Source organism: Hymenobacter psychrotolerans DSM 18569, from assembly GCF_900142395.1.
GTDB lineage: Bacteria > Bacteroidota > Bacteroidia > Cytophagales > Hymenobacteraceae > Hymenobacter > Hymenobacter psychrotolerans.
In genome coordinates this window covers 169,128-256,446 of the sequence record NZ_FRAS01000003.1, presented here as the reverse complement: position 1 = coordinate 256,446, position 87,319 = coordinate 169,128, and the positions used below count along the sequence as shown (strand labels likewise).

The 87,319-nt window shown below is 61.9% G+C and carries 83 protein-coding genes and 1 pseudogene (1 of these 84 running past the window's edge); 46 read left to right on the top strand and 38 right to left on the bottom strand.

Annotated features, from left to right (window positions below):
* The 7 genes and pseudogenes from BUE15_RS21895 to BUE15_RS22165 all read left to right on the top strand — a co-directional run.
* Window positions 1-296: pseudogene (locus BUE15_RS21895) on the top strand (IS982 family transposase); the annotation flags it as partial.
* 32 nt (window positions 297-328) lie between these two features.
* Complete coding sequence (locus BUE15_RS05555) at window positions 329-1,672, top strand: hypothetical protein (protein WP_073281926.1); 1,344 nt, start codon at window positions 329-331, stop codon at window positions 1,670-1,672.
* Between the two features lie 138 nt (window positions 1,673-1,810).
* Window positions 1,811-2,620 carry a glycoside hydrolase family 28 protein gene (locus BUE15_RS22290; RefSeq protein ID WP_073281924.1) on the top strand — a complete coding sequence of 270 codons (810 nt, stop codon included), beginning with the start codon at window positions 1,811-1,813 and terminating at the stop codon, window positions 2,618-2,620.
* A complete protein-coding gene (locus tag BUE15_RS22285) occupies window positions 2,596-3,264 on the top strand; it encodes a glycoside hydrolase family 28 protein (RefSeq protein WP_073281922.1) in 669 nt (222 codons plus the stop codon). Before BUE15_RS22290 ends, BUE15_RS22285 begins: the two co-directional genes overlap by 25 nt.
* On the top strand, window positions 3,240-3,419 hold the full coding sequence (locus BUE15_RS05540) for a hypothetical protein (RefSeq protein ID WP_073281920.1): 180 nt from the start codon (window positions 3,240-3,242) through the stop codon (window positions 3,417-3,419). Before BUE15_RS22285 ends, BUE15_RS05540 begins: the two co-directional genes overlap by 25 nt.
* Window positions 3,420-3,512: 93 nt before the next feature.
* The gene (locus BUE15_RS22170) at window positions 3,513-4,109 is read left to right on the top strand and encodes a hypothetical protein (RefSeq protein ID WP_211617585.1); all 597 of its coding nucleotides are present in this window, start codon (window positions 3,513-3,515) and stop codon (window positions 4,107-4,109) included.
* Between the two features lie 51 nt (window positions 4,110-4,160).
* The gene (locus BUE15_RS22165; protein WP_211617582.1) at window positions 4,161-4,820 is read left to right on the top strand and encodes a hypothetical protein; all 660 of its coding nucleotides are present in this window, start codon (window positions 4,161-4,163) and stop codon (window positions 4,818-4,820) included.
* Between the two features lie 86 nt (window positions 4,821-4,906).
* Here BUE15_RS22165 and topA read toward each other — a convergent pair whose 3' ends face one another.
* On the bottom strand, window positions 4,907-7,393 hold the full coding sequence (gene topA / locus BUE15_RS05530; RefSeq protein WP_073281918.1) for a type I DNA topoisomerase: 2,487 nt from the start codon (window positions 7,391-7,393) through the stop codon (window positions 4,907-4,909).
* Window positions 7,394-7,744: 351 nt separating this feature from the next.
* On the opposite strand from topA, the gene BUE15_RS05525 reads away from it, so the two are divergent.
* From BUE15_RS05525 to BUE15_RS05490, 8 genes are all read left to right on the top strand, one after another.
* On the top strand, window positions 7,745-12,163 hold the full coding sequence (locus tag BUE15_RS05525) for a HAMP domain-containing protein (protein ID WP_244535886.1): 4,419 nt from the start codon (window positions 7,745-7,747) through the stop codon (window positions 12,161-12,163).
* A gap of 74 nt (window positions 12,164-12,237) precedes the next feature.
* Window positions 12,238-12,741, top strand: a complete 504-nt coding sequence (locus tag BUE15_RS05520; protein WP_073281916.1) for a chemotaxis protein CheW — start codon at window positions 12,238-12,240, stop codon at window positions 12,739-12,741.
* Between the two features lie 90 nt (window positions 12,742-12,831).
* The gene (locus BUE15_RS05515) at window positions 12,832-13,203 is read left to right on the top strand and encodes a response regulator (RefSeq protein WP_073281914.1); all 372 of its coding nucleotides are present in this window, start codon (window positions 12,832-12,834) and stop codon (window positions 13,201-13,203) included.
* 84 nt (window positions 13,204-13,287) lie between these two features.
* A complete protein-coding gene (locus tag BUE15_RS05510) occupies window positions 13,288-14,367 on the top strand; it encodes a chemotaxis protein CheB (RefSeq protein WP_139252141.1) in 1,080 nt (359 codons plus the stop codon).
* Window positions 14,364-15,992, top strand: a complete 1,629-nt coding sequence (locus BUE15_RS05505) for a chemotaxis protein CheA (protein WP_073281910.1) — start codon at window positions 14,364-14,366, stop codon at window positions 15,990-15,992. Before BUE15_RS05510 ends, BUE15_RS05505 begins: the two co-directional genes overlap by 4 nt.
* A gap of 65 nt (window positions 15,993-16,057) precedes the next feature.
* Window positions 16,058-16,690 carry a chemotaxis protein CheC gene (locus BUE15_RS05500; RefSeq protein ID WP_244535885.1) on the top strand — a complete coding sequence of 211 codons (633 nt, stop codon included), beginning with the start codon at window positions 16,058-16,060 and terminating at the stop codon, window positions 16,688-16,690.
* A gap of 109 nt (window positions 16,691-16,799) precedes the next feature.
* Window positions 16,800-17,894 carry an agmatinase family protein gene (locus BUE15_RS05495; RefSeq protein ID WP_073281908.1) on the top strand — a complete coding sequence of 365 codons (1,095 nt, stop codon included), beginning with the start codon at window positions 16,800-16,802 and terminating at the stop codon, window positions 17,892-17,894.
* A gap of 122 nt (window positions 17,895-18,016) precedes the next feature.
* On the top strand, window positions 18,017-18,355 hold the full coding sequence (locus BUE15_RS05490) for a phage holin family protein (protein ID WP_073281906.1): 339 nt from the start codon (window positions 18,017-18,019) through the stop codon (window positions 18,353-18,355).
* A 36-nt stretch (window positions 18,356-18,391) separates the two neighbouring features.
* On the opposite strand, the gene BUE15_RS05485 is transcribed toward BUE15_RS05490, so the two are convergent.
* Window positions 18,392-18,634, bottom strand: a complete 243-nt coding sequence (locus BUE15_RS05485; RefSeq protein WP_073281904.1) for a hypothetical protein — start codon at window positions 18,632-18,634, stop codon at window positions 18,392-18,394.
* A gap of 196 nt (window positions 18,635-18,830) precedes the next feature.
* Between BUE15_RS05485 and BUE15_RS05480 the strand changes: the two genes are divergently transcribed.
* On the top strand, window positions 18,831-19,334 hold the full coding sequence (locus BUE15_RS05480) for a GAF domain-containing protein (RefSeq protein ID WP_073281902.1): 504 nt from the start codon (window positions 18,831-18,833) through the stop codon (window positions 19,332-19,334).
* Between the two features lie 69 nt (window positions 19,335-19,403).
* Here the strand turns inward: BUE15_RS05480 and murA are convergent, their stop codons facing one another.
* The 3 genes from murA to BUE15_RS05465 form a co-directional block, all read right to left on the bottom strand.
* Window positions 19,404-20,708: a UDP-N-acetylglucosamine 1-carboxyvinyltransferase gene (murA, locus tag BUE15_RS05475; protein WP_073281900.1), complete on the bottom strand. Its 1,305-nt coding sequence runs from the start codon at window positions 20,706-20,708 to the stop codon at window positions 19,404-19,406.
* A gap of 101 nt (window positions 20,709-20,809) precedes the next feature.
* A complete protein-coding gene (locus tag BUE15_RS05470) occupies window positions 20,810-21,538 on the bottom strand; it encodes a DUF4290 domain-containing protein (protein ID WP_073281898.1) in 729 nt (242 codons plus the stop codon).
* Between the two features lie 125 nt (window positions 21,539-21,663).
* Entirely contained in the window at window positions 21,664-23,922 is a 2,259-nt protein-coding gene (locus BUE15_RS05465; RefSeq protein WP_073281971.1) for an ATP-dependent helicase, read from the bottom strand.
* A 182-nt stretch (window positions 23,923-24,104) separates the two neighbouring features.
* On the opposite strand from BUE15_RS05465, the gene BUE15_RS05460 reads away from it, so the two are divergent.
* The gene (locus tag BUE15_RS05460) at window positions 24,105-24,680 is read left to right on the top strand and encodes a DUF3109 family protein (RefSeq protein WP_073281896.1); all 576 of its coding nucleotides are present in this window, start codon (window positions 24,105-24,107) and stop codon (window positions 24,678-24,680) included.
* Window positions 24,681-24,755: 75 nt separating this feature from the next.
* Here the strand turns inward: BUE15_RS05460 and accC are convergent, their stop codons facing one another.
* From accC to BUE15_RS05400, 12 genes are all read right to left on the bottom strand, one after another.
* Window positions 24,756-26,102, bottom strand: a complete 1,347-nt coding sequence (accC, locus tag BUE15_RS05455) for an acetyl-CoA carboxylase biotin carboxylase subunit (RefSeq protein WP_073281895.1) — start codon at window positions 26,100-26,102, stop codon at window positions 24,756-24,758.
* 109 nt (window positions 26,103-26,211) lie between these two features.
* On the bottom strand, window positions 26,212-26,703 hold the full coding sequence (gene accB, locus BUE15_RS05450) for an acetyl-CoA carboxylase biotin carboxyl carrier protein (RefSeq protein WP_073281893.1): 492 nt from the start codon (window positions 26,701-26,703) through the stop codon (window positions 26,212-26,214).
* 19 nt (window positions 26,704-26,722) lie between these two features.
* A complete protein-coding gene (efp, locus tag BUE15_RS05445; RefSeq protein ID WP_073281891.1) occupies window positions 26,723-27,286 on the bottom strand; it encodes an elongation factor P in 564 nt (187 codons plus the stop codon).
* Window positions 27,287-27,468: 182 nt separating this feature from the next.
* Window positions 27,469-28,482: a beta-ketoacyl-ACP synthase III gene (locus tag BUE15_RS05440; protein ID WP_073281889.1), complete on the bottom strand. Its 1,014-nt coding sequence runs from the start codon at window positions 28,480-28,482 to the stop codon at window positions 27,469-27,471.
* A gap of 56 nt (window positions 28,483-28,538) precedes the next feature.
* Complete coding sequence (gene plsX, locus BUE15_RS05435) at window positions 28,539-29,480, bottom strand: phosphate acyltransferase PlsX (RefSeq protein WP_073281887.1); 942 nt, start codon at window positions 29,478-29,480, stop codon at window positions 28,539-28,541.
* Between the two features lie 109 nt (window positions 29,481-29,589).
* Window positions 29,590-29,814: a 50S ribosomal protein L32 gene (rpmF, locus tag BUE15_RS05430; RefSeq protein ID WP_073281885.1), complete on the bottom strand. Its 225-nt coding sequence runs from the start codon at window positions 29,812-29,814 to the stop codon at window positions 29,590-29,592.
* 63 nt (window positions 29,815-29,877) lie between these two features.
* Entirely contained in the window at window positions 29,878-30,435 is a 558-nt protein-coding gene (locus tag BUE15_RS05425) for a YceD family protein (RefSeq protein WP_244535883.1), read from the bottom strand.
* Between the two features lie 54 nt (window positions 30,436-30,489).
* The gene (locus tag BUE15_RS05420; RefSeq protein WP_073281883.1) at window positions 30,490-30,858 is read right to left on the bottom strand and encodes a helix-turn-helix domain-containing protein; all 369 of its coding nucleotides are present in this window, start codon (window positions 30,856-30,858) and stop codon (window positions 30,490-30,492) included.
* A 174-nt stretch (window positions 30,859-31,032) separates the two neighbouring features.
* Window positions 31,033-32,085, bottom strand: coding sequence for a 4-hydroxythreonine-4-phosphate dehydrogenase PdxA (gene pdxA, locus BUE15_RS05415; RefSeq protein ID WP_073281881.1), 1,053 nt, complete (start codon window positions 32,083-32,085; stop codon window positions 31,033-31,035).
* Between the two features lie 58 nt (window positions 32,086-32,143).
* Window positions 32,144-32,485, bottom strand: a complete 342-nt coding sequence (locus BUE15_RS21475; protein ID WP_073281879.1) for a hypothetical protein — start codon at window positions 32,483-32,485, stop codon at window positions 32,144-32,146.
* A complete protein-coding gene (locus tag BUE15_RS21470; protein WP_073281877.1) occupies window positions 32,482-33,069 on the bottom strand; it encodes a hypothetical protein in 588 nt (195 codons plus the stop codon). The genes BUE15_RS21475 and BUE15_RS21470 overlap by 4 nt, the downstream gene beginning before the upstream one ends.
* A gap of 29 nt (window positions 33,070-33,098) precedes the next feature.
* On the bottom strand, window positions 33,099-34,550 hold the full coding sequence (locus BUE15_RS05400; RefSeq protein ID WP_073281875.1) for a leucyl aminopeptidase family protein: 1,452 nt from the start codon (window positions 34,548-34,550) through the stop codon (window positions 33,099-33,101).
* 203 nt (window positions 34,551-34,753) lie between these two features.
* Between BUE15_RS05400 and rsmA the strand changes: the two genes are divergently transcribed.
* From rsmA to BUE15_RS05375, 5 genes are all read left to right on the top strand, one after another.
* On the top strand, window positions 34,754-35,548 hold the full coding sequence (gene rsmA, locus BUE15_RS05395; protein WP_073281873.1) for a 16S rRNA (adenine(1518)-N(6)/adenine(1519)-N(6))-dimethyltransferase RsmA: 795 nt from the start codon (window positions 34,754-34,756) through the stop codon (window positions 35,546-35,548).
* Window positions 35,549-35,572: 24 nt separating this feature from the next.
* Window positions 35,573-36,520, top strand: coding sequence for an NAD(P)-dependent oxidoreductase (locus BUE15_RS05390; protein ID WP_073281871.1), 948 nt, complete (start codon window positions 35,573-35,575; stop codon window positions 36,518-36,520).
* Window positions 36,521-36,701: 181 nt separating this feature from the next.
* On the top strand, window positions 36,702-37,175 hold the full coding sequence (gene greA, locus BUE15_RS05385) for a transcription elongation factor GreA (RefSeq protein ID WP_073281869.1): 474 nt from the start codon (window positions 36,702-36,704) through the stop codon (window positions 37,173-37,175).
* A gap of 177 nt (window positions 37,176-37,352) precedes the next feature.
* Entirely contained in the window at window positions 37,353-38,234 is an 882-nt protein-coding gene (locus tag BUE15_RS22555; RefSeq protein ID WP_139252140.1) for a nuclease A inhibitor family protein, read from the top strand.
* Between the two features lie 175 nt (window positions 38,235-38,409).
* The gene (locus tag BUE15_RS05375) at window positions 38,410-40,083 is read left to right on the top strand and encodes a M28 family peptidase (protein WP_073281866.1); all 1,674 of its coding nucleotides are present in this window, start codon (window positions 38,410-38,412) and stop codon (window positions 40,081-40,083) included.
* A gap of 56 nt (window positions 40,084-40,139) precedes the next feature.
* Here BUE15_RS05375 and BUE15_RS05370 read toward each other — a convergent pair whose 3' ends face one another.
* Both BUE15_RS05370 and BUE15_RS05365 read right to left on the bottom strand, forming a co-directional pair.
* Window positions 40,140-41,180 (bottom strand): AI-2E family transporter, encoded by a 1,041-nt coding sequence (locus BUE15_RS05370; RefSeq protein ID WP_073281864.1) that lies wholly within the window; start codon window positions 41,178-41,180, stop codon window positions 40,140-40,142.
* Window positions 41,181-41,350: 170 nt separating this feature from the next.
* Entirely contained in the window at window positions 41,351-42,517 is a 1,167-nt protein-coding gene (locus tag BUE15_RS05365) for an MFS transporter (RefSeq protein WP_073281862.1), read from the bottom strand.
* Between the two features lie 302 nt (window positions 42,518-42,819).
* On the opposite strand from BUE15_RS05365, the gene BUE15_RS05360 reads away from it, so the two are divergent.
* Window positions 42,820-43,644, top strand: a complete 825-nt coding sequence (locus tag BUE15_RS05360; protein WP_073281860.1) for an alpha/beta hydrolase — start codon at window positions 42,820-42,822, stop codon at window positions 43,642-43,644.
* Window positions 43,645-43,675: 31 nt separating this feature from the next.
* Here BUE15_RS05360 and BUE15_RS22270 read toward each other — a convergent pair whose 3' ends face one another.
* The 5 genes from BUE15_RS22270 to BUE15_RS05335 form a co-directional block, all read right to left on the bottom strand.
* The gene (locus BUE15_RS22270) at window positions 43,676-45,145 is read right to left on the bottom strand and encodes a DNA/RNA non-specific endonuclease (protein ID WP_073281858.1); all 1,470 of its coding nucleotides are present in this window, start codon (window positions 45,143-45,145) and stop codon (window positions 43,676-43,678) included.
* 125 nt (window positions 45,146-45,270) lie between these two features.
* A complete protein-coding gene (locus BUE15_RS05350; RefSeq protein WP_073281856.1) occupies window positions 45,271-45,879 on the bottom strand; it encodes an REP-associated tyrosine transposase in 609 nt (202 codons plus the stop codon).
* A 90-nt stretch (window positions 45,880-45,969) separates the two neighbouring features.
* A complete protein-coding gene (locus BUE15_RS05345) occupies window positions 45,970-46,470 on the bottom strand; it encodes a hypothetical protein (protein WP_073281854.1) in 501 nt (166 codons plus the stop codon).
* Between the two features lie 148 nt (window positions 46,471-46,618).
* On the bottom strand, window positions 46,619-47,305 hold the full coding sequence (locus tag BUE15_RS05340; RefSeq protein WP_073281852.1) for a hypothetical protein: 687 nt from the start codon (window positions 47,303-47,305) through the stop codon (window positions 46,619-46,621).
* A 323-nt stretch (window positions 47,306-47,628) separates the two neighbouring features.
* Complete coding sequence (locus BUE15_RS05335; protein ID WP_139252139.1) at window positions 47,629-48,264, bottom strand: hypothetical protein; 636 nt, start codon at window positions 48,262-48,264, stop codon at window positions 47,629-47,631.
* Between the two features lie 229 nt (window positions 48,265-48,493).
* On the opposite strand from BUE15_RS05335, the gene BUE15_RS05330 reads away from it, so the two are divergent.
* The 3 genes from BUE15_RS05330 to BUE15_RS05320 all read left to right on the top strand — a co-directional run bounded on the left by BUE15_RS05330 (window position 48,494) and on the right by BUE15_RS05320 (window position 51,749).
* A complete protein-coding gene (locus tag BUE15_RS05330; RefSeq protein WP_073281848.1) occupies window positions 48,494-50,281 on the top strand; it encodes a DUF885 domain-containing protein in 1,788 nt (595 codons plus the stop codon).
* A 110-nt stretch (window positions 50,282-50,391) separates the two neighbouring features.
* On the top strand, window positions 50,392-50,748 hold the full coding sequence (locus BUE15_RS05325; RefSeq protein WP_073281846.1) for a thioredoxin family protein: 357 nt from the start codon (window positions 50,392-50,394) through the stop codon (window positions 50,746-50,748).
* A gap of 233 nt (window positions 50,749-50,981) precedes the next feature.
* Window positions 50,982-51,749, top strand: a complete 768-nt coding sequence (locus tag BUE15_RS05320; RefSeq protein WP_073281844.1) for a YdcF family protein — start codon at window positions 50,982-50,984, stop codon at window positions 51,747-51,749.
* Window positions 51,750-51,907: 158 nt separating this feature from the next.
* Here the strand turns inward: BUE15_RS05320 and BUE15_RS05315 are convergent, their stop codons facing one another.
* Window positions 51,908-53,308 carry an NAD-dependent succinate-semialdehyde dehydrogenase gene (locus BUE15_RS05315; protein ID WP_139252138.1) on the bottom strand — a complete coding sequence of 467 codons (1,401 nt, stop codon included), beginning with the start codon at window positions 53,306-53,308 and terminating at the stop codon, window positions 51,908-51,910.
* 285 nt (window positions 53,309-53,593) lie between these two features.
* On the opposite strand from BUE15_RS05315, the gene BUE15_RS05310 reads away from it, so the two are divergent.
* From BUE15_RS05310 to BUE15_RS05280, 7 genes are all read left to right on the top strand, one after another.
* Entirely contained in the window at window positions 53,594-54,133 is a 540-nt protein-coding gene (locus tag BUE15_RS05310; protein WP_073281842.1) for an RNA polymerase sigma factor, read from the top strand.
* A gap of 2 nt (window positions 54,134-54,135) precedes the next feature.
* Complete coding sequence (locus BUE15_RS05305; RefSeq protein ID WP_073281840.1) at window positions 54,136-55,044, top strand: anti-sigma factor; 909 nt, start codon at window positions 54,136-54,138, stop codon at window positions 55,042-55,044.
* Window positions 55,045-55,256: 212 nt separating this feature from the next.
* Window positions 55,257-55,595, top strand: coding sequence for an arsenosugar biosynthesis-associated peroxidase-like protein (locus tag BUE15_RS05300; RefSeq protein ID WP_073281838.1), 339 nt, complete (start codon window positions 55,257-55,259; stop codon window positions 55,593-55,595).
* Between the two features lie 95 nt (window positions 55,596-55,690).
* Window positions 55,691-56,740, top strand: coding sequence for an arsenosugar biosynthesis radical SAM (seleno)protein ArsS (gene arsS, locus BUE15_RS05295; protein WP_073281836.1), 1,050 nt, complete (start codon window positions 55,691-55,693; stop codon window positions 56,738-56,740).
* A 42-nt stretch (window positions 56,741-56,782) separates the two neighbouring features.
* Window positions 56,783-57,289, top strand: coding sequence for a rhodanese-like domain-containing protein (locus BUE15_RS05290; RefSeq protein WP_244535882.1), 507 nt, complete (start codon window positions 56,783-56,785; stop codon window positions 57,287-57,289).
* 82 nt (window positions 57,290-57,371) lie between these two features.
* Window positions 57,372-57,998: a TIGR04282 family arsenosugar biosynthesis glycosyltransferase gene (locus tag BUE15_RS05285; protein WP_073281833.1), complete on the top strand. Its 627-nt coding sequence runs from the start codon at window positions 57,372-57,374 to the stop codon at window positions 57,996-57,998.
* Window positions 57,999-58,059: 61 nt separating this feature from the next.
* On the top strand, window positions 58,060-58,983 hold the full coding sequence (locus BUE15_RS05280; protein WP_073281831.1) for a hypothetical protein: 924 nt from the start codon (window positions 58,060-58,062) through the stop codon (window positions 58,981-58,983).
* 3 nt (window positions 58,984-58,986) lie between these two features.
* Here the strand turns inward: BUE15_RS05280 and BUE15_RS05275 are convergent, their stop codons facing one another.
* From BUE15_RS05275 to BUE15_RS05265, 3 genes are all read right to left on the bottom strand, one after another.
* The gene (locus BUE15_RS05275; protein ID WP_073281829.1) at window positions 58,987-60,366 is read right to left on the bottom strand and encodes an MptA/MptB family glycosyltransferase; all 1,380 of its coding nucleotides are present in this window, start codon (window positions 60,364-60,366) and stop codon (window positions 58,987-58,989) included.
* Between the two features lie 10 nt (window positions 60,367-60,376).
* Window positions 60,377-61,843 carry a cellulose synthase family protein gene (locus BUE15_RS05270; protein ID WP_073281827.1) on the bottom strand — a complete coding sequence of 489 codons (1,467 nt, stop codon included), beginning with the start codon at window positions 61,841-61,843 and terminating at the stop codon, window positions 60,377-60,379.
* A gap of 120 nt (window positions 61,844-61,963) precedes the next feature.
* Window positions 61,964-62,653: a glycosyltransferase family 2 protein gene (locus tag BUE15_RS05265; RefSeq protein ID WP_073281824.1), complete on the bottom strand. Its 690-nt coding sequence runs from the start codon at window positions 62,651-62,653 to the stop codon at window positions 61,964-61,966.
* Between the two features lie 284 nt (window positions 62,654-62,937).
* On the opposite strand from BUE15_RS05265, the gene BUE15_RS05260 reads away from it, so the two are divergent.
* From BUE15_RS05260 to BUE15_RS05250, 3 genes are all read left to right on the top strand, one after another.
* Window positions 62,938-63,477 carry a hypothetical protein gene (locus BUE15_RS05260; protein ID WP_073281822.1) on the top strand — a complete coding sequence of 180 codons (540 nt, stop codon included), beginning with the start codon at window positions 62,938-62,940 and terminating at the stop codon, window positions 63,475-63,477.
* A 77-nt stretch (window positions 63,478-63,554) separates the two neighbouring features.
* Window positions 63,555-64,547 carry an alpha/beta fold hydrolase gene (locus BUE15_RS05255; protein ID WP_073281820.1) on the top strand — a complete coding sequence of 331 codons (993 nt, stop codon included), beginning with the start codon at window positions 63,555-63,557 and terminating at the stop codon, window positions 64,545-64,547.
* A gap of 84 nt (window positions 64,548-64,631) precedes the next feature.
* Window positions 64,632-65,501 (top strand): hypothetical protein, encoded by an 870-nt coding sequence (locus BUE15_RS05250; RefSeq protein ID WP_073281818.1) that lies wholly within the window; start codon window positions 64,632-64,634, stop codon window positions 65,499-65,501.
* Window positions 65,502-65,551: 50 nt separating this feature from the next.
* Here the strand turns inward: BUE15_RS05250 and BUE15_RS05245 are convergent, their stop codons facing one another.
* From BUE15_RS05245 to BUE15_RS05235, 3 genes are all read right to left on the bottom strand, one after another.
* Window positions 65,552-66,931 carry a 4Fe-4S binding protein gene (locus tag BUE15_RS05245; protein WP_073281816.1) on the bottom strand — a complete coding sequence of 460 codons (1,380 nt, stop codon included), beginning with the start codon at window positions 66,929-66,931 and terminating at the stop codon, window positions 65,552-65,554.
* A 90-nt stretch (window positions 66,932-67,021) separates the two neighbouring features.
* Window positions 67,022-67,306, bottom strand: a complete 285-nt coding sequence (locus BUE15_RS05240) for a hypothetical protein (protein ID WP_084548839.1) — start codon at window positions 67,304-67,306, stop codon at window positions 67,022-67,024.
* A 45-nt stretch (window positions 67,307-67,351) separates the two neighbouring features.
* Window positions 67,352-68,656, bottom strand: a complete 1,305-nt coding sequence (locus tag BUE15_RS05235; protein WP_073281814.1) for an NAD(P)/FAD-dependent oxidoreductase — start codon at window positions 68,654-68,656, stop codon at window positions 67,352-67,354.
* A 231-nt stretch (window positions 68,657-68,887) separates the two neighbouring features.
* Between BUE15_RS05235 and BUE15_RS05230 the strand changes: the two genes are divergently transcribed.
* Together BUE15_RS05230 and BUE15_RS05225 are read left to right on the top strand one after the other, a co-directional pair.
* Window positions 68,888-69,301 (top strand): hypothetical protein, encoded by a 414-nt coding sequence (locus BUE15_RS05230; RefSeq protein ID WP_139252137.1) that lies wholly within the window; start codon window positions 68,888-68,890, stop codon window positions 69,299-69,301.
* A 272-nt stretch (window positions 69,302-69,573) separates the two neighbouring features.
* Window positions 69,574-70,272, top strand: a complete 699-nt coding sequence (locus BUE15_RS05225; protein ID WP_073281812.1) for a carboxypeptidase-like regulatory domain-containing protein — start codon at window positions 69,574-69,576, stop codon at window positions 70,270-70,272.
* A gap of 86 nt (window positions 70,273-70,358) precedes the next feature.
* On the opposite strand, the gene BUE15_RS05220 is transcribed toward BUE15_RS05225, so the two are convergent.
* On the bottom strand, window positions 70,359-71,822 hold the full coding sequence (locus tag BUE15_RS05220; protein ID WP_073281810.1) for an APC family permease: 1,464 nt from the start codon (window positions 71,820-71,822) through the stop codon (window positions 70,359-70,361).
* Window positions 71,823-72,197: 375 nt separating this feature from the next.
* On the opposite strand from BUE15_RS05220, the gene BUE15_RS05215 reads away from it, so the two are divergent.
* Window positions 72,198-72,761, top strand: a complete 564-nt coding sequence (locus BUE15_RS05215) for an FKBP-type peptidyl-prolyl cis-trans isomerase (RefSeq protein WP_084548838.1) — start codon at window positions 72,198-72,200, stop codon at window positions 72,759-72,761.
* A gap of 189 nt (window positions 72,762-72,950) precedes the next feature.
* Here the strand turns inward: BUE15_RS05215 and BUE15_RS05210 are convergent, their stop codons facing one another.
* Complete coding sequence (locus BUE15_RS05210) at window positions 72,951-73,505, bottom strand: hypothetical protein (RefSeq protein WP_073281808.1); 555 nt, start codon at window positions 73,503-73,505, stop codon at window positions 72,951-72,953.
* Window positions 73,506-73,549: 44 nt separating this feature from the next.
* A complete protein-coding gene (locus tag BUE15_RS05205; RefSeq protein ID WP_073281806.1) occupies window positions 73,550-74,152 on the bottom strand; it encodes a hypothetical protein in 603 nt (200 codons plus the stop codon).
* Between the two features lie 249 nt (window positions 74,153-74,401).
* Between BUE15_RS05205 and BUE15_RS05200 the strand changes: the two genes are divergently transcribed.
* Window positions 74,402-77,143 carry a hypothetical protein gene (locus BUE15_RS05200; RefSeq protein WP_073281804.1) on the top strand — a complete coding sequence of 914 codons (2,742 nt, stop codon included), beginning with the start codon at window positions 74,402-74,404 and terminating at the stop codon, window positions 77,141-77,143.
* Between the two features lie 106 nt (window positions 77,144-77,249).
* Window positions 77,250-78,359 (top strand): AAA family ATPase, encoded by a 1,110-nt coding sequence (locus BUE15_RS05195; protein ID WP_073281961.1) that lies wholly within the window; start codon window positions 77,250-77,252, stop codon window positions 78,357-78,359.
* A gap of 75 nt (window positions 78,360-78,434) precedes the next feature.
* On the opposite strand, the gene corA is transcribed toward BUE15_RS05195, so the two are convergent.
* Window positions 78,435-79,634, bottom strand: coding sequence for a magnesium/cobalt transporter CorA (corA, locus tag BUE15_RS05190; RefSeq protein ID WP_084548836.1), 1,200 nt, complete (start codon window positions 79,632-79,634; stop codon window positions 78,435-78,437).
* A gap of 149 nt (window positions 79,635-79,783) precedes the next feature.
* Between corA and BUE15_RS21890 the strand changes: the two genes are divergently transcribed.
* The 4 genes from BUE15_RS21890 (at window position 79,784) to BUE15_RS05170 (ending at window position 84,854) form a co-directional block, all read left to right on the top strand.
* A complete protein-coding gene (locus tag BUE15_RS21890; RefSeq protein WP_073281802.1) occupies window positions 79,784-81,073 on the top strand; it encodes an MATE family efflux transporter in 1,290 nt (429 codons plus the stop codon).
* A gap of 76 nt (window positions 81,074-81,149) precedes the next feature.
* Window positions 81,150-82,082 carry a glycosyltransferase family 2 protein gene (locus tag BUE15_RS05180; RefSeq protein ID WP_170865196.1) on the top strand — a complete coding sequence of 311 codons (933 nt, stop codon included), beginning with the start codon at window positions 81,150-81,152 and terminating at the stop codon, window positions 82,080-82,082.
* Window positions 82,083-82,173: 91 nt separating this feature from the next.
* Entirely contained in the window at window positions 82,174-83,757 is a 1,584-nt protein-coding gene (locus BUE15_RS05175; RefSeq protein WP_073281800.1) for a hypothetical protein, read from the top strand.
* A gap of 119 nt (window positions 83,758-83,876) precedes the next feature.
* Window positions 83,877-84,854 carry an acyl-ACP desaturase gene (locus BUE15_RS05170; protein ID WP_073281798.1) on the top strand — a complete coding sequence of 326 codons (978 nt, stop codon included), beginning with the start codon at window positions 83,877-83,879 and terminating at the stop codon, window positions 84,852-84,854.
* A gap of 77 nt (window positions 84,855-84,931) precedes the next feature.
* Here BUE15_RS05170 and BUE15_RS05165 read toward each other — a convergent pair whose 3' ends face one another.
* From BUE15_RS05165 to BUE15_RS05155, 3 genes are all read right to left on the bottom strand, one after another.
* Entirely contained in the window at window positions 84,932-85,561 is a 630-nt protein-coding gene (locus BUE15_RS05165) for a hypothetical protein (RefSeq protein ID WP_073281796.1), read from the bottom strand.
* 283 nt (window positions 85,562-85,844) lie between these two features.
* Window positions 85,845-86,471: a hypothetical protein gene (locus BUE15_RS05160; protein ID WP_139252136.1), complete on the bottom strand. Its 627-nt coding sequence runs from the start codon at window positions 86,469-86,471 to the stop codon at window positions 85,845-85,847.
* A 91-nt stretch (window positions 86,472-86,562) separates the two neighbouring features.
* Entirely contained in the window at window positions 86,563-86,844 is a 282-nt protein-coding gene (locus BUE15_RS05155) for a DUF427 domain-containing protein (protein WP_073281792.1), read from the bottom strand.
* A 199-nt stretch (window positions 86,845-87,043) separates the two neighbouring features.
* On the opposite strand from BUE15_RS05155, the gene BUE15_RS05150 reads away from it, so the two are divergent.
* A protein-coding gene (locus BUE15_RS05150) for a vWA domain-containing protein (RefSeq protein WP_073281790.1) crosses the window boundary here: on the top strand, window positions 87,044-87,319 show its 5' portion. The gene runs 831 nt beyond the window's last position; the window shows 276 of its 1,107 coding nt (coding positions 1-276); the start codon lies at window positions 87,044-87,046; the stop codon falls past the right edge of the window.

The following is an 87,319-nucleotide window of genomic DNA, read 5'->3' as shown; positions in this document are numbered from 1 at the left end:
TGCCGGAAGGCAGCGTCTTGTATGCCGATGCCGCCTACACCGACTACGCGCTGGAAGAGGCCTGGTTCGAAGCCGAGCAGGTGGCGCTAACGGTAGACCGTCGCAAGAACAGCAAACGAGCCCATGAGCCGTGGCAAAACTTTCTGATTCAGCACTTTCGCAAAGGCATCGAAACGACCATCCGCCAGATTACCGAGCAGTTCCCCAAGTCTATTCATGCCGTGACAGCGCAGGGATTCGCCCTCAAACTGCTGCTGTTCATCTTCACCCACACCCTCGCTCAACTAGGCGCATAGACCGCAACTTGGGTTATGTAGAGCTGGATTGGATGCAAAGCCCAGTCCTGACGGCGGGCCAGCCCCACGAATACCTGCTGACACCTGGCAAAAACGATAAAACGCTGACTTTTTCCTGTCGCTTTTCGCCTCGGCCGCGCGGCAACATGCCCACCTTCGCCGAAACGCAGAAAAACAGCCGCCAGCAGTGGGAAGCCTTCTGGAAAAGCGGCGGTGCTGTAGACTTCGGGGGCACCCCGGACCCGCGGGCCAAGGAGCTGGAGCGCCGCGTGGTGCTGTCGCAGTACCTGACCAAGCTGCAGGGCGCCGGCTCGCAGCCGCCCCAGGAAACCGGCCTCGTGCTGAACAGCTGGTACGGCCGGCCCCACCTCGAAATGCACTGGTGGCACTCGGCGCACTTTGCGCTGTGGGGCCGCACGCCGCTGCTGGAAAAGAGCCTCACCTGGTACGCCCGCCCCGATGTACGCGCCGAGGCCCGCAAGATTGCCCAGCGCCAGGGCTACGACGGCGTGCGCTGGCAGAAGATGACCGACCCCTGGGGACAGGAAGGGCCGTCGTCGGTGGGAGCGTTCCTGATCTGGCAGCAGCCCCACTTCATCTATTTCGCCGAGCAGGCCTACCGCGCCCACCCCGACGCGGCCACGCTCCAGCTTTACCAGGACCGCGTCGCGGCCACCGCCGACTTCATGGCTTCCTTCCCGTTCTATGAGAAAGACAAGGGCCGCTACATCCTGGGGCCGGGCGTGATTCCGGCGCAGGAGCGGTTCAAGGCCGAGCAGACCTTCAACCCCACCTTCGAGCTGGTGTACTGGCACTGGGCCCTGAGCACGGCCCAGCAGTGGCGCGTGCGCCAAGGCCAGCCCCGCAGCCCCAAGTACGACGACGTGCTGGCCAAGCTCTCCAAGCTGCCCCAGGAGGGCGGCGTGTACCTGGCCACCGAGTCGGCCCCCGATTCCTACACCAACCCCGAGTTCAAAACCGACCACCCTTCGGTGCTGGGCGCGCTGGGCATCATGCCTGCCACCGGCCAGCAGGACGCGGCCACCATGCGCCGCACCTTCGACCTGGTGTGGAAAGACTGGAGCTGGGACAAAACCTGGGGCTGGGACTTCCCTATGACGTCCATGACGGCCAACCGCACGGGTTTGCCCGACAAGGCCGTGGACGCCCTGCTGATGCCCGTGCGCACCAACACCTACCTGCCCAGCGGCCATAACTACCAGGAAGGCCGCCTGCCCATCTACCTGCCCGGCAACGGGGGGCTGCTGGCGGCCGTGGCCCTCATGTGCGCCGGCTACGATGGCGCCCCCACCGCCAACCCCGGCATCCCGAAGGGCTGGACGGTGAAGTGGGAGGGCCTGAGCAAGATGCCGTAAGCTGCCTTTCGCCACGCTAAAGCTGTTTTGAGCGCCAGCCATTTCAGCCGTGGTTTCAGCCCGGCTGAAGTGTGAGGCGGTTCTGAAGATAGTCGCCGCGTGGTCGGCACCGCTCATTTCTACATTCTTCCTTTCTCTATGAACTACCTGCTTGCCCTAGCCTTGCTGGCGCTACCTGCGCTGGCTTCTGCTCAATCCTTCGCGCCTACTTTGCCGCCGGTCAAGACCACCAGCTTCCCCCAGGACACCGTCCGCATCACCCAGTTCGGGGCCGTGCCCGATGGCCTCACGGCCAACACCAAGGCCTTCACCGACGCTATGGAGGCCTGCAGCCGCAAGGGTGGGGGCGTGGTGCTGGTGCCGCGCTGCCACTGGCGCACCGGCCCGCTCACGCTGCGCTCCAACGTCAACCTGCACCTGGCGGCGGGTGCCTTCGTGCAGTTCAGCGACAACCGCGCCGACTACCAGCTCATCAAAACCAACTGGGAAGGCCTCGACGCGGTGCGCAACCAGCCCCTGCTCTACGGCAAAAACCTGGAGATGGTGCAGAAGGGCCGCACGCCCGAAGGCGAGTGGAAGAAGCTGGTGGCCTCGGGCGGCTTCCTCAACGAAAAGCAGGACCGCTGGTATCCGTCTGAGCAGAGCCTGAAGGGCACCACCGTGAAGGAAGCCGGCGTGCTGACACCGGAGAAGTCGGAAATCAAGGACTTCGAAGACCTGAAAGACTACGTGCGGCCCGATTTCCTGGTGCTCGACGGCTGCCAGCGGCTGCTGATTGAGGGCGTGACGTTCCAGAACTCGCCGGCCTGGACGGTGCACCCCATGCGCAGCCAGGACGTGACCGTGCGCGACATAACGGTGCGCAGCGGCCCCTACACCCCAACACCGACGCCCTGGACCTCGAATCCATCAACCGGGCCCTGGTGGAAGGCTGCACCTTCGACGTAGGCGACGACGCCATCTGCATCAAGAGCGGGCGCAACGAGCAGGGGCGGGCTCGGGCCATGCCTACCGAGAACGTGCTCATCCGCAACTGCACCGTGTACCGGGCCCACGGCGGCTTCGTCATCGGGTCGGAAATGTCGGGCGGGGCGCGCAACATCTACGCCCACAACCTCACCTTCATCGGCACCGACATCGGTATCCGGTTCAAGACCACGCGCGGCCGGGGCGGCATCGTGGAGAACATTTTTATTGAGAACGTGGACATGAAGAGCATTCCCGGCGAGGCCATCCTCTTCGATATGTACTACATGATCAAGGACCCCACGCCGCAGGTGGCGGGCTCCAAAGAGCGGCCCGTGTCGCCGGCCAAGCCCGTGGACGAGGGCACGCCGCAGTTCCGCAAGATTGCCATCCGCAACGTGACCTGCAACGGCGCCCGCACGGGCATCCTGGTGCGCGGCCTGCCCGAAATGTCCATCAAGGACATCAGCATCGAAAACGCCGTGCTGCAAGCCGACAAGGGCCTGGTGTGCATCGAAGCCGACGGCATCAAGCTGAAGAACGTGACGCTGCTGCCCACCAGCACCGACCCGGTGATGGAGGTGCACAACAGCCGCAACTGGTGCCGGAGCCCACCGGCCTGCTGACCCTGAACGGCACCGTGTGCGTGGGCGGCCTGGGCGGCACGCCCTACCGCGACGGCAGCTACGAGTACTACCTTTCCGAGCCCCTGCAGCCCAATGACTTCAAGGGTGTGGGCCCGTTCATTATGGCTGGTCTGGAGCTGGACCTGGTCAAGTAAGTTTCCGCCGGGCCGCCCGGCACCAGGCCGCTGCCGGCTCTGCTGCGGATTCGTTTCGTGCTGCGCTAGGCGCTTTCCCTCCCTTGTTTTGCCATGACCCCATCTGTACTATCCGTCTGGGCGGCCGCGGCCGGCCTGCTGCTGCTCACCACCGGCGCTACCCGGTCGGGGCCGCCCCGGCCCCTGGCTTTTCCTACGGCCGAAGGCTTCGGCCGCTATGCCACCGGGGCCCGGGGCGGCGCCGTGTACCACGTCACGACGCTGGCCGATGCCGGGCCCGGCTCCCTGCGCGACGCCGTCAGCCAGCCGGGCCGCACGGTGGTGTTTGACGTAGGCGGGCTGGTCCGGCTGCAGAGCCCGCTACTGGTGTCGGCCAACCTGTACCTGGCCGGCCAGACGGCCCCCGGCGACGGTATCACCGTCTATGGCGACGCCGTGTCGTTTACCAACGCCAGCAATACGGTGGTTCGCTTCCTGCGCTTCCGGATGGGGCACTCCGGCAGCCCTGGCAAAGACGCCGTACCCATTGCCAGCGGCCACGACCTCATTTTCGACCATGTGTCGGTGTCGTGGGGGCGGGATGAGAACTTCTCCGTCACGGAAGCGGCCACCAACGTGACGCTGCAAAACTCTCTTGTGGCACAGGGGCTGCACCCGCACTCAGCCGGCGGCCTCATCCAGCCGCTCTAGGGCGGGGTCAGCATTCTGCGCACGCTCTACATCGACACCCACACGCGCAACGTGAAGGCCAAGGGCGTAAACCAGTTCGTCAATAACGTGGTCTACAACTGGGAGGCCGGGGCCTATATCCTGGGTGGCTCGGAGCGCGCTTCGGCGGCCAACATCAGCGGCAACTACTTTATTAGCGGGCCAGGCAACGCGAAGCCGGCTTTCACGCGCGGCAACCAGAACTTCAGCCTCTTCGCGGAGGATAATTTCCAGGACAGCACCCGCAACGGCCGCCTCGACGGCACCCTGATTCCGACGGCAAACTATGGTCCCGTGCGCTGGCAGTCCCGTCCCTATGCCTATCCTGGCGTAACGCCGCGCACGGCGGCGCAGGCCTACGCCTACGTGGTGGCGCACGCCGGGGCGTCCCTGCGCCGCGACGCCGTAGACCGGCGCCTGCTACAGGAACTGACGTCGCTGGGCAAGCTCGGCCAGATCATCCAGACCGAAAACGACACGCCCATGCACGGCCCCGGCCCCCTGGCCAGCGGCCCCGCCCCACCCGACACCGACCAGGACGGCATGCCGGACGCCTGGGAGCAGCGCCACGGCCTGAACCCCCGCCACCCCGCAGACCGCCACCAGGACCGCAACCACGACGGCTACTCCAATCTGGAGGAATACCTGCAGGAGCCAACACAGGAAGCGGCTCCCGCGCGCCTATCTAAATAAGACAAAACCTAGCCGGCCTCCCCGTAACCAAAACAAAGGCCCTTCCAATTGCTTGGAAGGGCCTTTGCTTGTAGGGTTGCGCTGGCCTACTTGGCTTTAGCAGCCGGCTTGCGGGTAGTGGTGCCGGTGGCTTTCTTGGCGGCTGGCTTTTTAGCGGCTGGCTTCTTGGCCGCGGCTTTTTTGGCGGGCTTGTCGGCGGCGTCTTCCTTCTCGGCGGCCGGGGCCTTCTTGGCGAAGCGGCCGCCTTTGGCCGGCTTGTCGGGCGTGGCTTCGGCCAGCTCCAGGCAGCGTTCCAGCGTGAGGTCGGCGGGCTCTTCGCCCTTCGGAATCTTCACGTTCTTCTTGCCCACCACGATGTAGGGCCCGAACCGCCCGTTGAGCACTTGCACGTCGTCGCGGCCTTCGAAGGTCTTGATGAGGCGCTCGGCGTCGGTTTTGCGCTTGTTCTCAATCAGGGCCACGGCCTCGTCGGCGGTGATGGTGTGCGGGTCCTGCTCCTTGGTGAGCGAGTAGAACTTGCTGTCGTGGCGGATGTATGGCCCGAACCGGCCCAGGGCTGCCGTCATCGACTTGTCTTCGAACTCGCCTACCACGCGCGGCAGCTTGAACAGCTCCAGCGCTTCCTCCAGCGTGATGTTCTCGATGAACTGGCCTTTGCGCAGGCTGGCGTATACGGCCTTTTCGTCTTCGGGCGCGCCTTCTTTGGGCTCAATCTGCACGTAGGGGCCAAAGCGGCCGAGACGGGCCGTCAGCTTCTGCCCGGTTTCCGGGTGCAGCCCGATTTCGCGGTTGCTGCCCAGCGTGTTGCGCTCAATGTCTTTGCCGCGCTCCACCGTCTCGTGAAAGGTGCCGTAGAAGCCGGCCAGCATGTCGGTCCAGATTTCCTCGCCGTCCGCAATCCGGTCGAATTCGCCTTCCACCTTAGCCGTAAACTGATAGTCGACGATGACGGGGAAATGCTCCACCAGAAAGTCGTTGACCACCATAGCCGTATCGGTCGGGAACAGCTTGGCTTTGTCGGCGCCGTAGGTTTCAGTTTTTACCTCGGTTTTCACGGCGTCACCGTCCAGCGTCAGCACATGAAACTTGCGCTCCTTGCCTTCGCGGGAGTCCTTCTCCACGTAGCCCCGCTTCTGAATGGTGCTGATAGTAGGAGCGTAGGTAGACGGCCGGCCGATGCCCATTTCCTCCAGCTTTTTCACCAGCGAGGCCTCCGTGTAGCGGGCGGCCGGGGCGGCGTAGCGCTCTACGGTGCGCAACAGCTGCAGCGGTAGCTGCTGGCCCACCGTAAGCGGCGGCAGCCCCCGCGAAAACGACGACTCCTGGTTGGCGTCGTCCTGCTCGTCCTCATCCTTCGACTCGCTGTAGGCTTTCAGGAACCCCTCAAAGGTGATAACCTCGCCGGTAGCCGTGAGCATGGTGCCGGGCTGCGTGCTGATGCCGATGGTAGCCACCGTGCGCTCAATCTGGGCGTCAGCCATCTGCGAGGCCATGGCCCGCTTGCGGATCAGGTCGTAGAGGCGCTGCTCCTGCGAGTCGGAGCCGGCTTTCACCAGCGCGAAGTCGGTGGGGCGGATGGCTTCGTGGGCCTCCTGCGCCGAAGCGGATTTGGTTTTGTAGACGCGGGTCTGGGCGTACTCCGGTCCGTATGCGCGGCTGATTTCCTCCTGCGCCGCCGCCAGGGCGTCCTGCGAGAGGTTCACCGAGTCGGTACGCATGTAGGAGATTTTACCAGCTTCGTAGAGCTTCTGGGCCACGCTCATGGTCTGCGCTACCGAGAAGCCCAGCTTGCGCGAGGCTTCCTGCTGCAGCGTAGAAGTAGTGAAGGGCGGCGCGGGGCTGCGCTTGCCCGGCTTCTTCTCCAGGTTCTCGATGCGGTAGTCGGCGCCCACGCAGCGGGCCAGGAAAGCCTCAGCCTCTTCGCGGGTCTTGTAGCGCGTCGGCAGGTCGGCCTCCAGCACGGCACCTTTGCCGGCATCGAAGCGCGCCGTCACACGGTACGCCGACGACACCTTGAACTGGTTGATTTCCCGCTCGCGCTCCACCACCAGGCGCACTGCCACGCTCTGCACGCGGCCGGCGGAAAGGCCGGTTTTCACCTTCTTCCACAGCACCGGGCTCAGCTCGAAGCCTACCAGCCGGTCGAGCACGCGGCGGGCCTGCTGGGCATTCACCAGGTTGAGGTCTATTTCGCGCGGGTTGTCAATGGCATTCAGAATGGCACTCTTCGTGATTTCGCGGAACACGATGCGGCGCGTCTTGTCGCCGCCGCTCAGGTTCAGCGTCTCGGCCAGGTGCCAGGAAATAGCTTCGCCCTCCCGGTCATCGTCACTCGCGAGCCATACGGTTTCGGCTTCCTTGGCCAGTTTCTTGAGCTGGCTGATGATTTCGCGTTTGTCGGCCGATACAACATACGTGGGCTTAAAGCCATTGGCAATATCGATGGCATTGTTATCCTTCGGCAGGTCACGGACGTGCCCGAAGGACGACTTAACGACGAAATCCTTCCCCAGATAGCCTTCTATGGTTTTGGCTTTCGCGGGCGATTCGACGATGACTAGATTTTTGACCATGGGTGGAATGTAGAGTCAGGAAAGGGGGCTGCGAACAGGCGCTTTCAGTAGAAAACGCGGCAGCGGGCAAGAAGTTGAATTTTGCCGCAAAGATGCTGCAATAATCCGTTATCCGATGCAGTAGCGGCAAGGATAGGGGCTGGCCGGTGGCCTCGGCCGTGAGCAGGCAACAGCTAAAGCGCCGCAACTGGTTCATGGCAAGTCAATTCTGCTTTACTATTGCTTCCCGAATAATCATTGGCGGCAGATTGAGGCTATTCGCTACCTTTGCCTAGTTGGGCACAGGCTGATTTGCGCCTTGCGCGCCACCTTTGCTCCCCTCGAACGCCCGTCCCGCTATTCCTTGCTTTTATGGCATCAGGTAAGACTTCCTCAACCACTCGTCGCTCAGCCGTCACCACTCCGGCTGATACCAGCTCAGCCGGCACTTCCCCCGAGATGGCCGGGAATGCCCGGGGCCGATCCTCGAACGTAGGCGATACCCGGGGCGACACAACCCGCCGCAGCGGCAGTGCCAAAGGCTCCAACGCCCGGGACAGCGGCGCGCTGGAAAACTCCGACTATATAAATGAGCAGCTCAACCGGGTGCTCTACGCCCTCGACGCCTTTAAGAAAGGCGACGTATCGGTGCGCCTGACCAAGCAGAACAACGACATCTTCGCCGAAATAGCCGAAGCCTACAATTCCATGGTGGAAATGATTGGCGGGGTAGGCGGCGAGGTGTCGCGCATCTCGAAAGTGGCCGGGGTGGAAGGCAACCTGAAAGCCCGCGCCTCCGCCGACAATGCCGCCGGTTTCTGGCGCGACATGATCAATAACATCAACGGGCTGGTAGACAGCATTGCCGTGCCGGTGTTGGAGGTAGGCAAAGTGCTCAAGAACATCAGCAAAGGCAATCTGGACGAAACCTTCCAGATTCCGGTGTCGGGCGACTTCAAGGTGATGGCCGAAACCATCAACAAAACGATTGACAACCTCAACCTGTTTGCCGGCGAAGTGACCCGCGTGGCGCAGGAAGTAGGTACTGAAGGCAAGCTTGGCGGCCAGGCCAGCGTTCCGAACGTAGGCGGCATCTGGAAAGACCTGACGGACAACGTAAACTACATGGCCTCGAACCTGACTTCGCAGGTGCGGGACATTGCCAACGTGGCTACGGCGGTTGCTAAGGGCGACCTGACCCAGAAAATCACCGTGGACGTGAAGGGCGAGCTGCTGCAGTTGAAGCAGAACCTGAACCAGATGGTGGACTCGCTCAACCTGTTTGCCGGCGAAGTAACCCGTGTGGCGCAGGAAGTGGGCACCGAAGGTAAACTGGGTGGCCAGGCGCTGGTGCCCAACGTATCGGGCATCTGGAAGGACCTGACCGACAACGTAAATAACATGGCCTCGAACCTGACACTTCAGGTACGGGACATTGCTAACGTAGCTACGGCGGTTGCCAAGGGCGACTTGTCGCAGAAGATTACGGTGGACGTGAAAGGGGAGCTGCTGCAGTTGAAGCAGAACCTGAACCAGATGGTGGACTCGCTCAACCTGTTTGCCGGCGAAGTAACCCGCGTGGCGCAGGAAGTAGGTACCGAAGGCCGCTTGGGCGGGCAGGCCAGCGTGCCGAACGTGGCCGGTGTGTGGAAGGAGCTCACCGACAACGTAAATAACATGGCCTCGAACCTGACGCTTCAGGTGCGGGACATTGCCAACGTAGCCACGGCCGTAGCTAAAGGCGACTTGTCGCAGAAAATCACCGTCGATGTGAAAGGGGAGCTGCTGCAATTGAAGCAGAACCTGAACCAGATGGTGGACTCGCTCAACCTGTTTGCCGGCGAAGTAACCCGCGTGGCATTGGAAGTGGGTACCGAGGGTAAGCTCGGCGGCCAGGCGGATGTACCGAACGTGGCCGGTGTGTGGAAGGAGCTCACCGACAACGTAAATAACATGGCCTCGAACCTGACGCTTCAGGTACGCGACATTGCCAACGTGGCCACGGCCGTAGCGCGCGGCGACTTGTCGCAGAAGATGACCGTAGATGTGAAAGGAGAAATCCTGGAGCTGAAGAACATCCTCAACCAGATGGTGGACTCGCTCAACATCTTCGGCGACGAAGTAACCCGCGTAGCCCGCGAAGTAGGCACCGAAGGCAAACTCGGCGGCCAGGCCAGCGTGCCGCGCGTGTCGGGTACCTGGAAGGACCTGACCGACAACGTAAACTACATGGCCTCGAACCTGACCTCTCAGGTGCGCGACATTGCCAACGTAGCCAGCGCCGTAGCCAAAGGCGACCTAACCCAGAAGATGACGGTAGATGTGAAAGGCGAGATTCTCGACCTCAAAAACATCCTCAATCAGATGGTGGACTCGCTCAACATCTTCGCCGGGGAAGTAACCCGCGTAGCCCGCGAAGTAGGTACCGAAGGTATCCTGGGTGGCCAGGCCTCGGTGCCAAACGTGAGCGGCACCTGGAAAGACCTGACCGACAACGTAAACACGATGGCGTCCAACCTGACTTCTCAGGTGCGCGACATTGCCAACGTGGCTACTGCCGTAGCCAAGGGCGACCTGAGCCAGAAGGTGACGGTAAACGTGCGCGGAGAGCTGTTGCAGCTGAAAGAAAACCTGAACCAGATGGTGGACTCGCTCAACACCTTCGGCGACGAAGTAACCCGCGTGGCCCGCGAAGTAGGCACCGAAGGCAAGCTCGGCGGTCAGGCCGACGTACCGAACGTGCGCGGCACCTGGAAAGACCTGACTGACAACGTAAACTTCATGGCTGCCTCGCTCACCAGCCAGGTGCGGGACATTGCCAACGTAACCACCGCCGTAGCCCGCGGCGACCTGAGCCAGAAGGTATCGGTAGATGTAAAAGGCGAGCTGCTCGACCTGAAGGACAACATCAACCGGATGGTGGACTCACTCAACATCTTCGCCGGCGAAGTAACCCGCGTGGCGCAGGAAGTGGGCACCGAAGGTAAGCTCGGCGGCCAGGCCGAAGTGCCCAACGTAACCGGCGTATGGAAGGACCTGACTGACAACGTAAATACGCTGGCGGCCAACCTCACCACGCAGGTACGCGGTATTGTGAAGGTAGTAACCGGCGTATCGCAGGGCGACCTGACGCAGAAGCTGACCCTGGACGCCAAAGGCGAAGTGGCCGAGCTGGCTGACACCATCAACCGCATGGTGGACGACCTGAACCGCTTGGCGCAGGAAGTGAGCCGCGTGGCCAAAGTAGCCGGTGTGGAAGGCAAGCTGACCGAACGCGCCACCGTAGGCGGCGTGAGCGGCTCGTGGAAGGAAATCGTGGATACGCTCAACGACCTGCTCGAATCCATTGCCTCGCCGGTACTGGAAGTGAGCCGCGTGGTGCGGGCTATTTCCGAAGGTGACCTCACGCAACAGGTGGAAATCCAGACGGCCGGCGACATCAAGTCGATGGCTGACGCGCTTAACCTCGCCGTAGATACCCTGAACGACCTGCTGGCGGAAATCAACGATTCGTCGCAGGTAGTGGGCACGTCGTCGGAAGAAATGGCGGCGAAAGGGCAGGAGATGAGCCGGGTAACCGTTGACGTGGCCCTGGCCATGCAGCAGATGGCCGAAGGTGCTCAGAACCAGGCTCTCAAGACCGACCAGGCCTTCAAGCTGATTGAAGAAATCATGCAGGCCACCAAGGAAACCGCCGGCAAAGCCGATATCGGTATCAAGGCGGCTATCCTGGGTGAGCAGACTTCGCAGCTTGGTCTGAAGACCGTGGCGGAAGTGGTAAAGAACATGGAGGAAATTTCGGCGGCAGCGGCCCAGACGGCCAAAACCATCGAAGTGCTGTCGGTCCGCTCACAGGACATCAGCAAGTCGCTGGGCGTGATTACCGACATTGCCTCGCAGACCAACCTGCTGGCTCTGAACGCCGCCATCGAAGCCGCCCGCGCCGGGGAAGCTGGTCGTGGTTTCGCGGTAGTAGCCGAAGAAATCCGGAAACTGGCCGAAGGCTCCCGCCGCTCGGCTTCGGAAATCGGGACGCTGGTAGACGACGTAAAGAAAGATACCACGTCGGCCGCCACCGCAATCAGCACCATGGAGGGCCGGGTACTGAAAGGCAAGAACGCCACCTTCGAGGCCAGCTCGGCCTTTAAGAACATTGCCACCAGCTCCGGCGAAACGCTCCGCACCTCCCGCGACATTCTGACGGCCACCGAGGTCCAGAAAACGTCCATCGGCGACGTGGTGAAATACGTGGAAGAAGTAGTAGCCATTGCCGAGCAGACGGCTTCCGGCACGCAGCAGGTGGCCGGCACGGCCAAGCAGCTCTCCACTTCCATGCACGAGCTGACTGTTTCGAGCCAGCGCCTCACCGACATTGCCGACGACCTGCAGCTGGGCCTCTCCAACTTCCAGCTGATTGAATATGTGGAGCCTGAGCCCGAGCCGCTGCCGTTGCGCCGCTCTGTGCGCAGCCAGCCGGCTACGGCGCCTGCAACAGCACCAGTCCGGGCCCCGCGGCGTGCTACGCCCCCTGCCGAAACCACTGCTGAAAGTGATACGGCCGCAAGCACCAGCCGCACTACTGCCCCTTCGGGCAGCGGCCAAAAGGCTGCTTCCGGCCGCAAAGTCGCCCGTTCTGCGGCTGCGGCAGCACCCGAAGCCCCGAGCACTACGTCGGTGCGGGAGCGTCGGCCGGCGTCGGCGGCCAGCAATGGCAAAGCTGGCACACCAGCCGACACAGCGGCGGACAAACCGGCCAAGAAAGTCCGTGCCAAAGCCAAAACCAGCAAATAACTCCAGCAGCACACCTTCGAGCCGGGGCAGGTTTTCACTTCTAGCCTGCCTCGCCCCAAATTTATTTCCGCCGAATGGCTGACGCAGAACCGACCGTTGACAAAAAAAACAAGCCGGATACCATCATTCAGTTGATCGTATTTCGGCTGGGCGAGGAGGAGTACGGCCTGCGCATTGAGCAGGTAAAAGAGGTAACCGTGACGCCCGAAATTGCGCGCATGCCCAAAACGCCGCCCTTTGTGAAAGGTATTGCCAACCTGCGCGGCGACATAATTGCCATCATCGACCTGGAAGAGCGTTTTCGGCTCCGGCCCGCCAATGAGGAACTACCGGCGCTGTCGTATACGCTGGCCATTGAGGCAAAAGACTACACCATCGGAATTGTGGTGCGCGAGGTGCCCCAGCCGTTGTCGGTGCCGGTTTCCATTATCGAAAAAGCCCCGGAATTCATCCAGGACATCAACATCAACGACAAATACATTGAGGGAATTGCCAAAATAGATGGCCGCATCATCATCGTACTGGACATGCTGAAGCTGCTTACTCCTACGGAGATAATGCAGCTCCAGCCCCGCTAACATCTTTGCCCGCTACCACGCGTACAAGGCTCAGCTTTCAGTTCAGTATCCCTTCTTTTTCATTTCCCCTCGATTTTTGAACCGCTTACTATGAAAAACCGCATCCTCATCGTGGACGACTCCTTCTACATGCGCACGATGCTCAAGAATATGCTCACCGATGCCGGCTACGAAGTAGTGGGTGAAGCTGCCAACGGCCAGCAGGCCCTCGAAATGGCTGCTTCGGCTAAGCCTGACCTCATCACGCTCGACGTAATCCTGCCCGACAACACGGGCCTGGACGTGCTGAAGGGTATTCGCCAGAACGACCCGGAGGTGAAAGTAGTGATGTGCAGTGCCGTAGGGCAGGAAGTAATTGTGAATGAAGCCCTCGAAAGTGGGGCCTCGGCTTATATCGTGAAGCCTTTTTCGGAAGAGAAGGTCCTGGAAATCGTGAGCAGCGCCCTGCAGACCGCAGAGTAGCCGCTTTCTCAGCGTACCAACTCAGCGCAACGGCTTGGTTATCACCTTACCGGCTGTTGCCCGCCCGCTTCTTTTCCCTTTCTCGTGCCTGATCGTTCCCTTTCTTTCACTATTCTGCTTGGTAACCTGTCCACGGCTTTGCGGCTGGGCCTGATGCGCCTGCTCCAAAGCCAGCCGGATCTGCATGTGGTATGCGCCGGGGCGGGTTCGTCGGAGCTGTTGTCATTGGCCCGGCAGCTGCGTCCGGGGCTGGTGATAGTGGGGGAAGGGCAGCTGCGGGACGTTGAGCAGCTCAGCCGCTATAACACAGTGCCGGCGTTGCTTTACTGCGAAGGGCATCCGCTGCCCGGCATGCTGCGCGAAGCCTCCCGCTGGGGCGTATTCGACACCATCCGGCCCAATTTGACAACCACAGAATGGGGCGCGGAAGTGCTACGGAAAGTCCGGCGGGTGCTGCCGCAGGTGAAAGCCCGGCCTACGGTTTTCCGTGCGCCGGTAGCTACCATTCCCGGTCTTTCCACGGGGCTCGTTATACTAGGCGGTTCTACGGGCGGCACTGCCGCCGTGGAGCAGTTGGTGCGCGGCCTGCCTGCTACGCTTGCCTATTCGGTGCTTGTAGCTGTGCACTTGCCGGCGGCCTTCCTCAACTCCTTTATAGAGCGTTTGCGCCGGGCTACCACGCTGCCGGTAGTAGCCGGGTGGCCGGGCACTGTTCTTGAGCCTGGCTGCATTGTGGTGGCCCCCGGCGGGCGCAATCTGCTGGTGAAGCCGGCCGCCAATAGCCCCTGGCAGGCCTGGCAGACGGAATTCACACCTGAGTCCGGCGCCTCCGGCGACGAGCCTTCGGTTGATTTGCTGATGCGCTCAGCCGCCCTGACTGTAGGTCGCAATGTAGTGGGCGTAGTCCTCAGTGGGTTGGGGCGCGACGGTACGCTGGGAGCGGAAGCCATCCGGCAGCATGGTGGTACTGTGTTGGTGCAGGATGAAGCTTCTTCGGCGGTGTTTTCTATGCCTAGTTCCGTGATTCAGCATGGCTGGGCCAACGCCGTACTGCCGCTGGAACAGCTGCCGGCGGCCATCACCAAGCAGGCTGCCTTCTTCGACAGACTCTCACCGGAGAAACGGTTGAGCCGTTCCTTTTCAGCCCGTGCCCTGCAGCTATGAAATCACGCGAGCAGGAATACCGGGAAATCTACATGGCCGAGGCGCTGGAAGCCTACGACGCCATGAGCCGCCACATCAGCGAGCTGGAACGCAATCCGCAAGACCAAGATGCGCTGAATGAGCTTTTCCGGCTCATGCACAACCTCAAGTCCAACTCCCGGGCTATGGGCTTCAACTCCATTGGAGAGGTGGCCCACCACATGGAAACCATTTTCGGGCTGATCCGCAGCAAGGAAAAGGAATTCAGCGGCAGCCTGGCTACGGTGCTCTTCACCGGCGTAGACACGATTGGGGCCATGATTCGGGCCGTCGGCGACGACCAGGACCTGCCCGAAAGCACTGCGTTGCTCGACAACCTGGACCGGCTGGTACGAGGCGAAGAGCCGGTGCTGGATGGTGAAACCGCCGACGAGGACGCCAACCGCAAGCTGGAACTATCGGATCTGGTCTATATCCAGATCAAGAAGCTCGACCACCTGCTCAATCTGGTAGGCGAGCTGATAATTGACCGGGACCGGATTCTGACGCTAAGTCAGGAAATCGGCAACTCTGCCCTGCAAAGCGCAGCGGCCCACCTGTTCCGCATCACCGACGAGCTGCAGTATTCCGTGATGGATGCCCGGTTGGTGAACGTGGGAACCCTGCTGAACAAGTTTCCGCGGGTAGTGCGCGACGTGGCCAGTGCCGAGCAGAAACAGGTGGAACTGACCCTGAGCGGCCAGGATATCCAGATTGACCGCAACATTCTGCAGATCATCACCGATGCCCTGCTGCATCTGGTGCGCAATGCCGTAAGCCACGGGTTCGAAACGCCGGCCGAACGGGAAAAAGCCGGCAAACCCGTCCAGGGCCAGCTGGTGCTTTCGGCCCAGACGGAGCGCGACGACGTGCTGATTCAGGTGACAGATGATGGCCGGGGTATCGACGTGGAAAGTGTGCGCCGTAAGGCCGTGGAGCGGGGGCTGGTAAGCAAAGAAGCCGCCCGCCTGCTCGACGACAGCGCCGTTCGGGCTTTCCTGTTTGAGCCCGGCTTTTCCATGGCCAAGGAAGTGACCGAAATATCGGGCCGGGGCGTGGGCCTCGACGTGGTAAAACTGGCCATCGACTCGTTGGGCGGCCAGCTGCGCGTCGAGTCGGTGCTAGGCGAAGGCACCACGTTTACGCTCGTGCTGCCCACCTCCATTGCCGTGAAAGGCGCGCTGCTCTTCGAGCTCGACGAGCGTAGCTACGCCATTCCGCTCATGCACACCGACTCGGTTGTGTCGTTGTGGCCCGACGACCTGCACGTAGTGGGTGGGCTGCTGATGGCCGAGGTGCAGGGCGAGAATGTGCCGGTGGTGAGCCTGCGCCGCCTGCTGCACAACGGCGACGGCCCGCTGCCGCCCGCCACCCGCGCAGAAGTGGTAGGGCGCCAGGACATCATCATCGTCAACTACAACAACCGCAAACTGGGCCTGATAGTCGACCGGTTTCTGCGCCAGCAGAACATCGTCATCAAGCCCATGAGCAAGCCGCTTGACATCATCGAACTTTTCGGTGGCGTCACGTTGCTTGGCAGCGGCCAGGTGTGTCTGGTTCTGGACGTGCCTGCTTTAACTCGACTGTTTCTAGCCCGTCGGCTCTGAAAATACGTAATGCTGATTCCGAACCAGCTGCTCGTCAGTGAAATTCGGCCAACTGATTGAAATATATGGACTTGCACATGACAGAACTGGAGCGCGACGTCGTCCGTGAAATTCTGAACATAGGACTGGCCCGCGCTGCCGATTCATTTGCGGCAATTGCCCAGGAAAAAGTATTGCTGGAAGTTCCCAGCCTCGACCTGATGCCCGGCAACGGTATTCTGGAGATGGTGCGCGAAATTCAGCAGGCGAACGTAGCTATTCAGTCCGACATCCGGGGCGACTTCAATGGCACGACGCTGATGTTTTTTTCGGGGCAGCATATTCAGCGTCTTTCCCGCGTGTGCCTCCGAATGAGTGTGCCGGCCTCCATTGCCATTGATGAAATGCAGGAGTCGCTGCTGCTGGAAATCAGCAATATCATCACTGGAGCACTCGTGACGCAGCTGGCCAATATTCTCAAGGCCAAAATCTACGGTGCGCCGCCTACCGCCCCCCGCGGCGACATTGCCGACTCGCTGCACAATCTGCTGGAAGGCCATACGCAGGTGCAGCCCCTCATTTTCAGCGTCATCACGCAGTTCTCCGACAAGGAAAACTCGGTGGAGCTGCCGCTGATGCTGTTTTTCGACCGGCCTACGTTCGAGAAGATTCTCGATATCATCCGCACCTACGATTTCCTGAGCGGGCCTGCCACGTAGCTGCGCCGGCCACTACTGCTCGCCTTCATAGCCACTCCTGAGTCCGGTTCGCCGACCTTACGGAGTGGTTATTTATTTTTGCACGTTTCTTTTCCTGTTTTCCTCTTTTATGGCGACTCCCGTTCCCTCCGCTCTGGAGAAAAAACTAGCTTCTTTCGACCCCAACGCCCTCGGCGACTCGCAGGGCGGCGTATACGGCCTGCCCTTCACGGTAGAGGAGGCGCAGGTTGTAATTGTGCCCGTGCCCTGGGAAGTCACCGTATCGTACCGGGGCGGCACCGCCGATGGGCCCGCGGCTATCCGCGACGCCTCGCTGCAAGTAGACCTCTATGACCCGGACCTGCCTGAGGCGTGGCGCATGGGCCTGGCCATGGAAGAGCCCGACGAGAAAACGGCCACCGAAAGCCGCGACCTGCGCCCGCTGGCCGAAAGCTATATTGGCTGGCTGGAAGAAGGCGAGCCGGAAGCCGGGCACGCCAAGTTCTCGCCGGTGCCTGTGCGCCTCAACCAGCGTGGCGAAGCGCTGCTGCAGTACCTGAAAGAGAAGACCGGGGCCTACCTCGACGCCGGCAAGGGCGTGGTGCTGCTCGGCGGCGACCATAGCACACCACTGGGCTATATGCACGCCCTGGCTGAGCGCCACGAGGAGTTTGGCATTCTGCAGATTGATGCGCACTGCGACTTGCGCCCGGCTTACGAAGGCTTCGAGTTTTCGCACGCTTCCATCATGTACAATGCCCTCAAGCTGCCGCAGGTGAAAAAGCTGGTGCAGGTGGGCATCCGCGACCTGTGCCAGCAGGAAGCCGAAATGGTGGAGCACAGCAAAGGGCGCATCACCATGTTCCACAACCGGTTTCTGAGCGACGAGCGGTTTGCCAAGAAGTCGTGGAAGAAGGTATGCGGCAAAATCATTGCCCAACTGCCGCAGAAGGTGTATCTAAGCTTCGATATCGACGGACTGGACCCCAAGCTGTGCCCGGGCACCGGCACGCCCGTGCCCGGCGGCCTAGAGTTCGAAGAAGCCCTGTACCTGATTCGGGCGGTGGTGCGCTCGGGCCGTACCATCATCGGCTGCGACCTGAACGAGGTAGCCCCCGGCGACACCGAATGGAACGCCATTGTGGGCGCCCGCCTGCTCTACAGCATGGCCAACTGGATGGGCGTATCGCAGGGCCGCCTGCAGGACCGGGGCGCGGAAAAATAGGGGCTGCCCTGGATGCGCGTAGAGCCGAGTATACTGGAAGCTCTATCCTTTTCGCGGCGCGACGCGTACACCGGGCAGTTTTACTCTCTTTTCCCGTTCTCTCACCTTAGCTACCCGTGTCCATGGTTGGTTTCATTCTCAAATTCCTGCTCTCCGCCGTCATCACCTATGTGCTGGCGGCTTACCTGCCCGGCTCCCACATCGGCGGATTCGGCGACGCCATTCTACTGGTTATCGTGTTGGCTGTCCTCAATGCCATCCTGAAGCCCATCCTGAAGTTGTTCGGCTTCCCGATTACTGTGCTGACGCTGGGGCTGTTTCTGCTGGTTATCAACGCGGTAATTGTGATGATTGCGGATTACCTGATTCCCGGCTTCAAGCTGGATGGTTTCGTGTCGGCGCTGATTTTTAGTATTGTGCTGTCGGTGGTTACGGCCATTGTGGACATGGTAGTGGACTAGAATAGAATTGAAATACAAAAGCAAAAAGCCCTGCCTTCACGAGAGGCGGGGCTTTTTCATGCATGAGCAGCGCGTCGCTATGGCAAGGCTGGCCGTCAGGCCGGTGGTCTGGTAGTAGTAGGCGTAGCACAGATCCAAGGGCGTGAACTGCGCCACGCGCCTCTTGAACGGCGTTTTGAAGCGCCCGATGCCGTACACCGGCGAGTAGCGCAGCCCTAGTCCCGCCTTGTGTGCCGCGAAGGCCGTCAGGTCGTAGTCGGAAGTGAAGTAGGTGTCCACCCACCCCCACAATAGTGCGCTCGTCGGCCGGCTGGCGCGAGAGGCCCAGGTCCAGGTGAAACAGGGTGTCGCGGGAGGAGGGCGAGGACAGCACCTGGTCGATGCGGTCAGCTGGAGGCGCTCAGATAATCAGGTAAGATGGTTCCGGATTTCAGTCGTCTCCGTAGACCTTTTATCACCTACCAACTTGCTTGCCATGCCTGCCATCAACCATTCCCTGCCTGCTACCATCAACCACCTACTCGAGCAGGTAGGGGAGCATCTGCAGGCGGACCGGTGCTTCCTTTATGTCCGGAATCCGGCGGCCGGCAAGGGCCGCATTGCCTTCTGCTGGCGCAAAAACGACGCGGTGCCCAACCCCATCCACGACTGGCAGACCGATACTACTGACCTACCTGAAAAAGACCCGCTGTTTCGGGCGGCGCTGGCTTGCCGGCCGTCGGTGTTTGTGGAGGATGTGGAAACGGCCACGCCGGATGTGCTCAACCGCAGCTTCGAGCACGAAACCTTCGGCCATCGGGCCCTGATTCACGCCCATATCACCGAAAATGAACACCTCTGGGGCATTCTGCAGCCCTGCACCTTCGGTCGGCCGCGCCACTGGATTCCGCAGGAGCACGCCTGGATAGAAGCCATGCTCCCCCGGTTTCTGCCCCTGATTAAGCAATACATCAGCAGCGTAGAAATTCCCGGAAAATAAAGGAGCCCCGGACTTAGAAACATGACTAAGTTCGGGGCTCTTTTGGTTAGGCTCGCTTGAGCCAGCTACTTACAGCCGGCGAATCTGGGCGCCCAGGGCGTTCAGGCGCTTGTCGATGTACTGATAGCCACGGTCAATCTGCTCCACGTTCTCAATCACGCTGCGGCCTTCAGCTGAGAGGGCGGCAATGAGCAATGCCACGCCCGCCCGGATATCTGGCGAGGTCATGGTGATGCCGTGCAGCTGCTTCTGCTGGTCGAGGCCGATAACGGTAGCGCGGTGCGGGTCGCAGAGAATCACCTGCGCGCCCATGTCGATGAGCTTGTCCACGAAGAACAGGCGCGACTCGAACATTTTCTGGTGAATCAACACCGTGCCCTTGGCCTGGGTGGCCACCACCAGCACAATGCTGAGCAGGTCGGGCGTGAAGCCGGGCCACGTGTGGTCGGATACGGTCAGGATGGAGCCGTCGAGGTAGGTGGCAATTTCGTAGTGCGGCTGGGCCGGAATGTGGATGTCGTCGCCACGGAATTCCAGCTGAATGCCCAGCTTGCGGAACGTGTCAGGAATGATGCCCAACTCCGGAATCTGGCAGTCCTTGATGGTGATTTCTGAGCCCGTCATGGCCGCCAAGCCAATGAATGACCCGATTTCAATCATGTCGGGGAGCATACGGTGCTCGGTGCCGCCCAGGCTTTCCACGCCTTCAATGGTCAGCAGGTTGGAGCCGATACCGTTGATTTTAGCGCCCATGCGCACCAGCATCTTGCACAGCTGCTGCAGGTAAGGCTCACAGGCCGCGTTGTAGATGGTGGTGGTGCCTTTGGCCAGCACGGCCGCCATCACAATATTGGCGGTGCCCGTCACGGAGGCTTCGTCCAGCATCATGTAGGCGCCCGTCAGGCCATTTTCGGCCTTGATGCGGTAGAAGTCCAGGCCTTCCAGCGTGAGCTTACCGCCTAGTTTCTCCAGACCTAAAAAGTGCGTGTCCATGGGACGCCGGCCAATTTTGTCGCCGCCGGGCTTGGGCAGCTGGCAGCGGCCGAAGCGCGCCAGCATAGGCCCCAGAATCATCACGGAGCCGCGCAGGGCCCGACCCTGCTCCACAAACTCCGGCGTGTCGAGGTAGTCCAGATTGACTGCATCCGCCTGAAAACGGTAGGTGTCGGAAGCCAGCTTGCCCACTTTCACGCCCATGTCGCGCAACAGCTCAATCAGCTTATTGACGTCGCGGATGTCGGGGATGTTGGAAATGGTGACGGGCTCTGCCGTCAGCAGCACGGCGCACAGAATCTGGAGAGCTTCGTTTTTGGCGCCCTGGGGCACAATTTCACCTTTCAGCGGATGCCCGCCAAGTACTTCGAATGAGGCCATGTATGGAAAAGTTAGAAGCGAGCAGCCGGTAAAAGGAAGCTGAAGCGCGCAGTGAACTGCTCAGATTCCTGCTCACCGGCTGCTGGTTTCCGGAAATAAAATTACTGCGGAGGCTGTTGAGGCTCCTGGCGGCCTTTCTTGCCACCCCGGCGCTGCTTGTCGCGCCGGTTGCCATTGCCACCACTGCCCCGGCGGCCCTCCCGTTCCCGTTCCTGGCGCGGCTGGGGCACAATAAATGCGGCCCGGCTCGCGCTGGTGCCGGAAGCCGGGGCTGCGGCCATCTCAAACAGGCTCTGCGCCTCTACCATGGCCGGATCAAGGGTGAGGCGGCCACCCGACAGGTCTTTCAGGTGCTTGAGAATGGTAGCGTCCTTGGCGTTTTCCTTGTTGTGGGAGCGGTACAGGAACTTCATCGTGCGGCCGATGGTGATGGTGGCCTGCTCGCGTTCCGTCTCGTCTTCCATCGTCAGGGCCTTCTCTACCATCAGCTCCACGCCGCGGCCGTAGGCGCGCAGCTTCAGGTTTTTCTCGGGGTAGGGAAGGGGCTTAGGGTTCTGGTGCAGGCCGCTAAGGCCTTTCAGCTCGAAGGGCGCATCTATGTCCAGGTCCTCATCAGCCATTTCGTAGAGGTGGTTCCAGACTTTCTCCTGCGAGTTGGGCTGGTCGCGCAGGCTGGGCTGCAGCCGGAAAATGAGCTGCACAATCTGGGTGGCGCGGCGCGTACGCTCGGCCTTGTCTTCTATGTCGCGCAGGCCCTGCACCAGCTGAAAGGTGCTTTGGCCATATTCGCGCTGTAGCAGCTCGTGTTTATGTAAGGTAGGAAGAGACATTCGGGAGTGGAGGTGGGCCGGCACAGGCCGGCACGGGTGCAATAATAACGATTGACGCTACAGCCGCCCGTCCTGACTTTTGCGAACCAGGATGGGCAGCTGTAGCTACCAGGGCAAGCTAAGCATTAGCCCAATACCCGCAATTTGGCGAAACTCAGCAACAACGTCTTCTCGCCGACTTCCTCGAAATTGATAATAGCCTTGGTGGAGCCCGAAACGGTTTCCAGTTTCGTGACCTGGCCGAAGCCAAACTTGGGGTGCTCCACGCGCTGCCCGGTCTGCAGGTTGCTGGTATCGGAAGGCTTGAAGTCGGCGGGGGCTACGTACTTGGTGGCTACCGTCTTACGAGGCGGGGTGGGCACCAGGTTGCTGCGCCGCTCAAACACGTGCCCAAACGGCGACTCACCCGGCCCCGCCCGGTCGGGGCCAGGCCCTGCCGAGTACTTGAAATCCACGAATTGCGGGTCAATTTCGTCGAGGAAGCGGCTTTTTTCGCAGCTGCGCAGGTTGCCCCATTGGTAGCGGGAGGTGGCGTAGCTGAGCGTGAGCTTTTTCTCGGCCCGCGTGATGGCCACATAGAACAGGCGCCGCTCTTCCTCCAGGTCAGCGCGCGAGGTAATCATCATCTGGCTCGGAAACAGGTTTTCCTCCATGCCCACGATGTAGACGTTGCGGAATTCCAGCCCCTTGGCCGAGTGAATGGTCATCATGGTCACCTGCTCGCCTTCGGCCTGCGCGTCCTTGGTGTCGGCGTCCGTCACGAGGGCAATGTCCTGCAGGAAAGCGCCGAGGCTCTTTTCCTCCCGCTCCGGGTCTTCCACGAAGGCCTTGATGCCGTTGAGTAGTTCCTGAATATTTTCGTAGCGCGAGAGGCCCTCAATGCTCTTATCCGCATACAGCTCCTCAATCATGCCCGAGTTCTTGGCAATGAACTTGGCCGCCTCAAACGCGTCATCCTTGGCTGCTATGGCCGTGTACGCCTTGATTTTCTCGGCGAAATCGACAATCGGGTTGGCGGCACGGGCCGGCAGAAACTGGTCGGCATTGGCTACCACTTCCCAGATGGTGTGGTTGGCTTCCTCGGCCGCACTCAGCAGCTTGGCAATGGTCGTGTCGCCGATGCCGCGCTTGGGGTAGTTGATGACGCGGCGCAGCGCCTGCTCGTCGTTCGGGTTCACCGTGAGGCGCAGGTAGGCCACCAGGTCCTTGATTTCCTTACGCTGGTAGAAGCTCAGGCCGCCGACAATCTTGTACTTGATGTTGAGCTTGCGCAACGACTCCTCGATGGCGCGGCTCTGGGCGTTGGTGCGGTACAGGATGGCAAAGTCGTCGTACGACAGATGCTGGTTCATCTTGTCCTCGTAGATGCTGTTGGCCACCAATTTGCCTTCCTCATTGTCGGAAGCGGCTTTCAGCACCTCAATCAGCGGGCCTTCCTCGTTGTCGGAGAAGACGTCTTTGCGCAGCTGGGCCTGGTTGTTTTTGATGACCGAGTTGGCCGCCTTCACAATGGTTTTAGTGGAGCGGTAGTTCTGCTCCAGCTTGAACACCTGCAGCTCCGGATAGTCCTTTTCGAAGTTCAGAATGTTCTGAATATCAGCGCCCCGGAAGGCGTAAATGCTCTGCGCATCGTCACCCACCACGCAGATGTTGCGCTCTTTGGCGGCCAGCTTGCGCGCAATCAGGTACTGCGAGTAGTTGGTGTCCTGGTACTCGTCCACCATCACGTACCGAAACATGTTCTGGTACTTGTTCAGCACGTCGGGGTGGTCCTTGAACAGCACGTTGGTCTGGTAGAGCAAATCGTCGAAGTCCATGGCGCCGGCCTTGAAGCAGCGGTTGGCGTACTGCTGGTAAATCACGCCCAGCTTGGGCCGCAGCGCCGCCTCATCGTCCTGCCGAATCACGGGGTCGTTGAGGTACTGCTGCACCGAAATCAGCTTGTTTTTCGCCGACGAAATCCGGCCCAGCACCATGTTCGGCTTGTAGAGCTTGTCGTCCAGCTCCAACTCCTTCAGAATCTGCCCGATGAGGGTTTTGGAGTCCTGCGTGTCGTAGATGGTGAAGGAGCGGGGAAAGCCGATTTTGTCGGCTTCGGAGCGCAGGATCCGGGCAAAAATGCTGTGGAAGGTGCCCATCCACAGGTTTTTGGCGTTCGGGCCTACTACCTTTTCAATCCGGGCGCGCATCTCGCGGGCCGCTTTGTTGGTGAAGGTGAGGGCCAGGATGTTGAACGGGTCGACGCCCTGCTCCAGCAGATTGGCTATGCGGTAGGTGAGCACCCGGGTTTTGCCCGAGCCCGCACCGGCTATAATCATGCAGGGGCCTTCGATTTGCATCACGGCGGCCGCCTGCGAGGGGTTCAATAAAGAATGATAATCCAGTCCCATTCGTCGTCAGTCAGAAACTAAGCTTTTTGGCTTGTTAGCAAAGGTACAGCATTCGGGGCGGGTGAGGAAACGGGGTTATCTTTGTAGCCACATTTCCCGCCGGCTGCTTGGTGGCCCTTCCAGCACTTGTTGAAGGTAGCAACCTGTTCAGCCGGCATACTTCCCCGCTCATCCGTATGATTCAGATACAGAACACCCTTATTTCCGACGACGTTCGGGACAACTTCTTCGTGTGCAACCTCGAAGCCTGCAAAGGTGCCTGTTGCGTGGAAGGTGACCTGGGCGCGCCGCTGGAAGAAGCCGAGCTCCAGATCCTCGAAACCGAATACGAGGCCATCAAGCCCTTCCTGACCGAAGCCGGCCGCGAGGCCATTGCGCAGCAGGGTATTTACATCAAGGACTGGGAGGGCGACTACAGCACCACCACCATCAACGACCGGGAGTGCGCCTACGCCCTCTACGACGAACGAGGCATCCTGAAATGCGGCATCGAGCAGGCCTATCTGGCGGGTGCCACCAGCTTCAAGAAGCCCATCAGCTGCCACCTATACCCCATCCGCATCACCAAATACGACGGCTTCGAGGCCCTGAACTACGACCGGTGGGGCATCTGCAACCCGGCCTGCGCCCACGGCGCCAACCTGGGCGTGCGGGTGTATCAGTTTCTGCGCGAGCCGCTCATCCGCAAGTACGGCGAAGAATGGTACGGCGAACTGGTGCACGAAATCGAGCACGGTGCCGCGCAGGTGTAACCAGCACCCCGGCCGCCAGCAAAGAAAAAGACCAGCCCTGAGGCTGGTCTTTTTACTTTAAAGCAAACCTGACGCCTACAGCGTCGAGAAGTCGAAGGACGATTCCAGGAACTTCGTGGTGAAGTTGCCGGCTTTAAAGTCCTCGTTGTCCATGAGGGCCAGATGGAAGGGAATCGTGGTTTTCACGCCTTCCACCACAAACTCGCTCAGGGCGCGCTTCATCTTCACGATGCACTCCTCGCGGGTTTGGGCTACGGTGATGAGCTTGGCAATCATCGAGTCGTAGTTCGACGGAATCTGGTAGCCGGCATATACGTGCGTGTCGACGCGCACGCCGTGGCCGCCGGGGATGTGCAGCGTCGTGATTTTGCCGGGGGAGGGGCGGAAGTCCTTGGTCGGGTCTTCGGCGTTGATGCGGCACTCCATGGCGTGCATTTTGGGGTAGTAGTTTGCCCCCGAAATCGGAATACCGGCCGCCACCTTAATCTGCTCCTTGATGAGGTCGTAGTTGATGATTTCCTCCGTCACGGGATGCTCCACCTGAATGCGGGTGTTCATCTCCATAAAGTAGAAGTCCCGGTTTTTATCGACCAGGAACTCAATGGTACCTACGCCTTCGTAGCCAATGGCCGAAGCGCCGGCAATGGCCGCCTTGCCCATCTTCTCGCGCAGCTCATCGGTCATGAAGGGCGACGGAGCTTCCTCCACCAGCTTCTGGTGGCGGCGCTGAATGGAGCAGTCACGCTCGGAGAGGTGGCACACATGGCCGAACTGGTCGCCGCACACCTGGATTTCAATGTGGCGGGGCTCCACCACAAATTTCTCCAGATACACGCCGTCGTTGCCGAAAGCGGCTTTGGCTTCGGTGCGGGCATCGTTCCAGGCTTTCTCAAACTCGTCTTCGGCGTTGATGATGCGCATGCCGCGCCCGCCGCCGCCGGCCGTAGCCTTCAGGATAACCGGATACTTGATTTTAGCCGCTACCTTCTTGCCCTGCTCCAGCGAGTCGAGCAGGCCCACGGAACCCGGAATGCAGGGCACGCCGGCCTTGATCATGGTGGCTTTGGCCGAAGCTTTGTCGCCCATCTGGTTGATCATCTCAGGCGAGGCCCCGATGAACTTGATGCCGTTTTCCTGGCACACGCGCGAGAATTCCGCGTTTTCGCTCAGGAAGCCGTAGCCCGGATGAATGGCGTCGGCGTTGGTGATTTCGGCGGCGGCAATCAGGGTCGGGATGCTCAGGTAGCTCTGCGCCGAGGGCGGCGGGCCGATGCACACGGCCTCATCGGCGAAGCGTACGTGCAGGCTTTCCTTGTCGGCGGTAGAGTACACGGCTACCGTTTTGATGCCCATTTCCTTGCAGGTGCGGATGATACGCAGCGCAATTTCGCCCCGGTTGGCAATCAGTATTTTCTTGAACACAGCTCTCAGGGTTAGATGTGAGAACTGAGAGCTTAGAACCTAGACCCGCGGCGGCGCTGGGCCGGCTCACAGATTCTAAGTTCTAAGCTCTCAACTCTAAGCTCTAAAATTACATTGGCTCAATCAGGAACAGCGGCTGGTCGTACTCCACGGGAGAGGCATTTTCGACCATAGCCTTCACCACACGGCCGCTCTGCTCAGCTTCAATTTCGTTGAAGAGCTTCATAGCTTCGATGATGCAGATTACCTGGCCTTTCTCCACCAGGTCGCCTACCTGCACGAAAGCCGGCGAATCGGGGCTGCTGCTGCGGTAGAACGTGCCAATCATCGGAGCTTTCAGCGGTACGTGGTTGCCACCTGCAGCGGCTTCCGTAGCGGCCGTGGCCGGTGCTGCGGCCGTAGCGGCTGGGGCTGCAACCGCAGCAGCCGCTACGGCCGGTGCCGCCATAGCGGCCGGGGCCGCCGCTAGGCCGCCACTCACCACTTTTGTGCTGGGCTCGCGCTGAACCGAAATTTTAAATTCTTCGGTTTCGATGTTGACTTTGTTCAGTCCCGACTTGGCAATGAAGTCGATGAGGTCCTGGAGTTCTTTGGCTTTCATGGCAGCGGGGGTGGGATGCTTACTTGACTCTTTCGACATAGGAGTAGTCACTGGTCTTGATGCGGATTTTGGTGTCGGTATCAATGAACAGTGGCACCTGAATCCGGGCGCCTGTTTCCACGATGGCCGGCTTGAGCGTGTTGGTGGCGGTGTCGCCTTTCAGGCCCGGCTCGGTGTAGGTTACCACCAGTTCCACCGTGGTGGGCAGCTCGGCCGTGAGGGGCTGCTCGGTTTCGGCATGGAACAGGATGGTGGCTACCTGGCCTTCCTTCATCAGGTCGGCGAAAGGCACCATGGCTTCCGGCAGCACCACCTGCTCAAACGACTCGTTATCCATGAACGTGTAGCCGTAGTCGTCTTTGTAGAGGTATTGGTGGGGGCGCTGCTCCACGCGGGCGGTTTCCACTTTCACGCCGGCATTGAACGTGTTGTCAATCACGCGGCCGGTTTTGATGTTGCGAAGCTTGGTGCGCACGAACGCCGGACCTTTGCCGGGTTTCACGTGCTGGAATTCGGTGATGACGTGCAACTCGCCGTTGTAGTTGAGAACAAGCCCGTTGCGAAAATCTGCGGTGGTGGCCATGGGTGGAGAATGAATAAGTAAGAATTAGGAACTGGGAATGGCAAGAGAGAAGCGTAGCGCATCACTTCTTAATTTCCTGACTCTTAATTCTGAGTTCAAAAAAGAAGTGCCGTCCCGGTAAGTTGGCGGGGCGGCACGACGGGAGTGCAAGTATAGAGGATTTCCGTTTTCGCGCCGCTATGCTAGGCGTTTTGCGGATCAGGTTTCGGGTCGTACGCCCACTTCAGGTACACCGAGCCCCAGGTGAAACCACCTCCGAAAGCGGCCAGCACCAGGTTGTCGCCCTTGCGCAGCTGCGACTCGTAGTCGGCCAGACACAGTGGGATGGTGCCGTTGGTGGTATTGCCGTAGCGCTGGATGTTGAGCATCACCTTCTCGGGGCCCACGCCCATACGGTTGGCAGTAGCATCAATGATGCGCTTATTGGCTTGGTGCGGTACCAGCCACGCCACGTCGTCGTGGGTGAGGTGGTTGCGCTCCATTACCTGAGCAGCTACGTTGGCCATATTCGTGACGGCAAACTTGAAAACGGTAGCGCCTTCCTGGTACACGTAATGTTCCCGGTTGGCTACAGTTTCGGCGGAAGGCGGCCGGCGGCTGCCGCCTGCTTTCTGATGCAGGTACTGCTCGCCGGTACCATCGGAGCGGAGCACCTGGTCGAGTACGCCGTAGCCGTCGGTGTTGGGTTCCAGCAGCACGGCGCCGGCTCCGTCACCGAAGATGATGCAGTTGGCGCGGTCCGTATAGTCGATGATGGACGACATCTTGTCGGCACCCACCACCACTACTTTGCGGTACGTGCCCGTCTGGATGTACTGAGCCCCGGTGGCCAGCGCGAACAGAAAGCCTGAGCAGGCCGCCTGCATATCGAAGCTGAAGGCCTTGGTGGTGCCCACCGCCGCCGATACGATGTTGGCCGTAGCCGGAAACACCAAGTCGGGCGTGGTCGTGGAACAGATCAGCAGGTCGATATCCTCGGCTTTGGTGCCGGTTTTCTCCAGCAGCTGCTGCACCGCTTTGATGGCCATCACCGAGGTGCCCTGGTTTTCGCCTTTCAGAATGCGACGCTCCTTGATGCCGGTGCGCGTCGTTATCCACTCATCGGTGGTATCTACCAGGGTTTCCAGCTCCTGGTTGGTGAGCACATATTCGGGCACGTAAGCGCCCACTCCGGTAACGGCGGCGGTTATTTTCATTGAAGAAAAAGCGGAAAACGCGGCAAGAAAAAGTCCGGCCGGAGCCGGACTTAGTCCTAGGACTTGAAGGTGTTTTTTATCTGGTCGGAAATACCAGACTGGGCCATTTGGTAGCCCTGCAACAGCATGTTACAGATGGCCAGCGGGGTGCTCACGCCATGCCCGATAATGGCATTATCGTTGATGCCCAGAATGGGCGAGCCACCAATGGCTTCGTAGTTGAATTTGTCGAAGAACGGGTCGTGGAACTGCTTTTCAGCAATGATGTCGTAAACCGACTCTGCCATTTTCAGCATTACATTGCCCGTGTAGCCGTCACAGACAATAACGTCGGCTTTCTCGTTGAACAGGTCGCGCCCTTCGATATTGCCGATGAAATGAATGTGCGGATTTACTTTGAGCAGCTGATGAGCAGCCTGCGTAATAGCGGTGCCTTTGCCTTCTTCCTCGCCCAGGTTCATCAGGCCCACTTTGGGGGTGGCAATGCCCAGCACGTGTTGCGCATACAACGAGCCCAACTCGCCGAATTGCTCCAGCATTTCGGGCTTGCATTCGGCATTGGCACCTACATCCAGCAGAATTCCCATGCCACCAGTCAGCTTCGGAACGAAGTTGGCAATGGCCGGGCGCATCACGCCGGGTACCGCCTTCACGCTGAACATAGCTCCCACAAGCATAGCGCCTGTGTTGCCGGCCGAGCAGAAGGCTTCTACCTCGCCCGCATGCAGCATGCGGTAGCCTACGGCAATACTGGAGTCCTGCTTCTGCTGGTACGCTTTAGCCGGGTGCTCACCCATTTCGATGATCTGCGAGGCCGCCACCAGTTCCAGGCTGGCAGCATCCGCGCCGTGCTGCTCGAGCAGCGGACGAACGGCAGCCTCCTGGCCGATGAGCACGATTTGCGCTTTGCCAGCAAGCTTAGCGGCCGCCAGAATGGCACCTTCCACTGCGGCCTGGGGCGCAAAATCGCCCCCCATAGCGTCCAGGGCTATTTTCATGTATGGGGTATCAAGGGAGAAACGAAGGAGAAAAGCCGGGCCGGATAGCGTAACCCCGGCTTCTCAGGCAAGAAAAGCCGGGGCACTTAATACTAACCGTAGACGAAAACTATTCTTCGTCGTTATCGGAAGCAGCCGGAGCCGCTACGGGAGCGTAGTTTTTGATAGCTACTTTACCGTGCAGGTACAGGTCGCCGTCTACTACGTACGCCTTATGACGGAGGTGCAGCTCGCCGGTAGTGGAGCAGATCGATACTGCTTTCGGGGTGAGCTTGTGGTGGGAGCGACGCTTGTCACGCGTGGCGGAGGAGGTCCGGCGCTTAGGATGTGCCATGGTTGAAAGGGGGTATTAAAAGCAAAGTGAAAAATTACAAAAGCAAGTCAGCTGCAGTCGGCGCTAGTTGAGGTTGCGCAGGGCGTTCCAGCGCGGATCCGTGTCGTCCTCGTCGTCTTCATCGTCGCCTTCCTGGCGGGTCGTGAAGATGAGCTTGGTGTCGGAGTCCGGGTTTTCGTCGGGCTCATTCTGGAAGCGCGGGTGCAGCTTCTTCATAGGCAGGGCCAGCCCGATATAATCGAACAGGTGCTGCGCCAGGGGCAGCGTCTGGGTGTCGGTCTTGATCTGGAGTACGTTGTCGTCCAGCTCCAGGTCCCGGTCGCCGTAGCGCACCAGCAGCTGCTCCCGGGTTTCTATTTCCTGGTCGTAGTCGTCCAGGCTCCGGTCGCAAACCTGGCGCACGGTGCCTTTCAGATGGAAGTCGAAAGTAAGCAGCCGGTCGGTTTTGTGCAGCGTCACGTCGGCGTGCACCTGGCCATCCGGAATCAGCTGCTGCTCAAACTGCTCGAAGAAAGCCCGATCCAACTCAAACGCGAAGTGGTGCGTTTTGTCGGCCAGCTTAGCAATGTTGATGTCGTATTGAGCGTCCTTCTTCACGGTCAGGTTTGTAGCAGGGGGCAAAAGTAGAAAGATTTCCCCGGTTTGTAAAAGCGAATGGCGGCGTAGCGCTTCGGATCAGGCGTTTTTCAGGATAAAGTCGGGCGGAATGCCCAGCCGCTCGTACAGCCGCTTTGCCAGGTCCAGCGTCACGCGGCGCTTGCCGCTCAGAATCTGGGAAAGGCGACCGGCCGGTACTTCCAGCAGTTGGGCCAGATCCTTTTGCTTGAGCCGCATCTGCTGCCGCTTCAGCTCAATCATGTCGGCCAACGACGTAGGCAGGTTCGGAATCGGGAGCAGGCCGAGCTTGCTTTCGTACAGGTCCAGCGCCCCGATCAGCTCCCGCAGCTCCGTTTCCAGCGCCTCGTTGCCCTCCACTCCGGCAGCCACCAGCGCGTCGAGGCGACGCAGAGCGGTGCGGTAGTCAGTAGGAGTTTGAAGCAGCATGCGGGAAGGGAGCGGAACCGAAGTTGGTGTAATAGGACTGCAAAGCTACAGACTGGTTTTGAATCCGCAAACAAAATTTCGTTTTTGGAAAGAATGTTTTCCTGTGCGTATAAAAAACGGTCAGCACTTTGCAGGTGCTGACCGTTTCGATAGTGCCGAAAGTGGCTCCAGTTCTTATTCGTGGCGGCCACCGCGCAGGGGCGGGCCCGGAACCAGCGGCTTAATACCGGCCAGCATCTGCCGCTGGCGCACCAGTTCACACGCCATATAAAGAGCCTCGCGGAACGAGGTTTCATCGGCTTTGTACTGGCCGGCCAGCCCGTAGGCGGTGCCGTGGTCGGGCGAAGTCCGGATGACGGGCAAGCCAGCGGTGAAGTTCACGCCCCGCTCAAACGCCAGCGTCTTGAACGGAATCAGGCCCTGGTCGTGGTAGAGGGAGAGGGTGGCGTCGAACTGCCGGTACTGACCGGTGCCGAAGTAGCCATCGGCGGGGTAGGGGCCATACACCAGATGGCCGTCGTGGAGCAGTTGCTGAACTACGGGCGTAACTATGCTGCCTTCCTCGGTGCCCAGCAGGCCGTTTTCGCCAGCGTGCGGATTGAGGCCCAGCACCGCCACGCGCGGCTTTTCAATGCCGAAATCCTGCTTCAGCGACTTGAGCAGAATGCGCAGCTTGGTATTCAGCAGTTCCTTCGTGACGCGGGTGGGCACGTCTTTCAGCGGAATATGGCCCGTGGCCGTGGCTACGCGCAGTTCGTCGCTGGCCAGCAGCATCAGGCTTTCCTTAGCCTCGAAAAAGCTGGTCAGGAACTCGGTGTGGCCGGGGAAGCGGAAGTCGTCGGCCTGGGTGTTTTCTTTGCTGATGGGGGCCGTAACGAGGGCATCGAGCAGGCCGGCCTTCAGGTCGCGGGCGGCGGCGAGCAGGCTCTGCCGGGCTGCCGTGCCGCTGGCCTGGCTGGGCTGGCCGGGCGTCAGATGAAAGTCGTCTTCCCAGCAGGTGACGGCGTTGTGCTTACCCGGCGCAATGTCGGCGGCTTCGCGCACCTGCCGGAACGTCAGCGGTTCACTGCCCTCGGAAACGGGAAAATCGTCGAAAAGCACGGTGGCCGTGCCGTACACTACCGGCGTGCAGAACTTGAGCAGGCGCGCATCGAGGAAGGTTTTATAGATGATTTCCGGGCCGATGCCGGCTAAGTCGCCAACGGAAATGCCAATGCGTGGGAGCATGATTTTAGGGCTTGAAAAGTAGAACCTAAGATTTAGGCAGGACGAGAGACACTATTTGCTAATCGGTATCTGAGTTGCCCCAAAATTCAGTTTGCCAAAAATTATACAATTCAGCAGTTTGTACAGGTAGCAGCTTATCTCCGTTTTGAGCTTCAAATTCGTCCAGCAACAAGTACATATAATGCCAAGTAGTATGCTCGTCATCCTCTTCGTTCGTATTCCAATCAGAGCCGTGTAGTACCTTTTGTACAATATTAATATCAGCTTGCCACCCCTCATGTAGTGCGAAGCAGAGGATGGTTTGAAATGCAGATAATTCTAGAACATCGTGCTCAGAATCATCGGTACGATGTTGAACGGCCAATTCACGGATGTAATCTTGACATTCTGAAAACGTCATGAAGCTGGGCCGAAAAGGTAGGTGAAAAGGTCGGTCATTGTCATGCCTTCTTTACCTTGAGAGACTTTAGGAACGAAGTGTTGCTTTCTCACTAATCGCATTGCCTTACGAACATTATAGTTACCGTCCTTGCTTGGCTTGGTGTGAGTGGCCTCTGGAAATTTAGGTTTCCCATCAGCCTCTATTTCAAGTAAACTCTGTAAGGGCTGACCAGGGCTGTTGCCAAAGAAGAGGTAGCTCAACTTGAAGCGTTTTGTGTCTGATTTATCTTCCTTTCTTTTAATCCAGACCACACATCCACTGGGCTTTGTACATAACGCTACTCCTACTTTTTGCCGGGAAGTGGCAGCATCCTGTCGAGAAGTTTTTAGCTGAACATGTCGAACTATACCCTGACATTCTAATACTAAATCGTAGCCATAAGCATCTACTTCAGAGCGCATTACCTCTACTACTCTATTGAAGCGTAGCCAAGCCTCTTGGAGCAACTCAGCAATGAAAAGGTGCTCTACTACTTGCTCGTGAAAAGTAGATTGTAAAGATTCAGCCGTGGATTGGTGGGCAGCTTGTTCGATAGCGGTCATATTGCGAAGCGTAATGTAGCTGGTAGATTCTAAGCCCTATTCACTAAGAACTCATATGTGAGACGCACGGCAGTGCCGGTGCCGCCTTTGCCGCGGTAAGAGTCCGGGGCGGTGAGGTAGGCGGGAGCGGCAATATCAAAGTGCACCCAGGGGTAGCCCTCGGTGAAACGCTCCAGAAACTTGCCGGCTGAAATGGCGCCGGCTTCCGCTTTGCCAATGTTGTTGATGTCGGCAATGTCGGACTTGATGTGGTCGGCATATTCGTCCCACAGCGGAAACTCAACCAGCCGCTCGTGGGTGCGGTTGCCAGCTTTTTTCAAGGCCAGAAGTGTTTCCTCCTCGGCTGTGCCCATGCACACAATGCCTTCCTTGCCGATGGCGCGGGCCGCCGCACCGGTGAGCGTAGCGAAGTCGAGAACCAGCTCCGGGTCGTATTTCCTGGCGAAGGCCAGCGCGTCGCCGAGCAGCAGGCGGCCTTCGGCATCGGTGTTCATCACTTCTACCGTCAGGCCGCTGTACATGGTGATGACGTCGCCGGGGGCAAAGGCGAGGCCGCCGGGGCGGTTGTCGGTGGCCGGCACCAACCCGATGACGTGCAGCGGCACCTGGTTTTTGGCCAGCGCGTAGAGCGTGCCTACTACGGCCGCGCCGCCGGCCATGTCGCACTTCATCATGTCCATGCTGGCGGGCGTGGGCTTCAGGCTCAGGCCGCCGGTGTCAAACACCACGCCTTTGCCCACCAGCACGTAGGGCTTGCTGTTGCGGGCGCCTTCGGGCTTGTACTCCATAATAGTGAACGTAGGCGGCTCGGGGCTACCCTGGTTCACGGCCAGCAGGCCGCCCATGCGCAGCGCCTCAATCCGGACCAGGTCCAGAATTTCGGTGGTGAAACCCGCTTTTTCGCCGGCTTCGGCCATGCGCTCGGCAAACTGGATGGCATTGAGCTTGTTCAGTGGCGCATTCACCAGGTCGCGGGCCAGGCAAACGCCTTCCAGCACGCCCGCCAGCTCCTGTACTTTATCGGCATCAAGGTCGGGGCCTACCAGCGTGAGGCGCTGCAGCTTGGGCGCTTCCCTGGATTTCTCGTCGGTTTTGTAGCCCTCAAACTGATAGGCCGTCAGTGCCAGTCCTTCGGCCAGCGCCAGCGCGCCGCCCGGGGTCGTCAGGTTGCACACGAACAGCTCCTCTACCTTATCAGCCTTGAGCAGGGCGTGGAGCTGGTGGCCGCTTTTGCGCAGGGCCTCAGCCGCGAGGTCGGGCGTTTTCTTGTCGGCCGCCACCACATAGTAATGCTGGTGCGAGTACTGGTTGACCCGAATCAGCTTGCTGTCGGCGGCCAATTGTTCGGCCACGTACTGGCGGGCCGGCGCGGGCAGGTCGGCGGAAGCCGTTACGGGCAGCTCAGTGGTACCGGCGGGCAGGATGAACACGGTGTTGGCCGTAGACGGGAAATCGGCGGCGTAGGCAAGGTGGAGCGACATAAAGAAAAATAACAGAGCCTGAACGAATCAAAAACCGACCCCTGCCGGATTCGGCAGGCAGGGCGTACCTTTGAGGTCGTGAAGGTAGGCCTTTTGGCAATGAAGAAAGAAGAATGAGAAACGAATCCATTGCCGCCTTCGGCTGGGGCCGTTGCTCATCCGGTTCTTCACTCTTCCTTCCTCACCTTACATTTTCCGTTGCCTTGGATTCCGTTAAAGCGAAAAAACACCTGGGCCAGCATTTTCTGGCCGATTCCAATATTGCCCGCAAAATAGTGGAGGCGCTGCGCCTGCCCGACGGCGTAACGGAAGTGCTGGAAATCGGGCCCGGTATGGGCGTACTCACCGAAACGCTGCTCCAGAATCCGCGCTACCAGACGTCGGTAGTGGAAATTGACCGCGAGTCGGTGGAATATCTGGGCAAGCACTTTCCGGCGCTGGCCGGCCGCATCTACTCGCAGGATTTCCTGAAGATGGACCTCGGCAAGCTCTACAGCGGGCAGCCCATCAGCATCATCGGCAACTTTCCCTACAACATCAGCAGCCAGATCTACTTTCAGGTGCTGGCCCACCGGCAGCAGGTGCGCGAGTGTGTGGGCATGATTCAGAAGGAAGTGGCCGACCGGCTGGCCGAGGGGCCGGGCTCGAAAACCTACGGTATTCTGAGCGTGCTGCTGCAGGCCTACTATACTATTGAGTACCTGTTCACGGTGCCGCCGCACGTGTTCAACCCGCCGCCCAAGGTGCAGTCGGCCGTGATTCGGCTCATGCGCAACGCCACCGAGAAGCTGGACTGCGACGAGGTGCTGTTTTTTAAGGTAGTGAAGCAGGCCTTCGCCACGCGCCGCAAAACCCTGCGCAACGCCCTCAAGCCCTTCGGCATGCCCCCCGAAGCCACCACCGACCCTATCTTCGATAAGCGCGCCGAGCAGCTTAGCGTGACTGATTTTGTGGGCCTGACGAAACTGGTGGAGCGGGAGCGGCTCGATAACAAGTAGCAACGACAAAGACAGTCTATCCGGATGTCCCTCTGCCTCGTCATCGACGAAATGCACCCCAGCCTCCCCGAGTACCTGGAGCCGCTGGGCGTGACGCTGCACTACCGCCCCGATCTGACGGCCGCCGAAGTGCCCGCCGCCCTGGCCGCGCATCCCTACGACGGGCTGATGGTGCGCTCCAAGCTGCGCATCACGGCCGAGCTGCTCGGCCACAGCCCGCGGCTACGCTACGTGGCTCGCGCCGGCGCCGGCGTCGATAACATTGATGAAGCGGCCATGGCGGCAGCCGGCGTCACGCTGCTGAACGCGCCCGAGGGCAACCGCGACGCGGTGGGTGAGTACGCCGTGGGCCTGCTGCTGGCGCTGCTGCGCAACATCGCGCGGGCCGACCAGCAGGTGCGGGCTGGGCAGTGGCACCGCGAAGCCAACCGGGGTGAGGAAATCGGGGGCAAAACCATTGGGCTGCTCGGCTACGGGCACATGGGCCGCGCGTTTGCCAAGCGGCTCAGCGCCTTTGGCTGCACCGTGCTGGCGCACGACCATGACCCCGCCGTGGCCGCCGACCAGTATGCTACTTTGGTGACGTTGCAGGAATTGCAGCAGCGGGCCGAGGTGCTGAGTTTGCACATTCCGTACTCGGCCGCCAATCATCATTTCGTGGACGAGGCGCTGCTGCTGGGTTTCCGCAACCCCATCTGGCTCCTGAACACGGCCCGGGGCGAGGTGCTCGATCATGCCGCGCTGGTGCGGGGCCTGCAAACCGGGCAGGTGCGCGGCGCCGCCCTGGATGTGCTGGAAAATGAAAAGCTGGCCGCGCTGACTCCTGAGCAGCAGGCGCGCTTTGCGTACCTGGCGGCAGCGCCTCAGGTGGTGCTTTCGCCCCACGTAGGCGGCTGGAGCTTTCAGTCGTATCAGCGCATCAATGAGGTACTGGCGTACAAAATCGGGGCTTTTCTGCGCTCCGTAGCCTAGGCGCTAACCCACAGGCAGCAGGTAGCTTGAAGCTGCCGGCTGCCTGGTTTGCGAGCCGGCCCATTCGTCGGGGGCTGGCATCATTCGGCACAGATTCGTATATTTGTCTTAAACCTGTGTTGGAGAACGGTCGGCGGCGCCGGCCGTTCTCCTTGTTTTTTAGCTTACCCCACCAACCCCCATGGCCACCATCAACTACTATACCGCCGAAGGCCTGCAAAAACTCAAGGACGAACTGCAGGATCTTAAAATCCGCGGCCGGGCCGAAGCAGCTGAAGCGCTGCGCGAAGCCCGCGACAAAGGCGACCTGAGCGAAAACGCGGAGTACGACGCGGCCAAGGAAGCGCAGGGCCTGCTGGAACTCAAAATCTCCAAGCTGGAAGAAGTTGTCGGCAATGCCCGCATCCTCGATGAATCCGGTCTGGACCTCACCAAGGTGCTCATTATGAGCAAGGTGAAGCTCAAGAACCTCAAAAATAACATGGTGCTCGACTACACGCTGGTGGCCGAGGAAGAAGCCAATCTGGCCGCCGGCAAAATCTCCGTGAAGTCGCCCATCGGCAAAGGCCTGCTGGGCAAATCGGCCGGTGATACGGCTGAAATTACGGTGCCAGCCGGCAAGCTGCAGTTTGAAATTCTGGAAATCAGCCGCTAGCGGCTGGTAGAGAAAGACGGGCGCTGCCACACAGCATTGCCGGTCAGTTTCTGAAAGGGCGAAGCCACCGGCTTCGCCCTTTTGCTTTTTGCCTCGTACTTTGGCCCCGCCACCACGGCGCTGCTGCAAGGCTCCGGCCGGGCTCAGCCTATCTGCTACTTCCTAACTTCACCAAGTATGCCCTCCATTTTCTCTCGCATTGTTTCGGGTGAGCTGCCTGCCTACAAAGTAGCCGAAGACGAGCACCACCTTGCTTTTCTCGACATCACGCCGCTGGTGGAAGGCCACACGCTGGTAATTCCGAAGCGCGAAGTAGACTACATTTTCGACCTGCCGGCGGAGGAGCTGGCCGCGCTGCACCAGTTTGCGCAGCGGGTAGCCAAAGGGGTGCTGGCGGCCGTACCGTGCCGCCGCATCGGGGTAGCTGTTATCGGGCTGGAAGTGCCGCACGCCCACATTCACCTCATCCCGATGAACAAGGTGGCGGACATGAACTTCGCCAACCCCAAAATCAAGGTGGCCGAAGACCGGATGAAGGAACTGGCCGCTGCCATCAGCGCCCGGGTGCCGGCTGATGCCGCCCACCGTGGCCTGCCCGCCGACCCGCTGGCCTCCAAAGGCGCCCGCGAAACCGAAGAAGCCAATGAGGCGGCTGCTCCGGGCACCTCTGGCGCAACCGCCGCACAGCTGCAGCAGCTTACCAACGGGCTGGTGTACAGGAGCGAATCGGAGGCGGCGCTGGAGCCGGTGCACTACGCCGCTCCCACGGGTGCGCTTACGGATGCTGCGCTGCTGCAGACTGTAGGGGCCGACGCCGGCAGCAAAGTGGAAACACAGGAGCTGACGCTGTTTCTGCGCAACCACACCGCCGACGACGGCGTGCTCGGCGACTCGGCCCAGGCCAACCGCTTCAAGGCGCTGCAGATGTATCTGAAGCAGGAGCTGCAGGACGTGAAAGTGTACCGCGTGGGCACCGGCCCGCAGGTGCAGGCCTACGCGCTGGGCCGCACCGAAACCGGCGAGCTGGCCGGCTTCAAAACCGTCCTGACCGAAACCTAGGAGCGAAGTTGGGGACGGCCGGGCGCAATGAGTTGGGCAGATGCCAGCCGAATCCACTTGTAAAGACGTTACTGCCGCATCTGCCAGGCCTTTGGAGCTGGAAGTGCCGCAGTGAACATAAGCAGTCAGGCCCCTTTGCTGTCGTTGGACAAGAGGGGCTGAGAAACGTACGTATATGCAGAAAGTAAACACGCCGACGATTGGTAGAGTAAGTAAGCTGTTGCTGCTGAGCGTGGTGGCGTATGGTCCGGTGGCGGCTCAGCCGACAGCTACCCTACCCAGGCCGCTCCGTAAGCCCATGAGCAGCATTAGCCCGGCTTCCTTCAAGGCGCACGTACAGTATCTCGCCGACGACAAGCTGCGCGGGCGGCAGCCGGGTACGCCGGGCTACCAACTGGCCGTAGACTATGTGGTGGCGCAGCTGCAGCAGCGCGGCGTGCAGCCAGCCGGCGAAAACGGCACCTTCCTGCAAACCGTGCGGCTGCGGCGGGCCTTCACTGAAAGCGGCTCCTCGCTACGCCTTACCCCAGCGGCCGGCCCGGCGGTGTCGCTCATCTACGGGCAGGATTTCACGTTTTATCCCAATCCCCAGCAAACGGAAACAACGGTGGACGCCGGGCTGGTATTCGCCGGATTCGGTATCAGCGCCCCCGAGCTGGGCTACGACGACTACGCCGGCCTCGACGTGAAAGGTAAGATTGTGGTGGTGACGCGGCAAGAGGCCCGGCAGTTTCCCGATGCCGTGCGCCTCTACAACACCGACCTGCTTACCGTGCTGCAAACGGCCCGGCGCCACGGCGCCGTAGGCGTGCTGCTGGCCGGCGTGAAGCCTACTGCCAAACCGCCCGAGCCACTCCGGGGCATGGTGAGCGTACTCGGGCCCGACGGCAAAGTGGCCGTATCCAGAAGCTACGTAAGCGGGGAACTGCCGCTGGCGGGCTCCATCAGCGCTGCCGCCTTGCACCGGCTGTTTGCGGGCGCCGCCCAGGATACGGGCCGCGTGCTGAGTGCGTTGCGCGCCGGCCGGCCGGCCTCGGTGGCTTTGCTGCCGCGCCTGCAGGCCACGCAGCGCAGCCGCCACCAGGATGTGGACAGCTACAACGTGGTGGGCAAGATAGAAGGCACCGATCCGCAGTTGCGCAACGAGTACGTGGTGCACACCGCGCACCTCGACCACCTCGGCGTGGGGGCTCCCATTGCCGGCGACTCTATTTATAACGGCGCCCACGACAACGCCACCGGCGTGGCTACACTGCTCGAAATTGGGGGCGTCTATCAGCAGCTGAAGGCCAAGCAAAAGCCGAAACGCTCGGTGCTGATTACGCTGGTAACGGGCGAGGAGCTGGGCCTGCTGGGCTCGGCGTATTTTGCCCGCAACCCCACTGTACCCCGGCAGCAGCTGGTGGCCAACGTCAATACCGATATGCCCACGATTATTGCGCCGTTGCTGTCGGTGGTGCCGCTCGGGGCCGAAAACTCCTCGTTGGCCGCACCCGTGGCCACGGCAGCCCAGGCGCTTGGCCTGACAGTGGAAGCTGACCCCGAACCGGCTCAGAACCGGTTTATCCGCTCCGACCAGTACAGCTTCGTGACGCAGGGTATTCCGGCGCTGCACATCAAATACGGCAACAAAACCGCCGACGGCCGCAACAACCTCAGCGAGCAGGTGCAGAAGTGGCGCGCCGTCACGTACCACAAGCCCCAGGACGACATCAACGGCGAGTTTGACTTTGAGGCCGGCCGGAAATATGCGCAGCTCAATTTCCTGATTGGCTACCTGGTGGCCAACGACGCCAAACGGCCCACCTGGAACCCGGGTAATTTCTTTGGGGAGCGGTTCGGGAAATAGGGCCCGAGCCGCTACGCCGCGGCCTGGTTCTGCCGGCCGCACCAGGCGACACGAGGCTATTCCGGTTTCTTGGGAGAGGCGTGCAGGCGGTTTTCGCGCTCAAATACCCGCATCAGTACAATGAAGTAGGAGAGCAGCAGCGGCCCGACGACCAGGCCCAGAATCCCGAAAATATCGACGCCCAGAATCACGCCGGCCAGCGTGATGAGCGGGTGAATGTCGCCGATGCGGCGGGCCAGCACGATGCGCAGCAGGTTGTCGATGTTCATGATGACGATGACGCCGATGAGCAGGATGCCCACGCCCTGGCCGGTGTGGTCCTGCGTAAGCTTGAGAATGGCGGCCGGGCCCCACACCAGCGGGGTGCCAAGCACCGGAATAAAGGCCATAAAAAACGCCACCATCCCCCAGAACAGCGCATCCGGCACCTGAAACACCCAGAGCGTAAGGCCCGTGAGCACCGCCTGCACCAGCGAAATGAGGGCCTGGCCCAGCACGTTGGCATTCACGTTGTTTTTCAGCGAGTCGCCCAGCTCGTGCAGGGTGTCGGGGCGGAAGGGCAGGTAGCGGCGCAACCCGCGCAGAAAGGCTTCCTCCTGCACGTACATGAAGTAGAGCGTGAACAGCATCAGCCCTATAACGACGGTGAAGTGCAGCAGGCTGCTGGCCAGGGAAGGTAGCCGCTGACTGAGCCAGCCCACGCCCTGCCGCACCAACGACTGTACGTTCTGCTCGGCCGTGAACGTGACACCGATTTTGCGCTCAATGACGTGCAGCACCGCCATGATCTGGCTGATGTCGGTGTTGGTGGCGTAGTAGCGGATGCGGTTGAACAGCATCAGGCTAAGCGCTGTGAAGGGCAAAATGATGACGACCAGCGCAAAAACCAGCAGCCCCACCGTCACGACCTGCCGATTCCAGCGGCGCCGGTGCACCAGCGCCGTAAACCACGGGCGCAGCACCACATACAGAATGCCGGCCCCCAGAAACCCGGTGATGTAGCTGCCCAGCCCAAACAGCACCATGCCGGCCAGCACCAGCAGGCATACCACCAGAAGCACCCGCTGCTGACGGGGCGTGTATATGGAGTCGGGCATGGCGGCAGGCTACGTGAGGAGAAGGATAGAGCCACAAAGATATTGTTATCCGGCGCTCCTGCCGGCGCTCAGGTAACCCGAAAGTGCACCGGCTGCAGTCCCACGCCATTCAGCCAGGCTTTTCGACTGCTCTTCGGTTCTGTTCGCCGGCGCTCCTCCCATCGGTTGCGCTAAAGCTTGGCGCGGCGGGCCAGCAGGGTGATGCACAGCCCCAGCACGGCAATAATCGAAAACGACACCCGCAGGCTGGTGAAGCCGGCCACGATGCCAATCAGGGGCGGGCCGAACAGGAAGCCCAGAAACCCGACCGTAGACACGGCGGCCAGCGCCAGGCTGGGCGGCATCTGGGTGGAGCGGCCCGCGGCGCCATACACCAGCGGCACCACCGACGACACCCCGAACCCCACCAGCAGAAACCCCAGAATAGCAGTAGGCAGCGCCGGCAGCAATACGGCCAGCAGCAGCCCCGCCGCCGTGAGCAATCCACTGATTTCCAATGTGCGGCGCAGCCCGAAGCGGTGCGCAAACCAGTCGGCAATGAAGCGGCCGCCGGCCATGGTGCACATGAAGGCTGTGTAGCCGGCCCCAATCCACGCTTTTTCCGCGTGCACTACTTTGCGGAAATACACCCCGCTCCAGTCGAACATGGCGCCCTCGCAAATCATGGAGCAGAACGCCAGTACCCCCAGCAACAGCAACGACTTGTCGGGCAGCACGAACAAGGGCGCGTCGGAGGTGCCGGTACCCGCGTCGCGGGGGCGGATGGAGGTGCTGCTCAGGGCCACCCCGACTATTACCACGGCGCCAACAAACACGAAATGCAGCAGCGGTGTCACGCCGTTGCCAATCATGAACGTGCCCAGCGCCGCCCCCGCAAAGCCGGCCAGACTCCAGAGGCCGTGAAAGGACGCCATAATGGACTTGCGGTGCAGCATTTCCACGCCCACGGCCTGCGTGTTCACGGCAATGTTGGAAAGGTTGGAAATGAAGCCGAACAGCACCAGTCCGGCTACCAGCGGCACCACCGACGGAGCCAGCCCCAGCGCCACCAGCCCCAGTGCGTAGCCTACAATGCCGCCCAGCACCACCCGGCGGCTGCCCAACCGCGCCACCAGCCAGCCGGCCACCGGCAACGACGCCAGGGAGCCCAGTGGTGCGGCCAGCAGCAACAGCCCCAGCCGCGCCTCCGAAATGCCCAGCTGCTGCTGAATGGTTGGAATGCGGGAAGCCCAGGTGGCGAAAGTCAGGCCCATCAGGAAAAACAACACCCCCACGGCCGCGCGGTATACCTGGCGGGGTGGGCGGGAAACAACGAGCGGAAGGCGCAGCGTGAGCATAGAGCGGCAGAAAAATCAGGCAAGGAAAACGCGGCACCCGGCCACAAAAAAGCCCACGACACCCGTTGGCGGGCATGATGGGCGGGAGAGGAGTGAGGGAGCAGCAAGGCCGAAGCCGGAACAAAGATACCCCGGAATCGGGGAGTGCGCGTGAAGTTGAGCAGCGGCGGCCAGCACTAAGACGGAGCCAATGGCCGCCACCCAGGCAGAACTACCGCAAATGCTGTTTCTTGCGCCAATAGTTCCGGCAGTGGCGGAGCGTTTCTACACAATCTTTTTATTCTGTTGGCCGATTCACCTCTATGAAACACTGCCTGCTTGTTCTGTTGTTCGTTCTGGGCACGCTGCCGGCGTGGGCGCTACGGCCCAGCCGCGACTATGCCTACACGCCTGACTCGCTGGGCCTGCCGTACCGTACGGTTACCATCGAAACGCCCGACCATGCCCGGCTGCATAGCTGGGTGATTGAGCCGCAGCAGGGCCCCGACCAGCACACTACCATTGTGGTGGCCGAAGGCGACGCCGGCAACATGGGGCAGTTGCTGTATCATGCCCGGATGCTGGCCAACGTGGGGTATCGGGTGGTGCTGTTCGACTACCGTGGCTTCGGGCACAGCTCCGACTTCGCCATCGATGAGCAGCGGCTGTACTACCCGGAGTTTGCCACCGACCTGCGCGCCGTGCTGCGCTATGCCCGGCAGCAGTTCCCGAAGGAGCATACCGGCATTTTCGGCTTCTCAATGGGCACGCTCATGGCGACGCACGTAGCGGCCACCGACAAGCCCGATTTCCTGATCGGGGAAGGCTATGTAACCGCCCCGGCGGCATTGGTAGCGGGCATCAGGCAGGCGAAAAACAAAACCGTGACTCTGCCGGCCGAGGCCGCTACCTATCCGCAGCTGCTTCCCAGAATCAAGTGCCCGATGCTGCTGGTGGCCGGCACCCAGGACCGCAACACCCCGCTGGCCGATTCCGCCCGTCTGGTACAGGCGGCGCGCCGCCGCCAGCGCCGCGAGCTGCTGCCGTTCGAGGGTGGGCACGGCGGCGGGCTGATGGCTCTCACCTCCACGCCCGGCGACTACGGCAACCTGTATGCGGCAGCCGTGCGGCGGTTCCTGAACCAGTAAAGCACCCGCAGGAACCGCCGCCGTGGCTGCGCTAGCGCACCGGGCCGGCGTCGGCGGTTTTCTGCAGGCGGGTTTGGGCGGCGAGGGGCAGCTTGCTGAGCAGGTCGAGGCCGGTGGCGGCTTCCAGGGCATCCACGCTCACGCGGTAGCGGCTCCAGTCGGGGCTCACGGTCTGGTCGTTGGGCGTGTCGATGGCGATGATGCGGGCCTGGCCGGCGGCAATGCGCTGCAGGTCGTTGGTGCCTTCGGGCAGTAGCACAAGCAGCTTCCACACGCGGGCCGGCACCGTCACGCGGCCCTGGTCGATGGTGGTTTTGAGGCCGTTGAGGCCGGTGCCGCCTTTGCCGTAGCAGCCCATCACCACGTACACTTCCTGGCCGCGCTGCACCTGCCCGCGGGTCCATTCTTCGAGGCTGCTCCAGGTGCGCTGGTTGTTGTTGGCGGCCTGCGGAATCATGTTGGTCATCAGGAAGGTGGCCGAGTTGTCGTCGAGGTCGGTGGTGCGGTCGGCGCTGGGGCAATTGTGGCCTTTGTCGAAGCCGGAGCCGGTGTAGCTGTTGCGGTTGACCTGGTAAAACTGGCGGGGCAGGGCCGGGTCGGGGCGGAAATCGTCCTGACGCGGGGCCGAGCCCATCCAGGCGCGGTTGAGGTGCCAGCTTACCCAGGTGGGCGTGCCGCGCTGGGCGTTGTAGCCGATGGTGAACTGAGGCTTAACCAGCAGGTAGTTGGTGGGGTTGTTGACGTCGGCGGTGGCGCCGCTGGGGTTGCCGAGGGCCATGTTGTCGTCGCGGCTGGTTACCACGGCGTCGGCCTGGGCAGTGGTGGCAGGTGGCAGCGAGGTGCCGGGCTGCGGACTGGCGGGGGCAGTGGGTGTAGTAGCCGAACTGCCGCCGGCTACGGCTGCGCCGTTGGCGGCTTCCAGGGCAATATCATCGATGTTGAGGCGGGTACTGCCGCCGTCGGTTTTGCGGATTTCGAGGCGCAGAGGCGTGGTGGTGGCGCCGGCCTGGAAGGTGGTGCTGAGCAGACGCGGCCCCTGCACGCGCACCGGCTGCCCGATGCGGCGGTAGCTGCGGCCGCCATCTATGCTGCCCCACAGCTCCCAGGTGCCGGCGGCATCCTGCCCGTACATGGCGCTGCTCACCCGAATAGTGCGCACCCCGGCCGGGGCATCAAACTGCATGCGCAGCCGGCCCTGGCCCCGCAGGCGCGCGGCTCGTGCCCCGTTCTTGTGGTCCTGTTCCGAAGAGCCGATCAGGGCATCTTCGAGCAGCCAGCGGCCGGAGGCCAGGGGCTCTTCGGCGGTGGTATAGGCGCCTTTGCTGCCCGTTTCGAAGGTTTCGGGGAAGGTGCCGGCCGGGGCCTGCGCCACGCCGCGGCTGCCGGCAGCGGACTCTACCGGAATGGCGGGCGGCCCATCGGGCAGGGGGGCACGGGTGGTTTCGGGGGCTTGCTGGGAGCAGGCCAGCAGCGGGAGCAGGAGCAGCGGGAAGAAGCGCATAGCAGGCAGAAAAATATGTGCGAATGTACCACTGTACCACGAAGCGGCGCTTCGTGCGGCGGGCAGTATCGTAGTGGCGGCGCGCAACGGACGAAGCGCCGCTTCGTGGTACAGTGGTACATTCGCTATTGGTGCTCAGCCGCCCAATACGTGTAAGGCCAGTCCTGCCAGTTGTCGGTCAGACCTGCCTTCACTGGGTTTTCCAGTACGTAGGCCACTATGCGTTGCAGCTCCTTACCGTCACGCACGATGTGGTCGTAGCTTTCCCGCTGCCAGAACTGGCCTTCTCTTTCCAGTATTTTGTTGGCCTTCAGTGCGGTATTCATCTTCAGCGACTGCAGCGTGCGCATAAAGTCCGGCGCATCGTCCGGGAGTTGTACTACTATATGCACGTGGTTGGGCATCAGGCAAAAGCAGATGAGCTCGTACGCTTTGCCATGACGGAAATGCAGCGCTTCGCTCACCACGGCCGCTACTGCCGGTTCTGCCAGCCACCGGGGGCCGTGCGCGGCTTGGTCTAACTGCGCATCAAAACGAGCGAAAAACTGCTTTTGCTCCCGGTAGCGCTCGGCAGCGGATAGCCTGGTAGCAGGGGCCTGGCGCAGTAGTTCTCGCTTCTCCAGCAGTTGAGCAATAACCCGCCGCGGCAACGAGCCATTCAGCCGAAAGGTCACAAACAAAGTTTCGCCGGGCGGCAGCCAGTGCGGCAAGAACCGCTCATAATGCGTTTTCATCTCCACAATGTGCCACGAAGCGGCGCTTCGTCCGTTGCACGGGCCCGTTGTAGCGGCGCGGCAGGACGAAGCGCCGCTTCGTGGTACTTGCTATTTCTGCTTCACTTTCAGCTTGGTGGTGCCGGTGGGGGCTTTGGCCTGCTGCATCTGCAGGGCCAGGGGCCGGCTGCTCATGGCCAGAATGGCCTGGTCGTCGGAGAGGGAGGCGCAGGAGAGGGCCACCAGCGCGCCCTGCCATTTGTAGTTGAAGCCTTCGGGGCGGCCGGGACCGTAGGCGGCCTCGAAGGTGGGGCGCACCTGCCGGGCGTGCTCGGCGCCTTTCACGATGATGGTGACGGCCGCGAACTGGCCCCGGTAGAACTTGTAGTGGATGCGGGCCGCCTTGAAGCCGCCCAGGCTCAATTGCTCATCGGTGCGCTCATAGATTTTCTCGTCGCCTTTGTCCTGCACCAGCTTCAGGCGCAGGGCCTCGGTGAGGGGCGAGCCAAACTGCAGGCCCCGGAAGCCGTTGCTGGCATCGAGGCGGGCAATGGACTGGGCGTGGGCGCCGAGGGTGAGCAGCAGGCAGAGCAGCGAGAGAAGTGGTTTCATTGAGGGGCGGGTTGGGGCCGGGCGGCACTTGCAAACGGTACGCCAGAGGCGGGTAGTATAGCCATTGAAAAAGCGGCTCCTTTCTCTGGCAGAAGAAGGAGCCGCTTTTTAATGGGTTGGATAGTGAGGCTGGCCTCCTGAGTCGGGGCTATTGGCCGGAGCCGTTGCTGGTGGCAGAGCCGGGGCGGTCTACGGTCTGGCGGGCGGCAATGATGCGGGCGTAGAACTCGGGGGCGCGGCGCTGGTACTTGCGCAGCAGGCGCATGAGCTGGTCCTGGAGCAGGGTGCCGAGCTCGGCGAATTCGGTGCGGAGACTGGCGCGGGCGGTTTTGCCGTCGATCTGGGCGGCGCGGGGGGCGGTTTTCTGGGTGTCGAAGGCGGTTAGGGCATCCTGCAGCTCCTGGAGGCGGGCTTTGCTCAGGTCGTAGTCGTCTTCGAGGGTGGCTTTGTGCGTGGGCAGCTCAGCGAGCAGGGCCGTTACGACGTCGGAGAGGCGGGAGCCGCGCAGCTTCAGCAACTCGCTTTCGTTGTAGTCGGCGAGGGCCTGCAGGGTGGGCAGCTTCTGGGCGGTGGCGTAGGCGAAAACGTCGCCGGCCACTTCGGAGGCTACCCGGGCCAGCTGCTCGCGGGCGGCCTGCTTTTCGGTGCCGGCCCCGCCGCCGCCGCTGCGCTGGGCTTGCTGGCGCAGGGGCAGCATGCCGGCGATTATCTCATCGAGACGGGTAACGACGCGCTGCAGGGCTTTGTCCTGGGCGTAGGGGGTGGGGTCTTGCCGGAGGGCGGCCAGCAGCGTTTCGGCGGCGGCGAGGCGGTTGTCTTGTTTGGCGGTAAGCATAAATGAAGTGATGAAGTGAATGGTGATGAAGTGACAGGTGATGGGGAAATAGCAATAGGAGCGCGCAGACGTGGGGCAGGGGAGCGGGGAGGTGCGGCGAGGCCGCGAAGAGGTGCGGCGGGGCCGCGAACTATCGGGGCGGGGCCGCGGAAAGCCGGGGCGAGGGCGCGGGAACTTGTGGCGGGGCCGCGAAGAGGTGTGGCGAGGGCGCGGACGGTTGGGGCGGGGCAGCGGAGACCTGCGGCGAGGGCGCGGACGAGTGCGGCATAAGCGCGGACGATTGGGGCGGGGCAGCGGAAAACAGCGAAGCTAGATAGTGGAAATCAGTGCAAAAACAATCCGCCAAACGCGGCCTTCACGAGCTTAAGCACTTCGCCGGCCTGGGTGGGGTTGAGGGCCAACGCCGTGATGCTGCTGATGAAGCCGCCGATAATCCAGTTCTGCCAGTCCTTTTTGGTCAGGCTTTCGGCTTTTACGGCGGCAGTTTGGGTTAACTCAATCAATTTCTGCCGGGCGGCCTCGGGGAGGGCAGCGGCGGCGAAGCTCTGCTGCAACTGGCGTAACTGGCCTTGCACTTCGGCCAGTTCGGTGCGGGTGAATTTATCGTCGGGAGCGTCGGTGGTGCCGGCGAAGAGCTGGGCGGTTTTGGCGGCTTCGGCCCAGAGGTCGGGGGCGGCTAGTTCTTCCTGTAGACTTGATGCCCAGATTTCAACGTAATGTAGAACGTCATTCCATGAACCTACATAGAATCCACTACTAGCCGCCCCGCTTTTGCCAGGCCTCATTGATATTTCAAACATGTTTGATTTAGGCTCTAGCATGAAGTAATACTCATCGTCATCTGTGCTTAATGACAACTGATAGTATTCTTCCCCTCTAGTTTCTTCTAACTCTGTTGGGACTAGTCCATTCTTGGAAAGGATTGAGTGAAAATCGTTGCGTTGTTTTTTAAGAAGCATTGTAATCTGGTAAGCTGTTTTTATTGATTTCGTTCAAGCGTGATAAGGTCCTTCGCTCCGCTCAGGATGACAGTGCGGTGTACTATGCGTCTCGTTCGTGCATCACTAGCTCAATAATAGATTTCTGCACTGGAACAAAAAAGTATGGCAGGAAGATAAGCGGATGCAATCCGGAATACCAAACCCCGTCCTTGCCCGCTACCTTGCCCCCTCATACCTGCCTTACTATATGCCCCAGCACTACTCCGCGAAAACCTTACTGGCCGTGGCTTCGCTGGCCCTGGCGGCCGGCCTCACCGGCTGCGGCGACTCCAAGAGCCGCACACTAGCCGATGCCGACGCCCAGCCCGACGCCGCGTTTGAGCGGTACAAAACCCGCTTTATCGACTCGCTGTGGTACTACAACCCCGAGTGGGCCAGTGGCGCCGGCTACCACCGCTACGACTCGCTGCTGGTGGTGCCCACCGAGGGGCGGCGCCGCACGGAAGCCAAGATGCTGAAACGGCGCGGCACCGAGCTGGCCGATTTCAAGGTGGAAGAACTGTCGGTGAACAACCAGACCGACTGGCGGCTACTGCAGAACTACGTGCAAAGCAGCCGCTTCTACGCCGATACGCTGCGCGACTGGCAGTGGAACCCGGCCAGCTACAACGTGGGGGCCTCGGTGGGCGAAATCCTGAACGGCCGCTACTGGCCCCTCGACCGGCGCCTGCGGGCCATCAGCCACAAGATTTCCCACGCCCCCGACTTCTACGCCGCCGCCGAAGCCAACATCAACACCCCGACCAAAGAACACACCGAGCTGGCCATCCGACAGAACGAGGGCGGGCTGGAAGTGCTGGGCAAGGCGCTGCAGGATTCCATTGCGCGCTCGGGCCTGACGGCGCGGGAAAAGGAAGAGCTGGCTACCCGGCTGGCCACCACGCGCCTGAGCATCGGCAACTACATCCGGTTCCTGAAAACCCAGGTGCTGCCGGCCGGCAAGTTCCGCAGCTTCCGGTTGGGCGAAGACCTGTTCAGCCGCAAGTTTGCCTATGATATCCAGTCGACGTACAGCGCCGGGCAGGTGTATGAGAAGGCGCTGGCCCACAAGCAGGAGCTGCTGCAGGACATGAAGCGGCGCACGGCGCGGCTGTGGCCCAAGTATTTTCCGGCCCAGCCGATGCCCGCTGATTCGCTGGCGGCCGTGCAGCAGATGATCAGCAAACTGTCGGAGCAGCACGCCACGCAGGCGGGTTTCGTGGAGGCCGTGAAAGCGCAGATTCCGACGCTGGTGCAGTTCGTCAACGACAAGAAGCTGCTCACGCAGGACCCCACCAAGCCGCTGGTGGTGCGCGAAACGCCGCTCTACATGCGCGGCAGCGGGGCAGGCGCCAGCATTTCGGCCCCCGGCCCCTACGACAAGGCCGCCAACACCTACTACAACGTGGAGCCCCTCACGGGCCAGCCCGCCGCCCAGGCCGAAAGCTACCTGCGCGAGTACAACCAGTACACGCTCCAGATTCTGAACATCCACGAGGCTATTCCGGGGCACTACACGCAGCTGGTGTACGCCAACCGCAGCCCCTCGCTCGTCAAGTCCATCTTTGGCAACGGGGCCATGATTGAGGGCTGGGCCGTGTATGCCGAGCGCATGATGCTGGAAAGCGGCTACGGCGGCAACTCCGACGAGTTTTGGGTCATGTGGGATAAATGGAACATGCGCGTGACGCTCAACGCCATTCTCGACCACGAGGTGCACGTGAAAAATGCCCCCGAAGCCGCCGTGGTAGCCATGCTCCGCCGCGACGGATTTCAGGAAGAGGCCGAGGCCCGCAACAAGTGGCGCCGCGCTACGCTCAGCCAGGTGCAGCTCAGCAGCTACTTCACGGGCTACACCGAAATCTACGACCTGCGCCAGGAGCTGAAAAAGCAGCAGGGCCAGAGCTTCGACCTGAAGTCGTTCAACGAGCAGTTTCTGAGCTACGGCAGCGCCCCGGTGAAGTATATCCGGGAGATGATGCTGAAGAAAGAATAGCCCCGCGGCACCACTGGAAAAGCCTGCCGGGAATGGAATTTCCCGGCAGGCTTTTTTGTCTGCCAGTCAACCACCGGCCGCGCTTTGGCACATTTCTAATTTGTAGTTTTATGAAAGTAGCTGAACGCCAGCATGTGCACGATGTAAATGATGCGGCGCTTCGTCAGCTCACGCGCGAGCATCTGAAGGTGTTTGCCAAGTTCACGTCAGAGAACTGTGAAACCTGCGAGCTGCTGGCCGCTCCGTTCACCGAATTTGCCACGGCTGAAGAATTTCAGCATATCTTGTTTGTGCGGCTGGATTCCGGGGAGAATCCGGTGGCCAAAAAGATGATGCAGGAAAAGACAGCGCCGTTCTTCGTGTCGTATTGCCAGGGCCGCCTGCTGGAGTGCGACATGCTCACGCAGGAAACGGAAATGCGGGACATGGTGCGGCGGCTGGGCGAGTTTGCGCCGCTCAGCTCATGAACCGGGCGCGCCTACATAAGGATGTGTGGGCGCTGCTGGCCCTGCTGATTTCGCTGCTGCTGCTGCTGCTGTTTCGGTAGCAGCCGGCGGTTTAGCCCGTATTGCTTCACAAAAAAGCCTGTCTTTCGCAGCACTGCTGCCGAAGACGGGCTTTTTTGATTCTGGGGCCCGAACTTGCCGGGCAGTCTGGGGCGAAGTTGCTGCCGGCTGCTTTACCTCAATTCAGGCTTTCTGTGTTTTTTCTGCTTTCTAAGCTCCTTGATTTTCTGTTGCTGCCGGTGCTGTGGCTGATGGTGCTGCTACTCGCGGCCTGGCTCACGCGGCGCCCGGCCCGCCGGCGTGCCTGGCTGCTGGCGGCGCTGGCACTGCTGGTGGTAAGCACCAATACTGCGCTGGTAAACGAGGCGCTGCTGGCCTGGGAACTGCCTCCGGTCCGGTTGCGCGAGCTGCCGGCCCGCGCCGATGCGGCCGTGCTGCTCACCGGCATCACCAGCGTCAGCAAGTCGCCGCACGATAGAGTGTACCTGCACGAGGGCGCCGACCGGCTCACGAATGCGCTGTGGCTGTGGCGGGCGGGCCGGGTGCGGCATATTCTGGTGTCGGGTGGCTCGGGGGCTATGCTGCAGAAGGCACACACCGAAGCCGCCGACCTTATCACGCTGCTGCACCTGGCCGGCGTCCCCGATTCGGTAATCATCAAGGAAGACCAGAGCCGCAACACCCGCGAAAATGCCCTGTTCACGCAGCGCATCGTGCAGGCCCGCCCCGAGCTGGACACGCTGATTCTGGTGACATCGGCGTTTCATCAGCGCCGCGCCCTGGGCTGCTTTACTAAAGCCGGTCTGCAGCCGCACCCTTTTCCCGCCGGCTTCCTCACTTCCGACCGCGCCGCCACGCCCGACTACTGGCTGGTGCCCAGCGCCGAGGCCCTGAGCCGCTGGAGCCTGCTGCTACACGAAATGAGCGGCTACGTGGTGTATAAGGTGCTGGGGTATTTGTGAGAAAGGGGTAGTGGAGTGGCTGTCATCCTGAGCCCGCGAAGGATCTTATAACGCTAGCGCCAAATGCCAGGAAGCTAGTTGTTCCAGCCAGAAAAGGGCCTTCGCAAGCTTAGGATGACAGTCAAAAAACACCACTCCGCCAATCCACAATCCCACTATTACTCCACCTTCTTCCTGGCGGCGGGCTTTTCTTCTTGGGCTATCCAGATGGACTTCTGATTCACGAATTCCCGGATGCCCAGGTACGACAGCTCACGCCCATAGCCCGACTTCTTGACGCCCCCGAACGGCATCTCCGGCGACGACTTCACCATGCTGTTCACGAACACGGCGCCGGCCTCTACGCGGCGCGCCAGCTCCTCCCCGCGCCGCACGTCGTGGGTCCAGACGGAGCCGCCCAGCCCGAAACGCGAGTCGTTGGCGAGGCGCACGGCATCGTCGGCGTCTTTGGCTTCCAGAATCAGCGCCACCGGCCCGAACAGCTCCTCGGAGTAGGCGCGCTGGCCGGGCTTGATGTTGCTCAGAATCATGGGGCGGAACAGCGCGGTGCCGGGCTTGCTCTGGCCGCCGTGCAGCTCCACTTTGGCGCCCTGCTTCACCGAGTCGTTCACCTGCTCAGTCAGCTCGTCGGCCAGGTCGGGGCGGGCCAGGGGGCCGTACTGCGTGTCCTCGGAGAGCGGGTCGCCGGGCCGGAAAGCCAGCAGGTGCGTCTTCATCTTCGAGATGAACTCTTTCAGCACAGGCTTCTCCACGATGAAGCGCTTGGCCGCAATGCAGCTTTGTCCGGCATTGATCATGCGGGCCTGCGCGGCGGTTTTGGCGGCCACCTCCAGGTCGGCGTCGGCCAGCACGATAAAGGCATCGGAGCCGCCCAGCTCCAGCACGGTTTTCTTGATGTAGCGGCCGGCCGTGGCGGCTACCTGCGCGCCGGCCGGCTCCGAGCCGGTCAGCGTAACGGCCCGCACCCGGTCGTCGGCAATGAGCTGCTCCACCATATCCGAGCCGATGAGCAGCGCCCGGAACGTGGCGGGCGGAAAGCCCGCATCGTGGAAAATCTTCTCCAGCGCCAGCGCGCACTGCGGCACGTTGGAGGCATGCTTAAGCAGGCCTACGTTGCCGGCCATCAGGGCCGGGGCCGCGAAGCGCACTACCTGCCAGAACGGGAAATTCCAGGGCATCACGGCCAGCACTACTCCAATGGGCTCGTGGCTGATGAAGCTGCGCCGGGCCTCGGTCTTGATTTCATCATCGGCCAGAAATTCCTCGGCATGGTCGGCGTAGTAGTCGCAGCACAGGGCGCATTTTACGGCTTCGGCGCGGCCATCGGCTATGGGCTTGCCCATTTCCAGGGCCATCAGGCGGGCCAGTTCTTCCTGCCGCTCGCGCAGCAGGTCGGCGGCGCGGTGCATGAGGCGCGCCCGCTCCGGAAAAGTGGTCGTGCGCCACGTAGCGGCCGCCCGGTGGCTCTGGCTCAGGATCTGCTCGGTCTTGGCCCGGGAGAAGGCCCGGAAGCGGCGCTCCACCCGGCCGGTATAGGGATTGAAAGATTCGATGGGCATAGGAAGAAGAAAAGAAAAGAAAAGTACCTGGCAGCACAGCAATGGCTGTTGTGGTTGGCTGCATGCGGCTTTATGATACAGGTCCCAGTTGCATAGGGCAACTTAGGGCAAAACGCAACCCTAGCACCCGGGTTACACCTTGTATTTCTGGAGTAGGCAGAATTTAATACAGGCCGGGGCACGAACAATTGCGCCGGTAATGTACTTTCGCTTGTCGGCGAACTCTGCTTCTGGGTTCACTCGTACCATATCCCGTTGCCCGTGACTATAGTTCTCCCTGAAGCAATGCCTCCCGTACCCGATGCAGAAGACCAGCTGGTGCAGCGTCTGCGCGACCGGGACGAGGCTGCCATGACCCTGTTTTACGACCGATACTCGGCGGCGCTGTACGGCGTTATCATGCGTATCGTGCAGAAAGAGGAAGAGGCTGAAGACGTGCTCCAGGAGGGCATGATCAAAATCTGGAACTCCTTTGCCTCTTATGATGCCAGCAAGGGGCGTCTGTTTACGTGGGTGATGAATGTGTGCCGAAATTTGGCCATCGACAGAATCCGCTCCCGACAGTACCGCGTAGGTACTCGTACCCAGCCGCTTGAGGACAGCGCCGCGGTACGTGAGCCAGCTTCGCTTACGTTCCGGCCCGAGCACATCGGCTTGCAGGAAATGACCAAGAAACTATCCCCAGACCAGCAGCAGGTTGTTGATATGCTGTATTTCGGCGGTTACACGCAGAGCGAAGTGGCTGAAGAACTGGACTTGCCCCTTGGCACGGTAAAAACCCGCGCCCGGGCGGCTATCAAAGTACTTTCCAAACTGATTCGATAGCCGTGGACATTCAGCAATATATCGAATCTGGCATCCTGGAAGAATACGCCCTGGGCGTGCTTCCGGCCGCCAACCGGGCCGAAGTAGAGCGCCTGGTTGCGGCTCATCCTGAACTGCAGCACGAGCTAAACGCCATCATCAGTGGCCTGGACACCTATGCCGAAGCGCATGCCCTGACCCCGCCGCCCGGCATGCGGGAGCGGGTGCTGGCCGGCTGGCAGCAAGCCATCAGGGCCGAAGCGCCGGGCACTACCCAGGCCTCAGCAACCGCCGAACCTCCTTACGTAGCACCGCAGCCGGCCGCCGCACCAGCGCCGGAGCCAGTAGTGCGCCCAATCAGCAGTGCTCCTGAGCCAGCTATCCGGGAAGAGGCACCGCGCCGCGGCTTTGGCTGGCTGATGGCCGCCTCGGTGGCGCTCCTGCTGAGCATGGCGGGCAACTATGTGCTCTACAACCGCTGGCAGAACACTGAAACGGCGCTGTTTGCGGCTCAGAACGACCAGGCCCGCTTTGCGGCAACCCAGCAGGCCGCTGAAAAGCAGCTTAGCAGCCAGGGCCGCGAATTGGCCGTGCTGCGCGACGTGCAGTTTCAGAGCGTGACGCTGGCCGGTACGCCGGCTGCGCCATCAGCTAAAGCCCGGGTGCTTTACAACCCTGCCACCAAGGCGGTGTATGTAGATGTGCACAGCCTGCCGGCCCCTCCGGCAGGCAAGCAGTACCAGCTCTGGGCCCTCGATAATGGCCAGCCGGTAGATGCGGGCGTTCTGGCTGCTTCCACCGCCGCCGGCGACAGTCTGCAGCAGATGAAGAACATTGTCAGTGCGCAGGCCTTTGCCATGACGGTGGAGAACGAAGGCGGCAGTGCCTCGCCCACGCTGGCTACCATGACCGTGCTGGGCAAGCTGCTTTAGCCAGCCCGACGAACTACAGGGGCGGGGAGAAGCACACTCTTCCTGCCCCTGGTTTTTCATGCGGCCCTATGTTCAGTTCCGCCCCGCGTTTGCTTGTTGCGCTGTTCCGGCGAGCTGCCGGGCACCGGCAGCAGCAACCGGCAGCGCCGAGCGTTTGCCTCTGGTTTATAGTGTAGCGCCTACGTGAGGCGCGCTTCCTCATTCTGTTCCGCATGGAAAAGTCAACCTACTACAACCCCGCCGACCTGGCCAAATTCGGCAACATCACGGAATGGCAGGCCGAAATGGGCAGCAAGTTCTTCGCCTACTATGGCGAAGTATTCAAGGAAGGTGCCCTCTCGGAGCGCGAAAAAGCCCTGATTGCGCTGGCCGTGGCCCATGCCGTGCAGTGCCCGTATTGCATCGACGCCTACACCACCGACTCGCTGCAGAAAGGTGCCGACGAAGCCCAGATGATGGAAGCCGTGCACGTGGCGGCGGCCATTAAGGGTGGCGCCGTGCTGGTGCACGGAGTACAGATGATGAACAAGGCCAAGGACCTGTCGATGTAAAGTGTGGGGTGCTGGCCTGCAGAAAAACGGGCGCCTGGCCTGCTAGCAGCGCCCGGCCCGTCAACTTTTCCTGAAGCAGCGCGGTTAGTCTACCTATGAAATCATTGCAAGCCCGCCACGCGCCGCTGGCCGACACCGGCTATCAGCTCACGGTTCTTTCGCAGGCTGAGGTGGCCGGCGCGCACTGGCCGCTATTTGCGCACAAGCTGCGCGAAACCGGGCTGCTGCCGCTCCGGCCCACAAGCCTGGAGGTGATGCAGATCAATGTGGGCAAGATGTGCAACCAGACCTGCCGCCACTGTCACGTGGATGCCGGCCCGGACCGCACCGAAATCATGACCCGCGCCACCATGCAGCTTTGCCTGGATGCGCTGGCGCAGACCAATATTCCGGTAGTAGACCTGACGGGTGGCGCGCCGGAGATGAACCCCGACTTCCGGTGGCTGGTAGAGCAGATTTCGGCGCTGGGCCGGCAGGTTATCGTGCGCTGCAACCTCACCATCATCGTGGCCAACCCCAAATACCACGACCTGCCGACGTTTTTTGCCTGGCACGGCGTGCGGGTGGTGTCATCGTTGCCGCACTTCTCGGCCTCGCGCACCGATGCCCAGCGGGGCGAAGGGGTGTTCGGACGCTCTATCCGGGCCTTGCAGATGCTCAACGAGGCGGGCTACGGTGTGGCAGGTTCCGGGCTGGTGCTCGATTTGGTGTTTAACCCGTCGGGGGCATTTCTGCCGGGCAGCCAGGTAGGGCTGGAGCGCGACTTCAAGCAGCGGCTGCTGCGCGAGCATGGCGTCGTATTCAACAGCTTGCTTACCATCACCAACCTGCCCGTCAGCCGGTTTCTGGAGTATCTGCTGGAGAGCGGCAACTACGACGGCTACATGCAGAAGCTGGTGGACGCCTACAACCCCGCCGCCGCCGCAAACGTGATGTGCCGCAGTACGCTCAGCATCGGTTGGGACGGACTGCTCTACGACTGCGACTTCAACCAGATGCTGGACCTGCCGGTGGAGGCCCGCGCCCCGCAGCACATCCGCGACTTCAACGAAGCGGCCCTGACAGACCGGGCAATTGTGGTCAACCAGCACTGCTACGGCTGCACGGCAGGGGCCGGCTCCAGCTGTGGTGGTGCTACCACGTAAGCATCCCGAATGGAAGTGACTACACCTGCTTTTTTAAAACGATTGGGACTAACGTTTTCGACGTGCTGGCTGCTGGCCCTGAGTGCCTGTGGCCGCTCTGCCAACGATACGGCCTATGACCAGCTGCTGCGTACGCTCTACCGGGGCACGGTGCCGGTAGTGCGGCCGGCGCAGCTGGCGGCAACCCTGCGCAGCAAGCCAGCATCTGTGGTGCTACTCGACACCCGCACACCCGCCGAGTACCGCGTCAGCCATCTGGCGGGGGCGCAGTTCGTGAATTTCGACACGTTTGAAAAAGCGGAATTTCAGGACGTGCCCCGCGACCGGACCGTGGTGGTATACTGCTCAGTAGGCTACCGCAGTGAGCGGGTAGGGGAGCGGCTGAAAGCGCTGGGCTTCCGGAATGTGCGCAACCTGTACGGCGGTATTTTTCAGTGGGTGAATGAGGGCCAGCCCGTGTATAATGCGCAGGGCCTCACCCAGGACGTGCACCCGTATTCTGCCCTGTGGAGCACCTGGCTGACGCAGGGCCGGAAGGTATATCAATAGCGCCACATCGGGCTACCTTCGTCGGTGAGGCTGCGGGCTGCACTGCTGGCCTGGCGTTGGCTCTCATGATTATTTCCTGACTATGGCTTTATCTGCTGAAAACCCGGCGGCTCATCTGCTCATTTTCGCCCGCTACCCGGAACTGGGACGAGTGAAGTCGCGGCTGGCGGCCGGCATTGGGCCGGAGGCGGCACTGGCGGTCTACCGGGAGCTGCTGGCCCACACCCGCGCCGCCACCGACAACCTGCCGGTGCACAAAACGGTGTGGCTTGCCGAACGCCCGCAGCAGCCCGATGCAGAGCCTGAGCTTTGGCCCGGCTACCAGCACCTGCTGCAGCACCCCGGCGAGCTGGGCGCAAAAATGATGACCGCCTTTTCGCATGCTTTTGCCGCCGGAGCGCAGTCCGCCGTTATCATCGGCACCGATTGCCCGGGCATTACGCAGGCGCTGCTGGAGCAGGCGTTTGAGGCCCTGCATACCCATGAGCTGGTTATAGGGCCGGCTGAAGACGGAGGGTATTATCTCCTGGGTATGAAGGAAGTATATGCGGATTTGTTTGCCGGAAAAAGCTGGAGCACCAACGCCGTACTACCGCACACGCTGGCCGATGCGGACCGGCTGAACCTGCGGGTGCAGCTGCTGCCCATGCTGCGCGACGTAGACGATGCTGCCGATCTGGCGGCCTGGCGTGCCGCGTTGCGCGGGTAGGCGCCGTGGGTGGTTGCTGGTTTGGGCGTATTATTGGCGCCCCCAACTACTCTCTTCCACCATGCCTGCCCCCGTTGTACGCCTGCTGCTAGGCGGCTGCCTGACCGCACTGCTAACGGCCTGCTCAACTCCCGGTTCTGACCAGAAGAAGCCAGCCGGTGTAGTGCCCGTATCTAAGGCGCTGCACCGGCTGGAGCCGCACTTCAACCCGCACTGGGCCATGGACAAGCTGTGGGAAGACGGACTGGCGGAAGTAGCCGTGTATGACGCCGAGCGGGTGATATACAGCCAGGCGCGGCGCTTCGAGTATGTGCAGTTGACGGTGAAGGAAGAGTTCAACCAGCAGTATCAGGTCAAGACCGATGACTACCAGCGGCCGGATCTGTTTTCGGTGATGAAAGTGAATCAGTTCTGCCGGATTCCTACTGAGCAGTACCCGTATCATTTCCTGACTTCCCTGTTTTTCCGGCGCGAAAGCCCCCTCAGGCTGCACAAGCTCACCACTTCGTCGCAGGAATGGTGCGGCACCACGTTCAAGGCGTTTCTGGACGACGGGCAGCAGTATACGGAAACCTACAACTCGTATTGGGACGGGCAGGGGGCCGGCCAGCGCCACCTGCGCCGCGACCTGCTGTTTGAGGACGCGCTGCCCTACACGCTCCGCAGCCTCCGCTTCCACGATGGGCTAACTTTTCAGGTGGCCGTGTGTGAGCTGCAGCAGACCAGCAAAGCGGCCGCGCCTGCCATATACCACGCCACAGTGAGTGTCGGGCCCGCTGCTGCAGCCGACACGGCGGAGGCTGCCTGGCAAGTGCGCGTGCGTCTGGGGGAAGGCAAGGAAAGCACCTACTGGTTTGCCCGGAAATACCCGAATGTGCTGCTGCGGCAGGCGACCTGGGACGGCCGGAATCTGCGTCTGCGCAAGCTCAGCCGCTACGCCTACTGGAGCCACCCCGCGCCGGCTGCCACGCCGGCACAGCCCTGAGCGTCAGGTGGCAGCGTCAGGAAGACGGCTGGCGCGGCGGCGCCAGTCCCACACCAACGCCAGCAGTACGCCGCCGTATTCCAGCGCCAGCAGCCATGGGTTTTCGGTGTAGGCTGTGGTTTGGTAGGCGGCGTAGGAGAGCACCGCCAGCCCCGACCAAACCAGCAGGTAGCGGTAGCGGGTGAACACGCTCAGCGCCAGCAGCGGCGTCAGGTACCACGGATGCACCACGGTAGCCAGCAAGTAGTACGCCGTGAGCAGCAGCAGCAAAGTGCGGGGCAGAGACACCCAGCTCGGGCGCTTTTCACCCAGCAGTAGCCCACCAATAACCACTATAAACGTCAGGGCCAGCGCCGGCCCGATGCGGGCAATCTGGTTGTAGCCCGTAAGCCAGTAGCCGGCCGCCCGCAGCAGATAGTAGAGGCTGGCGTTGAATTCGAAGCTGCGGAAATACAGGTCGAGGCTGCGCCCGATGTTGCGCGCCAGCTCCGCCGACACCAAGGGCAGGAACAGCAGCACGACTACCATACCGGTAAGCGCCGAAACCGCCAGAAACCGCCGCCAGCTAAGCCGCCGAAGCAGCAGCGGCAGCACCAGCAGCGGCAGCAGCTTCGTGCCGATAGCCAGGGCCAGCCCCCCCGCGGCCCCTGGCCAGCGGCCACGCACCAGCAGCCACAGCGCCAGCAGCAGAAATGTCACCACCAGCGCCTCGAAGTGCAGATTGCCGGTCAGCTCCACAACCACGAGCGGATTGAGCAGATACCACAGGGCGCGGTGCGGCGGCAGCTCAAACCGGCGCAGCAGGGCCAGCAGCAGCCCGGCAGTAGCCGCTTCGGCCAGCAGCAGCACCAGCCGCATCAGCAGCACCGCGCACTGCTCCGAAGCCGGAAACAGCCCCGATGCCAACCCGAATACCGCCTGGCACACCGGCGGATACACAGAGTAGTAATGCGGGGAGTTGAGCTTGGGGTAGAGCGTTTCCAGCTGCTGCCGCTGAGGCGCAAGCTGCCGGGCTGCCGTTTCTGCGGAGGCGCCGCGGAGTTCTTTCGCTACGGCTGCCAGCTCATCGGGCCGGTACTGGTAGGGGTTGACGCCTGCGGCCACGAGCAGCCCGTCCCAGCGGAAACGGTGGTAATCGTCGGAGAGGGCGGGGAGGGCCGGCAGCCACAGCAGCCGCAGCAGCAGCGCTGCCAGCAGCCCCGTGCGTAGCGGCAGCTTCGTTTGCAGCAGCAGCCAATACAGCCCAAACGCCACCCCAAACAGCCCGGCCAGCTGCCCAAACTCTGCCCGCGGAGTGCAGTATGCCAGCCCAATATACGCCGCCCCCGAGAGCAGCAGGGCCGGCAGGTGCACAAGTCGCCATGAGGAAACGGGCTGAGGCATAGGAGTAGCGTTACTTCCGGTGCCGGACCGAATACATGAAAATCAGGCCATAGCCGACAGTCAGCATCAGGTGGAACGGAATCAGGCCCCAGTCGCCGAAATACAGGCCCGCCCCGATACCAAATGCGAAGTACAGCGCCAGCAGCCCCTCCGTGAGCGTGAGGCCGTCGAGCAGGTCGCCGGTACGGTAGCGGCGGCCCTGCCAGCGGCCCTGGCGCCGCACCAGTCCCAGCTTGGGCGTCCGGATAAAGGCCGACTGCCGTCCGCTATAGCCCAGCAGCACGGCCCGTGCGTTGTGCAGCGTCAGCCCCATAGATACCGATAGAAACAGCAGAAACTGCGGCACGAAACGCCAGACCGGGGCCGTGGGCTTGTCGAGGCGCCACGCTGTGAAATAGTAGTAGATGAGCGGCACGAAAGCCAGCAGAAACACCGAGGCCACCCGGAGCACTGGCTTCAGCTCCGGCAAATCGGCGCGCACGAACACCAGGGGCACACTCACCAGCGCCATCAGCAGAATGGCCACGAACACCGTGCTGTTGAGCAGATGAAACGTGGCGTGCAGCTTGGTGGCCAGGCTTTCGGAGGAGCGCAGCACGGTGCGCAGGTGCTTGCGGGCGGTTTCGGCCGCGCCCTTGGTCCAGCGAAACTGCTGCGACTTCAGGGCATCAAGGGTGGCGGGCAGCTCGGCGGGCGCCACCACGTGCGGCAGGTAATGGAAGCGCCAGCCCCGCAGCTGGGCGCGGTAGCTCAGGTCCAGGTCTTCGGTAAGCGTGTCGGTGTGCCAGCCGCCGGCGTCCTCGATGCAGGTGCGCCGCCACACGCCGCCCGTCCCGTTGAAATTAATGAAATGCCCGCCGGCCGTGCGTCCTACCTGCTCCACGTGAAAGTGCGCGTTCAGCCCAAAGGCCTGCAGCTCAGTCAGCAGCGAGTACTCCTCGTTTAGATGGCCCCAGCGCGTCTGTACCACGCCCAGCCCAGCGTCTTGGAAATACGGCACCGTCCGCAACAGAAAGTCCGGCTCCGGCACAAAATCGGCGTCGAAAATGGCAATCAACTCCCCATCTGTGTGCTCCAATCCGTAGCGCAGCGCCCCGGCTTTATAGCCCTGCCGGTCGGGCCGGCGCACCTGGTCGATGTGCACGCCCAGGGCGCGGTAGTGCGCCACGCGGGCCGCCACCAGGGCCACGGTTTCATCGGTAGAGTCGTCCAGCACCTGCACGTGTAGCAGGTTCAGGGGGTAGTTGAGAGCAGCGCAGGCATCTATCAGTCGTTCAGCTACAAATACTTCGTTGTAAAGTGGCAGTTGCACGGTCACGCGGGGCCAGAAAGCCGGGGGCGCAGGCTCGGGCGGCAGGCCGCGCCGGTAAGCCTGCCGGGCCAGCCGCGTCAGCTGAAACTGGGTCAGACTGAAGCCCAGCACAAAGGCCAGGCATAGCCCGTAAAGTGCCAGCAGCGTGATTTCGAGGAAGAGCATTCAGGGAGCGTGAGAAGATGCTGGGCCCGCGTAGGGGGCGTAGTGAGCGTGCGAATCAGGAGAAAGTGAGCAGGCAAAAATAAGGGCTGCGCCGGTGCCCGCTCTCTGATCAAGGCGCCTCTACAGATAGCGGAAAATGGTCCACAGAATCTTGTAGCCCGCGCCCAGTGTGCCGCGCACCGTGCCCGATACCTTGCTGGTTCCGATGCGGCGGCGGTAGCGCACCGGCACCTCAGTATTGCGCAGTTTCAGCTTAGCGGCTTTGAGTTGCATTTCCACCGTCCAGCCGTACGTGGTGTCGGCCATGCCAATACGTTGCAGGGCTTCCCGCCGGATTGCCCGGAACGGGCCCAGGTCGGTGAAGTGCGCACCGTAGAGGCGCCGCAGCAGGGTAGTAGCCAGCCAGTTGCCGAAAATCTGCTGGGGCATCATGGAGCCGGCTTCGCGCTGGCCCAGGGCCCGCGAGCCAATAACCATGTCGGCCTCGCCGCGCAGAATGGGTGACAGCAGCAGCGGCATTTCCTCGGGGTAGTCGGAATAGTCGCCGTCCAGAAACACGATGATATCAGCCTGCTCGGCGGCGGGCCGGGCGAAGCTATGCGCCATACCGGCTAGGCAGGCGTGGCCGTAGCCGGGGCGGGGCTCGCGCAGCACCGTGGCGCCGGCCGCCCGCGCTACTTCGCCGGTGCGGTCCGTGGAGTTGTTGTCCACCACAATGACTTCGCGCACCAGTCCGGCCGGAATTTCAGCCAGCACTTTGGCAATAGACTGCTCCTCGTTGAAGGCAGGGATAATAACGTCAATCAGCATGGCAGGTGCGGCACGCAGCCGCCTGCGTTGGAGGGCAAAGAAGAACCATTAGCTACAAAGATGCACGGTTGTGTCGGGTTGCCGATGCCACGTTCATCTGCATTAGGGTTTTCTAACAACTTATAGGCGTTGGTTTCCTGTTGCGTGTACATAGGCAGCTACAGAAGCTAGTACGAGAAGTTTCAATGCGGAACGGTGTGGACTGTTTCCATGCTGGCTGCGTTCTGCTTAACGGCTATCTTTGGGCATTCATTAGACGAGTTACGGGAGCATTATTGGCAGATATGCTGCAGCGTGCCCAGCGCAGCCGGCGCATTGTGGCGCTTCAGTCGGGCAGCTCTATGTTTTTGGGGTATGTGCTCAGCTTCAACCCGGAGTTGCTGCTGCTGCGCACCATCACGCGGCAAGGACTGCTAACCGGAGTGCGCACCATCAGCCTCGATTCTGTTTCGAAGGTGCACTTCGACGACAAATACATGCGGCTGATAGAGTTCAAAGAACATAACCCCGAAACGGTGTATGGTTTGCCAGCCGCCCCCGATGGGCTTGATGCACAGTATCTGACGGTGCCGGTGCTCCTGCAAAAGGCACAGGATGTACGGCAACTGGTGCTGCTTGAAACCCACGGCGAGCATGACATATATGGCTATATCGTGCGTCTGACGGAGGATGAGCTGCTGGTAGAAGTGTATACCCAGTATGGTGAGGCCGACGGGCATACGGTGTTGGGCCTCGATGAAGTGCGAACTGTCGTCTGGAGCGACGAAGATACGCGCACGATTGAACTGCTGCTCAAGCAGAATGCAGACCGCAAAGGCGGCTGAGCTTACGGTGCCAGGATTCCGCTTGTAGCTACAAATATCCTGTTTTCCGTACAGGTTTATTCCTCAACCTATCTTCTATGTCCCGCTTGCTTCTGCTGCTGAGCCTAGTGCTGCTCATGCATCCCGGCTTCGCCCAAACCGCGCCCAACTCGCTGAACGCCACTCTCGACGGCTACAACTACCCATTTCCGGTGCGGCAGCTGCCTTTGAAGCTGGAAGACCAGGAGCTGCGCATGGCGTACATGGACGTGCCGGCCGCTGCCAGGGCCAACGGCCGCACCGTGGTGCTGCTGCACGGCAAAAACTTCTTCGGGGCGTACTGGCGTGAGACCATCAAAGCCCTTACGGCGGCCGGTTTCCGGGTAGTGGTGCCCGACCAGATTGGCTTCGGCAAGTCCGATAAGCCGGATCTGCATTATTCCTTTCACCAACTGGCCCGCAACACCAAACGCCTGCTCGATACGCTGGACGTAAAACAGGCTACCATCGTGGGGCATAGCATGGGCGGCATGCTGGCCACCCGCTTCGCGCTGCTCTACCCCGAAGCCACCGAGAAGCTGGTACTCGAAAACCCCATCGGGCTGGAGGATTACCGCGTGGGCGTGCCGTTTCAGAGCGTAGACCAGGCCGAAGCGACGGAGCGCAAAAGCACCGAGGCCAGCATCCGGAAATACCACGCCACCTATTACCCGCACGGCTACCCCAAGGCCCATGATGAATGGCTGCTGCCCTTGGCCGCCCAGACCCGCCACCCCGATTTCCCGAAAGTGGCCCGCGCCAATGCCCTCACCTTCGACATGATTTATCAGCAGCCCGTGAGTTACGAGTTCAGCCGGGTGCAGGCGCCCACGCTGCTCATCATCGGGCAGGACGACCGCACGGTAGTGGGCAAAGGCCTCATCAAAGACCCGAAAGTGCTGGCCTCTATGGGCCAGTATCCGGAGCTGGGGCGCCGCACCGCCGCGCAGATAAAAGGAGCCAAACTGGTTCCGCTGGCCGGCGTGGGGCACATACCGCACCTAGAGGCGCCGGCCGAGTTCCGGAAGGCGCTGCTGGCCTTCCTGCAGTAGAGCCGGGGCGGCGTGGCAGCAGGCCTGCGCAGTGCGCGAATGAAAACTCAGCCGTAAGTTTGCGGGCCTTTTCCGTTGTTTCGTATGCGTGCCCTTTCCCTGCGCTGGCTGCTGCCGGTGCTTCTTCTGAGTTCTATTACCGTGCACGCACAGCGCCCGGCGCCTGCCAAAGCAGCTCCCCGCAAGGCTGCGGCGCGGCCCAAGCCGGCCAAGGCTAAAGCTACAGTTCCGGCCGTTACGCAGGCCACCATCCTGAGCGTAGGTGACACGCTGGAAGGGCGCTTCACGGTGCCGCAGGTGCAGCTGCCCGATGCAGCAGTGGCGGCCCGCATCAACACCGAACTGGTGGATGCAGCCCTGGGCGAAGACCTGCAGGTGGTGCCGCTGCCCCTGACAGCCCTCACCGGCATTCAGCAGGCGCTGGCCGAGTACGCCGAGCGGGACCGGAAGGGCTTTATCGGGTGCCGCTACGAGGTGCTCTACAACGAACGGGGCCTGCTGTCGGTGGAGCTGACCTCAAACTTCCTGGGAAACTATGCTTCTTCCGTGACGCGCCATGCCACGTTTGAGCTGCGGACCGGCCGCCTGCTGGAAGTGCGCGACCTGCTGGCCGATACGCTGGCGCTGCGCCAGCGCTGGCAGGAGTCCATTAACCGCCGCGTGGCCGACCACATCAGCAAGCTGCCCGCCGAATACGCGCAGCTAGACGCGCCTATGCTGGCCGAAGTGAAGCGCCGCCTCCACTGGAACGACAGCACCCGCACGGCCCAGCTCGACGGCGACGACCCGCGCTTCTACGACTTCGCCCTCACGTCCTTCGGCCTCACGCTCTACTACGATTTTGGCTTCCCGCACGTGCTGGAGGCGCTGCAGCCGGAAACCGACTACCTGTTCAGCTACGCAACGCTCACACCGTGGCTGGAGCCTAAAGGCCTGCTCGACTTCAAGCGGTAGTTGTAGTAGATATTCAGGGAATTATACTGATAAAATAAGAGCGTCACTGACTAGTTCAGAATCCGTAGCGAGTCGGCGTGAATCAGCTGACTGACCTGGTAGCGGCCTTCGCGCGGACCATTTTCGAGGTTGAGCACGCCGCGCGGGCAGGCCGTGGAGCACAGCCCGCAGCCCACGCAGGAAGCCCGGATGATGGGCTCACCGCGCTGCGCGTATTGCTTTACGTCGATGCCCATTTCGCAGACGTTGGAGCAGTTGCCGCAGCTAATGCACTGCCCGCCGTTGGTGCTGATGCGGAACCGCGAAAAGTGTTTCTGCAGCAGCCCCAGATAGGCCGCCATCGGGCACCCGAAGCGGCACCACACCCGGTTACCCATCAGCGGGTAGAAGCCCACCCCAACTACGCCCGAAAACACCGCCCCGATAGCAAAGCCATAGGCCTTCGCCAATGGCTCTGTGATGGGCTGCAGGGCCGGCACGGCCCCCGAAGCCCCCAGCCACAGCAGCGCCGTGAGCAGCACAATGAAAGCCAGAATGGGGTAGATGATGCGCACTTCCCAGCGCCAGGCCGTGCGGCTTTTGTCGGAGAGGTGGCGGTATGGGTCGCCTGCGGTTTCGGCCAGGCCACCGCAGCCGCACACCCACGAGCAGTACCAGCGCTTTCCGAAGAAGTAAGTGAGTACCGGCGTGGCTACCAGCGACATAACGGCGCTCCAGAACACCAGAAACACACCCAGGCCCGGCCCGCCGTCCTTCAATAGGTAGTCTACGGTGCCCGGAAACAGGTACTCGTATTTTAGCGGCCAGAAGTAGGAGAAGTAGTATTCGGGCTTCTGAAACGCCAGCAGCAGCCCCGGTAGCAAAAACGCAACCCCGAGCTGAAAGAACATTACCGACACCGTGCGGATGCGCTGATACGGCGAGTGGCGATACTTCCACAGCGCCCGGCCGCCCATCACCAGCACGGCCAGCGTGTAGAACGTGCCATAGAGAAACCACTGGTCGGAGGGGCGGTGGCGCAGGGCCTGGCTGGCCGGTTCGAGGGCGTGCACCAGCTGATTGAGCGGGCCGAAATTGCCCTGCCCATCGTCGTTGCTGAACCAGTAGAGCACCACGTAGAACCCGGTGAGGACCACAGCCGTCAGCCAGGCCACGGACCCGCGGCTGGTGCTGCCGCGCAGCCACAGGTTGTTGTGCTGCACCCCGGCCGGCTGGCGCCCAAACTTGTACCAGGCCCAGCCCAGCGTGCCGCCACTTAGCAGCAGCAGCCCCAGCCAGAAGCTCAGGCGGGCCCGGCCGGCGTCGGCGTCGAAGGCCACGGTCAGCAGCGCCAGCAGCCCTAGCCCCACGGCCGTAAGCAGTGTCTTTTCGGTGGCCGAGGTTTCGGGAACCGGTGGGCGGGACAGGGTCAGGTCGGAGGAAAAATCCATAGGTTGTGTAACAGCAACTGCCCAAAACTGCTTTTTCTACGGTTTGATCAGGAACCGCAGCAGGCACTGGAGAAAACGCGGCAAGCCGGATTAATGATGGTGGTGATGGTGGCCTTCATCCGGCTTTCCGAACAGGTTCATCAGAGAGCCAACCACGTACAGCGCCGCCCAGCACACATAAAGCCAGTTGTAGCCCGGCAGTGTGCGGTTGGCAAAGAAGTGCAGAATCAGGTGGGCGCCGGCACTCATAATCAGGCCCGTCACGGCAATGAACTGGAAGCTGTTGAGGGCGCTGGGGCGGTAGAGTTTGGAGAAATCCACGGGAGTAGGAATGATGAAGTACGAAGGAATCGGCAGAAAGGCAGCGGGCCGCAACAGCCGGTTAGCTGCCTGTAATGCAGCGCAGAGGCGCCAAGGGTTTCAGTGCGTTGTGCGGAGGGCCGCGAGCTGCTGCGTGAAGGAGCGGATAATATCGGCCTCGTGGCGGCGGAAAAATTCGGGGTCGAAGTTGGCTTTGCCCAGCTGGCGCAACACTTCCTGCACCGGGGTGCCGGTCCGCAGCCAGCCTTCCCATACCTCGTGGCGCTGCCGGATGCCCATGGCATTCACACCCGTCACGGCGTGGTTCTGCGCGGGCCGGAAATTGATGCGCAGGGCCTGCCGGGCATTGGGGTGCTGCCAGTAGCACGACTCCTCCCCAAGCTCCAGTATGGCGGGCACGCGGCCGTAGGTCTGGTACTCAAGCTGAAAGAACTTGGCCGAGTTGAACCACGGCCCGCGGCGGTAGCGGGTGGGCTGCCCGCAGATGGTATGGGCCACCGTTTCGCCCTGCATCCGGCCCGTGTACCAGAGCTGCTCGATGGGCACTTCGCCAGCGGCTGGCTGCCGGAGTTGGGCACAGTCGCCGGCGGCATACACGTCGGGCGCGCTGGTTTGCAGGTACTCGTCTACCAGAATGCCCCGGTCGGTTGCAAGGGCAGGGCAGGTGGCGGCCAGGCCCAGGTTGGGCGCGACGCCGGTAGCCAGCCCCACCCACTGGCACTCGATTTCCTCGCCGGTGCTGGTGCGTACGGCCCGCACGCGGCCATCAGCGTCGCCTACTATTTCGGCCAGGCCGGTGCGGTAACGTACCTCAATCTGGTGCTGCCGCAGCTGCAGATCTACTAGTTCGGCTTCTGCCGGCGGTAGCACGGCGCCCCAGTAGTGGGCGTCGCGCACGAGCATCGTTACGGCAATGCCACGGGAGTGCAGCATTTCGGCCAGCTCAATCCCAATCAGGCCGCCGCCCACCACTACGGCGTGCCTAATACCGTGCGTATGGCGGTGCATCTGCTCCAGGTCGGGGAGGGAATACAGGCTTTGCACGCCGGTCAGGTGCTGGCCGGGCCAGTCGAAAGTGCGGCTGACGGAGCCGGTAGCCAGCAGCAGCTGGTCGTAGGCGAGGTGCGGGCCGTTGCTCAGAGCTACTGTTTTGCGGGCCGTGTCGAGGGCCGTGGCGGTAGCGTGCACCAGCTCCAGGCGGTTTTCGGGCCAGAACCAGTCGCCATAGGGCTTGATGTCCTGGGGGCGCAGGTGGCCCATGTACACGTACATCAGGGCCGTGCGGGAATAGTGGTGCGGCGTCTCGTCGGATACCAGCGTGATGCGGGCCTTGGGGCGCAGGCGGCGCACGGCCAGCGCGCAGCTGACGCCCGTAATACCATTGCCGATAATAACCAGATGCATAGCAGAGAGAAGCAGAGCAGACAAAACCCGGCCGGCGGGCAAACGTTGCAAAGGTGAGCAGAAAATGCCGCGCCGGTTCGGGCACTGCCTGGCGGCCTCCTCATACGCCGGCAGCCGGGCGGCAGGTTAGGGCAGGTGGCCGGGCAAGGCGCCCCGAAGGCGTGGCACAACCCCGCTTCGGTCTGACCGTAAGCAGAAAGGCAACCTGCATCACCTTTAATTCTCACGGCCATGATACTTGATAACCTGTTCGGTAAAGACGACCTCAACGATAAAGACAAGGAAAACAGCAAGGTCCTCGACGACAAACCGGCTGCCTACAACGAGCAGCTGGAGAAAGAGAAGGACTTCAAAGCAGACCAGAGCAACGGGAAAAGCTCCGACGATGCCACCGCCCACCGCAACCAGGGCCCCGGCGGCTACACCCAGCGCAGCGACCAGAAAGACCAGCTCGAAAACCTGCACATCGGGGGCAGCGACACCGAACCTTACGGTGCCAACGAGCACCACGACGCCGGCGAGCAGTCGCAGGGCCCGGGCTTCGAGACGGAGGGCAGCGTAGAGCTGGACCACCAGCTCCGCACCCGGGAGCAGAAATTCGGCGAAGATGCCCCCAGTGGCCCCGCCCGCCCGGTGCAGGACTAGTGCCGCACCCGCACCCGCATTGCCAGCCCCGCTTCAGCTGAAGCGGGGCTTTTTGTTTGTTGAGGGGCCGGAGAAGGGCCCGTAGTTGATGCAAAACTCAACCAGCAGCAACAGATGAGGTTAGAGGCTGGATAATTAGGATGGAATGGGACTAATCCTATATCTTTAGCAACCCATATTGAGCCTGGCTGCTGCCGGACGTGCATATTGTCCAATCCTGCTGCTCACTCCGGGGTCGTTCCACTCATTCTCCCACCTCTTCTTTTTACCGCATGCCTTCAAAATATACTCACCCTGAACCCGAAGCAAACGACAACGAGGCGTTGTTGCACGAAGAGGATTCACTCTCGTCCGGCAATAGCCGGCTGGCTATTGTAGTAGGAGCCCTGCTGCTACTGGCTATTGTGGGCTATATGTTTCTGCCGGGCTCGGGCGGGCGGCGCGTTATCACGTACGTAATGCCTTCCGTTATGCTGGGCGAGGCCAGCGTGACGGGCAGCCGCCCCGTCGAGGAAGCTGCCGCTGCCGCGCCGGTGGCCACTACCGAGAAAAAAACCGCCAAGCCCACCGCTGAAAAGGCCAGCAAGCCGGTTGTTCGTGCGTCCGTCGATGGCAAGCTGGCCACCCGCAGCGCCATCGAGTCACTTACGGCATCGGCAGAGCCGGTAGTAGAGGAGGCTGCTGCCGCGGCTCCGGAAGCTCCGGCGGCCCCGGCCAACATCACGCTTTCGGGCCGGATTCTGGACGAAAACGGCCGGCCGCTGGCGGGTGCTACCGTGCTGGTGAAAGGCTCGCGCAAAGGCACCGGCACCGATGCCAACGGCAATTACACGCTGGAAGTCCCGACCGGCGAAAACGCGCTGGTGTACGGCTACGGCGGCTACCAGGACCAGGAAGTACGCACGCGTGGCTCGCAGCCCGTTAATGTTACGCTGCTGCCCGCCGAGGGCGGCAAGCGCCGCCGCCGCTAGCAAGCAGCACAGCAGTTTTACAAAAAAGGCGGCTCCGGATACCCGGAGCCGCCTTTTTCATTAAGCCCTGACTGAGCCTTAGCCGCTTATTCCTGCTTGCTGCCGAAACGCTTGCCGAACAGGTAGTACACCGGCACGCCCAGCGCTACCAGCCCCAGGCCCAGACCAGCGTCGCGGGCCGTGGCCGGCGACACGAGCAGGATGATGCAGAAAGCCGAGGCCAGCACCACGTAGAGCAGCGGAATCACGGGGTAGCCCAGCGCCCGGTACGGCCGGGGCGCGTCGGGCCGGGTGCGGCGCAGCACGAAAATGCCGATGATGGTGATGACGTAGAACAGAATCACCGAGAACATGACGTAGTTCAGCAGCTGCCCGTAGGAGCCCGACAAGCACAGCCCGCAGGCCCAGATGCACTGCGCCCACAGTGCCACGCCCGGTACCCCAAACTTGTTGAGGCGCGCCATGCGGGGGAAAAACAGGCCGTCTTTGGCCATGGCGTAGTACGCGCGGGCGCCGCTCAGAATGATACTGTTATTGGCACCGAACGTGCTGATCATAATCAGCACGGCCATCAGGCCTGCCCCGACGCTGCCCAGGATACTGCCGGCTACGGCCGTCCCTACCCGCTCGTCGGCGGCGTACATAATGCCGCGGCTCATTACGTCGGAAGCGGCGGCGGCCGGGTCGCCGTGCAGGGGCAGCACCAGCAGATATACCAGGTTGATAAGCAGGTACAGGCCCGTTACGATACCCGTGCCAATGGCCATGCTGAGCACGATGGTGCGTTCCGGCCGCACAATTTCGTCGCCGGAGAAGCCGATGTTGTTCCAAGCGTCGGAGCTGAACAGGGAGCCGGTCATGGCCAGCCCGATGGCCCCAATCAGGCCCCAGGTGGTGAGCGGCGTGCCCTGGCCGGCGGCATCGTAGCTCACGGCATTCCACATAGCATGGAAGTTGAGACTCACGGCCTGGTCGTTGATGCCCAGCGCCAGCCCGAACAGGATGAGCAGCGCCAGCGCCACCAGCTTGGTGCTGCCGAAGATGTTGGAAATCAGCTTGCCGCCGCGTACCCCGCGCGAGTTCACCCACGTCAGCCCCACCAGCATAACGATGGCCAGGAGCATGACGGTGGAGAATTTCAGCGGCCCGATTTCGAACAGTACGTTGGCCTCCGAAAACCACGGCACCAGCACGCCCACAAACCGCGCAAACGCCACCGCCACGGCCGCAATTACGCCGGTCTGAATCACGAGAAACAACGACCAGCCGTAGAGGAAGGCCACCAGCTTGTTGTAGGCCTCGCGCAGATACACGTACTGTCCGCCTACTTTCGGGAACATGGCGGCCAGCTCGCCGTAGCTCACGGCTCCGGCCAGCGTAATAAAACCGGTTATCAGCCACACCACCAGCAGCCACCCTGCCGAGCCAACCTGCCGCGCAATGCCGGCCGACACAATAAAAATACCGGAGCCAATCATGCTGCCGGTTACAATCATGATGGCGTCAAACAGCGTAATGGCCCGCTGAAAATGGCCTTGCTTTTCGGACATAAAAGAGAAAGAAACAGGATTAGGGCCGGGAAGATAGGAGTTTGCTTTCACTGCGCCGGGCACCCATGCAACGACGTGTGGCTGCGGCATATCTTCTCCGGGTATACCCAGAACCCTGTGCGCCACCTCCGCTCCACCATTCGCCGGGCGCTGCCAGTGCCCGACGCTGACACGGTGCCGGCCACTTTTGGGCTGCTGTGAGGGCGAGGCCGGCCGTCTGATCGGGCGAAAGCGCCTACTTTTGCGACTGGCCGCCGGGTGCCCAACGGAACTAAGCGGCCAGAACCGTCCTTTCTGCTCGGTAAGACGAGAGCGGCCGGCCACCAGGCAGCAAGGCAGCTCCCGTCCTGATTTACCTGACTTTTCCTTTCTTCTATGGTGTTTCGATTCTCTTCCCCGGTGCTTGCTTCTGCATCCCGTAAAGCCGGAAGCGCACTGCTTCTGCTGGCTCCCCTGTTTTTTGCGGCCTGCAACGGCTCCGACATTGATATCGACGAGCTGAACGCGCAGGCCCTGAAGCGGCAGAAGCAGGTGCGCCAGGCCGATTCGCTGGCCATCACCAAATACATTGCCGATAGCAGCTTCATGGCCAGCCGCCAGCCCTCGGGCCTGTACATCGTGCGCAAAGTGGCCGGCACCGGCGACCAGCCCCGCCCCAACCAAGTGGTGTCGGTGGTGTACCGGGGCACGCTGCTCAACAATGTGCAGTTCGATAAATCCAGCATCGGGCCCGATGGAAACCCGGTTCCCATCAGCTTCGCCATTGGTACGGGCCGCGTAATTGCGGGCTGGGAAGAAGGCATTGGCCTGATGCGCAAGGGCGAAAAAGCCATTCTGCTGATTCCGTCGGAGCTGGCGTACGGCCCCAAAGGAGCGGGCAACGTCATTCCGCCCGATGCTCCGCTGCGCTTCGACGTAGAGCTGACCAACATCCAGTAACAGCTCATAGGAAAAGCCCGGCGAGGCAGTTCAGGGAATGCCTGAACTGCTGCGCCGGGCTTTTGTGTGCCTTTCAGGAAAGGAAGCCTGCTGAGTGTTCTGCTGCTGGCTGAGAGGAAGAGCGTTGCGGCGGCAGTGGTTTCAGTTGGCTGCGCGAGTTACTGGAAACGGAGCCGGCCGCGCGCCGGGCTAGAATTCGCTCCGGTCGTACCAGCTGCGCATGCGCCACGGGTCACCTTTTTGCTTGCGCACCAGCACCAGCCGCGCCGAGCCTGCCCCCTGAAACAGCTGGTTGTCGCGCTGCTCAATGGTGAGTTGAAACGACCGTTCCACGTACACCAGCGTATCGGAGTACAGCGTATCGGTGGTGGGCAGGTACTGCGTCCATTGCAGATTGGCCGTGCGCGCGGCCCGGAACAGCTTGTAGGTGGTAGATATTTCCACGTCGCGGTTCCAGGTGCGGTCCAAGTTGGCCGCAAAGTCCCGGTACGTGAACGTAAAGCGCCGGTCGAGGAGCTGGCCATACAGGGTGGAGTCGCGCAGCTGGTAGGCACTGCGGAACCGGTCGAAGAAGCCGCGCACAGTCACGGGGTTGCCCAGCAGCTGGTTGGGGTCGGCGGGCATATCGTCGAGGCCCGGCGCAAATGGGTTGCAGCCCGCCAGTACGGCCCCAACAGCCAGGCCGCCACCTACAATGCGGGCACGGCGACGAGCAAGCGGTGCAGAAGGCAGCAGATCGGGCATGGCAGAAGTAGAGCGGCGGAGGGCAGCTTGGCGGCGTAGCGGCGTTAATTGCGAATAAAGTACTTTTTCAGGTCGGTCCAGCTCATGGTGCCGGAAGTGCGCTGGTCGCGCCAGCTGGCTATTTTCCACTCGTTGTTGCGGCGGCGCACCAGCAGCCGGATGTTGCCTTCCAGCACCGTAGCCCGAAATGCTGTGTCCGACTGCACAATCCGAAGCTGATACAGCGCTGACACTTCCGCCGAATCAGCCGTGAAAAACTGGTCGCGGCGGCTGCTGAGCGTGAGCTGGTTCTGGCCGGTGGCAGACGAGCGGCGGCGCAGCCCGCTGAGGTAGTCGCGCTCCTCGTTCACGCTCCAGTTGGCAAATAGGGTAGTGGCGGTGCCGGCGGAGGAGGGGTCGGGGATGAAGCGGTACTGCGGCCCCGTAAACGTGCGCTCGTAGTTCACCACGTTCAGCGTTTGCACGGCCGTCGTGAAGTTGGCGAGCAGAATATCAATCTGGGTAGGCGGCAGCCAGTCGCTGGCGGCGGCGGCGGGTTCCGGGTCGCGCAGCTCGAAGCAGCCCGTCAGGAGCAGGAGTGGAGCGCAGGCCAGGCTTCCGGCCCGGGCTACGCTTCGGCTCAGGTGGCGCGCAAAGCCCTTTTGCAAACGTTCGGAGCAGCGCGTCGCCAACGGTTTCCATCGTAAAGCCATGCCCTGAAGGTAAGCAGTTTCGCGCGGAGCTGTACTGCGGGTGCTGGCCTTTTTGGTTTGGATTTCAAGCTGGACCTGGCGGGAAACTTCTACTTCTGCCAGCCAAAAGCAGCCTTTTGGCCGCTGCCAGCCGTATTACGGTCGGGGTTTCCGTTGCCTGCCTGCGAATAGCTATTTTTGCCGCCCGCCCTCCGGCACCTCTGCATGTCCAAAAAGCTACTGGTATTTCTTACGGGTTTGTTTCTGCTGGCGTCGCTGGCGTCGTACGTGTACTACCGTCGCACCGTGGCGGCCGTGCCCGTTGACCCCTGGGAGCTGGTGCCCGACGATGCCGTGCTGGTAGCGGCCACCCGCGACCATCCTACGCTGGTGCGCCACCTCAAGGAAACCCAGGTCTGGGACAACCTGACGGCGGTACGCTACTTTCAGGGGCTGGAAAACACCGTGGTGCTGATTGACAGCCTCACCGGCTCGCGCAACGTGGTGATGCGCTTTCTGGGCCGCAAAAACGTGCTGACTTCGGTGCACGTTACGGGAAAAGGCCATTTTGATGTGTTGCTGCAGCTGCCCATCGGGAGCGTGCGCGAGTACCGGCAGGTGCGTAGCCTGGTAGATGCGCTGAGCCGCGACCCGCAGTTCCGGGTCCGAAGGCGTGACTATGAGGGCCGGCTGCTCATCGAAATAAGCGAGGTGGGAACCGGCCGGGGCGTCACGTTCCTCAACTACCGCAACCACTTGGTGATGAGCCCCAACCCGGGGCTGGTGGAGGCCGTGGTGCGCCGCCTGGCCGGGCCCGGGCAGCCCAGCGTGGCGGCCGATTTTCAGAACACCGACTTCTTTCGCCTGCGCGACGTAGATGCCACGCTGCTGGTCAATTATCGGCGTCTGCCGCAGTTGCTGGGCGTTTTCTTCCGCCCCGACATCGTACCCGGAATCGGGAGCGTGACCAGCCTGGCCGGCAATGGGCAGCTGGAAATGAAGCTGGCCGGCAACAAGGTCGTTTTCAATGGGTTTGCTAATCCGGAAACGGCCGGTGGCAGCCTGCACGAGCGGCTGCGCGGCCAGCCCGCCCGGCGCCTGCGCATGGCCGATGTGCTGAGCCTGCGCACGGCGCTGCTGGTGCATCTGGGCATCGGGGAGGCCCGTGTGCTGCGCGGCGCCCGCCCCGCTACCCCCGCCGATTCGCTGAGTCCGGCCCTGGCGCCGCTGCTCGACAGCCTGACGGCCGGCATGAGTGCCGAGGCGGCGCTGGCCTATATGGCGCCGGCTTCGGCCCGCGTGAGTCCGGGGCGGCTGGCCCTGGTCTGGTGCGCCCGGCCGGGGCAGCAGGCGGTGCTGCTGGGCCAGCTGCGGCGGGCGGTGGGTGCCAGCCCTTCGTTTGAGCGGGTGGGCGCTTATCAGATGCATCAAATGGGTGTACCGGAGCTGCCGGCGCGCCTGCTGGGGCCGCTGTTTGCCGGCTTCCGGCAGCCGGTGGCGGCAGTGGTCGGCAACTACGTGGTGTTCGGCGATGATGCGGCGGCGTTGCGGGGCTGGCTGCAGGACGTAGGAGCGGGGCAGGTGTGGGCCCGCTCGCCCACGCAGGTATCTTTCCTGCAGGAAACGCAGCCGCTGGCCCGCCTGAGCGTGGTACTGGACACGCGCAACGCCTGGAACCTGCTGCTGCGGGGCCTGGTGGAAGAGCGCCGGGCCGGACTGCTGCGCAATGAGTCGTTGTTTAAGCGCTTTCCGCAGGTGGCCCTGCAATTTGTGCCCGCCGCCAACGAAGCCGAGGCCGGGGCTCAGTACTTCACCCAGCTGCTGCTGCGCCACCCGCTGGTAGGGCCGGCCGTAGCCCGCCCGCAGGGCAGCATTGGCACCGGCAGCGTGCTGTCGTTCAAGACGCCGCTGGCCGGCTCTCCGACGCTGGTATCGGTAACCGGGGCGGCCCGGCCCGGTGTGCTGGTGCAGGATGCGGCCCAGGTGCTGCACTACGTCACCCCCGAAAACGTGGTGGCCTGGTCGGATACGTTGCCCGGCCCGCTCGTGGGGCGGGTGCAGCGCCAGACGGTAGGCGGGCGCCTGGGCTACTTGCTGGCCACGGCTACCCAGCTTCATTTTCTGGATGAGCAGGGCCGCTCCACGCCAACCTTCCCGCTCAATCTGCCCGACTCGGTGCGGGCCAGCGGCCTGAGCGTGTCGCCGGTGGGGGCATCCGGGGTGCCGCGCCTGCTGGTAGCGGGCGGCGGCGGCAACCTGTTTCTCTACGACACCAAAGGCAACACCTACCCCAACTGGCTGCCCAAGCGCCTCGATTTCAACCTGGCCGCGCCGCCGCTCTATCTGGTGGTAGGGGGCCGCGACGTGCTGGTGGTGCTGCTCGAAAACGGCTACGTGTATGCCTTCGACCAGCAGGGCGGCGTGTATCCGGGCTTCCCGATTAGCCTGGGGGCACGGCTGCAGAGCGAGGCGCTGGCCGAAACCGTAGGCCCGACGCTCAACCGCACCCGTATTACGGTGGTGAACCAGCACGGTGAGCGGGTGACGTTTTCGCTGGCCGGCGACGTGGTGACCCGCAGCCGGGTAGCCACTTGGAGCCGGAACTCGGTGTTCCGGCTCATCCCCGACCAGCGGCGGCGCTCCTACGTGGTGGCCCGCGAAGAGGGCGGGCAACTGGATCTGTTTGACCCCACCGGCCGGCGGCTGCTGAGCCAGAAATTCCTGACTTCCGGCCAAAAGCCCGTGCAGTTTTTCGATTTCGGGGCGGAGCAGCGGGTGTATGTGCTGACGGAGCCCGGCCCCGGCAAGGCCTACGTATACGACCGGCTGGGCCGGCTGCTGGGGGGCCAGCCCTTCGACAGCAGCGCCCCGGAAATCGGGCTCGATTACGAAGCCGCTACCAAAACCTACCACCTCTACCGCACCACCGGCACTGAGCTGCGCCGTACGGCCCTGGAGCTCAAGTAGGCGCGCTGCCCGAAGTGTTGGCAAACCGCTTACCTTCGGCCCGGCATCGGAACCTCGGGTGCTGCCCGGCTGCCGCACCCCTGGCCGCCGCCAACTGCTTTTTCGCTTGAATCCTTCTGCTACTTCCGCGTTCCGCTGGCCTATTGGCCTGATTGTGGGCAAGTTTCTGCCTTTTCATAAAGGCCATCAGCTGCTGCTGGAGCAGGCGGCTGCGCAGGTCCAGGACCTGTATGTGCTGGTGTATTCCAACCCCGATCCGGCCACCATGGATTCGGAAACCCGGGCGGGCTGGATCCGGCAGATTTACACGGCCGCCGGGGCTGAGCCGGGCACGCCGCCGCGCATCGGGGAAACCGTGCTGCATGTAGTGGCGCTGCCCGTGGGCCAGCTGCCTGTGCCGCCTAACGACGCCGCCGACTATACCCAGCGGGAGTTTGTGCGGCGCTGGCTCCGGCAGCAGCCCCTGCAGCCCGATGTAGTGTTTGCCTCCGAGCAGTACGGGCCCGGCTTTGCCGCCCATATCGGGGCCGCGTATGTGGCCGTCGACCCGCCCCGGACTCGGGTGCCCATATCCGGTACCCGAATTCGGGAGGACCTGTACGGGCACGCGGAGTTTCTGCATCCGGTGGTGCAGGCGCACTTTCACTCGGCGCAGTTTATCCGCAAGATTGTGTTGATGGGAGCCGAAAGCACCGGCAAATCGACCCTGAGCAAGGCGCTGGCTTCGGCCTACAGCACCGTGTGGGTGCATGAGTACGGCCGCACCCTGCACGAGGAAAAAAACGGCGCCACCGACTTCGACGACCTGCTCTACATTGCGCATCGCCACCGCGAGCTGGAAGACGAGGCCGTGCCGTATGCGCGCCATTTCCTGTTCGTGGACACCAATGCCGCGACTACCGCGCAGTTTTCTTACTTCTACTACGCCCGGTGCGCCCCCGAACTGCTGGCGCTGGCCGCCGAGTGCCGGCAACGCTACTTCCACACCTTCCTCTGCGCCCCCGATATTCCGTATGAAGACGACGGCTGGCGCGACCCGGAAGCCCTGCGCGACTTCCACCACGGCATGGTGGCCATGCAGCTCGACATGCTCCAGATTCCGTACACGCTGCTGACGGGCACCGTGGAGGAGCGCCTGGAGCAGGTATACGCCGTGCTGGGCCAGCCCCACCACGCTGCCAGCGCAACCGCCGCCGACCCGCGCAAATGGGGCTAAAGCTGGAGTGGCGGGGTTGGAGGATTGCAAGATTTGCTAATACACCAACCCCCGCCACTCCACCACTCCACCAACTCACCGGTTCGTCAGCCAGCCTTTGCGGTAGAAGTAAACAAGCTGTACGACCACAATGCCAGCCAGAATTCCCAGCAGAACTGGGTAGCCCCAGGGGCTGTAGAGCTCGGGCATATTGAGGTAGTTGATGCCGCCGTGCGGGTTTTCGCGCTGAAAATTCATGCCGTACAAACCCACCACGAAGCTGAGCGGAATGAAGATGGAGCTGATGATGGTCAGCACCTTCATAACCTCGTTCATGCGGTTGTTCTGGTTCGACATAAACAGGTCCACGAGGCTGCTGACCGATTCGCGGTAGCTTTCGGCCAGGTCCAGGGCCTGAATAGCGTGGTCGTAACAGTCGCGGAAGTACACTTTCATGTCGTCGGGCACGATGTCTTCGGGCATGCGCAGAATTTCGGCAATCTTCTCGCGCTCCGGGTACACAAACCGGCGGAAGCGGATAATATCCTTTTTCATGCGCAGAATGCGGCCCAGCACCCGCCGGTCGGGGCGGTCCTGCAAGATCCGGTCTTCCAGCCGCTCAATATAGTCGCCGATGGCGGCCATGGTAGGGTAGTACTGGTCGAGCACCACGTCGGTGAGGGCGTAGGCCAGGTACAGCGGCGGCTTGCGCTTGATCTGGCTGTAGCCCGAGCGAAGCCGGTTGCGTACCGGGTCGAGGCAATCCTCGTAGTCGTCCTGGAACGTGAGCACGTAGTTAGTGCCGGTGAAGATGGAAAACTGGTCGTCGTCGATTTCGAACAGCTTCGAAAACTCCGTCATGCGCGACACCAGAAACAGCCGGTTGTCGCCGAATACGTCCACTTTCGCCCGCTGGTAGTCGCCGAGTACGTCTTCCATTTGCAGCGGATGCAGCTCAAAATCCCGCATAAACTGCTCCATCAGAGGCAGGTCGTCGTAGCCGCGCACGTCTATCCAGTGGCGCAGCTCCGGATGAGCGGAGAAAAACGTCCAGAGCTCCTGGTAGTCCGCATACTCACGCTCGGTGTGCGAGTCCTCGTCGTATGACATCATGAACAGGCGCGGCCGCAAAGAGCCGGGCCGGATGGTGAGCGTGCCGGGGCGCTGGCCCACATGGGCCTCCCGGGCCAGCTGCGTATCGGCGTGGTCGGCAATAGAGCTGTGTTTCTCGTCGTCGGGATGCACCGGAGCCGGTTCAACAGCCGGCTCGGCGAGGGGAAGGGCAGAAGAGTCCATAGAAAAGGGGAAAGCCGGGCCAATGTACGGCAGAAGCCGCCCCGGGGCTACACAACTCCACGGCGGATTGGCTTCTGCGGGTCTGCCGCGCCAGCCCAGGCTAGTAGGCTCGGGGCGGCACTGCCGCAGCTTCCGCTACTTTTGCAGCCATGCGCCCCACCGAAATGCCAGCCGCCCCGGAAACTGCCGCCTCGCCGGGAGTAGGCCGTTTCGTACGCGGCTCCCTGGGGTCGGGGGCAGCGGTAGTGGCCCGGGCGGCCGGGGCGGTGCTGCTCAATAAGCTGCTGGCCGTGTACGGCGGGCCGGGCGGCCTCACGCTGCTGGCGCACTTCCAGAATCTGATGGCCCTGTTCACGACGCTGCCCAACGATGGCACGCACGTAGGGCTGGTGAAGTATCTGGCGCCGCTGCGGCCGGGGGCGGGCCGCTACCGTGCCTGGCTGGGAGCCGCCATTGTCCTGAACGGTGCTTCGCTGTTGCTGGGGCTGCTGGCGCTGCTGCTGGCGCCCGGGCCGCTGGTAGGGGTGTTCGGGCCCACGCTGGGTTGGGTTGCTATGTTCGGTTTGGGTATTGCGCTGCTCACGGCCTATGCGCTGCTGGGGGCCGTGCTGCTGGCCGCGGGCCGCCTGCGCGCCTACATCGGCCTGACCGTGACGCTGAGCCTGCTGGGGCTGGCAGCCGTGGGGGCCGTGCTGGCAGCGGGCGGCGCTGCTACTACGGCGCTGCTGGCGTATCTGCTGGCGCAGGGCGCTACCGTGCTGCCCGCCGGCGTGCTGGCCGGGCGGGCCGGCCTGCTGCCGGTGCTCCGGGGGAAAATCAGTCCGGCGGCGCTAGGGGGCCTGGGCCGGTTTCTGCTGATGGCGGTGGGGCTGCTGCTGTTTGGGAAGGCCGTGGATTTTGCGGTGCGGGAGTTGCTCATCCGGCAGTTCAGCCTTGCCCAAACCGACCTCTGGCAGGCGGTAGCCAAGCTTTCCGACAACTATACTATGGTGATGACGGCCGTCATGAGCAGCGTGTATTATCCGAGGCTGGCGGCTTTGGCGGCGCGGCCCGCCGAGCAGCGGGCCTGGGTGCGGACGGTGCTGCGCCTGCTGGTGCCGCTGCTGGCGGCCGGGCTGGCGCTGCTGTACGTGCTGCGCCATTGGCTGCTGCCGCTGCTTTTCGAGGCTCGGTTTGGGGCCGCTGAGAGTCTGCTGGGTCCGCAGCTGCTCGCCGACTGGCTGCGGTTTGTGGCCTGGCCGCTGGTGATGGTGCTGACGGCGCAGGCCCGGGTGGGGCGCTACGTGCTGCTGCAGGCGGTTTCGGCGGTGCTGTATGCCGGGGCGCTGGCGCTGCTGCTGCCGCGGCTGGGGCTGCTGGGCGCCGTGTGGGCGTCGGCGCTGCGCCATGCGTTGCTGCTGCTCTGGTGCGGCTGGTATTTCCGGCGATACTGGCGCTGAGGCGCGGGCGACTACCCTGTGGCTGTGTTGCCAACTGCCGCCGTGTACTTTTACGTTCTCAACCTGCCCTTTCTGTATGCCCGCTCCCGATTCGCTGCCGCTGGTGACCATAGTAGCCCTGTGCCACAACCACGCCCGCTTTCTGCGTCCTGCCCTCGATTCTATTCTGGCCCAGACGTATCCGAACTTGGAGGTGTTTCTGGTGGATGATGGCAGCTCCGATGATAGTGTGGCGGTGCTGCGGGAGTACGCAGCGGCGCATCCGGCGTGGCACACCGTGTTTCTGCCCGAAAACATCGGCAATTGCGCGGCTTTCAACCGGGCTTTCTTCCAGAGCCGGGGCGAGTTCGTCATCGACTTTGCCACCGACGATATTCTGCTGCCCACGCGCGTAGCCCGGCAGGTAGCGTACTTTCAGGAACTCGATGCCAGCTACGGCATGCTCTACGGCAACCTGGAGCTGCTCAGCGAAGACGGCCGGTTTCAGCGCCTGCACCACCGGCCCGATGCGAAAGGCCGGCTGCAGCCTTTTCCGGCCGCGGGCTGGGTGTTTGAGGAGGTGCTGCGGCGCTTCTTCATCAGTGCGCCTTCCATGATGATGCGCCGGGCCACGCTGCTGGAGCTGGGCGGCTACGACGAAACCCTGACGTATGAGGATTTCGACTTCTGGGTGCGGGCGTCCCGCAACTGGCAGTTTGCCTATCAGGATGAGGTGCTGACGCAGAAACGGCTGCACCCGCGTTCCAAATCGGCCCAGAGCTACCGCCCCCACGACCCTTTCATCGAGTCTACTATGCAGATCTGCCGGAAGGCGGCGGCGCTGTGCCGCACTGCTTCCGAGTGGGAGGCGCTCCGGGTGCGCCTGCGCTGGGAGATGCGCCAGGCCGCCCGGTTCGGCAGTATTCCGCAGGCCCGGCAGCTGTATGCGCTGCTGCGCGAAATTGGGGGCGCCGGCTGGGTAGAGCATGGTATTGCGGCCTGGCTGCGGGTCCGCCACCCACGAGCGTAGCCTGCACCCAACAGCTTTGTTCCCTGCTTGCCGGCTAAGCCGGTAGGATTGCCCCTGAACGTCTCCGCTTTCCTCACTCTATTAAGTGCGTATGTCCGGTAAGTTGTTTCGCCGTGTGCTGCTGCCCGCGCTGCTGTTGCTGGCGGTGGGCTATGGGCTGGGCGGCTACTTCGAAACCAACGACGACGCGGCTATTATACTGCTGCTGCGCGGTACGGCTGCTGCCGCGCCGGTCACCAACCTGCACCTCTATTTTCACGGGCTGAGCGCAGTGCTGGCCTGGCTCTACGAAGCCGCTCCGGCCTGGCCCTGGTACGCCTTGCTGCTGTATGGGCTGCTGTACGTGGCCACGGCCGGCGCCTTCACCGTGCTGGACCGGCTGCTGACGCCCCGGCTGCCCGCCGGCTTGGGCACAGCGCTGCTCGTGCTGTTTTTCCTTACGGCCTGGCTGGAACATGGCTTCTGGTTCAACTACGTGCGGGTTGCTATTCTGCTGGCCGGGGTAGGAGTGCTGCTGGCCGCGCAGCGGCCCGCCAGCCGGTTGGCGCTGGTGCTGGGGCTGCTGGCGTTCGGCGTAGGCTGGCTGATCAGGCCCAGTGCGGCCGTGCTGGGGCTGCTGGCCGTTGTGCCGGGGGCATGGTGGCTGAGCGGCCGGCGCAGCCTGCCGGCGCTGGCCGGTGCGGCCGGCCTGGCCCTGCTGGGCGCGGCCCTGCTCAGTGGCACGCGCAGCCCGCAGTCTGCCGCCTACCGCCAGCTCGACGTGCTCAAGTCCAACCTCAACGACTACCAGCTCTACCGCCCCTTGCCCCGCACCGCAGCGGATAGCCTGGGCATTGCGGCCGTGCAGAACTGGCTGCTCTCCGACTCCACGCTCACCAACGAAGCGCTGTTCCAACGGGCCGGTACCCTGCACCTGCCGTTCTTTCTGCAGCATACGGCCCCGGCCAAACTCGCCCAGGTGCTGCGGCAACTCCCCCGCGACTATTTTCCGGTGCTACTGCTGCAGGGGGCGCTGCTGGTGCTGGCAGCAGGGCAGGGGCACCACCGCAGCTTCTGGCTGGTGCAGTTTGCCTACATCGTGGCGCTGCTGGCGTTGGGAGCCGTGCTGAAGCTGCCGCCCCGCCTGGCGCTGCCGCTGCTGAACTGCTGGGCGTTGAGCAGTCTGGTGTATGTATTCCGGGCGGACGGCGTGCCGGATGCCCGCCGGGCTGCCCTGGTGGTGCTGGCCGTGTTGGTGGTGGCTGCCGTGCCGTATATGCTCAAAACCCTGCACCGCCGCCAGGTGCTGCTGGCCGAGCAGCAAACCAACAACAGGTTGCGCCGGGAGCAGGCCCAATCTGCCGGCCTGCTCGTGACGGACTTTTTGCCCTACAAATCCGCCAACGCATTCCACAACCCCGATTCGCAGCCCGCGCGCATGCTGCTGCTGGCCGGTTGGACCTCGGCCGATCCGTCGCAGACCCGGTGGCGCCAAGCGCTGACCGGCACCCGCTTCTTTCCCGAAAGTCTGCAGCGGCTGGGGCCGCGTGGCGCGGCCGTGCGGTGGTTCCTGACGCCGGCCGGAGCCGCGGTGCTGAACCGGCAGCTCCGGGCGCAATTGCCCGGCTCCACCTGGCAGTTGGTGGCCGCCGATAGTACCCAGACGGAAGCTCAGGCGTACATTTTGCGTAAATAAGAGGCGCTACGGCCGAAAAGGCCAAAATTTTATAAGCCCACTATAGGACTTATTCAACTTCATACGGGGTAGTAAGTATATACCTTTGGAGTTAAGTTCTCCCTCTAATACCTACTGCCATGATTGCATCTACCACTTCCCGCGCCGAGGTTCTGCAGCACCTCGAACCGTTTCTGCGTGAAAACCTGGGTACCTTCCTCAAAAGCGTGGAAAGCAGCTGGCAGCCTTCTGATTTTCTGCCCGACCCCCGGATGGACACCTTTTTCGATGAGGTAAAGCTGTTGCGTGAGCGCGCCCGGGAGTTGAGCTACGACCTGCTGGCCGTCCTCATCGGGGACACCATTACGGAAGAAGCGTTGCCTAACTACGAAGCCTGGTTTCACCAGCTCGATGACCTGGGCCGCGACCCCAACAACGGCTGGGCGCAGTGGATACGGGGGTGGACGGCCGAGGAAAACCGCCACGGCGACCTGCTTAACCGCTACCTCTACTTGTCGGGCCGCGTGAACATGCGCGAATTCGAGGTCAGCACGCAGTATCTCATTGCCGATGGCTTCGACTTGGGCACAGCCCACGACCCGTACCGCGCTTTCGTGTACACGAGCTACCAGGAAACGGCCACCAACATCTCGCACCGCCGCGTGGGGCAGCTGGCCCGCAAAGCCGGCGACGACCAGCTGTCTAAGCTCTGCGGCATGATTGCCGGCGACGAAACCCGCCACGCCCGCGTCTACAAAACCTTCGTCGACAAAATCTTTGAGATAGACCCTTCGGAGATGATGCTGGCCTTTGAGGACATGATGCGCAAAAAGATTGTGATGCCGGCCCACTACATGCGCGAAATGGGCATCGAGATGGGCAAAACCTTCGGCCACTTCACCGACGCCGCCCAGCGCCTGGGCGTCTACACCAGCCAGGACTACACCGATATCCTCGAAACCCTCATCACCGACTGGAAAATTGCGGAGATGCCCGGCCTCAATGGTGCCGCCGAAAAAGCCCGCGACTATGTGATGGCCCTGCCCAACCGCCTGCGCCGCGTAGCCGACCGTATGGCAGTGCCCAAGCTGGAGTACCGCTTCAAATGGATCGACTAACAGGCTGACCTGTTGTTCAGCATAAAAAAAGCCTCCGCAAGTTCTTGCGGAGGCTTTTTTGTGGAGGGTATAACCGATTACGGCTGGCCGTCCATTACTTGGCCCATCGTCCATTTGCCGTCGGCGCCGAGGCGGTAGGTGATGGTGCGGCTGCTGGCGGCAGCCGGGGTAGTGGCGTTGGCATCGGCAGTAGTGGTAGTCACCGGGAACGAGCGGGTCAGGCTGCCGTTGCTCACTACGTAGGAGTCTTTGCCGGAGTAGCCCACGCCCGCCGTGCCGGTAATCATGCCGGGGCTGCTGATGGGGGTGTAGCCGCGCTCCGCAAACTCGTAGCCGTAGAAACCACCGTTGGCAGCTGCATTATCGGTGAAGATGTAGAGCTCCGGCTTGCCGTTGCCGTTCAGGTCAGCCGTTACGGCGTCGCGCACGGCACCGTTGATGTCGAGCCGGATCGGGTCAGACGTGAGAGCCGCACCCCGGTACGAGCGTACCGTGAGCTGGCGCTGGGCCGATGAGCCGGTGGTGCGTACTTCGAAGCGGGCGTCGCCCTGGGTCAGCTCACGCGTGAAGCTTACCGGCTCGGTAGAAGCCGTGTTTTCTACGGTATTGGCGGCCGTTGATGTATTCTCAACAGCGGTACGCGAAGAGTCACAGGCAGTAGCCACGACGAGCGAGGTACCAAGCAGCGCTAAAGCAGAAGCTTTCATATGATATGGTGGTTTAAAAGGAGAGAAACAAGGACGACCCGAAGTGGGTAGCCGATACGCCGCGAAGCAGTATCAGCAGAAAAGAACCGAAAACAGCCTGTCACGACAAGGCACAGAGCTGGCATGAGAGCGGTAATATCTACGCAAGGTATTGCGTTCTAGGTGTAATCCAAATAAAAAGTAAACCCGTACCAGCTGAAAAGTGCTTGTTTGTAGCAGTATCGGCACTGGTTCAGGTGTTTACGTGAGTTTTGTAAAAAAGCTCAGCTTCAGCCCTGCTATGCTACTTCACCTGATTGCTGAACGACACCTGGCGGAACGTGACGGCCTCGGGCGGAAGCTCATACTGGATGGTGCGCTGCCCACCCGTGGGGCAGCAGTTGGGGTCTGCATCAAGGTAGATGGGGAAGCTGCGCAGCACGCGCCCGTCCTGCACCCGGAACTCGTCGTGGCCCTGGTAGCCTTGGGCCGCCGGTCCGGTCAGCTCTGGCAGCGTCAGGTTGCGGCGGCCCTGGTTGAGAAACTCGTAGCCGATAAGCTGGCCGTAGGAGCCGCTGCCGGCATCAGTCACGAAAATGAGCAGCTCCGGAAACTTGTTGTCGTTGAGGTTGGCTGCTACGGCATCCGCTACCATACCTTCCACTACCTGGGTGGTGGTGGTCAGCTCGCGGCCGTTTTTCTCCACGCGCAGCTGCAGCTGGCGCTGGTTGCCTTCGCCGGTGGTTTGCAGCACAAACCGGTGGTCGTTCTGGCTCAGCTCGCGGCGGAAGCTAACGGTAGCGGCTGGTGCAGCCGCCGAGCTGGTGGCGCGCAGCGTGGCCGGGTCGGCGGTTTCGGTGGCCGAGCGGGGCGCGTCGCAGGCTACAAGCAGGGCCAGCACCGCTGGCAGAAAGGGAAGCACACGTCTCATAGGCAGGACAGAGCAGCCGGCTGCCAACCGGCGCCGGCTGCTCTGTCCTGCATACCGCCTCACGCGGCTTCGGGTTACACGGCGGGCCGGGTCAGGGCTGAATCTGCACGCCTTTCCAGAACGCCACGCGGCCCCGGATCTGCTCGGCGGCTGCTTTCGGCTCCGGATAGAACCAGGCCGCGTCTTTGTTCAGCTCGCCATTTACGCGCAGCGAGTAGTAGCTGGCGCGGCCTTTCCAGGGGCAGGACGTGTGCGCAATGCTGTCCTCGAAATACTCGCGCTTGATGGCGTCGGCGGGGAAATAGTGGTTGTTCTCTACTACCACCGTATCGTTGCTTTCCGCAACCACCGTGTTGTTCCAGATGGCTTTCATAGGTATTGGGTACTTGTTGGTTGATACTTGTTGATTGCCGGCTGGTGCTGGAACTGGTGCGCGTAACCTCCCGAATTGCTGACAATCAACAACCAACAAGTAACAAACAACCACCGCCGATCAACGCGCAACCAGCAACTGCACCACCCGACAACTAAAAACCGGCTTCCGTTGTTCTACCGGCTCATCCCACACTACTATGTCAGCAGGCTTTCGTTTCCGGGACTACGTGCCCGAGGAGTCGACCGATAAAGGCTTCGACTCGCTGTTTAAGATATTCATGCAGCTCATCACCATCACCAGCGGCGACGTGGGCGAAACCCTCTCGTGGCTGAACGAGCTGGACAAGCAGTACGGCCTCACCAACGATGAGTACGGCATGGGCGACTTCATCGAAGACCTGAAAAAGAAGGGCTACATCGACGAGGACGAGCAGCAAAAAGGCGAGTTCAACATCACGGCCAAAAGCGAGCAG

Bases quoted from the DNA above. Each gene is read 5' to 3' on its own strand.
- BUE15_RS05175 (WP_073281800.1), top strand. From the start codon at position 82,174: ATGTCCGGTAAGTTGTTTCGCCGTGTGCTGCTGCCCGCGCTGCTGTTG.
- BUE15_RS05365 (WP_073281862.1), bottom strand. From the start codon at position 42,517: ATGCTCACGCTGCGCCTTCCGCTCGTTGTTTCCCGCCCACCCCGCCAG.
- BUE15_RS22170 (WP_211617585.1), top strand. From the start codon at position 3,513: ATGACCCCATCTGTACTATCCGTCTGGGCGGCCGCGGCCGGCCTGCTG.
- efp (WP_073281891.1), bottom strand. From the start codon at position 27,286: ATGGCCACCACCGCAGATTTTCGCAACGGGCTTGTTCTCAACTACAAC.
- BUE15_RS05420 (WP_073281883.1), bottom strand. From the start codon at position 30,858: ATGCTGCTTCAAACTCCTACTGACTACCGCACCGCTCTGCGTCGCCTC.
- BUE15_RS21470 (WP_073281877.1), bottom strand. From the start codon at position 33,069: ATGACCGCTATCGAACAAGCTGCCCACCAATCCACGGCTGAATCTTTA.
- BUE15_RS05525 (WP_244535886.1), top strand. From the start codon at position 7,745: ATGGCATCAGGTAAGACTTCCTCAACCACTCGTCGCTCAGCCGTCACC.
- topA (WP_073281918.1), bottom strand. From the start codon at position 7,393: ATGGTCAAAAATCTAGTCATCGTCGAATCGCCCGCGAAAGCCAAAACC.
- BUE15_RS21890 (WP_073281802.1), top strand. From the start codon at position 79,784: ATGCGCCCCACCGAAATGCCAGCCGCCCCGGAAACTGCCGCCTCGCCG.
- corA (WP_084548836.1), bottom strand. From the start codon at position 79,634: ATGGACTCTTCTGCCCTTCCCCTCGCCGAGCCGGCTGTTGAACCGGCT.
- BUE15_RS05250 (WP_073281818.1), top strand. From the start codon at position 64,632: ATGCGTGCCCTTTCCCTGCGCTGGCTGCTGCCGGTGCTTCTTCTGAGT.
- BUE15_RS05360 (WP_073281860.1), top strand. From the start codon at position 42,820: ATGAAACACTGCCTGCTTGTTCTGTTGTTCGTTCTGGGCACGCTGCCG.
- BUE15_RS05215 (WP_084548838.1), top strand. From the start codon at position 72,198: ATGGTGTTTCGATTCTCTTCCCCGGTGCTTGCTTCTGCATCCCGTAAA.
- BUE15_RS05210 (WP_073281808.1), bottom strand. From the start codon at position 73,505: ATGCCCGATCTGCTGCCTTCTGCACCGCTTGCTCGTCGCCGTGCCCGC.
- BUE15_RS05440 (WP_073281889.1), bottom strand. From the start codon at position 28,482: ATGAAAATAACCGCCGCCGTTACCGGAGTGGGCGCTTACGTGCCCGAA.
- BUE15_RS05200 (WP_073281804.1), top strand. From the start codon at position 74,402: ATGTCCAAAAAGCTACTGGTATTTCTTACGGGTTTGTTTCTGCTGGCG.
- BUE15_RS05330 (WP_073281848.1), top strand. From the start codon at position 48,494: ATGCCCCAGCACTACTCCGCGAAAACCTTACTGGCCGTGGCTTCGCTG.
- BUE15_RS05260 (WP_073281822.1), top strand. From the start codon at position 62,938: ATGCTGCAGCGTGCCCAGCGCAGCCGGCGCATTGTGGCGCTTCAGTCG.
- plsX (WP_073281887.1), bottom strand. From the start codon at position 29,480: ATGAAAATAGCCCTGGACGCTATGGGGGGCGATTTTGCGCCCCAGGCC.
- BUE15_RS05460 (WP_073281896.1), top strand. From the start codon at position 24,105: ATGATTCAGATACAGAACACCCTTATTTCCGACGACGTTCGGGACAAC.
- BUE15_RS05280 (WP_073281831.1), top strand. From the start codon at position 58,060: ATGCCTGCCCCCGTTGTACGCCTGCTGCTAGGCGGCTGCCTGACCGCA.
- BUE15_RS05515 (WP_073281914.1), top strand. From the start codon at position 12,832: ATGAAAAACCGCATCCTCATCGTGGACGACTCCTTCTACATGCGCACG.
- accB (WP_073281893.1), bottom strand. From the start codon at position 26,703: ATGAAAGCCAAAGAACTCCAGGACCTCATCGACTTCATTGCCAAGTCG.
- BUE15_RS05390 (WP_073281871.1), top strand. From the start codon at position 35,573: ATGTCCCTCTGCCTCGTCATCGACGAAATGCACCCCAGCCTCCCCGAG.
- BUE15_RS05160 (WP_139252136.1), bottom strand. From the start codon at position 86,471: ATGAGACGTGTGCTTCCCTTTCTGCCAGCGGTGCTGGCCCTGCTTGTA.
- BUE15_RS05270 (WP_073281827.1), bottom strand. From the start codon at position 61,843: ATGCTCTTCCTCGAAATCACGCTGCTGGCACTTTACGGGCTATGCCTG.
- BUE15_RS05265 (WP_073281824.1), bottom strand. From the start codon at position 62,653: ATGCTGATTGACGTTATTATCCCTGCCTTCAACGAGGAGCAGTCTATT.
- BUE15_RS05230 (WP_139252137.1), top strand. From the start codon at position 68,888: ATGATACTTGATAACCTGTTCGGTAAAGACGACCTCAACGATAAAGAC.
- BUE15_RS05220 (WP_073281810.1), bottom strand. From the start codon at position 71,822: ATGTCCGAAAAGCAAGGCCATTTTCAGCGGGCCATTACGCTGTTTGAC.
- BUE15_RS05350 (WP_073281856.1), bottom strand. From the start codon at position 45,879: ATGAAAACGCATTATGAGCGGTTCTTGCCGCACTGGCTGCCGCCCGGC.
- BUE15_RS05245 (WP_073281816.1), bottom strand. From the start codon at position 66,931: ATGGATTTTTCCTCCGACCTGACCCTGTCCCGCCCACCGGTTCCCGAA.
- BUE15_RS22270 (WP_073281858.1), bottom strand. From the start codon at position 45,145: ATGCGCTTCTTCCCGCTGCTCCTGCTCCCGCTGCTGGCCTGCTCCCAG.
- BUE15_RS05370 (WP_073281864.1), bottom strand. From the start codon at position 41,180: ATGCCCGACTCCATATACACGCCCCGTCAGCAGCGGGTGCTTCTGGTG.
- murA (WP_073281900.1), bottom strand. From the start codon at position 20,708: ATGGCCTCATTCGAAGTACTTGGCGGGCATCCGCTGAAAGGTGAAATT.
- BUE15_RS05345 (WP_073281854.1), bottom strand. From the start codon at position 46,470: ATGAAACCACTTCTCTCGCTGCTCTGCCTGCTGCTCACCCTCGGCGCC.
- BUE15_RS05375 (WP_073281866.1), top strand. From the start codon at position 38,410: ATGCAGAAAGTAAACACGCCGACGATTGGTAGAGTAAGTAAGCTGTTG.
- BUE15_RS05470 (WP_073281898.1), bottom strand. From the start codon at position 21,538: ATGTCTCTTCCTACCTTACATAAACACGAGCTGCTACAGCGCGAATAT.
- pdxA (WP_073281881.1), bottom strand. From the start codon at position 32,085: ATGCTCCCACGCATTGGCATTTCCGTTGGCGACTTAGCCGGCATCGGC.
- rpmF (WP_073281885.1), bottom strand. From the start codon at position 29,814: ATGGCACATCCTAAGCGCCGGACCTCCTCCGCCACGCGTGACAAGCGT.
- arsS (WP_073281836.1), top strand. From the start codon at position 55,691: ATGAAATCATTGCAAGCCCGCCACGCGCCGCTGGCCGACACCGGCTAT.
- BUE15_RS05400 (WP_073281875.1), bottom strand. From the start codon at position 34,550: ATGTCGCTCCACCTTGCCTACGCCGCCGATTTCCCGTCTACGGCCAAC.
- BUE15_RS05325 (WP_073281846.1), top strand. From the start codon at position 50,392: ATGAAAGTAGCTGAACGCCAGCATGTGCACGATGTAAATGATGCGGCG.
- BUE15_RS05235 (WP_073281814.1), bottom strand. From the start codon at position 68,656: ATGCATCTGGTTATTATCGGCAATGGTATTACGGGCGTCAGCTGCGCG.
- BUE15_RS05285 (WP_073281833.1), top strand. From the start codon at position 57,372: ATGGCTTTATCTGCTGAAAACCCGGCGGCTCATCTGCTCATTTTCGCC.
- BUE15_RS05155 (WP_073281792.1), bottom strand. From the start codon at position 86,844: ATGAAAGCCATCTGGAACAACACGGTGGTTGCGGAAAGCAACGATACG.
- BUE15_RS05275 (WP_073281829.1), bottom strand. From the start codon at position 60,366: ATGCCTCAGCCCGTTTCCTCATGGCGACTTGTGCACCTGCCGGCCCTG.
- BUE15_RS05520 (WP_073281916.1), top strand. From the start codon at position 12,238: ATGGCTGACGCAGAACCGACCGTTGACAAAAAAAACAAGCCGGATACC.
- BUE15_RS05505 (WP_073281910.1), top strand. From the start codon at position 14,364: ATGAAATCACGCGAGCAGGAATACCGGGAAATCTACATGGCCGAGGCG.
- BUE15_RS05500 (WP_244535885.1), top strand. From the start codon at position 16,058: ATGGACTTGCACATGACAGAACTGGAGCGCGACGTCGTCCGTGAAATT.
- BUE15_RS05180 (WP_170865196.1), top strand. From the start codon at position 81,150: ATGCCCGCTCCCGATTCGCTGCCGCTGGTGACCATAGTAGCCCTGTGC.
- BUE15_RS05490 (WP_073281906.1), top strand. From the start codon at position 18,017: ATGGTTGGTTTCATTCTCAAATTCCTGCTCTCCGCCGTCATCACCTAT.
- BUE15_RS05170 (WP_073281798.1), top strand. From the start codon at position 83,877: ATGATTGCATCTACCACTTCCCGCGCCGAGGTTCTGCAGCACCTCGAA.
- BUE15_RS05340 (WP_073281852.1), bottom strand. From the start codon at position 47,305: ATGCTTACCGCCAAACAAGACAACCGCCTCGCCGCCGCCGAAACGCTG.
- BUE15_RS05480 (WP_073281902.1), top strand. From the start codon at position 18,831: ATGCCTGCCATCAACCATTCCCTGCCTGCTACCATCAACCACCTACTC.
- BUE15_RS05335 (WP_139252139.1), bottom strand. From the start codon at position 48,264: ATGCTTCTTAAAAAACAACGCAACGATTTTCACTCAATCCTTTCCAAG.
- BUE15_RS21475 (WP_073281879.1), bottom strand. From the start codon at position 32,485: ATGACGTTTTCAGAATGTCAAGATTACATCCGTGAATTGGCCGTTCAA.
- BUE15_RS05300 (WP_073281838.1), top strand. From the start codon at position 55,257: ATGGAAAAGTCAACCTACTACAACCCCGCCGACCTGGCCAAATTCGGC.
- BUE15_RS05555 (WP_073281926.1), top strand. From the start codon at position 329: ATGCAAAGCCCAGTCCTGACGGCGGGCCAGCCCCACGAATACCTGCTG.
- BUE15_RS05225 (WP_073281812.1), top strand. From the start codon at position 69,574: ATGCCTTCAAAATATACTCACCCTGAACCCGAAGCAAACGACAACGAG.
- greA (WP_073281869.1), top strand. From the start codon at position 36,702: ATGGCCACCATCAACTACTATACCGCCGAAGGCCTGCAAAAACTCAAG.
- BUE15_RS05495 (WP_073281908.1), top strand. From the start codon at position 16,800: ATGGCGACTCCCGTTCCCTCCGCTCTGGAGAAAAAACTAGCTTCTTTC.
- BUE15_RS05165 (WP_073281796.1), bottom strand. From the start codon at position 85,561: ATGAAAGCTTCTGCTTTAGCGCTGCTTGGTACCTCGCTCGTCGTGGCT.
- BUE15_RS05315 (WP_139252138.1), bottom strand. From the start codon at position 53,308: ATGCCCATCGAATCTTTCAATCCCTATACCGGCCGGGTGGAGCGCCGC.
- BUE15_RS05310 (WP_073281842.1), top strand. From the start codon at position 53,594: ATGCCTCCCGTACCCGATGCAGAAGACCAGCTGGTGCAGCGTCTGCGC.
- BUE15_RS22290 (WP_073281924.1), top strand. From the start codon at position 1,811: ATGAACTACCTGCTTGCCCTAGCCTTGCTGGCGCTACCTGCGCTGGCT.
- BUE15_RS05255 (WP_073281820.1), top strand. From the start codon at position 63,555: ATGTCCCGCTTGCTTCTGCTGCTGAGCCTAGTGCTGCTCATGCATCCC.
- BUE15_RS22555 (WP_139252140.1), top strand. From the start codon at position 37,353: ATGCCCTCCATTTTCTCTCGCATTGTTTCGGGTGAGCTGCCTGCCTAC.